Here is a 115,343-nt window from a genome sequence, read left to right as displayed (position 1 = left end):
GAACTGGAAGCTTTCTGCCAACGCCATCAACTGGCAGAACGCAGCCTTAAGCAGCTGTTTCGCCAGCAGACCGGCATGACCATCAGCCACTACCTGCGCCAGTTGCAACTCTGCCGGGCCAAGTCCCTGCTGCGCGGCAGTGATGAACTGATCGGTGAAGTGGCCGCCCGCTGTGGCTTTGAGGATAGCAACTATTTTTCTGTGGTGTTCACTCGGGAAACCGGCATCACCCCCAGCGCCTGGCGCCAGCGCTTTAAACACGCCGAGCGCCCTGCCGCCGGGGTAAAACGCTGATCACCCCGCCATGCCCAAACCGACAACATTGGCAGCCACAATGATCGTCAAACAGCCGATGCACAATACGCTGACCGGGCGACGGCCGGCATTTTTCCACTCTCTGAGCAACAGCCCGACCAGACCGCCGCACAGCACATAGAAGCTCATGTGCAGCATCCAACTGATAAAGTCATACTGCTCGGGAATGTTGGCGTGGCCCCAGGCATAGAAGAAGAATTGCAGATACCACATGGTACCGCCGAGTAACGAGAACAGTACGTTGGCCACCAGCAGCGATTTGGCCAGCGAGAAATCGGCCTTGACCGACAGATCCGTCTTGACCGCCAGACGGATAAAACAGTAGGCCAGGTTAACCAATGCCCCGCCCCCCATGATCACCACGTAGCTCGGCAGCGCCACATACAGCGGATCGATCCCCAAATCCGCTGCGGCCTGATGCATCGGTTTGGCGGCGTCCATGGCAAACGACATACCGGCGGAGAAGATGCCGCACATCACCGCCAACAGCAGCCCTTTACGCAGGTTGAACTCTTCAGCACGAATGCCCATCGCCCGTTCTTTCAGCACCCCGGCCCACGAAACTATCACCACACCGAGCAAGGCAATCGCCACCCCAAGCAGCGTCAACTGCCCCCCGGCGGAACTGAACAACGCCACAAAGCGCCCCTGCAACAGCGGGGTCATCAGGGTGCCCACCACCAGCGTGATGCCAATGGCGATGCCAATTCCCATCGACATGCCCAGATAGCGCATGGTCAGGCCGTAGTTGACGTTACCAATGCCCCACATGGCACCAAACAGGAACACCGGTAGCAGGGTCGACAGGTCAAAAGAACTGTAATAGCGCCAGAAATCCGGCAGCAGCACGTAGCTCACCGCCCAGGGCAGGATTAGCCACGACATCAGGCCACCGATCGACCACATGGTTTCCCATGACCAGCGGCGCACTTTTTTAAATGGGGCATAAAAACAGGCGGCGCTGGCGGCGCCCACCAGATGCCACAGAATTCCCAACATGACAGCATTATTCATTGTTTTTGATTCCTTCGTTGCTTGTGATGAGGACAAAAAACAGGCGTGAAGGAGTCTATGAATATTGTCCGGCGCGCAACCTTAGCCTGACTGCCAGTTCTGACGGAAGCTGGCAAAAAACCAGAGGTATCACTGACCGGGATCACAAATTCATTGCAAGGCTGCACGGGTGGCAGGCATTGGCCTGAGGAGCCTGCTCTGGCTGCCATTCTGACGACGAGGCTGGCAGTGAGGCAAAGGTTTTTAACACAGGAAGGTCATTACCATAACAAGGCGTTAATAATATTCCTGTGGAGCCCTGCGATGACCCAGAACCAAAAACGGATGTATATAAACGGTGAATTTATTGCCCACAACACTGGGCGCTGGATTGATGTCATCAACCCGGCCACCGAGCAAGCGATCATGCAAATCCCGCAAGGGGGTGCAGACGAGGCCAGGCTGGCCATTGATGCTGCCGAAGCCGCACAGCCAGGCTGGGAAGCGCTACCTGCGGTTGAACGTGGCCGGTGGCTACATCGACTGGCCGAAGGCATACGCTACAGAGAGCCGGAGCTGACGAAGTTGATCGTCACCGAAGGCGGTAAAACACCTGAATTGGCCAAGGTGGAAGTGCTGTTTACTGCCGACTACCTCGACTATATGGCCGAGTGGGCGCGTCGCTATGAGGGGGAGATTATCCAAAGCGACCGGCCAAATGAAAACATCTTCCTGTTCAAAAAAGCCATCGGCGTGGTAGTTGGCATCCTGCCGTGGAACTTCCCGTTCTTCCTGATTGCGCGTAAGGCCGCCCCGGCGTTGGTGACCGGCAATACCATCGTGATCAAACCCAGTGAGCTGACGCCGGGCAATGCGTTGCTGTTTGCCGAAATCGCGGATCAGATTGGCCTGCCACCGGGCGTGTTTAACCTGGTGACCGGCTACGGGCCGGAGCTGGGTCAGGCACTGGCGGCTAACCCGAAGGTGGGCATGGTCAGCCTGACCGGCAGCGTCGGGGCCGGTATCGCCACGCTGCACGCTGCGGCAGACAACGTCACCAAGGTGTCGCTGGAGTTGGGCGGCAAGGCCCCGGCAATTGTGATGGCCGACGCCGATCTCGACCTGGCGGTCAAAGCCATCGTCAGCTCACGCATCATCAACAGTGGGCAGGTGTGTAACTGCACCGAACGCGTTTACGTACAGCGGGAGATTTATCCGCAGTTTATTGCCAGGCTGACCGAGGCTTTCCGTCAGGTCACCTTTGGCAACCCTGACCAACAAGCCGGGCTGGATATGGGGCCGTTGATCAGCGCCGAGGCGGTTCAACGAGTGGAAGATAAAGTGACGCGGGCGGTCAGCCAGGGCGCAACGTTGGTGATGGGCGGCAAGCGCGAGGCCCGCAGCGGGTACTTTTTCCCACCCACCCTGCTCTGCGACGTGCAGCAAGAGATGGAGATCATGCATCAGGAAATTTTCGGCCCGGTGCTGCCGGTCTGTTGCTTCGACAGTTTTGAACAGGCGATCGCTATGGCTAACGACAGCGAATATGGCCTCACTTCGTCTGTTTTCACCCGTGACCTGAACGTGGCGATGATGGCGATCAAACAATTAAAGTTCGGCGAAACCTACGTCAACCGTGAAAGCTTTGAAGCGATGCAGGGTTTCCATGCCGGTTGGCGTAAGTCCGGTATTGGCGGCGCCGATGGCCGCCACGGATTGGAGGATTATCTGCAAACACAGGTCGCCTATCTGCAATTCCGGTGATTAATGCCTGTTACAAGGCCCCGATACGGGGCCTTAACGGAACTCCACCCAGTTGGCACCGGCATCGGCGGAGCGCACACAGTTTTCGACCCAACGCACCCCCATCGTCCCAGCAGCAACGTCGGGGTACCAAAAATCGGCCAGAAAATCCCGATCCCGCCGATCGGTAGCATCCATCGCCAGGGCAAAGCGTCGGTACAGATTCGACCAGGCTTCAAATAACCCCTCCGAATGACCACCACCAATCCGATCGTCCGCCAGGGCTATAGGATCCAGATAGGGCATACCGCGTTCCAGAATGCGTACCGGTTCGCCCTGCACCTCAAATCGCAGTTGGTTCGGCTGCTCGTCCCACCACTCCAGGCTGGCCTTCTCACCGACAATTCGAACCTTCTGCCCGTGCATCGAACCACTGTTAACCGCAGAGCACCACAGGGAGCCAACGGCACCATTGTCATACTCCATCAGCACATAGGCATTGTCCTCCAGCGGTGCCCGCGTTTTGACAAAACTCTGGCGGCTGCACATCAGACGTTTGACCTTTAGCTGCGGCACCATGGTTTCCGCCAGGAACAAAGGATGGGTCGCCAAATCACCCAATACGTAGCTGGGGCCGACAAAACGGGGATCCACCCGCCAGCGGGTGCTGGGGTTATCCAACTCCACCGCCGCCGCATGGAATCCGTGCGCAAATTGCATGTTGATAATGCGGATCTCACCCAGCAGGCCGGCGGCGATCATCTGCCGGGCCTGAAGGATCAACTGGTGTCCGGCGTAGCCGTAGGTAACCCCGATAATTTTATGCTGTTTTTGGCTCAGTTCGACCAGCGACTGCGCTTCTTCAACGGTGAAACACAGTGGTTTCTCGCACACGACATGCAGGCCAGCGGCCAGTGCCGCCTGGCAGATGGCAAAGTGGGTATTATTGGGGGTGGCAATGGAAACCGCCTCGATGCCATCCACTCTGGCAGCCTCTTCACGAAATAGCGTAGCGTAATCCGGATAACAGCGCTCCGCTGCGATCCCCAGGCTCTGTCCAAAAAGACGCCCTCGCTGCGCGTCAATATCAAACGCCCCGGCCAACAGGGAGAAAGTGCCATCGCGCAGTGCCGCAGAACGATGAATATAACCAATCTGACTGGTTCCGCCGCCGCCAACCATCCCCCAGCGCAAGGATCGTTCCAAAGGTTTAATGCCGTTGATCATCACGTTTCTCCTGATTAAAAACCGAGGGTTCGTAAATAGTTGAGGCTTTCTGTTACATCACTCAGGCTGCCCTGCGCATGACGGGGGTCGCGCTCCTGCTCAATGGTGATCCAACCCTGATAACCCCGCGTCATTAATAATTCACGCACCGCCGGGTAATCGATCGCCCCCTTGCCCAATGGACACATCACTCCCTGCGCGCAGGCAGTGAAGAAATCCAGCCCACTCGCCAACACCTGGTGGAATACCTGCGGGTTAACATCCTTGAAGTGCAGGTAATCGATACGCGCAAAATAGCGGTCAATCCAGGTGGTCGGGTCCATGCCTGAGTAATACAAATGGCCGGTGTCCAGGCACAGCCCGGCGATTTGGTGAGGAATTTGCTCGACCAGTTGCTCAATTTCATCGGCGAATTCGATACAACCACCGGCATGCGGATGCACTACCGGCCGCACGCCATATTCCTGCCAGGCAATTTTGCCAAGAGTCATGATATGGCCGATCATCCGCTGCCAGTCCGCCTGGGTAAGTCGCGGTGCCAATAACGACTGCCCGGCAAATTTGGCTCGCTGAGGATTACCGAAATCAATAATCACCAGATATGGCGGTGAGAAATTACCGGCATTTATAGACTGCGCCCTGGCAGTCTGTGACAAATTTCGGCAAATGTTATGTGTCAGTTCAAGGAGATAGCTAAAATTTTGTTCGCTGACCAGATCGTCGAAAATGGTGCCTGCCACCAGCGACAGTCCGTGCCGCTGTAATTCGGCGCTCAGGATATCGGCATCGGTGGGAAGATAGCCCCAGGGCCCCAGCTCGATGCTGCGATAGCCGGCAGCGTTCGCCTCCTGCAGCACTTTGGTGTAAGGCGGAAGATGCGGGTTTTTAGGGTCATCCACACCCCAACTACAGGGCGCATTGGCAATCGGCAAACTCATCATTTTTATTCCGGGTCGAAGTCGAAGTGACCTCAGTATTAAATAAACGTTTCGAAACCAGCAATGATGAAAATTTCATTCTTTGATGGCGATCGCGTTAATTTTGATAGCTTAAATGATGGTTTTTTATCAAAACCAGACAGGCCGAAGCGCCCGGGAGATTGGGATATTTATAATGAAAAACGGCTCCGCCAGAGGGAGCCGACTATCAGAGGTTTTCTTTGGTGATCAGATCAAAGCGGTTAATGGTGTGACTAAAACCGGAGGAGCCGCCACCGGTGGCGGCGACAAAAGTGCTGATGACTGACGCCGCAAACTCGGCAATACGATGCCTGAGCATCAGATCCAGAGTGCCGTCGATCAGCGCCATTTCGCCGCCTGCAACCGGGCCATGACCAATCAGCATCACCTGATGCTGCCTGCCGCTTTCCCGCAGCGCAGCGATAATCCCTTCCACACCCCCGCAGGGTGCATACAGAGCCACCAGATTGGGATGCTGCTCCAGCAAGGTTTGAGTGACTTGTCTTGCGCTTTCGGCCTGTTCATGACTGCGTACCGGCTCAAGCACCCGCTGACCACTCAGGTGTTCGCGCAGGTAAGATCGAAAGCTGATTTCGCAGGTTTCCTGACACAGAAAACGGTTATCGCCGATAATGACCCCGACATCGCCCTGCCGATGGCACAAGCGCTCCACCGCCCAGCCGGCGGTACGACCTGCCTGCTGGTTATCCCAGCCGATATAACCGGCACGGCTGTGTACCGATAAATCAGACAGCAACGTGAATACCTTTACCCCCTGCCTGCTAGCCTCTTCCACCGCAAAACGGATCATCGGGTTATCCAGCGCCAGCACGCCGATCACATCCACACTTTGGCTTAACTGTGTGATGGCGGCAGCGGTGTCGCTGACCGCACTGATATCATGAAACATGAACTGTGGCGGGTGCTCAGCGTCGTAATAGGGTGCGGCCTGTTCCAGCAGGCTATCCGCCAATTGTGCGTAGAACGAATGTTCCTTGCGCAGCAGGATAAAGCCCATTTTAATCCGTGCGGCTGGTTGGCACACCGCCTCAAACAGTTGATGCGATTTCTCTAGTGCGAAGCCTAATTTGTGCGCCGCCGCAATGACCCTGCGTGCCGTTTCCGGCCGTACTGTTGCGCGCTGGTTTATTACCCGATCAACAGTAGCGATACCAACATGTGCCTCTCTGGCAATGGCGGCCAGGGTGGTTTTCTTGCCTGCCATAATCGTCTCCCTCATGATTTTGATAAAAACTATCATGTCCCAGCCGCCCAAAGAAATCAGGCTGCCGTTTTTGTGTGATCGGACGCGTTAATAGCGTAATACGCTCAGCAATAAGGCTCGAAATCCGTTCTGGTGTTGGCCGCTGCGGTACTGGGAAGCCCGCTGGCGTTGGCGCCGGTAGCCAAACCCAAAATCTAGCCAGCCCGTCGTGACTCATTACACCATGTATAAAATCAAATGACTCTGACCCCATTTTTCTCTTTATCCATAAGCATTATCGTTTCAGCCACGCAAATAATGACTATGCAGAGAACGGATAATGGACAGAGTAAAAACAGTAATTGTTACCGGCGCATCCAGCGGATTGGGCTTCGCTATTGCGCGGGCTTACCTGGCGCGTGGCTACAATGTCGTGGGCAACGCACGCTCACTGGAACGTTTGCAGGCAGCGGCCAACCAACTCGGTAATCCTGCGAACCTGCTGCTGGTTCCCGGTGATATCGCCCTGCCGGAAACCGCGACCCGCCTGTTCGAACAGGCAGAAGAAAACTTTGGTCAGGTCGATATTCTGATCAATAACGCGGGGATCTTCATGTCCAAACCGGTGGCAGAGTATTCGGAGGAAGATGTCGACGCGATGCTGGCGACCAATCTGAAAGGTTTCTTCTATCCCTCGCAGGCCGCTGCCCGTCACATGGTGCCCAATGGCGCTGGCCACATCGTCACCATCACTGCCGCCATCGCCATGCAGCCCATCAGCAAAGTCCCGGCCCTGCTGCCGATTATGGTCAAGGGCGGGCTGAACCAGGCCACCCGCGGGCTGGCACTGGAACTGGCACCGCATAATGTGATGGTCAACGCCGTTGCTCCCGGCATCATTGCCACTCCACTGACCATGAGCAACCCGGATGAACAAAGCCTGGCGTTTATGAAACAGATGGCCCCGACCCAACGCATCGGTCAGCCGCAGGATATTGTCGATGCGGTGCTGTACCTGACTGACTCAAGCTTTGTCACCGGCACCATCGTTGCCGTAGACGGCGGCACTACCGCCGGCGTCTGGTAATTAAGGAGAACCTGCACATGCCCTATGTCAATATTAAAGTCACCGATGAAGGCGTCACCGCCGAGCAGAAGCGCCAATTGATTGAAGGCGTCACCGAGTTACTGGAACGCGTGCTGAACAAGCCACGATACGCCACCTCTGTAGTGATTGACGAAGTCGCTACCGATAACTGGGGCGTAGGCGGTGAAAGTGTCACGACCCTGCGCAACAAAGAACGAAACTCGGGCCAGCGATAGCCCCCAACGCCCCTGGTCTGTTATTAATCCGACGTTAATCCGCAAAGGGTGACGGATTAGTCAGGCTGGGGGATTGTGTTGTAACAAGCCCGCATCTCCCACTCAAATACCCCCACTGAATAGATGATGACTAATAAGTTTCATTAATCGTTCATCTATAAAATCCACTACCTGTTACGCGTTTGTGATGATAGGGTTTAATCTTCAAGAAGTGTCAATGCCATTCAATACCGGCATTGGCGGAGAAATCTATCATCAGAGGGACGGGTATGATGTCTAAGGGTATTTCAAAGGGATTCTTTATTCTGATCCTTTTCATAGTTACCGCTGCTTTTCTGGACGTATTGGGTCCCTATTATTCGTCCGTTCTGTGGGCGATCATCCTGGCGGTGATTTTCCACCCGGTGAAACAAAAACTTAAGCAGTATTTGGGCGAACGAAACGGCCTGGTGTCGCTTTTGACGGTCGCAGTGATCTGTCTGATCGTATTTACTCCCCTGGCGATTATTGCGTCTTCATTGGCGATTGAGCTTAACGTGGTCTACACCAAATTACAGGGTAATAACGCGCAATTCCCGGTAGTTCTGGCCGATACCCTGCGGGTGCTGCCTGGCTGGGCACGCCATTTCCTTACCGAGCATAACCTCGACAATGCGGCAGAAATACAAAAGAAACTTTCACAGGTGGCGCTGCAAGGTGGGCAATATCTTGCCGGTAGCGTGTTCCTGATCGGTAAAGGCACCTTCAACTTTGCCGTGGGTTTTGGCGTAATGCTCTATCTGCTGTTCTTCCTGCTGAAGGACGGCCCTTATCTGGTTAACCTGACGCTACAGGCGCTGCCGTTATCCGAGCACGTTAAACATCATCTGTTTGTGAAATTCGCCGCGGTTTCCCGCGCGACGGTAAAAGGCACGGTTGTGGTTGCCGCAGTGCAAGGTGCACTCGGCGGCCTGGCGTTTTACATCACCGGTATCGAAGGCAGCCTGCTGTGGGCTGCATTGATGGCGTTCCTGTCCATCATCCCCGCAGTGGGCTCCGCCATTATCTGGGTACCCGCTGCCATCTATTTCTTCGCCACCGGTATGTTGTGGAAAGGCCTATTCCTGGTGGGCTTCTTCGTGGTGATCATCGGCTTGGTCGACAACATCCTTCGCCCGCTGCTGGTGGGTAAAGACACCAAGATGCCGGATTACCTGATCCTGATTTCAACCCTGGGCGGTATGGAGATTTACGGTATCAATGGTTTCGTCATCGGCCCGTTGATCGCCGCCCTGTTCATCGCCTGCTGGAATATTCTTTCCGGTCGCGACAGTGCCGAAACCACCGATGAGATTGATGAGGACTTTATCGAGGAAGGCAAGAATCACCCTGATGCCACCAAGGCGGATTGAAACCTTGCCCCTGTCGGGGTATCTGTAAAACGGCAGTAAACAACGGGAGCCCTACGGCTCCCGTTGTTGTTCAAATGATTAAACACAATTACAGACGTTTAACGATAGTTATGTCATTCAGCCGCTAAGGGGCGAAATTCCAGTACGGAATCTTTAAAAGCACCGTAAACCGCTTGTGACGGCGGCTTGGGGAAACGGGTATTTACGATTGCCTTTATAGCAGCCCGGCAAAGCGCAGGATCACCACTTTCAGAGCGGACAGCCAAAAGCATCCCATCCGGGGCAAACTTCATTCTGATAGTACATTGCTTGCCGGCATAGGCGTTGGCATCATAAAAATGACTTTGAATCGCGGCGCGTACCTGCCCGGCATAGTGGCTGACCTCATCCCCTGCAGCGGGAGTTGCTTTGCTGTCAAGAGGAGCAAAAAGATCATCGACCCCTTCCGCAGACGGCCCAGCTTTAGCCACAGCGTTCGTCTTGGTACAGCCTGTCAGCCATAGTGAGATGACAATAAGCATTAATGTCGGCAGGTTTTTTTTAAACCCTAAATGAACTCTATTCATGATTCCCTTCTATTAGAATAGTCACTGGAAAGAACAATAAAAAACGGGAACCATCAGGCTCCCGTTCTTATTCAAACGCAAAACACCATTACATGTGTTTAACGATAGCGTCACCAAACTCTGAACATTTCAGCAGTTTAGCACCTTCCATCAGGCGTTCGAAGTCATAGGTCACGGTCTTGGCAGCGATTGCGCCTTCAGTGCCTTTAACAATCAGGTCAGCCGCTTCGAACCAGCCCATGTGACGCAGCATCATTTCTGCAGACAGGATGATGGAACCTGGGTTCACTTTATCCTGACCGGCATACTTAGGTGCGGTGCCGTGGGTCGCTTCGAACAGTGCGCAATCGGAACCGATATTGGCTCCCGGTGCGATACCGATACCGCCAACCTGTGCGGCCAGGGCGTCGGAGATGTAGTCACCGTTCAGGTTCATACAGGCAATGACGTCGTATTCAGCCGGACGCAGCAGGATTTGCTGCAGGAAGGCGTCGGCGATCACGTCTTTAACCACGATCTCTTTACCGGTGTTCGGGTTCTTGATTTTCAGCCATGGGCCGCCGTCGATCAGTTCGCCACCAAACTCTTCACGCGCCAGTTCGTAGCCCCAATCCTTGAAGGCACCTTCGGTGAACTTCATGATGTTGCCTTTGTGAACCAGGGTCACAGAGTCACGGTCGTTGGTGATTGCGTATTCGATCGCTGCACGAACCAGACGTTTGGTCCCTTCTTCAGAGCATGGCTTCACGCCGATACCGCATTGCTCTGGGAAGCGGATTTTCTTCACGCCCATTTCGTCGCGCAGGAACTTGATCACTTTGTCTGCTTCGGCAGAACCGGCTTTCCATTCGATACCCGCATAGATGTCTTCGGCGTTTTCGCGGAAGATCACCATGTCGGTCAGCTCTGGCTGTTTAACCGGGCTTGGAGTGCCCTGGTAGTAACGCACCGGACGCAGACACACGTACAGATCCAGCTGTTGGCGCAGGGCCACGTTCAGGGAGCGAATACCGCCACCGACTGGGGTAGTCAGCGGGCCTTTAATGGCAACGCGGTAGTCACGGATCAGATCCAGGGTTTCTTCCGGCAGCCACACGTCTTTCCCGTAAACGTGAGTGGATTTTTCACCGGTGTAGATTTCCATCCAGGAGATTTTACGTTCGCCGTGGTAGGCTTTTTTTACTGCTGCATCAACCACGTGAATCATAGCAGGGGTAACGTCGACGCCAATGCCGTCGCCTTCGATAAACGGAATGATCGGGTTATTCGGAACAACCAGTTTACCCTGGGCATCGACCGTAATCTTTTTACCTTCTGCCGGAACAACTACTTTGCTTTCCATCAACCTCTCCTTCAAGCGCAATTTTTGTTAATGCTTTGTAAGATGCGTGTAGATACTACTGGAATTTTCTGTCCGCGCCAATCCGAAACGGATTCGGTTATAATGCGCCTATCATCCGTAATCTCAACTGTTATGAAAAAATTCCCTGTTAGAAATCACAAAGTTAAACGATTCAGCCAGCCTGCTTCCGCCAAACCCGCTGTCGCACAGGGGCCGCGTCGCGTGGTGTTATTCAATAAACCCTTCGATGTCCTGCCGCAATTTACCGATGAGGCCGGCCGCACCACGCTGAAAGAATTCATTCCGTTTCCTGATGTTTACGCCGCCGGACGTCTGGATCGCGACAGCGAAGGATTATTGGTATTAACCAATGACGGCAAGCTGCAGGCGCAGCTTACCCAGCCAGGCAAGCGCACTGGCAAAGTGTATTACGTGCAGGTAGAAGGAGCGCCGCAGGACAACGATTTAGTCTCTTTACGTAACGGGGTCACGCTCAAAGACGGCCCGACGCTGCCGGCCGGTGTGGAGTTGGTGGCCGAACCGCAGTGGCTATGGCCGCGCAATCCGCCGATCCGCGAGCGCAAGTCGATTCCCACCGCCTGGCTGAAAATCACCCTGTATGAAGGACGAAACCGCCAGGTACGTCGCATGACTGCACATATCGGCTTCCCTACCCTGCGACTGATTCGCTACAGTATGGGTAATATTTCATTGGGAGAACTGCAACCCGGTGAATGGAAATGCCTTGATTCGCTTTAATCCGCCCATCAATCCGTCGCTTTAAGGGGCCGTTATGTTTAAACCGCACGTTACCGTTGCCTGCGTGGTTCACGCTGCCGGCAAGTTTTTAATCGTCGAGGAGACCATTAACAGCAAGTCACTATGGAACCAGCCGGCCGGTCATCTTGAAGCCGACGAAACGCTGGTACAGGCCGCCGAACGCGAGCTGTGGGAAGAAACTGGCATCCGCGCCACGCCGCAGTCGTTCCTCAGGCTGCACCAGTGGATCGCCCCGGACAACACGCCGTTTCTGCGCTTTTGCTTTGTCATCGAGCTGGAACAACAACTGCCGACCGAGCCGCACGACAGCGATATCGACCGCTGCCTGTGGCTGAGCGCCGAAGAGATTCTGCAGGCTGCAAATCTTCGTTCCCCGCTGGTCGCCGAAAGCATTCGTTGTTACCAGCAGCCGGAGCGTTATCCATTGTCGTTAGTGGAGTTTTATCCGCCATCCCTTTGAAGCTTAAGATGAAAAACTCTGGCGCATCCCGCGCTGCGCCAGAATAATTGAGCTATTTATTTTCAGGTAAAAAAGACATAACTTCATCAATCAACAACTGATCCTTCACCTGAGTCGGGTACACGCCAATCGCTTCACTGTATAATGGAGGAAGCCCTTGGCAATATTGGGTCAAGTCTGCTTGAGTCATACTAGCAACGACGTATTGGAATGAGAGTGGGTTCACCGCAGGCAATTTTTCTTCCATAGTGGATCCATAAGCGCCAAAATCAATCAAGCTTTTCGATGAACTATTTGGTCCACGCGCAAATACAAAGGTGCCGTATTTGGGATGACACAAATATTTTAAGGCTCTCTCCCCAACGTCAGGATCTTCACGCAGTTCATAACGTAATTTTGCGTAGCTGCGTGTTGTCGACATAAATGCCGTTTGGATCGCTGATGCTGTCTGATTACCAGGCAAACAAAGCAATAAATTACCAAAATAATCCAGGAAAGCTACCGCATTCCCATCCCCACCCTGATCATAATCAATCAGTAAAGCTCGAATTAAATGGCTTGCCAGACCCAAGTCAGGCTTCCCTCTCGCAGGAGCAACATATGTCAATGCATCCCGATAAACACTTTTCAGTTTTTCAATAATAAGGTCATTTTCCGCCAACGATTGTGGATTAAGTAACTGCTCCGGTGGTAAATCGTTATTCACCGTATTCTGCACTTGTGTCAAGGTAGCATTAAATACCGATGTACACAGTGCCTGAGCATTCTGAGCTATTGTTTGTTGAGTAAAAAACGCAGGTACCGCTGCTGAACTGGCTGGACGGGCAAAACAGGTCGTCCCTACAACTTCTGGATAACTGAAAGTTTCCTGAGCGATAGGTCGCAATTTTGGATCCAATGAAGGAAAATCGGCCTGAGTATTATAATTAATGCCAGAAAAGGTATCGAACGACGCAGAAACCACTTTAAACCCACTGGTTAAAATAGAACCTGAACACATACAACAAGGATCTAATGACGTAACAATAGTAATCTCATTTGGCGGCGGCATTGGTACACCTTTAGCGATTTGGTCATAGTACCAATCAACAAGTTGGCGCTCACCATGTGCAGTAGGATCATTCGTTTTATTGTTCATCACCACATTATTATGCATGGTGTTCAATAAATTCCCTTCACTATCCAACATCATACCACCAACGCTAAATGTTCCTTGGCAATAAGCCTCCATCGCTTTTTCTGCTACCGCAGAAACAGTATCATTAACGGAGGTGTAATTCCCTTTCAGTCGCGTACGCAGATTATCGCATTTACAATTACTCATGAACACTCCTTGTTTAGATAATTAAAATCAGATTGAGTTTGGCAATGATAAAACTCACTCAGCACTCAAACAAGCTTATTTTTATAAACATTTATTTTTAATAAACACAAAAAACAATCACGGAATCAGTTAATAAATAGAAGGTATTAATGTAAATGAAGTAAATATCGCTGCGATAATAAATATAACTAAGGCAATAGCATTCCTTCACTAACAGCGCCACACCTGATAGCCCCCGCAGATCTCAGGGTGTGCCTGCTCTGGCTTTGTGTTATATTGCTACGCCAGAATTTTTGTTACCGAATTTCGAGATCTCCATGTCAGACAACAGCCAGAAAAAAGTAATCGTCGGTATGTCCGGCGGCGTCGACTCTTCCGTTACTGCCTATCTGTTACAGCAACAGGGCTATCAGGTCGCTGGGCTGTTTATGAAGAACTGGGAAGAAGACGACGATGAAGAGTACTGCTCCGCAGCGACCGATCTGGCCGATGCACAAGCGGTATGCGACAAACTCGGCATCGAACTGCACACGGTGAATTTCGCGGCAGAGTACTGGGACAACGTGTTTGAGCTGTTCCTGGAAGAGTACAAGGCCGGCCGCACGCCGAACCCGGACATCCTGTGCAATAAAGAAATCAAATTCAAAGCCTTCCTGGAATTCGCCGCAGAAGATCTGGGGGCGGATTTTATCGCCACCGGCCACTACGTGCGTCGCCAGGACGTGGACGGCAAAAGCCGTCTGCTGCGCGGTGTCGACGGCAACAAAGACCAGAGCTATTTCCTCTACACCCTGAGCCACGAGCAGGTCGCACAAAGCCTGTTCCCGGTCGGTGAGCTGGAAAAACCAGAGGTGCGCCGCATCGCTGAACAACTGGAACTGGTTACCGCCAAGAAAAAAGATTCCACCGGTATCTGCTTTATCGGCGAACGCAAATTCCGCGACTTCCTCGGCCGTTATCTGCCAGCTCAACCAGGGCCGATTGTCAGCGTCGACGGCCAGACCGTCGGTGAACACCAGGGCCTGATGTACCACACCCTGGGCCAGCGCAAAGGGCTGGGCATCGGCGGCATGAAAGACAGCAGCGAAGATCCATGGTACGTGGTGGACAAAGACGTCGCCAACAACGTGCTGGTGGTCGCACAGGGGCATGAGCATCCGCGCCTGATGTCCGTCGGGCTGATTGCCCAGCAACTGCATTGGGTCGATCGCCTGCCGCTGAGCGGGCCATTCCGCTGTACGGTGAAAACCCGTTATCGCCAGCAGGATATTCCTTGCACCGTCACCCCGCTTGACGAACAACGCATTGAAGTGCGTTTCGACGAGCCGGTCGCCGCCGTCACCCCAGGTCAGTCAGCCGTGTTCTATCAGGATGAAATCTGCCTCGGCGGCGGCATTATCGAACAGCGTTTACAGGAGTAATCGTGGCGAAGAACTATTATGACATTACGCTGGCGATGGCCGGGATCAGTCAGACCGCACGTCTGGTCCAGCAGTTGGCGCACGAAGGCCAATGCGATCGCGAAGCCTTTCATATCTCGCTAAGCAGCCTGCTGCAGATGGATCCCCCTTCCACGCTGGCGGTGTTCGGCGGTGAAGAACGCAATTTGAAAATGGGTCTTGAGACGCTGATGGGCGTGCTCAATGCCAACAATAAAGGCCTGGCCGCCGAGCTGACCCGCTACACCATCAGCCTGATGGTGCTGGAGCGCAAACTCAACGCCAACAAACAGGCGATGAACCAGCTTGGCGAACGTCTCGGCCAGCTTGAACGCCAACTGGCGCATTTTGATCTGGAATCAGACACTATCATCAGCGCGCTGGCCGGCATCTATGTCGACGTCGTCAGCCCGCTCGGGCCGCGCATTCAGGTGACAGGTTCACCGGCTATCCTGCAGAACCCGCAGGTGCAGGCCAAGGTTCGCGCCGCACTGCTGGCGGGCATCCGTGCCGCCGTGCTGTGGCAACAGGTTGGCGGTAGCCGCCTGCAGTTAATGTTTTCCCGTAATCGTCTGTTCAAACAGGCGCAAAATATCGTTGCTCATTGTTAATAGATCCCAGGAGTTGCTACCGATGGAATTATCCTCACTGACCGCCGTTTCCCCCGTTGATGGACGCTACGGTGATAAAGTCAGCGCACTGCGCACCATTTTCAGCGAGTACGGTCTGCTGAAATTCCGTGTGCAGGTTGAAGTACGTTGGCTGCAAAAACTGGCCGCCTGCGCAGAAATCAGGGAAGTTCCGGCTTTTGACGCCGACGCAAACGCTTTCCTCGACAAGATCGTCGCAGAGTTCAGCGAAGAAGACGCGCAGCGTATCAAGACTATCGAACGCACCACCAACCACGACGTGAAAGCGGTTGAGTATTTCCTGAAGGAAAAAGTGGAAGCGATCCCTGCCCTGCAGGCGGTGTCCGAGTTTATCCACTTTGCCTGTACCTCCGAAGACATCAACAACCTGTCGCACGCGCTGATGCTGCAAACGGCACGTCAGGACGTGGTGCTGCCGTACTGGCGTAAAATCATTGATTCGATCAAGGGCCTGGCGCTGGAATACCGCGATATTCCGCTGCTGTCTCGTACCCATGGCCAACCGGCCACCCCGTCCACCGTCGGTAAAGAATTCGCCAACGTCGCCTACCGCATGGAGCGTCAGTTCCGTCAGCTTGAGCGCGTGGAAATCATGGGCAAGATCAACGGCGCAGTCGGCAACTATAACGCCCACATCGTCGCTTACCCGGAAGTGGACTGGCATGTGTTCAGCGAAGAGTTTGTTACCTCGCTGGGCATTATCTGGAACCCGTACACCACTCAGATCGAGCCGCACGACTATATCGCCGAGCTGTTTGACTGCGTTGCGCGTTTCAACACCATCCTGATCGACTTCGACCGTGATATCTGGGGCTACATCGCTCTGAATCACTTCAAGCAGAAGACCATCGCCGGTGAAATCGGTTCTTCTACCATGCCGCACAAGGTTAACCCAATCGACTTCGAAAACTCCGAAGGCAACCTGGGCCTGTCAAACGCGGTACTGGGCCACCTGGCCAGCAAACTGCCGGTTTCCCGCTGGCAGCGCGACCTGACGGACTCCACCGTGCTGCGCAACCTGGGCGTTGGCCTGGGTTATGCGTTGATCGCCTACCAGGCGACCATGAAAGGCATCAGCAAGCTGGAAGTGAACCAGGCACACCTGCTGGACGAACTGGATCACAACTGGGAAGTGTTGGCCGAGCCGATCCAAACCGTAATGCGCCGTTACGGCATCGAAAAGCCGTACGAAAAACTGAAAGAGCTGACTCGCGGCAAGCGTGTGGATGCTGCCGGCATGCAGACGTTTATCGATAGCCTGGCGTTGCCGGAAGAAGAGAAAACTCGTCTGAAAGCCATGACCCCGGCTAATTACATTGGCCGCGCGGCGACCATGGTCGATGAGCTGAAGTAACGGCGAGGCGACGAAAACAGTGAGGCGGCCCTTGGGCCGCCTCTTTTATTTTTACTGCATTAAATCCTGTAGCCGTTGTTTCTGCAGCCCTTGCGCATTGAAATTGTCAGGGTTCAGCCACTGCTCAAACCCCGCCTTGATGGTCGGCCAGCGGTCGGCGGTAATGGCAAACCAGTCGGTATCGCGACTGCGGCCCTTGGTGACCAGCGCATGCCTGAAAGTGCCCTCATAATTGAAGCCAAATCTCGCCGCTGCCCTTCTGGAGGGGGCGTTATGGCTGTCGCACTTCCATTCACAGCGGCGATAACCCAAGTCCTCAAACAGGTGTCGCAACATCAGATAAATCGCTTCGGTGGCGCTCGAGTGCTGCTTCATCGCCGGTGACCAACTGACATGGCCAATCTCCGCCACGCCGTTAGCTTCATCGATGCGCATATAGGCAACCGTCCCGACCGGACTCTGGCTTGCGCGGTCAAATACCGTCAGATTCACCAACGTGGGGTTCGCCTGCAGGGTGGTCAGATGCTGCAACATGGCAGCAAGGCTTTCCGGCCGTTCTATCGATAAATAGGTCCAGTCGCGGCCATCGGGTGCCTGCTGGAAAGCACTGAACAACGCGGCATGGTCGCGCTGTGGCTCAAGCCGTTCCAGGCGACAAAAGCGCCCGTCAAGCGTCTCACCGCCGGGCCGTTTCGCCGCCTGCCAATCGGCTAATGGCTCACCCACCGGTTGGCCGAATTGATTGATCACCATAAAGCCTCCGCAACCTGCAGTTAACGTTCGTAAATAATAAACGAAGTTCTTTTACCAATTTTATCGTACAGTGAACGGGCCGGAGAATTATATTCCTGCGTCGCCCAATAAACCCGATCGCAGCCCCTTTCATCCGCCAACCGATAAGCCTGATTAAATAATTTTTCAGACACTTTCTTGCCGCGTGCCGCGGGTGAAACATAGAGATCTTCAATATAACAATAGCCGACAGAACTCCAGGTTGAAGGGTGAAATATAAGATTCATCAATCCCAACAGCTTGCCGTCTTTATCTTCCGCCACCAGGCCATAAACCTGCGATTCTTCACATAAACGTTCGAAGGTATGGTCGGTAACCTGCGCCGAAATATCCGCCCGATAAAAATGAAGATATCCCTGCCAAAGCTCCAACCATTGTGACTTATCATCGGTTTGTATTCTGCGTACTACTACTTCACTGTTTACTGGATGCATGTTGCCTCACCGGTTTTTCTAAGAAAAAGTAACGTAATACCAACAGGATACACCGGTCAACGCAGCCTGAACACAGACCAATTAATAACAACGAGCAGACCAATTTTAGCGACCTGACTGCCTTTAGCCTGGCACCGGTAACGAATCAAAAATGCAGGATAACTTTTTGATAAATTTTACAATCTCGTCGGGTGTATAGGCAGCAAAGCCAAATACCAACGCCCCTTCACTTGGCGAATGGGTATAAAAATCAATCAGCCCGTAGACCCTCATGTCCTGCGCTGCGGCAGCCTGAATCAACCGCCGCTCGGTAGCCGCGTCCTTCAATGGGCAAACCAATTGCAGCCCGCCCTGCGGTAACCGTGGTTGAGTCCAGGCGGCAAGATACTGATGCACCGCCGCATGCAAAATCTCCAGTCGGGCCTGATATATCTTGCGCATATTCCTTAAATGTTCGGCATAGAAATCTTCATTGATAAATTTAAATAACGTCATTTGCGGCAGGGCCGAAGTATATCCATCCTGGAATTGTTTGGCGGCCACCATGGGTTTAATTAGCTGTGGCGGAACAATAAGAAAACCAATGCGCAACCCAGGGAAAAGGCTTTTGCTGAAAGTACCGATATATAAAGTTCGCTGATATTGATCCAGCCCCTGCAACGCTGCGGTAGTCAGGCCGTTATAATTGAATTCGGAATCGTAATCATCTTCGAGGATCCAGGCCTTTTCACGCTGCGCCCATGCCAACAGTTTTAATCTTCGTTCAATACTGAGTGAATGCCCCAGCGGATAATGGTGGGACGGCGTAATATAAACTCCCCGTCCGCCCTCTTCGGTGTTTATTAACGCATCAATATCCATACCACAGGGATCCACCCCTATCGGCTGGGCGATTAATCCCGCCGACTGAACCAACTTTTTCGCGCCCTGATAGCCGGGTTCTTCCACAAAAACCCGGTCGCCGGGATTAAACAGCACCTGAGTACACAGCGAGAGCGCCTGCTGGGAGCTGGTCACCACAATCACCTGTTCCGTACCGGCTTTAACCCCTCTTTCGCGCCGCAGATACTCGATGATTTCCTCTCTCAACTCCACCAGACCCTGTGGATCGGCATAACCCAGCAGGTATTCCGCCCCCTGTCGCACCGCCTGCCTTTCCAGTTGCAGCCAGCTGTCGATGGGGAACAAGCGCAAATCGGGCAATGAGGGGGTCAATGAGCCGCTGCGGCGGGTATGTGGAGCATGGGCGGCAATCAGCAAGGAACGGCCATGCGCACTCAACTCCCGCTCCACCAGCAAGGCCTGGTCGGTGCTGTCAGTGGCCAGCAGTTCACGACCGATCAGGGTGTCTTGCTGGTAGCTGACAAAGCTACCGCGCCCAACGGCACGGGCAATATAGCCCTCCGCTTCCAGTTGGGCATAGGTCTGTTCGACGGTATCGCGTGAAACCGCCAATCGAGCCGCCAGAACCCGGCTGGGCGGCAGCTTTGCCAGGTAGCTCAGTTCGCCCGCCGTCACCTGCTGTTTGATTGTCAGATGCAGCGCAGCCTTACGCGTCATTCCTTGTCGTAAATGCTGAATAAAGCTTGCCTGTATCGCATCTGGAGAAACGTCCTGCTGGCTGTCACCGCTGTGTTTCATGCTATTCCTGCTCAGAGATCTTCCGTACCGCTGGAGGATAAACCAGCGCTGGAGATGTTGAATAATTGATCTAAATCAATCTAGTTGTGAACAAAATGTTTTGAAACAGATCATCCATTGTTTCATTCAGAGCGCCAGCTCTAAACTAATACAACCATACCAGTAGCTTGCTACTAATATGGTTGTCTATTTTTAATTACCCATCCCCGCCTGTTTGCCGCTGCTGGATAGCAGCGGTGTAGGTCTGTATTGCCTGCGCGGGCATTTATTGTGAAGCATGTTCAAGGTGGAATTATGTCACAACAGCACAACCCTACGCCGCCCCGGCGTAACTTTCTCAAAAAGACCCTGGCGTTAATCCCGTTGGCTGCCGCCGGTAGCAGCATTCTGGCACTGGATGCCAAGGCGGCCCCCGCTGCCGGCGTAGCGGATCACTATGTTCCGGTCTATTTCAACGCCGACGAATGGCGTTTTCTGCTGGCGGCCTGCGATCGGTTGATCCCTACTGACGATAACGGCCCCGGCGCGGTCGATCAGGGCGTACCGGTATTTATCGATCGTCAAATGGAAACCCCTTACGGCCACGGCGGCTTGTGGTATATGCATCCGCCGTTCGTTCCCTCCCCGCCGCAACTGGGTTATCAGTCCAAGCTGACGCCGCGCGAAACCTACCGAATCGGCATTCAAGAAATCAATGCGCACTGTCAGCAACAGTTCCAAAAGGCGTTTGCCGATCTCGAACACGCTGAGCAGGAACAACTGCTGGCGGCGCTGGAGCACGGCCAGTTGGATTCTGAAGACTTGCCCGGCAAGGCATTTTTTGACCAGTTACTCACCAACACCACAGAGGGCTATCTGGCCGATCCGCTGCATGGCGGCAACCAGACGCTGGCGTCATGGAAAATGATCGGTTTCCCCGGCGCGCGTGCGGATTACACCGACTGGGTCAATCGTCCCAATCAGCCTTATCCCCTCGGCCCGGTCAGTATCTCAAGCAAAAGGAATGCATAAATGAGCGCAATTAAAAAGCCACCGGTAGACGTGGTCATCGTCGGATTTGGCTGGACCGGCGCCATCATGGGAATGGAATTAACCGAAAGCGGTTTGAGCGTGCTGGCGCTGGAGCGTGGCGAGCAACGCGATACCTACCCGGACTTTGCCTATCCGCGCATTGCCGACGAACTGACCTACGGCATTCGCATGAAACTGATGCAGGCAATGGCCAACGAAACGGTCACCGTGCGCCACACTCCGGCAGATTTCGCCGTGCCCTACCGTCAACTGGGCTCATTTTTGCCGGGTAACGGCGTTGGCGGTGCCGGCGTCCACTGGAACGGCATGCATTGGCGCGCTTTGCCCTCCGACTTAAAGTTGCACACCACCCTCAACGAAAAATACGGTGCCAAATGGATCCCGGAAGGCATGACGCTGCAGGACTATCCGTTGAGTTACCAGGAGCTGGAACCTTACTTCGACAAGTTCGAAAAGGTCTGCGGCACCGCGGGTAAAGCCGGCAATCTTCGCGGGCAAATCATCAAGGGCGGCAACCCGTTCGAAGGGCCACGCAACAGCGAATACCCCACTCCGGCGCTGAAACGGCTCTATTCCGGTTCGCTGTTTGCCCCCGCGGCGGAATCACTGGGTTATCACCCCTTCAGCGTGCCGGCCGCCAACTGCTCCGAGCCTTACACCAATCCCTATGGCGTACAGCTCGGCCCCTGCAACTACTGCGGTTACTGCGAACGTTTTGGCTGCTTTATGTATTCCAAGGCCTCGCCGCAGAGCACCATCCTGCCGGTGCTGACCCAACGTAAAAACTTTGAGCTACGTACCCGATCGCAGGTGATCAAAGTGAATCTGGACAGCACGGGCAAGAAAGCCACCGGCGTCACCTACATCAACGCTCAGGGGCAAGAGGTGGAGCAACCGGCCGATCTGGTGATCCTCAGCGCCTTCCAGTTGCATAACGTCCGCCTGCTGCTGCTGTCCGGCATTGGCAAACCTTATAACCCGGTGACGGGAGAAGGCGTGGTCGGCAAGAATTACGCCTATCAGATGAATAGCAATATTTCGCTGTTCTACGACAAGGATACCCACTTCAATCCCTTTATCGGTGCCGGGGCCGCCGGTACGGTGATCGACGATCTGAACGGTGAGAATTTCGATCATGCCGATTTGGGCTTTATCGGCGGCGCCTATATCTCCGCCACCCGCACCGGCGGCCGACCGCTGCAGCAGATGATGCTGCCGGCGGGCACCCCAACCTGGGGCAGCGGCTGGAAACAGGGCATCAAAGATAACTATCTGCACAGCATGAGCATCAACTCCGAAGGCTCGGTGATGCCGTACCGCGATTGCTATCTGGATTTGGATCCTACTTACAAGGACGGTTACGGCCTGCCGCTGTTGCGCATGACTTTTGACTGGAAAGACAATGAAATCAAAATGACCCAGCACATCACCGGCAAAATGGTGGATATTGCCAACGTCATGAAACCCAAGCAGATGTCGGTCTCAGTGATGAAAGCCGGCGATCATTACGACGTGCGGCCTTACCAGTCGACCCATACCACTGGCGGGGCCATTACCGGCGATAATCCGGCCACCAGCGTGGTGAATAAATACCTGCAATGCTGGGACGTGCCAAACGTGTTTGTCACCGGTGCCTGTGCCTTCCCACAGAATCTGGCCTATAACCCCACCGGCATCGTTGGCGCATTGGCCTACTACTCGGCAGAGGCGATCCGCACTCAGTATTTGAAAAATCCCGGTCCCCTGGTTCAGGCCTGATAGCATAAGGAGCTTCACATGAAAGGACTTACCCCCTCGCTGCTGGCGCTGTTGATGCTGGGTGCCACCACGGTGCAGGCGAACGACGATCCGCAACTGGCGGCCCGGCTGCAACACGGGGAATACCTGGCGCGCGCCGGTGACTGCGCCGCCTGCCATACCGGCCCCGGCGGCCAGCCCTTTGCCGGCGGTCTGAAAATGACCACCCCGGTCGGCGCTATCTATTCCACCAACATCACGCCGGACAAACAAACCGGCATTGGTGAATACAGCCTGCAGGAATTCAGTGACGCGTTACGCAAAGGCGTTGCTCGCGACGGCACCCGGCTCTACCCCGCGATGCCCTATCCTTCGTTCGCCAAAATCAGTGATGGAGACATACGCGACCTCTACCTGTATTTCACCCGACAGGTTAAACCCGTGGTTCAGCAAAATAAGGACAGCGATATCCCCTGGCCGCTGAGTATCCGCTGGCCGCTGGCCCTGTGGAATCTGGCGTTTCGGGAGGACGGTGCCTATCGGCCGGACGTGACAAAAAGCCTCGACTGGAATCGCGGCGCCTATCTGGTTCAGGGGCTGGGCCACTGCGGCTCCTGCCACACGCCGCGCGGTATCGGCTTTCAGGAAAAAGCGCTCAGCCAGAGCGACGACGCCTATCTGAGTGGTGGCACGCTGGAAGGCTGGCATGCTGCCAACCTGCGGGCGGACGCCGTGAGCGGCCTCGGCCGCTGGAGCGCGGAAGATATTACCCGTTTCCTGAAGACCGGCCATAATCGGCGATTTGCCGCTTTCGGCTCAATGATTGACGTGGTGCAAGATAGCACTCAGCACCTGAGCGATGCCGATTTACGCGCCATCGCCGGTTATCTGCAATCATTGCCGGCCGTCAACAAGGAAAAGCCGCTGGAGCTGGATGGAGGCACGGGAAAAATGCTGCTAAACGGTAACGTCAGTCAGCCGGGTGCCCAGACCTATCTGGATAACTGCGCCGCCTGCCACCGCAGCGACGGTCATAGATATCGCGATACCTTCCCGCAATTGGTGCTCAACCCGGCGCTGTTAAGCGACGATCCGTCCTCGCTGATCAGCATTATCCTCAAGGGTTCCCGCACGCCGGTGACCGTCGGCGCGCCAACCGGGCTGACCATGCCGGACTTTGGCTGGCGCCTGGACGATGAGCAAATTGCTCAGCTCGCGACCTTTATTCGCCACAGTTGGGGCAATGACGCACCGGCGGTCACTGCCGCTCAGGTGCAGGAGATCCGCAAAAACAGCGTCACCAAACCAGAGCATCCTTAAAATCTGCCAGGGGCCCAGCCGATTGGGCTCCTGTCTTTTTCTCACAGCCCTTCTCGTTTAAGTTTGGTTTAACTTCTCATGGGCATTGTTTATCCAACGTTTATTGGACGTTGCCGATAATGACCACTCACCAAAAATCGATAGCGCTTATTTCCTGCCAAGGCTCTGCGTCCCTTGCGGTAAATGCCGGTTATACCTACCATAACGTCAATATCACGATCAGATGGCCAAGGTTGTTGCACGCTATCCCTCACACGCTGCCGAGCGTGTTACCTTTACAGCGTGGGTGACAGGATGTTCACCCGCAGATTTACAGGAGTCCGCCATGCGAGTACTGGTTGTTGAAGATAATGGTTTACTGCGCCACCACCTCTCCGTACAGATGCGTGAAATGGGTCATCAGGTTGATGCAGCAGAAGATGCCAAGGAAGCCGATTATTTCCTGCAGGAGCATGCGCCGGACATCGCGATTGTCGATCTCGGCCTGCCGGGTGAAGACGGCCTGAGCCTGATCCGCCGCTGGCGCGCCCACCAAATGAAATTACCGATCCTGGTGCTGACCGCCCGTGAAAGCTGGCAAGACAAGGTGGCGGTGCTGGAAGCCGGTGCCGATGACTACGTCACCAAGCCGTTTCATTTGGAAGAAGTGATTGCCCGCATGCAGGCGTTGATGCGCCGTAACAGCGGCCTGGCTTCCCAGGTGATCGTCTTGCCGCCGTTCCAGATCGACCTTTCGCGCCGTGAGCTGAGCGTCAACGAACAGCAAATCAAACTGACCGCGTTTGAATACACCATTATCGAAACCTTAATCCGCAACGCCGGTAAAGTGGTCAGTAAAGACTCGCTGATGTTGCAGCTGTATCCGGATGCCGAGCTACGTGAAAGCCACACCATAGACGTACTGATGGGTCGTTTGCGTAAAAAGGTGCAGGCCGAATACCCACAGGAAGTGATCACCACGGTTCGTGGCCAGGGCTATCGTTTTGATGCGAAGTGAACATGATGTTCAACAAAAATAAAAAGCCTTTTTCCCTACGAGCCCGCTTTTTGATGGCTACCGCCGGGGTGATCCTGGCGTTGTCGCTGTCCTATGGTCTGGTCGCGGTCGTGGGTTATATCGTCAGCTTCGACAAAACCGCCTTCCGCCTGCTGCGTGGCGAAAGCAACCTGTTCTTCAGCCTGGCCCAGTGGAAAGACAACAAACTCACCATCGCCATTCCGCCCGATATCGATCTCAACTTCCCTACCCTGGTGTTTATTTACGACGATAAGGGCAAGCTGCTGTGGAGCCAGCGCCAGGTACCGGAACTGGAAAAACGGATCAACAAAGAGTGGCTGGAAGAGTCCGGTTTCTACGAAATTGACACCGATACCCGCATCAGTAGCGAAGTCTTGGGTAACAACCCCAAGGCGCAGGATCAACTCAAAGACTATGACGACAACGACCAGAATGCGCTGACCCACTCCGTGGCGGTCAACACCTACGCGGCGACCGCAAGATTACCGGCGCTAAGCATCGTGGTGGTCGACACTATCCCGCAAGAGCTTCAGCGTTCAGACGTCGTCTGGGAATGGTTCAGCTATGTGTTGCTGGCTAACCTGCTGTTGGTGGTGCCCCTGCTGTGGCTGGCGGCCTATTGGAGCCTGCGACCGATCCAGGCGTTGGTGAATCAGGTCGGCGAACTGGAAAACGGTGAGCGAGAACAGCTCGATGAGAACCCCCCCAGCGAACTGCGCGGGCTGGTACGCAATCTGAATATTCTGGTTCGCAATGAACGCCAGCGCTATACCAAATATCGCACCACGCTTTCCGATCTGACCCACAGTCTGAAAACCCCGCTGGCGGTACTGCAAACCACATTGCGCTCACTGCGCACCGGCAAGCAAACCACCATTGAGGAAGTCGAGCCGATCATGCTGGATCAGATCGGACGTATCTCTCAGCAAATTGGCTACTACCTGCACCGCGCCAGCATCAACTCCGGGCAAACGGTGCTGACACGCGAGATCCATTCGGTACCGGCCCTGCTGGACAGCCTGACGGTGGCGCTGAACAAGGTATATCAGCGCAAAGGCGTGGTGATCACGCTGGATATCTCGCCGGAAGTGACCTTTATGGGTGAAAAAAACGACTTTATGGAAGTGATGGGCAACGTACTTGAAAATGCCTGTAAGTACTGCCTGGAATTCGTTGAAATCACCTCCCTCCACTCCGATAAATACCTCACCATCGTCATCGATGACGACGGGCCGGGTATTCCGGAAAGCAAACGCGAGTTGATTTTCCAGCGCGGCCAGCGGGTAGACACTTTGCGCCCCGGTCAGGGCTTGGGATTATCGGTAGCGGCGGAGATTATTGAGCAGTACGACGGCTCCATTACCATCAGTGACAGCCCGTTGGGCGGCGCACGTATGCAGGTCACTTTCGCTCGTCAGCACGACTCCCACCATAACGAGTAAATTCTGTTGCTCAGGCCCCGATCCACGGGGCCAAACTTCCGTTATAATCGCACTCAGGCTCACTCCTCTATCCTGGAATAGAACATGGATTATCAATTAGATCTGGACTGGAACGATTTTTTGCAACGTTATTGGCAAAAGCGTCCGGTGATTCTGAAGCGTGGCTTCAAAAACTTTATCGATCCGATCTCCCCGGATGAGCTGGCTGGGCTGGCGATGGAAAACGAAGTGGACAGTCGTTTGGTTAGCCACCAGGACGGCCGCTGGCAGGTCGCTCACGGCCCATTTGAGAGCTTTGACCACCTGAGCGAGAACAACTGGTCGCTGCTGGTGCAGGCAGTCGATCACTGGCATGAGCCTTCCAGCGCGCTGATGCGCCCGTTCCGCCAACTGCCGGACTGGCGGATGGACGATCTGATGATTTCGTTCTCGGTGCCGGGCGGCGGTGTTGGCCCGCATTTCGATCAGTACGACGTGTTTATCATTCAGGGTACCGGTCGCCGTCGCTGGCGCGTGGGTGAAAAAGTGCCGATGAAGCAGCATTGCCCGCACCCGGACCTGCTGCAGGTTGAACCTTTCGACGCCATTATCGATGAAGAAATGGAACCGGGCGATATTCTGTATATTCCGCCGGGCTTCCCGCATGAAGGCTACGCGCTGGAAAACGCGCTGAACTACTCGGTGGGCTTCCGCGCACCGAATGGTCGTGAACTGATTAGCGGCTTTGCCGACCACGTGCTGGCACGCGAACTGGGCAGCAAACGTTACAGCGATCCGGATATTCAACTGCGAGAGCATCCAGCGCAAGTGCTGCCGCAGGAAGTCGACGCCCTGCGCCAGATGATGCTGGATCTGGTTGAGCAACCGGAACACTTCCAGCAGTGGTTCGGCGAATTTATCTCCCAGACGCGCCACGAGCTGGATGCCGCGCCGCCGGAGCCGCCTTACCAGGCAGGCGAAATCTACGAACTGCTACAGCAGGGCGAGCCATTACAACGTCTGGGTGGCCTGCGCGTACTGCGCGTTGGTGATCAGTGCTTTGTGAACGGCGAACTGATGGATACCGAGCATCTGCAGGCTGTCGATGCCATGTGCCAGAACTTCAGCGTTAATGCCGCCCAGTTGGGTGACGCGGTGGACGATCCGTCGTTCCTGGCGCTGCTGACCGCACTGATCAATAACGGCTACTGGTACTTTAAAGACTGAAGCTGAAGTCATTCTGATAAGGCCACCCGCCCCCAGGCGAGTGGCTTTTTTTATGCTCGCAGCGCCTGTGTCAGGTAAGCATCAAGCTCCTCGTCAGGCATCCCCGCCTGTCTGGCTGCCGCACAAATCTGCTGCCAGGTATTGGCATCTATCGGGATCCCCTGTTGCAAGCGTTGTTCGCGATTCGCCTCTTCCCACTCCCCCGGCACCTCAATCGGCCGACCGTCACTTGGCGGTGAGGCCTTCACCCAGTCAATAAACGCCTCAGCCTCACTTTGCATCTCAGGTGCCGCAAAGGCCTCTGGGTTGAGGATAATGGTGGTCATACAGTTGAAAATGGCGTCGCTGTTGGATTTCAGCGTAGCACTATGGGTAGTTCGCCCGCCCGACAGTGCACCGCCGAGGATCTCGCACAGGGCGGCCAGTGCATAACCTTTATGCGCACCAAAGGGCAGCAGCGAACCAAACGGCTGCTCGTGCATCACTTTGGGTTCGTCTGTGGGTTGTCCATGCTGGTCAATCAGATAGCCCGGCGCGACGGTCAGACCTTTGTTGTAGGCCACGCGGGTTTTACCAAAAGCGATGCCGCTGGTGGCGAAATCCAGCAGCAGCGGCTTTTTACCGGGACGGGGGAAAATAACGCAGAAGGGGTTGGTACCAAAGCGACGATCGCTGCCGCCAAAGGGTGCCACCATAGGGTCGCCCACGACATTGACGAAGTGAATGGAGATAAAACCGGCGCGTGCACACTGTTCAGCCCAGTGGCCAATACGGCCGATGTGATGCGAATTGTTTAATGCCACCGCCGCCAGCCCCAGTTGCCTGGCTCGTTCGATGCCTTTATCCATCGCCTCACTGGCGACCACCTGGCCGAAACCCTGACCACCGTCAATCGTCAGGACCGCACCGGCGTCGCGTACCACCTGGGCATGAACGTTAAGCTGTAAATGCCCCTGCGCCAGCGATGCCATATAGCTCGGGATCATGCCGACGCCGTGGGAGTCGTGGCCGGCCAGATTGGCCTGAACCAGATGTTCGGCCACTAGCCCGGCCTCTCGATCGGTACTGCCGGCATGGCGCCAAATCGCCTGCACAAACTGCTCAAGACATTGGCGATCGATACGGTATTCAGTGCTCATGATACGGCTCCTGGTGCGGAAAATATGTTCTACACTAGGAGCAAATCATTGTTACGGCAAGCAATTATAATAATCGCAATCTGGGCTATTTGGCGCGCTCTGCCGTCAGCGCAGCGATGCGCATAATCACGGCCACTGCTTGCTCCATCCCTTCAAGGGAAACAAACTCATGCTTGCAATGATAGTTATAACCGCCGGTAAACAGATTCGGACAAGGCAGACCGCGAAACGATAACTGAGCGCCGTCGGTACCGCCGCGAATCGGCTTCATTACTGGTTCAATATCGCAATCGCGCATGGCCTGTTGCGCCAACGCAATCACATGGGGATGTTCTGCCACCTGTTCGCGCATGTTGTAGTAGCTGTCTTCAATCGTCACTTCGATATAACAATCCCGCGGCAGACCTTTACCCACCTGCTTGGCTACCTCAAACATCCGGCGCTTGCGGGCCTCAAAACCCTCACGCTCGAAATCACGCAGAATATAGTGCATTTCGGCGCGCTCAACGCTGCCCTTGAGGCTGCTGAGATGATAAAACCCCTGATAATCGGCGGTGGTTTCCGGCGTTTCATCCGCCGGTAACGCCTGCTGAATACGGGTTGCCAGTGACAGGGCATTCACCATCACCCCTTTAGCGCTCCCAGGGTGAACATTATTGCCGACAATTTTCACCGTCACCGACGCCGCATTGAAGTTCTCGCATTCCAACTCACCGACACCACCGCCATCTACGGTATAGGCCCACTCGGCGTTGAATTGTGCAACGTCAAAAAATCGTGCGCCCTTGCCCACTTCTTCGTCCGGCGTAAAAGCCACGCGAATATCGCCGTGGGGGATATTGCGTTGCTGCAACCGCACCATGGCGGTCAGAATTTCGGCAATGCCTGCCTTGTCATCGGCACCGAGCAGCGTTTTGCCGTCGGTAGTGATCAACGTCTGCCCCAGCATCTGGTGCAGGATCGGGAACATCACCGGCGATAACACCTCATCGCCAATGCCCAATGCAATATCACCGCCGCGGTAACTTTCGACGATCTGCGGGTTAACGTGTTTGCCGGTAAAATCCGGTGAGGTATCCAGGTGAGAAATAAACCCGATCGCCGGTACGGACCAGGCAACGTTGCCCGGTAAAGTGCCCATCACGCAGCCATGCTCGCTGAGCGACACCCGTTCAAACCCCAGTTCAATCATTTCTTGCTGCAACGCGCGCGCCAGCTTCATTTGCCCGTCGGTACTCGGCACATGTTTGACGTTCGCTTTGGATTGCGTGTCGAATGAGACGTAGTTAAAAAATCGATCTAGTAGTTTATCCATGGTATCCGCCCTCAGAATATCGCGTTTCATTATGCGGAACCGATCAGGATCAAATATTGCGACAGGTCATTTTTAGCCAGATTTAACGGAAATCATTAAACCTTGTGATGATTTCCTTCATTGACCAGGCCGCTACGGCAGAAGTTATCGCCAGCCACGGCTTCTGATGTGTGATCCTCTTCACGAAGGGTACCGGTTGTCAGCCACTGACCACCAGTGCCTATTTCCGCTGACTAATTGCATCACCGGATCTTTCCTCCTATAACTTAGCCAAGGCAGAGTTTGCCTCTTTCTCTTTCGCCATCCCAGGGAGCTTTATCGTCAACGTCGTTATCCATTAAAATATAAAAAAGGAACTGACATGAAAGGTATTATCGATAATATCTTGAGCAAGCTGCAACTTTTTTCCAAAGCCATGATGGGGCCGATATTCTTCTTGCCGGTTATTGGTTTAATCCTGGCATTAAGTTCTATTCTTACCAACGCCACACTGGTAAATGAAAACTCCGGGATTTTCCATGTAGGGAAAATGCTCGGCGATACCTTCTGGCCATTATTTGGTAATCTCGGGTTAATATTCTGTATCGGTATTACCTATGGACTAGCCAGGGATAAAAAGAGCGAGGCCGCATTGGTGGCGGTAATGTGCTTTATCATGTTCCTCGGCGCCAACTCGTCTTATCTGCAGCTTAGTGGCCACGTAGCGCAAAAAATCAACGGCGAATTTTACGGCACCGGGCAAACCGAACTGCTGGGTTTCACCGTGGTGGATATGGGCATATTCCTCGGTCTGATCCTCGGCATCACTATCGCCTGGGTACATAACCGTCTGTGTAACGTCGAACTGAACGGCGTGTTATCGGTTTATGGCGGCTCCAAACTGGTACTGATCGCCATGACGCCGGTGATTGTGCTGTATGCCATCGCCTTCAGCTATCTGTGGCCGGCTATCTCGCACGGTCTGATCTCGCTGACCGGCTTTATGAAAAGCTCCGGTTCGCTTGGCGTATTCGTTTACGGTTTCTTCGAGAAATTCCTTATTCCCACCGGGCTGCATCATTTTATCTGGTCCCCGTTCCAGCTCACCAGCATCGGCGGTTCGATCGTGCAGGATGGCCACACCGTTTCTGGCTCACAGGCGATTTTCCTGGCCTATATGCGCGACCCGAGTATTTCGCCGCTGATGAATGAAGCACTGCGCTTCTCGCAGCAGGGTATGGTGACCATCTTTGGCCTGTCAGGCGCGGCACTGGCTTTTTATCACACCGCCAAACCGGAAAAGAAAATGCTGGCCAAGGCGATCCTGATCCCGGCCATCACCACCTCGATTCTGGTGGGTATCACCGAACCGATCGAGTTCACCTTCCTGTTTATTTCGCCGCTGCTGTGGGTGATCCATGCAGTACTGACTGCACTGTCGCAGGTTGCCTGCAATCTGTTCGAAGTGCGGCCCTGGGGAGCCAGCGGCCTGATTGAGTTCCTGGTGTATAACCTGCCGTTGCCGGTGGCCCTCACTCGCTGGCCGCTATATGTCGTGATTGGCCTGATTCAGTTCGCCGTCTATTACCTGGTATTCAAAACGCTGGTGCTGAAGCTTAATTTAAAAACGCCGGGCCGCGAGGATGACGACGAGGTCAAACTTTATTCAAAACAGGAGTATCAAAATAGTAAAAGCACGCCTAATGAATTGAGTGGAATAATTATTCGCGCGCTTGGCGGTAAAGACAACATTATTTCCGTCGACAACTGTTTCACCCGGCTCAGGGTTGAATTAAAAGACATGCAATTGGTAGATGAAGCGGCATTAAAAAGTACCGGTGCCAAAGGCGTGGTGAAAAATAGGCGTGAGGTTCAGGTTATTTATGGGGTCACCGTTGGCAAGGTCAAAAACCAGGTCGAGAAGTATTTAGCAGCACTCTGACATTTATTAATTTGGGAGATATTAAATGAAATTAACCGTTCTGGGCGGCGGCGGCGTGCGTTCGCCGTTCCTGGCCAAATCTATCGCCTACAACGCCCACCGTATCGGCGTCACTGAAGTGGTGTTTATGGACACCGATCAACATAAACTGGCCATCTACGGTGCCATCGCTCAGGGGGTATTCCAGCGTATTCGCAGCGATATCGCCTTCAGCCTGACCAGCGATGCGCATCAGGCATTGAGCGGTGCAGACTATATCATCACCACCCTGCGTATCGGCGGCGAAGAGGGGCGTATTGATGATGAACGCATCGCGCTCAACCATCAGGTTCTGGGGCAGGAAACCACCGGTGCCGGCGGCTTCGCCATGGCAATGCGTTCAATCCCGGCGATTATCGATTACTGCCGACTGATCGAACAGCTGTCGTCACCCGACGCAGTGCTATTCAACTTCACTAACCCTTCCGGCATGGTGACCGAAGCTATCATCAAGTCAGGTTTTAAACGCCAGGTGTACGGTATCTGTGACGCGCCCAGCGAGTTTATCCGCGAACTGGCCGAGCTGTTGGGTTGCCGCGAGAGTGAATTGAGTATCGACTGCTTTGGCCTGAACCACCTGTCCTGGTTCCGCAATGCCAGGGTCAACGGTGAGCCGGTAACCGAACGGCTGCTGGCGGACCCGCGCCTGTACCGCGACACCTGCATGAAATACTTCTCACCGGAGCTGGTCGAACTCTCCGATAACCTGATGCTCAACGAGTATCTGTATTATTACTACTATCGCGAGCAAGCGATCGCCGCTATCGTCAGCGCCGGAGAAACCCGCGGCGAGCAAATTGCGCAGATCAACCGGCAGATGCTGGCAGACCTGGCCGAGCTGGACATTCCGAACCAGCTGGATCAGGCCTTCAGCCTCTACTTCAGCCATTATCTGACGCGCGAAAACTCGTATATGCAGCGCGAATCCAACCAGGGCAAGGTGAAAGAGCGCGCCATGCTGACGCTGCAACAGTTTATCGAACAGCCGGACAGCGGTGGCTACGCCGGGGTGGCGATCGATATTCTGGAGGCGGTGAACAGCGGCCAACAAAAACGCGTGGTGGTGTCGATGCAAAACAACGACACGCTGGACTTCCTGCATCCCGAAGACGTGATCGAAATCAGCTGTGAACTGAGCAGTGCGGGCATTCACCCGGTGAAAATGCGCGATATTCCCGATACGCAAAAAAACCTGATCGCTCGGGTGAAAGAGTACGAACGGTTGGCAGTAGAGGCGATTCTTGAAGGTAACCGTAAAAAAGCCATCAAAGCCTTGATGGTACACCCGCTAGTGAATTCTTACTCGCTGGCGAAAACGCTGGTGGAGGAGTATCTGCAGGCCCATCGACAATATGCCGAACACTGGCGTTAATCCCAGCGGCGCGGCCTCAGCGGCTGCGCCGTTCAAACCAGGCCTTGATCAGGTTTTCAAACCCCAGCAGACAGTGACCAAAGAACGGGTTGGGGTAATAGATATCGTGGTCATACTTCTGCCGATCTTCATAGATAAAACTCATATCGGCCTGCTGCGCCAGCGGGCTGTCACCGTCGCCACAAAACGCCGCCAGCCGGATATCGTTACGCTTCACCGCCTCGCTCCAGTTCAATGCCGAACCACTATTGCCCGATTTTGAAATCACGATCACCATATTGAAACGAAAACGCGTCTCCCGATCGAGAATATCGAAGTCAGGCCACAGCGATAGATAGCTGTCGATGCCCAGAGTCATAAACTTGTTGTACATGTACTGCGCAACCAGCTGCGAGAAACCGCTACCGTGGATCAGAATTTTCCCCTCGTCGAGCAGATCGAGGAACTGCGCCTGCTGCTGCACGCTAACCGCCACGGGTGCCGATTTTTCAGCCAGATAGGCTGGCGCCATGGCCAGGTTGAATTTGATAAAATACACCAGCTCCAAGTAGCCGCGAAATCCCAGTTTTTTGGCCAGCCGCACCACCGTTGACGGCGAGCTATAACAACGGGCGGAAAGCGCACGAATGCCCTCGTCGATGCAGGCATCGGGGTTATCGAGAATACAGTTGAGAATAGCCAGATCCGTTTTACTCAGATCCGCCTGGCTGAATACCTGTTTGAAGTTCACCGTCACCCCGTTGGCGCTATTATGACTAAAGAAGGTGGGTACTTTCTGGATGGTCAGCCCGTGGAGCGGCGGGTGTAACCCCAGGGTGCAAAAACTTGCCCCCTGGGGTCAAACTTATGGCTGGTCCGCTCGTGCTACCTTGCCGACCAGAAATTTATGCACAAACCGTGGTACCACTGCGCTGGCCTGGCCATAGTGTTTTTCATCAAACTGGCTCTCCACCTGGCTGGGTTCCAGATTCAGCTCCATGGTATGCGCCCCGCCTAACCGGGCCTCATGCACAAAACCGGCGGCCGGGTAAACGTGGCCTGAGGTGCCGATAGCCACGAAAAAGTCGGCCTTGGCCAGCGCCTGATAAATTTCATCCATGCCCAGCGGCATTTCGCCGAACCATACTATGTGTGGCCGCAACGGTGCCGGGAACTGGCAGCAATGGCAGCGATCGTCGACGCTGAGATCTTCTGGCCAGTCAAACATCTGCCCGGAACTGGTGCAGCGCACTTTCAGCAGTTCGCCGTGCATATGCAACACTCGGGTGCTACCGGCACGTTCGTGCAGATTATCGATATTCTGCGTCACCAGCAGGAAGTTATCCCCCAGCCAGGCTTCGAGATCTGCCAGGGCACGGTGTGCGGCATTAGGCGCAATCTCCGGCGACTGCAGCTGGCGGCGACGCTCATTGTAAAACGTCTGTACCAGCTGCGGATCGCGCTGGTAACCTTCCGGTGTAGCAACGTCTTCTACCCGGTGCTCTTCCCACAGCCCGTCGGCAGCGCGGAAGGTGCGAATACCCGACTCGGCCGAGATCCCGGCCCCAGTCAACACCACGACAAACGGCTTTTTCAGCTCGGCGGCCGCCATGGTGTCGCGATGAAATATCCGCGAACGAAAGCGCTGATGCAGCACATGCTTACTCTTGCGAAACTGACACAGCCGATGGCGAGTGTGCATTAACTCTCTCCTTACTTTTCCCTGTTGACCAAATTGAGGAACGCAGCTCCGCGCACCCCACCGGCATCGCCGTAGCGCGCCTTTTCAATCCGTGGCAACTTGGCCACCCGCAACAGATGCGCCGGCAAACGCTGCGGTAATTCCTGGTAGATCGCTTCAAAATTCGACAAACCGCCGCCAATCACCACCAGATGAGGGTCGATGATGGTCAGCAGATTGCCCAGACATATCGCCAGCACGTCCATAAAACGTTCGACGTGAGCCACGGCCTGCGGCTCACCCGACTGATAATGCGCAATGATCTGCTGCGCAGGCAAGTGCTGCTGGTAAAAGTGGGCGTACATCCACTCAAAACCGCGGCCGGAAATGTAATTTTCGATGCAACCCTGATGACCGCAACCACAAGGAACGCGAGGAATATCACGCCCCAGCACCTCAAGGGCATCTACCGGCAGGCGGAAGTGGCCGAATTCACCGGCGATATAGTTACGCCCAGAGACCACCTTGCCATCGACGATTAACCCACCGCCAACCCCGGTGCCGAGAATGATGCCCAACACCGTCGGATAGTGACGGAATTCTTCGTCCCAGGCTTCCGACAGTGCAAAGCAGTTGGCGTCATTATCAATGCGTACTTCGCGGCCAATCAGTTCGGCCAGGTCATGCGGCAGCTTCTGCCCCATCGCCGCCGGCACGTTGGCGGTGAACACCGTGCCGTCGTCATCGTTGGGCAGACCCGGAATGCCGATGCCGACCATGCCCTTCTGGCCGCAGAACGCATCCGCTTCAAAGGTCAGGTCGCGCAACGTCGCCAGCAGTTGCTGATAATCTTCACGCGGCGTTGGCACTCTTTTTTGCCAAATGCGCTGCAGGTCTGCGTCGAATACGCCCAGCTCAATCTTGGTGCCGCCCATATCGAAACCGTAGTACATAACCCACCCTCAGGCTAAAAAAATGGGGCGGCATCTCTGCCTCCCCTGATTTTGATTATTGTCCGCTCAACACTCGTGCCGGATCGATACGGCTGGCACGCCTGGCCGGATACCAGCTAGCCAACAGGCTGAGTACCAGCGCGGTCACCAATACAATCACCACGTCCAGCCAGTGCAGCTCGGAAGGCAGGAAGTCGATGAAGTAAATATCTCCCGACAGGAATGAGTGCCCCATCAGTTTTTCCAACCCTTTGATGATATTGGTCAGCTGCAGCGAGGCGATCACCCCGACCACCACGCCACTGACGCTGCCCACCAGCCCGGCCAACAGGCCGTACCAAATAAATATGGCGCGGATAAACCCGTCTTTGGCGCCCAGGGTGCGCAGCACGGCGATATCGCCGCTCTTGTCCTTCACCGCCATCACCAGAGTTGAAACGATATTAAAGCAGGCAACGCCGATCACCAGCACCATCGCCAGATACATGATGGCGCGGATCATCTGGATATCGCGGTACATATAGCCGTAGGTGCCAATCCAGCTCTTGATGTAAACGTAGGAGTTGGTGACTTCACCGGCGTCACGCACCAGTTTGTTGGCGGCAAACACGTCGTTCACCTTGATGGCTATGCCGGTCACGCTGTCGCCCATATCCAGATACTGCTGGGCATCAGCCAACGGCACCATCGCCAGGCTGTGATCGAGCTGCCCGCTGAGCTGCAAAATTCCGGTCACGTGCAGACGAATGCGTTTGGGTTGCAACAGCTTCATTTGCGGATCGCTGTTGGGGATCATCACCGTCACATAACTGCCCTGCTTGACGCCCAATGCATCCGCAACCCCCTTGCCGAGGATCACCTGTTGCTCACCGCTTTTGAAATTGGCCCAGGCATCGCCCTGCACGTATTTCGGCAGCGCACTGAGCTGGTTTTCCTGCTGAGGATCAACGCCTTTGACACCGACCGCACGCAGCTGTGCGCCATTTTCCATCAGGCCGGTAAAGTTGATATAGGGGGCGGCGGCGAGGATGCCCGGCACCTTCTCCACCCGTTGCAGAATCGACGACCAGTCTTTGAACGGCTGTTTCACCGGTTCGATTTCACCGTGCGGCACCACCGCCAGAATGCGGTTTTTCAGTTCGCGCTCAAAACCGTTCATGGCACTCAGGCCGACGATCAGCACCGCCACGCCCAGCGCAATACCGATAGTTGAAATCACCGAAATCAGTGACACCATACCGCCACGCTTGCGTCCACGGCTGAAACGCAGGGCCGTCAGAAAGGAAAGTGACGCGCCTGCCATTACTCAGCCCCCAACAGGGTCAACTGGGCCTGCAGATGGCCGTCAGCCATTTCCAGCTGGCGACTGAGGCGCTTGGCCAATTGCAGATCATGGGTCACCACCAGGAACGCGGTGCCCTGGCGCACGTTCAGTTCACCGAGCAGATCAAAGATGCTGTCGGCGGTGCGTTTATCCAGGTTGCCGGTGGGCTCATCCGCCAATACCAACGACGGATTATTGACCAGTGCGCGGGCTATCGCCACGCGCTGACGTTCACCGCCGGACAGCTCTGAAGGCCGGTGCTTGCTGCGTTTTTCCAGCCCGACCGCGGTCAGCATTTCCAGCGCCTTTTCCTGCGCCTGCGCCGGTTTCATGCCGCCAATCAACAATGGCATGGCGGCGTTCTCCAGGGCGGTAAAGTCCGGCAACAGGTGGTGGAACTGGTAGATAAAACCAAGCTGGCGGTTGCGCAGTTCGGCCTTGGCCGCCGAGGACAACGTATTCAGCGACTGCCCCTTGTAGACAACCTCGCCGGAGGTCGGTGAATCCAGCCCGCCCAACAGGTGCAGCAGAGTACTTTTACCGGAGCCAGAACTGCCGACAATCGCCATCATCTCGCCCGGCTGCATGGCAAAACTGACATTACGCAGTACGTCGGTATGCAGGTTGCCTTCCTGATAAGTCTTGCACAGGTTGTCGCACTGCAACAAAAGATGGTTACTCATAACGTAAAGCCTCAGCGGGTTGTACGGCGGCAGCGCGCCATGAAGGGTAAAGCGTGGACAACAGGGAAACCGCCATCGCCGCTACGGCAATGACCGTCACCTGCAGCGGATCCACCGCCACCGGCAGCGATGCGCCGTCAATCAATGCGCCGAGGATCGGCATCAGGTTATTAAGATTGCTGGCCAGTAACACCCCGAGCAGCGTGCCGAGCAGCGAACCGATAATACCGGCGCTGGCACCCTGTACCATAAACACCGACATCACCTGTCGACGCGTCAGGCCCTGGGTCTGCAAAATAGCCACTTCGCCCTGCTTTTCCATTACCAGCAGGCCAAGGGAAGTAATAATGTTAAATGCCGCCACCGCCACGATCAGGCTAAGCAACAGCCCCATCATGTTCTTCTCCATACGCACCGCCTGGAACAGCTCGCCCTTGCGTTCGCGCCAGTCTTTCCATTCGGTACCCTGCGGCAATTTCTGTTGGCTGAGGGTATCCACCGTCAGCGGCTGCTGCAGGAACAGGCGCCAACCGGTGATATTGCCGGCCGGATAGCGCAACAGGCGCGAAGCGTCCTGCTGATTGACCAGCATCTGGGTACCGTCTACTTCACTATTGGCGTGGAAGGTGCCAACCACGGTAAACAGACGCTGGATCGGAATGCGGCCCATCGGCGTGAACTGGCTGGCGCTCGGCACCATCACCCGCAGCGGATCGCCACGTTTAACGCCAAGTTGCCCGGCTAGCTGTTCGCCGATGATGATGTTGTATTGGCCCGGCTGCAGCTGTTGCTGTTTGACGTTCACCAAAAACGGCGTCAGCGGATCGGCTTCGTCCGGGTTCACCCCCAGCATCACCCCCACCGCCACGCTGCGGGCGCTTTGCAGCACCACGTCACCGGTAGTCAAGGGCGCCACGCGGCTGACGCCCTGCAGGCCCTGCACCGCCGATGCCGGGATCTGTTGAGGATTGACTGACCCCTGCGGGCTAGTGATCAACGCCTGCGGCATCAGGCCGAGGATGTTGTTCTCCAGATCCTTTTCAAAACCGTTCATCACCGACAAGACGGTAACCAACGCCATCACCCCCAGCGTAATGCCGATGGTGGAAAGCCAGGACACAAACCGCCCGAAGCGGTCTGAAGCTCGCCCGCGCATGTAGCGCAGGCCAATGAATAACGCGACAGGTTGATACATGAAATCCGTTTTGTTGCCGTAGCTTAAGCGAAAGTGATCAAGGATAATAAAGGCTATACCCCGTTTAGGGAACCACCCTGACGCCTTTTATTCCGCCGATCGCGTTAACGGCAGCACGTCACCCGGCGTCACGCTTTAACAGGTTGTAAACCGACACCCGCGAAATACCCAAGGCTTCCGCCGCCATGGTCGCTGCCCCGCGCAGTTGCAGATAGCCCTGCTGCTTTAACAGTTGGAGCGCCTGAAAACGTTGCTCGGAAGAGAGTGCACGCGGAGCGGTGGCGTGCGAAGCCGCAAAGTTGTTGATCACCGAGGCGATGTCCGACAGCGAGCGCACGCCTTCGGCAACCGGCTGCGGCGTGCTCTGCACCACCGCGGTTAACTGCTGCAAAATAGCGGTGGCACTGTTGAAAATCGAAACGTCCAGATTAAGACAAATCGCTGCCACAAAAACGCCCTGACTGTTGCGCAGACCTATTGAAGTGCTCTTGGCCGGGCGGCCGTCCGGGAAGGCATTGGCATAGTTTTGCACCACGTCTGGAAAATCCGGCGAGGCAATACGTTCCAGCCCCATTTCGCTGGCGGCGTCACCAATGTTGCGGTTAGACAGATTATTGGCGATGGCGACGATAGCATTCTCCGGCTGGGTCAGATCGTGCAGCACCACTTCACAACTGGGGGCAAACATCACGCCCAGCGCCTGGACAATTTTTTCCGCTTCGCGCAGTAACAGCGCATTTTCCTGTCTGAGATCACTCATTCACTTAACCGTTTGACAATAACTTAACAAAGAGTAAATTAAAATTTCCGGGTAATCAATCAACCTTTCACCAGCGCGAGGTCGCCATGAGTTCAACGCCCCACTGTATCACCGCCGCCGATATCTCTACTGCCGCAGAAATCCTGGCCGGACATGCCATCCGCACGCCGGTCATGACCTCGCAGCAGGCCGATCGCCTCACCGGCGCGCAACTTTTCTTTAAATGCGAGAATTTCCAGCGCGTCGGCGCCTTCAAGTTTCGCGGCGCATACAATTCGATTGCTCAATTGAGTGATGCACAGCGTAAGGCTGGGGTGATTGCCTTCTCCTCCGGCAACCACGCGCAGGCCATGGCGTTAGCAGCCCGGGAATTAGGGGTTAGCGTAACCATAGTGATGCCACACGACGCCCCTGCGGCCAAACTGGCGGCAACGCGCGGTTACGGCGCCAAGGTGGTGATTTATCAGCGCCACAGCGAAGACCGCGCCGCCATTACTCAGCGACTGGCGGCCGAACAGGGCCTGACCATAATCCCTCCCTATGATTACCCGCAGGTGATCGCCGGTCAGGGCACGGCCACCAAAGAACTGATTGAGGAAGTCGGTCCTTTGGATGTGTTGCTGGTCTGCACCGGCGGCGGTGGCTTGCTGGCCGGCAGTGCGGTCGCAGCGCACCACTGGTCACCGGGCTGTAGGGTATTTGGCGTGGAGCCACAGGCGGGCAATGACGTACAGCAGGCATTCCGCAGCGGTCATCCGGTACAGATCCCGGTACCGAAGACCATCGCCGACGGCGCACAGACTCAGCAGGTGGGTGCGTTAACCTTCCCGATCATTCAGCAGTACGTTGAGGATATCCTGACGGTCAGCGACCAACAGCTGTGTCAGCAAATGCGCTTCTTTATGGAGCGGATGAAAATGGTGGTCGAACCGACCGGTTGCCTGGCCGCAGCGGCGGCGATGAATTCGCTGCTCGATTTGCGCGGCAAAAAGGTCGGGGTGATCGTCAGCGGTGGCAACGTTGACGTCGATAAAATCGCCGACTATCTCGCCATGGCGGCGCAAGAATAACGCCATCAGGTGGTTAAACATACGCCAATAGACCGCCGCATCGCGCTTTTACCTGTGTCAGTTTACTGCCCAGTGGGCTAGTATTAGCGGGTAAAGGCGCAGCGTGATTTGTGCCAGGGCGAAATTTAACACATTGATTAAAGATACCTTCATGAGCATCTCCGATAACCGTAACCGTTCTGCTTCTTCTTCATCCTCCCGTTATTCCCTGCCTGAGCGCGCGGGCGATTTGCGCCAGTTGGGGCAACTGACCGGCTCGGCCTGTGCCGTGGAATGCGCCGAGATTGTCGAACGTCACAACGGGCCGGTGATGCTGATCGCCCCGGACATGCAAAATGCCCTGCGTCTGCGCGACGAAATTCAGCAGTTTACCGATCAAATGGTCACCACGCTGTCCGACTGGGAAACCCTGCCCTACGACAGCTTCTCGCCGCATCAGGAAATCATCTCCGCCCGTCTGTCGAGCCTGTACCATCTGCCGACCATGGTGCGCGGCGTGATCATTCTGCCGGTCAATACTCTGATGCAGCGCGTTTGCCCGCACGAATTCCTGCACGGCCACGCGCTGGTGATGAAAAAAGGCCAGCGCCTGTCGCGCGACAAACTGCGCGCTCAACTGGAGCAGGCCGGCTACCGCAGCGTTGATCAGGTGATGGAGCATGGCGAGTTTGCCACCCGCGGTGCACTGCTTGATCTGTTCCCTATGGGTAGCGAAGAACCTTACCGCATCGATTTCTTCGATGACGAGATCGACAGCCTTCGCACCTTTGATGTCGACAACCAGCGCACGCTCAGCGAAGTCGATGCCATCAACCTGCTGCCGGCCCATGAATTTCCAACCGACAAAAATGCCATCGAGCTGTTCCGCAGCCAGTGGCGTGAGCAGTTTGAGGTGCGCCGCGATGCCGAACATATTTATCAGCAGGTCAGCAAAGGCACCTGGCCGGCCGGTATCGAATACTGGCAGCCGCTATTCTTCAGCCAGCCACTGCCTTCGTTATTCAGTTATCTGCCGGACAACACGCTAATCGTCAATACCGGTAATCTGGAGAGCGCCGCCGAACGCTTCTGGCAAGACGTCAACCAACGCTATGAGAGCCGCCGCGTCGATCCTATGCGGCCGCTGTTGGCCCCGGACAGCCTGTGGTTACGGGTTGATGCGCTGTTTGGTGAACTGAAAGCCTGGCCGCGCATGGCGCTGAAAACCGAAGAGCTGCCTGCCAAAGCCGGTAACACCAATCTGGATTACCGCACACTGCCGGATCTGGCGGTACAAGCCCAGCAGAAAGCGCCACTGGACAGCCTGCGTCACTTTATTGAAAGCTTCGACGGCAGCATTATTTTCTCGGTCGAAAGTGAGGGACGCCGCGAAACGCTGCAGGATCTGCTCGGCCGCATCAAGCTCCGTCCTTCACTGATCCAGCATCTCGATCAGGCCGAGGCGGCGGGCCGTTACATGATGGTCGGCGCCTCCGAACGCGGTTTCCTCGACGGCATGCGCAACCGGGCCTTGGTTTGCGAAAGCGATCTGCTCGGTGAACGCGTCAGTCGCCGTCGGCAAGACAATCGTCGCACCATCAATACCGATGTTCTGATCCGCAATCTGGCAGAATTGCACCCCGGCCAACCGGTGGTGCATCTGGAACATGGCGTTGGCCGTTACGTTGGTCTGACTACGCTGGAAGCCGGAGGCATCAAGGCCGAATACCTGATCCTGTCCTACGCCGGTGAAGATAAACTCTACGTGCCGGTCTCGTCGTTGCATCTGATCAGCCGTTACGCCGGCGGAGCGGACGAAAATGCGCCGCTGCACAAACTGGGCGGTGATGCCTGGTCGCGCGCGCGGCAAAAAGCCGCCGAGCGGGTGCGCGACGTGGCGGCAGAACTGCTGGATATTTACGCCCAGCGCGCCGCCAAAACCGGCTTTGCCTTTAAACATGACCGCGAACAGTATCAGCTGTTCTGCCAGGCCTTCCCGTTTGAGACCACCCCGGACCAGGAGCAGGCGATTAACGCCGTGCTGAGCGACATGTGCCAGCCACTGGCCATGGACCGCCTGGTGTGTGGTGACGTTGGCTTCGGCAAAACCGAAGTGGCGATGCGCGCCGCCTTCCTGGCGGTGGAGAACGGCAAACAGGTTGCGGTACTGGTGCCAACCACCCTGCTGGCACAGCAGCATTTCGACAACTTCCGCGATCGCTTCGCCACCTGGCCGATCCGCATTGAGATGATGTCGCGCTTCCGCAGTGCCAAGGAACAGCAACAGGTGATGGACGATGCCGTCGACGGCAAAGTAGATATCATCATCGGCACCCACAAACTGCTGCAGAGCGATCTGCGCTGGAAAGATCTGGGGCTGCTGATTGTCGATGAAGAACACCGATTCGGCGTGCGCCACAAAGAACGCATCAAGGCGATGCGTGCCGATGTGGATATCCTGACGCTGACCGCCACGCCGATCCCGCGTACTCTGAATATGGCCATGAGCGGCATGCGCGACCTGTCGATTATTGCCACCCCACCGGCCCGCCGTCTGGCGGTAAAAACCTTTGTACGTGAGTACGACAGCCTGGTGGTACGTGAGGCTATCCTGCGTGAAGTTCTGCGCGGTGGCCAGGTTTACTACCTGTATAACGACGTTGAAAACATCGAAAAAGCCGCAGCAAAACTGGCGGAATTAGTGCCGGAAGCGCGCATTGCCATCGGCCACGGCCAAATGCGTGAACGCGATCTGGAACGGGTGATGAATGACTTCCATCACCAGCGCTTTAACGTACTGGTCTGCACCACCATTATCGAAACCGGCATCGATATTCCCAGCGCCAATACCATTATCATCGAGCGTGCCGATCGCTTCGGGCTGGCGCAGCTGCACCAGCTACGTGGCCGCGTCGGACGTTCGCACCATCAGGCCTACGCCTATCTGCTGACGCCGCCCCCGAAAGCCATGAGCACCGACGCCCATAAACGCCTGGAAGCCATAGCATCACTGGAAGACCTGGGTGCCGGCTTTGCCCTGGCCACCCACGATCTGGAGATCCGCGGCGCAGGCGAACTGCTCGGTGAAGACCAGAGCGGCCAGATGACCACCGTGGGTTTCTCGCTGTATATGGAACTGCTGGAAAGCGCAGTGGACGCACTTAAAAACGGACGCGAGCCTTCTCTGGAAGATCTCACCAGCAACCAGACCGAAGTGGAGCTGCGCATGCCGGCCCTGCTGCCGGACGATTACATTCCGGACGTCAATACTCGCCTGTCGTTCTATAAGCGCATCGCCAGCGCGAAAAACGACGGTGAACTCGAAGAGTTGAAGGTGGAGCTGATTGACCGCTTTGGCCTGCTGCCGGATCCGGCGCGCAACCTGCTGCAAAGCGCGGCGCTGCGTCAACATGCGCAGTTACTTGGCATCAAGCGCATCGAAGGTAATGAACGCGGTGGGTTCATTGAGTTTGGCGAAAAAAACAAGGTCGACCCAGGCTATTTAATTGGGCTGTTGCAAAGCAATCCGCAGATCTATCGCCTGGACGGGCCGAGCAAGCTGAAATTTATGCTGGATCTGACCGATCGCCAGAAACGCCTGAAATTTACCGAAGAGCTGTTGACCGCATTCCGCGAGCATACGCTGGCGGCCTGAGCCAATAACCCCTTCTGATCCGTCAGGAGAGGTTATTGCTGCCGAAAGCCGGCCCCCAGGGGCGAAAACGGCATCAGCCGGCTGCAGACCACCTGGTTTTTCCCGCCACGTTTGGCCTCATACAGGGCTTCGTCCGTCACCTCTATCGCTTTATCTACCGCCATACCGGGCAAATACAGTGAGGCACCGATAGAAACGGTGATTTGTGTCTCGTTGCCTTCATCGAGCAAAAATATCGTTGTCTCCACGCTGCGACGAATGCGTTCCGCTACCCCGCCGATAATCTTCGGATCATAGCTGGCGGTGATCACCATAAACTCCTCACCGCCATAGCGACCGACAAAATCTTCGCTACGCACGCTGTTTTGCAACAACTGCCCCATCTGGGTCAGCAGCAGATCTCCGGCCAAATGACCGTAGGTGTCGTTGATACGCTTGAAATTATCCAGATCGAGGATCATCAACCCGCAAGGACGCCGTTCCGCCTGTTGCAGCATCAACCGGTAATCGACGCTGGCGCGGTTACTTATGTGGGTCAGGCTGTCGGTGGTGGCTTTATCACGCATCGAGAAATAGGCATGGATATGCCGCTCTTTGAAGTTCAGCGCATGGTAGCAAATCGCCAGACACAGGGCAGCGATGACTTGATACAGCAACACATCCAGCCACAGCGTCCACATATCGACCCAAAACCAAACCACCGCGATACGGTATAACGCAATCACACCGATAGTCAGGTAGAACACCCTATTCGACTTTCTCAGCCAGACCCGCGACAACAGCAACGGAATGATGATCGAACCGATAAACAAGTTATCGACGGTGAAGCCGCCGCTCAAAGCCAACGACGTCAGGTAGCACACCAACCCACTGAGTGCACCACCATAGAAGGTCACCAATATCATCGGGATCATGGCGAAGCTGTAATGCACGTTGCCAGCCAGCTCCAACCGGTTCTGATTCAGAAACAGCGTCGTCAGCCCGGCTAACAGGCCGAAAAGCCCGCGTTTCCAGGCTTCTGACTGATAGGAAAAGGGGGCGTTTTTGCTGAGGGCAAAATAGCTGACTGACAGTGTTGCATAGGTAATGCAGGCGTCACTAAACAGGGAGGGGATTGACGCAACGTAAGTCATAAATATTCGCTATGCTCCGCGGAAATTACAGGGTGATTAAGCAATAAATTTTGAGCACCAATCCCTGTCTCATCCATTCCGGCATGGAACATATTACTCGGATTAATAATAGACTAGCAGTTCTATGTTATTTCCAAGGTATCTATCCCACCTGCCCGGTTCAGGATAGTCTGTCAGTCACCTTGAGAGGAGCGACAGCTATGAATATCGATGATGATTTGCAAGCGCTGACCCAACAGGAAGCGACGTTGACCTTCAGTCACTTTGACCATAATACCGCCTGGGAACTGGGATCGGCATTGAAATCCGCTGCAGAACGCGGCCGCCTGTCCATCGCCATCGAAATCCAGCTTGCGGGGCAAACGCTGTTTTATTATGCCATGCCCGGCACCACGCCCGACATTGCGGACTGGGTGCGACGTAAACGCAACGTGGTGAATCACTTCCACAAAAGTTCTTACGCTATCGGCCTGCGTCTGCAGCAACGCCAATCGACGCTGGAAGAGCGCTATGGACTCAGCATACGCGACTACTCGGCACACGGCGGTGCCTTTCCGATTAATTTAGCCGGGCTCGGCTGCATCGGCACCATCAGCATTTCCGGCTCGCCGCAGTTGGAGGATCATAATCTGCTGGTCAGCACCCTGGCTCACTTTCTCGGCTTATCCCTGCCGGCAGTGCATTAAGCGATAAAACCCACGCTATTCTCCTCAGGCTGGTCGTCAGAGTCGCGACCAGCCTGCCGTCTGTTATTTATTGCCATTTTGAAAGAGTCTACTTTCATTTTCCCGCGGCGCATTGATGTATGTCTAGGAAACAGCGCCACAACTGGCGTATGGTGTCTGTCAGCTATTCGAGACGGACCGCAACCGGCCCGCCATTCCGTTCTCTTTTATAGACTTGGTTTACACCCCAGATGAAAACGCATGAAATTAACGGCATTCGGCCGTTTAGCGCACTGATTGATGCCTGTTGGCGAGACCCCTATTCCCTGCAACGTCTGCTAAAAGACGCCATCGCCGGCGTCACCGTCGGCATTATCGCCATTCCCCTGGCGATGGCACTGGCGATTGCCAGCGGCGTTCCTCCTCAATATGGGTTGTACACGTCGGCGGTCGCCGGGATTGTGATCGCCATTAGCGGTGGCTCGCGCTACAGCGTTTCCGGGCCTACCGCCGCCTTCGTGGTGATCTTGTATCCGGTTTCACAGCAGTTCGGCCTCTCTGGCCTGTTGATCGCCACCCTGCTTTCCGGGCTGTTTTTGGTGCTCATGGGGTTGGCACGTTTCGGTCGACTAATTGAATATATTCCCCTTTCGGTGACGCTGGGCTTTACCTCCGGTATTGCCATTACCATCGCCACCATGCAGGTGAAGGACTTCTTCGGTCTGCAACTAGCGGAGGTGCCGGAACATTATGTGGGTAAGGTCTACGCCCTGCTGCAGGCACTGCCCACGCTGGATATCGGCGATACACTGATCGGCGCAGTGACCCTGTTGATCCTGATATTCTGGCCGAAACTTGGCCTGAGGGTACCGGGCCATTTACCGGCGTTGCTGGCAGGTACTGCGGTGATGGGCATTCTGGCGCTGTTTGACCACCCGGTGGCAACCATCGGCTCTCGTTTCAGCTACCTGCTGGCCGACGGTACGCAGGGCCAGGGCATTCCGCCCATTTTGCCGCAGTTGATGCTGCCGTGGGATCTGCCGGCCGGGGACGGCAAGCCGATGGCGCTGAGCTGGCAGACAATTTCCGCCCTGCTACCGGCGGCATTCTCCATGGCCATGCTGGGCGCCATTGAATCCCTGCTGTGTGCCGTGGTGTTGGACGGCATGACCGGCAAGAAACACAACTCCAATACCGAGCTTATCGGCCAGGGAGCGGGCAATATTATCGCTCCGTTCTTTGGCGGCATTACCGCCACTGCCGCCATTGCGCGTTCCGCAGCCAACGTGCGCGCCGGGGCCACTTCGCCCGTGTCCGCCATTATCCATGCGTTGCTGGTGCTGTTGGCGCTGCTGGTGCTGGCGCCGTGGCTGTCCTGGCTGCCGCTGGCGGCAATGGCGTCGCTGCTGCTGATGGTCGCCTGGAATATGAGTGAGGCCCATAAGGTGGTTTATTTGCTGCGGCGGGCACCGAAGGACGACATTCTGGTGATGCTGCTGTGCCTGTCGCTGACGGTGCTGTTTGATATGGTGATCGCCATTACCGTAGGCATAGTGCTGGCTTCTCTGCTGTTTATGCGTCGCATTGCGCGCATGACACGCTTGAGCGAACTGGGCGCCGAAAACGGCCGCCTGGTGCTGCGAGTGAATGGTCCATTATTCTTCGCCGCCGCCGAACGCATTTTTAACGAGTTGCTGGTACGCAGTGAAAGTTATGACGTGATTGTCTTGCAGTGGGATGCGGTACCGGTGCTGGACGCCGGTGGCCTGGATGCCCTGCAGCGCTTTATTGAAGCCCTGCCACCAGGCAAGCAACTGGCGATCACCGATATGCCGTTCCAGCCGTTGAAAACGCTGGCGCGAGCGCGAGTACAGCCGATTGAGGGGAAACTGCATTTCTACGCAACGCTACCCGAAGCCTTGGCCGAGCTAGACGCCTAAAAACCTAAAGCCCGACAAGTCGGGCTTTAGGTTGCTGACAAACCCGTATAAAGGTTGAATCGGTAGGGGTCGAACATGTTCGACCCGATTTAACTCGTTGATTATGCTATAGGGCGTAGCATGCAGCGCCCCTACCACTAAGCAACAGAGCTTTTTATCAACCGTCTGAGAGTTTGCTTATCGTACTTAGTTGCTGGTATCGAGCTCTGGGAAACTCTTCACCAGATCGTCGATGGCTTTCATCTGCACCAGGAACGGCTCCAGCTTGTCCAGCGGCAACGCGGACGGGCCATCACACTTGGCGCTGTTCGGCTCTGGGTGCGCTTCAATAAACAGCCCAGCCAGGCCAACCGCCATACCGGCACGCGCCAGTTCGGCAACCTGCGCACGACGACCGCCGGATGCGGCACCAAACGGGTCACGGGTCTGCAGGGCGTGGGTCACGTCGAAGATCACCGGATGACCGCCAGTGGCATTTTTCATCACGTTGATACCCAGCATGTCGACCACCAGATTATCGTAACCAAAGTTGCTGCCGCGATCGCACAAGATCACCTGATCGTTACCGCCTTCCTTGAACTTGTCGACGATATTGCCCATTTGGCCCGGGCTGACGAACTGAGGTTTCTTGACGTTGATCACCGCACCGGTTTTCGCCATCGCTTCTACCAGATCGGTTTGGCGTGCCAGGAATGCCGGCAGCTGGATCACGTCAACCACTTCGGACACCGGCTGCGCCTGTGAAGCTTCATGCACGTCGGTGATGGTTTTCACGCCGAAGGTCTTTTTGATTTCTTCGAAGATCTTCATCCCTTCTTCCAGGCCCGGACCACGGTACGAGTGGATGGAAGAACGGTTGGCTTTATCAAAAGAAGCTTTAAAAACGTAAGGGATGCCCAGTTTTTGCGTCACGGTGACGTAGTGTTCGCAAATGCGCATCGCCAGATCGCGTGATTCCAGCACGTTCATACCGCCAAACAGCACAAACGGCAGATCGTTCGCTACGTTGATGTCACCAATGCTAACCACTTTCTGTTTCATGCTTTCGCCTTTGTTGATGTTAAATCAAATGAATTAATGCAGCGTGACCTGTTTCGGTTCAATCGAGTGGATCTGTACTTTGATTACTTCGCTGACCGGATCTTCAGGACACTGTTCGACAAAATAATTGAGATCGGAAATAGCAATATGGTTGCATTCCAACTGGGCGTAAATCAGCCCACGGTCACGGATTTCGTACGGGTCATCCGGATCGAAACACAGCACCGTTTCGCTGGCCCGCAACGCCATTTCCATCTGTTGTTCTTCCATCAGGGCGGCTTTCAGCGTATCGAGCATCTTACGCACCACCATGACGTTTTCTGACTCATCGAGATCATCGTCTTCCAACTCGGCGCCCAGACCCAGGTTGCCCTTGATCCACACTTCCAGTTGATGCTCGTTTAGCGTCTCACCGTTCAACGGATTGATCAGCCACATCTCTTCATCCAGCCAGTCTGCCCGCAGGATCAGTTGAGTGGGGAAAATCACCGGCAACAGCGGTAAATCCAGATGCGCAGCGATGTGAAGGAAAATGGTGCCAAGGGAAACCGGCGTGCCCTGTCGCCCTTCCAGCACCTTGTCGAGCCAAATCGCGTCGGACAGACGATACACGCCGCCGGCGCCGCCAAAACCCCAGGTTTTGAAGAACAGTTCAATGAGTGCGTCCAGTTGCTGTTCCTGGCTGAGATCCTTTGGCATCGCCGCACGTGCGTCGTCGACCAGCTGTTGCAGCTTGCGTTCGACTTCGGCGGTAGGGAAATCACGCCGCACGGACTGCGAAACCAGGATCACGCCCGCGCTCAGCAGCGCGGTGTTAAATTCAAAATCAGCAATGCTACTCATAAGTATCCCATCAGAAAGGGTATTTTCGTCGTGGCAAGTTTAATTATCAGGTACAGACAGCCCAACGCCAGCACAAACGCCAGGGTGCGCAGGTTCTTACTTTTGGTCTTCTTGCCCAATGCGACGTAGCCAAGCAGGATATAGATAATAACGCCAAACAGCTTCTCGGTCAGCCACGAGTCCATACCCAGCAGCGGATAAAGCTTGAACATCACCACCAACGCGATACCACTGACGAACAACACCGTATCATTTATGTGCGGCGTTATCTTCACCCAGCGCTTGTTCATCATTGCCGAGTCTCGCCATTTCCAAAAAAATCGCAATACAAACAAGATAATACTGATGGTGACTGTCAACAGGTGCAGATGTTTTAACGCTGAGTAGACTGCCATATTGCTTCCTTTTGTTTATTCGCCGTGTGCTTTGTTTTTGTTAGTTCTCAGTTACTGCTGCGGCCATTGGCCAAAAGTCACGCGATCGTTATCACCGTAGTCACGGCGGGTAGCGATCGAAATAAAACCGGCGGCCTGCAGCAATGCGCGCACGCTCTCGCCCTGTTGCCAACCGTGCTCCAGCAGCAGCCAGCCCTGTGGCTGCAGATACTGCGGTGCCTGTTGCACAATAGCGGATAAATCCGCCAACCCGTGCTGCTGCGCGACCAGTGCGCTGCTGGGTTCGAAACGTACGTCGCCCTGCGCCAGGTGCGGATCGGCGGCGTCGATATACGGAGGATTACTGGCGATCAGGGCGAAAGTTTGCCCGGTCAGAGGCGCAAACCAACTGCCCTGAAGAAATTGTGCGTTGCCGATCGCCAGCTTCTGCGCATTATGCTGCGCCAGCGCTACGGCCTCAGGCTGTAAATCAACGCCGGTCACCCTGCAATCCTGGCGTTCGCTGGCCAGCGCCAACGCAATGGCACCGGTGCCGGTGCCAAGATCGAGGATGTTGCAAGAGGATGACGGCAGGCGCTCCAGCGCCAGTTCCACCAGGCATTCGGTATCCGGACGTGGGATCAGGGTGGCCGGCGAGACCGATAGCGGCAGCGACCAAAACTCGCGTTCTCCAATCAGATAAGCCACCGGCTCGCCACGTTCGCGGCGCACCAGCAGCCTTTCCAACTGTTCTTGCTGTTGTTGCGTCAGCAAAGTTTCGCCAAATGCCATCAGAAAGGTTCTGGCCCGGCCGGTCACGAAACCCAGCAGGATTTCCGCGTCACGCCGGGCACTGTCACTCTGCGTCAACCGGGCAGCCGCGGCTTTCAGCCAGGATTGATAATCCATTACTCTGGCTCAGCGGACAGCGCGGCGAGCTGGTCGGCCTGATATTCCTGCACAATAGGTTGGATCAGCATGTCCAGCTTGCCCTCCATCACCTCGTCCAGACGGTACAATGTCAGGTTGATTCGGTGGTCGGTCACGCGCCCCTGCGGGAAGTTGTAGGTGCGGTTGCGATCGGAACGGTCGCCGGTGCCCAACAGATTACGACGGGTTGATGCCTCGGCCTGCTGGCGCTTGGCCATTTCGGCAGCGCGGATACGCGCCCCCAGCACTGACATCGCCTTGGCTTTGTTTTTGTGCTGTGAACGTTCGTCCTGACACTCCACCACAATACCGGTTGGCAAGTGGGTAATACGGATAGCCGAGTCGGTGGTGTTAACGTGCTGGCCACCGGCACCGGAGGAACGGAAGGTATCGATTTTCAGATCGCCGGCATTGATCTCCGGCAGCTCGGCTTCCGGCACCGCCGGCATCACCGCCACGGTACAGGCGGAGGTATGAATACGCCCCTGCGACTCGGTTTCCGGCACGCGCTGCACGCGGTGGCCACCAGACTCAAACTTCAGTTGGCCGAAAACGCCGTCGCCAGACACCTTGGCAATCACTTCTTTATAGCCGCCGTGCTCGCCTTCGTTGGCACTCATGATCTCGACGCGCCAGCGACGCGTTTCGGCATAGCGGCTGTACATACGGAACAGATCGCCGGCGAAAATCGCCGCTTCGTCACCGCCGGTACCGGCACGCACTTCCAGGAAGCAATCGCGCTCATCATCCGGATCTTTCGGCAACAGCAGCACTTGTAATTGCTGCTCCAGCTCTTCCGTTGCCGCTTTGGCGTCTTTCAACTCTTCCTGCGCCATTTCGCGCATTTCCGGGTCATCCAGCATCATTTCTGCCGTGGCCAGATCGTCTTGCACCTTACGCCATTCAAGGAAACAGCGGCTGACATCGGTCAACTGTGCGTATTCGCGCGACAGCGCGCGGAACCGATCCTGCTCGGCAATAACGCCGGCATCGCCGAGCAGCGCCTGCACTTCTTCATGGCGCTCTTGTAACGCTTCCAGTTTGGCAACAATAGAAGGTTTCATGCGTGGTATTAAACCCTGTTAATAAAGAGAAAACTAATGCTGATCCAGCCCGAGGCTGTCGCGTAATAATTGCAACCGCTCCACGTCGCCATCGCCGGCGGCCTGTTGGAGGGATTTGGTAGGGGCATGAATAAGACGGTTGGTCAGCCGGTGGGCCAGCTCGTGGATAACCTGCTCCACGTCCGCGCCCTGCGCGATGGCGGCCAGGGCTTTGGCTTCCATTTCCGCACGGATCTGATCGGCCTGTGAACGGTAGTCGCGGATGGTTTCCACTGCGCCCTGCGAGCGCAACCAGGCCATAAAGTTGATGCTTTCCTGCTGGACGATAGACTCAGCCTGCACCGCCGCGGCCTTGCGCTGCGCCAGGTTGCTCTGAATGATGGCGTGCAGATCGTCCACGCTATATAAATAGGCGTTAGCCAGCTTGCCCACTTCCGGTTCAATATCGCGCGGTACGGCAATATCCACCAGCAGCATTGGCTGGTTACGGCGCGCTTTCAGCGCTCGCTCCACCATCCCTTTACCGATGATCGGCAGTGGGCTGGCGGTAGAACTGATAATAATGTCGGCGTCCGCCAGGCGTTCGTCGATTTCCGGCAAGGTGATCACTTCTGCGCCGACTTCGTCCGCCAGCAGTTGGGCGCGCTCGCGGGTACGGTTGGCAATAATCATATGCCGTACTTTATGCTCGCGCAGATGACGCGCCACCAGTTCAATGGTTTCACCGGCCCCCACCAACAGGACGTTCAGTTCGGCAAGGGATTCGAATATCTGGCGTGCCAGGGTACAGGCGGCAAAGGCCACGGATACCGCACTGGCGCCGATTTCGGTTTCGGTACGTACGCGTTTGGCGACGGAGAAAGATTTTTGGAACAGGCGCTCAAGCTCACCAGACAGTGACTGCCCGCGTTGGGACTCGGCAAAGGCTTTCTTCACCTGCCCAAGAATTTGCGGTTCGCCCAACACCAGTGAATCCAACCCGCTGGCCACGCGCATCAGGTGGCTAACGGCTTCGTTGCCGTGGTGCCAGTACAGGCTTTTACTCACCTCTTCCGGGCGCAGGTGGTGGTACTCACACAGCCAGGAGACCAGCTGTTCGTGAATATGTTCCTGTTGCTCCACGCTAAGATACAGCTCGGTGCGGTTGCAGGTAGACAACACGACACCGCCCTGCACCAACGGTTGTTGGAGCAAGCTGGTTAGCGCCTGTTCGATAGACTCTGGGGAGAAGGTCACCCTTTCACGCAGAGAAACCGGAGCGGTTTTGTGATTTATACCTAACGCCAGCAGGGTCATTGCTTCGAGTAATACTTCTTTTGGTACGGGTTCTCGTTGAACGGCATTCTACTTGATGCGCGGGATCAATAAAAGGCACAACCGCATCTTCCGTCCAATCGCTGAAATAGACAGCATCAATGAGTGATTAGTAATAAATACAGCAAGATAAAGAATAATTTGACGACATAACATACTGAATTTTAGTGCAGTATGCGATATTCCGCACAGTATTGAGTAAAACTGACCAACCTGAGCATGGGGATAGCGATCAAATAACCGGCGTTTACCAGCCCAAAGTGCCGCAACGAAAGGTCGGATCCAAAATGAAGGAAACCTGTTGGCAAAAAACATGCTTCGCCTGCAGGTAAAAAAATGCCGAACCCGCAAAACATAACAGCGAAATAACGATTCGAACTGCAAGCTTCATAATTTTCGGATCTCCCCACCGCGATAGACTCTGGCGATATTACAGAACGCTACATCAACTAAACGCCAACGGCAGCAACACCCGGCCCCAGAGATATTCTTGCGTCCAGAGCGCAGGTTGGAACGATTGTGTTAATCTTATCAGCGAAGACCGCACCTGGCCCCGTGCCCGAGAGCGGTGACAAAGCCGGGAATTTTCAACGCGATGCAGCAAAAAATTGACGAGCCGGCGTTGCCCCGCTAGCGTAAATGCTGATACCAAGGTCTCGCTGTGCGTGCCCGCAAGGACAAAAGGACAAGAGAAAGTTATGCCAATCCGCAAAGTTAGTTTGCTCCGCCTGATCCCGCTGGCCAGCCTGGTGCTGGCTGCCTGTACTACCACCAAGCCGACCGGCCCGGCCACCAGCCCGACGTCGCCGCAGTGGCGTGCCCACGAACAAGCGGTGCAACAGCTGAGTCAGTATCAGACCCGTGGTTCTTTCGCCTACCTGTCAGATCAGAAAAAAGTCTACGCCCGCTTCTTCTGGCAACAGTATTCGCCGGACCGTTATCGCCTGCTGCTGACCAACCCGCTTGGCAGTACCGAGCTTGACCTCAACGTACAGAAAAACGTAGTGCAGTTGACGGATAACCAGGGCAAACGTTACGTCAGCGACAATGCCGAAGAGATGATCCGCAAGCTGACCGGCATGGCCATTCCGTTGGACAACCTGCGCCAGTGGATGCTCGGCCTGCCGGGTGAGGCCAGCGACTTCAAGCTCGATGACCAATATCGCCTGAACTCGCTGACCTATCAACAAGGTAGCCAGACCTGGACCGTGGATTACCAGGACTACAACAACAGCCTCAAACCACAGTTGCCAAGCCGTCTGGAACTGAAACAGGGTGACCAGCGCATCAAACTGAAAATGGACGATTGGACGCTTAAATGATTCGTCAATGGCCATCGCCAGCTAAACTCAATTTGTTTTTGTACATTACCGGCCAACGTGAAGACGGCTATCACCTGCTGCAGACGCTGTTCCAGTTTCTGGATTACGGCGACACGCTGACCATCGACGTGCGCCAGGATGACGCCATTAACCTGCTGACCCCGGTGGCCGGCGTGCCGGATGAGCAAAACCTGATCGTCCGCGCCGCCCGTTTGCTGCAACAGCATTGCGATCGTCATGGGCTAAACACCGCCCCGCGCGGTGCCGACATCAGCATCGATAAACGTCTGCCGATGGGTGGCGGACTGGGCGGCGGTTCCTCCAACGCCGCCACGGTGTTAGTGGCGCTCAATGATCTGTGGCGCTGCGGCTTGAGCGACGAGCAGTTGGCAGAGCTGGGGCTGGCCCTTGGTGCCGATGTTCCGGTGTTCGTTCGCGGCCATGCCGCCTTTGCCGAGGGTATTGGCGAACGTTTGCAACCGGCCAATCCGCAGGAAAAGTGGTATCTGGTGGCCCATCCGGGTGTCAGCATCCCGACCCCGGTTATTTTTGGCGATGCCGATTTAAAAAGAGACACCCCGGTTCGCCCATTAAATGTGCTGTTACAGGCAACTTACGCAAATGATTGCGAACCAATAGCAAGAAAACGTTTTCGCGAGGTTGAACAGCTTGTTTCTTGGCTGTTAGAATACGCGCCGTCACGCCTGACTGGCACAGGTGCTTGTGTGTTTGCTGAATTCGACACAGAAACCGCCGCCCGTCAGGTGTTAAATCAAGCCCCGGAGTGGATACGTGGTTTTGTAGCGCGTGGCGTTAACGTCTCTCCACTACATCGCATTCGTTCCGGGCAGATTGAACCGTAGTTCTCGTTTCGCTGCGCAGAGTCGCTCACACCTGGCCCTGTCATCCCTGCGCCGCTGCGGTTTCAAATTTTTTTTACACACCCGTATGATATTGCGCCGGCGTCGCTAACTGCCCCTTAGCGAGGCCGAATGACAATATCTTCTCTGGACGCATGCCTGAGGTTCTTCTCGTGCCTGATATGAAGCTTTTTGCTGGTAACGCCACCCCGGAACTAGCACAACGTATTGCCAACCGTTTGTACACCAGCCTTGGTGACGCCGCAGTAGGTCGTTTTAGCGACGGCGAAGTGAGCGTGCAAATCAACGAAAATGTACGCGGCGGTGATATTTTCATCATCCAGTCCACCTGTGCCCCTACCAACGATAACCTGATGGAACTGGTTGTTATGGTAGATGCTCTGCGTCGCGCCTCCGCAGGTCGTATTACTGCTGTTATCCCTTATTTCGGCTATGCCCGCCAGGATCGCCGCGTGCGTTCTGCTCGTGTGCCAATCACCGCCAAAGTTGTCGCCGACTTCCTCTCCAGCGTTGGGGTTGACCGCGTACTGACGGTGGATCTGCACGCTGAACAGATCCAGGGCTTCTTCGATGTTCCTGTAGATAACGTGTTCGGTAGCCCGATCCTGCTCGAAGACATGCTGCAACAGAATCTGGAGAACCCAATCGTGGTTTCCCCGGACATCGGTGGCGTAGTGCGCGCCCGCGCTATCGCCAAACTGCTGAACGATACCGATATGGCTATCATCGATAAACGCCGCCCACGTGCGAACGTTTCCCAGGTGATGCACATTATTGGTGACGTGGCAGGCCGTGACTGCGTGCTGGTTGACGATATGATCGACACCGGCGGTACCTTGTGTAAAGCAGCTGAAGCGTTGAAAGAACGCGGTGCCAAGCGCGTATTTGCCTACGCGACCCACCCGATCTTCTCCGGTAATGCTGTGGAAAACATCCGCAACTCGGTGATTGATGAAGTTATCGTCTGCGACACCATTCCGTTGTCTGCAGAAATCAAGGCACTGAAAAACGTGCGTACTCTGACGCTGTCCGGCATGCTGGCTGAAGCCATCCGTCGTATCAGCAATGAAGAGTCAATTTCTGCGATGTTCGAGCATTAATCAGAATTCTTTTCGGTGCGGCCCCCTGCCGTACCGGATCGATTGATTGCCCGATAGCAGAAAAAGAAAAACCCGTTGGTGCATCAGCAACAACGGGTTTTCTACGGGTAGTCAAACATGACCTTAAGCCTTAATGCGCGGCAGATCTCCTTTGCCGTAACGCGGGTTCCCTTTTATTTTTTTAATCAATGTGACGAACGATGATTGTCGTTTCGGCAGCGTTTATCAAAATGTTTTATCCACCAGTAACGATCCGCCACCTGCTCACGCCCGCCGATACGCGCACCAACCAGCCATAACAGCGCGCCGACGAAGATACTCATGATGGCGCCATGGGCGAAAAACTGCGGCAAATTGAACTGCGATACTTCAGCAAGAATGTTGTATCCAACGCCGAAGATCATGACTACCAGCCCCAGCCCCATAAAAAAGTTGCCCATTTTGTTCACGTTTCTACGTTTCATATGCCACCTCCATAGTGCCATTTGCCAACCAGGGTAACTCAGTAAATGGTTAACCCACTTTGATAAGTTAAGTATAGGCCCTGTTCCGGCAAGGGGATTGCGTAGGCGATCACAAATGGTAAAGAAAGCATGACAAATCTTTACTTAAAGCAAGTAATTAGTTAACAAATTGAATGATTATGCTAATGAATTACTCCCCATTCTGAGGATGTCCGCTGACTAACGCCACGCACAGCATCAGGATTTTGTCATTCGCGGCGCAGGCAGGTAGACTAATGCCCTTTCCATTATCTCGATCATAGCGAATCTCCCCGTGAGCAGTATTAAATTGATAGTCGGCCTGGCGAATCCGGGCGCTGAGTATGCCCAGACGCGACACAACGCCGGCGCCTGGTACGTCGATTTACTGGCCCAGCGCCATAACCAGCAGTTGAAGGAAGAGAGCAAATTCTACGGCTACACCGCCCGCCTGAATTTGGCCGGTAATGACGTGCGCCTACTGGTGCCTACCACCTTTATGAACCTCAGTGGCAAAGCCGTGCTGGCGATGGCCAATTTCTACCGTATTGAGCCGGACGAAATTCTGGTCGCGCACGACGAGCTGGATATTCCGCCCGGTATCGCAAAAATCAAACTGGGTGGCGGCAACGGCGGGCACAACGGGCTGAAGGATATTCAGAGCAAGTTCGGCAATAACCCGAACTTCTATCGCTTGCGCATCGGCATTGGCCATCCGGGCGATAAAAACAAGGTGGTGGGTTTCGTGCTCGGCAAGCCACCGGCCAGCGAGCAAAAAATGATTGATGAAGCGATTGATGAAGCCGCACGTTGCACGGAAATTCTGCTGACCGACGGCCTGGAAAAAACCGTTCGTCGCCTGCACAGCTTCAAAGCGCAGGCCTGATAGTGATTGCAGCGGGCATCACGCCCGCTGCCGCCCCGCTTAGGTTCGCAGTTTGAAGGTTTCCTCACCGACGTTGGCATCGTCGGTCTGATAGCCTTCTTCCGCCACATAATATTGCGGATCGTCCAGCTCATGGCTGCAAAACGGTCCGGCCTGCTTTAACAGACGTACGCAGTCGCCGCTCAGGTGGCGTAACCGAATGGTTTTTCCCGCCGCCAGATAACGTGCCGTCAGCTTATCAATCGCTTCTACTCCGCTGGAGTCCATCACCCGGGTACCGGCAAAATCCAGCACCACGTTTTGCGGATCGTTTTCCGGTTCAAACAGCTCGGCAAAGGCCGTGGTAGAACCAAAGAACAGCGGCCCGTCCAGTTGATATACCGCAACATCCCCCTCCACCTGATGCTGACGCACGCGAATGCGCGCCTGCTGCCAGGCGAACACCAGCGCTGAGATAATCACCCCGCTGATCACCGCCATCGCCAAATCGGTAAAGATGGTGATCACCGTGACCAGCAGCATCACCAGCGCATCGGCCTTCGGCATCCGCCGCAAGCGGCGCAGCGAACTCCACTCAAAGGTGTTGTAACACACCACCAGCATCACCCCGGCCAGTGCCGCTACCGGTAACAGGCCTATGTAACCTGACAGGCTGACCACAAACAGGATCAACAGTATCGCACCGACGACGCCGGAAATACGTCCGCGCCCACCCGAGGTGAAGTTGATAATCGACTGGCCAATCATCGCGCAGCCGGCAAAACAACCGAACAGGCCGCAAATGGCATTGCCCGCGCCCTGAGCGATGCTCTCGCGGTTGCCATTACCCTTTTTGCCGCCCATTTCGTCAAGCACCGTCATGGTCAGCAACGACTCAATCAACCCCACCAAAGCGATCACTACCGCATACGGCAGCACCACTTTCAGCATTTCCAGGCTGAACGGGGCCATCGGCAGGCTGAAATGCGGCAAGGCGCCGGAGATATCGGCCAGATCGCCGACCCGCAAGGTATGCAGGTTAAATCCAATCGCCAGCGCGGAAACCACAATCAGGGCCGCCAACGAGGCCGGGATCACCCGGGTCAGCCGTGGGAACAGCACCACCACCCCGATCGCCAGCGCCACCAGCCCGTACATCAGCAGCCCCTGCCCGGCAATCATATGCAGCTGCGCCAGCATGATGACGATCGCCAAACCATTCACAAAACCGTGGATCGCCGGCAGCGGCACCAGACGAATAAATTTACCCAGCCGGAAAACGCCAATCAGGATTTGGATCACCCCGGCGAAAATCGTCGCCCATAACACATAGGCCATGCCGTGTTGCGCCGCCAGGCTCATCAGCACCACCACGATCGAACCGGCCGCGCCCGACACCATACCCGGCTTGCCGCCAAACAGCGCGGTGACCAGACCGATAATGAAGGCGGTGTGCAACCCAACGATCGGGGAAAGCCCGGCGACCAAAGAAAAGCCGACCGCTTCGGGGATCATGGAAACGGCCACCACAAAGCCCGCCAGCACCTCGTTCTTGACGGTCGACAGCCTGAAATTGTTCAGGTTAAACATGGATTATTCACTTCTGACAGATAAAAAACCTTCCCGCAGGACGGGAAACACAGCCGCATGGCGCGGCAAACCTCAGGAGGGGGGCAACTCAGGGTGGACTGGGCAAGAAGTACATCCGGCGCGTTTCCTGTAGGTTAATCAGAAGTGTCAGTATGTGTAAATGTGATCCAAATCTCAATCAAAAACCGGTTTTGTGGCTGCATTTGCCCGCAGCACACAGCCAGATCGAGAAAAACGGCCATTACGTGTATAATGGCGCCATTATTTCGTCCTTTATGCAGTGGGTTAAACCTAACCGGCTGATAGTTAAGATATTTAAGGTGATAACAACATGGGATTCAAATGCGGTATCGTCGGCCTGCCTAACGTAGGCAAATCCACCCTGTTCAACGCGTTGACCAAAGCGGGTATCGAAGCAGCCAACTTCCCGTTCTGCACCATTGAACCTAATACCGGTGTGGTGCCGATGCCCGATTCGCGTCTGGACCAGTTGGCCGAGATCGTCAAACCCCAACGCATCCTGCCAACCACCATGGAATTCGTCGACATCGCCGGCCTGGTGAAAGGCGCGTCCAAAGGCGAAGGCCTGGGCAACCAGTTCCTGACCAACATCCGTGAAACCGAAGCTATCGGCCACGTAGTGCGCTGCTTCGAGAACGACAACATCATCCACGTAAACAACAAGGTTGACCCGGCTGACGACATCGAAGTGATCAACACCGAGCTGGCACTGTCGGATCTGGACACCTGCGAACGCGCTATCCACCGCGTACAGAAGAAAGCCAAAGGCGGCGATAAAGACGCAAAAGCCGAGCTGGCCGCACTGGAAAAATGCCTGCCACAGCTGGAAAACGCCGGCATGCTGCGTGCGCTTGATCTGTCCGATGAAGACCGTGCAGCCATCCGCTACCTGAGTTTCCTGACGCTGAAGCCAACCATGTACATCGCCAACGTCAACGAAGACGGCTATGAGAACAACCCATACCTGGACAAAGTGCGCGAAATCGCTGCGGCCGAAGGTTCGGTCGTGGTTGCCGTGTGCGCCGCGGTTGAATCCGACATCGCCGAGCTGGAAGACGAAGACCGCGCCGAGTTTATGGCCGAGCTGGGTCTGGAAGAGCCTGGTCTGAACCGCGTGATCCGCGCCGGTTACGAGCTGCTGAATCTGCAGACTTACTTCACCGCTGGCGTAAAAGAAGTTCGCGCCTGGACCATTCCGGTTGGCGCTACCGCACCGCAGGCAGCCGGCAAGATCCACACCGATTTCGAGAAAGGCTTTATCCGCGCGCAGACCATCGCTTTTGAAGACTTCATCACCTACAAGGGTGAACAAGGAGCCAAAGAAGCCGGTAAAATGCGTTCAGAAGGTAAGGACTACATCGTCAAAGACGGCGACGTGATGAACTTCTTGTTCAACGTCTAAACCTCGTTTTCTGCACCAGACTCCAAAATCCACGCCTTGGCGTGGATTTTTTGTTTTCTGATTGTTTGAAATCTAGAGCGAGTATCGGCAAGGCATCTGACAACTGGGCCGGTAATTACAGATGCCCCGGCTGGCGCTATAATGCGTTTACTTTCAATGGCAGGATATGTCCCGATAAGGAATTAATCATGAATAATGCGCTGGCTTCGTACACCACCAAAGCCATTCAGAAGTTGCAAAAACTGGGGATTATCCTTTCGCCTGAAACTGATTCCCCGATCCTGTCCTTACTGGATGCAGTCTCCGATCTGGACAATAACCGCGTGATCGCCATTGGCCGTACTTTACAGCAGCAAAGCGCTTTTAACGCCGTGGTGCGCGATAACATCTGCAATATGGACGTAGCCAATCGGCAGGCAAAAGTCGTCTCTTCATTTGATTCAATCCGTAAAGATGCCACTCAGATGGTTGGCTGGCTGGAGGACGGCAAGCTTGACGTTATTGAACGTATGAAATCGGGTTGGATGACTCTGCGCCGCGGATCTATCCCCGACCGTTTCAATGATATCAAACAGACCTATTTAGAAGTGGCCAGAGCGTCAGAAGAACAAATCAGCCGTGAAAAAGTCATTTTGGAAGCCTATCAGGATTTTCGATTTGGTCTGAAGCAGGCCTATGTCGATGCTCAAACTTTACTGACCGCAGCGCAGGATAATTTACAACAAAGTCGCCAGTTATTGCAGACGGCTCAAACTGCCACTGAGCAATCGCAGAGTGATGACAATATCACCCGAGCCCAGATGGAGCTGACACGTGATGAAGCATTAAGGACCATGCAGAAAGAAGACGAACGTTATCAGATAGTCAAAGATCTGGCGGATAATCTGATGATCGCCTATAACGCTGCCGAAGCCGTTTTTGCTCGTTTGCAGCAGACTAACGCCATTAAAGAGCGGGTCTACCGCCAGAGTGTCACCTTCTTCAGCACTAACGAAATTGTCTTTACCGCCCTGTCAGCCTCAATGACGTCGCTACAGGGGTTGGCAGAAAGTACCGAAACGCTGGAGGCAATGTGACCTGCCCCCAGGATTAGATACAACGCTCACTTAGTAATGTCGGATCCTTCACTATCAGAATTACCCTTTCTCCAGGCCGCCGCAAATTCAGACGGCGTCTGATAATTCAGCGCGGAGTGCGGGCGGCACTCATTATAATCCTGACGCCATTCACTGATGGTTTTCCTGGCATGACTGACGTCACTGAACCAGTGTTCATTCAGGCATTCATCGCGAAAGCGTCCGTTAAAACTCTCAATAAATCCGTTCTGTGTCGGCTTGCCGGGCTGGATAAGTCGCAGCTCCACGCCATGCTCAAAGGCCCATTGATCGAGTGCGCGGCAGGTAAATTCCGGGCCCTGATCCGTTCTTATCGTCGCCGGATAGCCGCGAAACAGCGCAATGCTGTCCAGAATACGCGTGACCTGCACGCCTGAAATCCCAAAGGCAACAGTGACCGTCAGGCATTCCTTCGTGAAGTCGTCTACGCAGGTAAGGCACTTGATCCTGCGACCGGTGGCCAATGCGTCCATGACGAAATCCATCGACCAGGTCAGATTGGGCGCCGCCGGACGGAGCAGCGGCAGACGTTCTGTTGCCAGCCCTTTACGACGTCTTCTGCGTTTTACGCCCAGGCCACTGAGGTGATAAAGCCTGTACACGCGCTTATGATTAACATGCAGCCCTTCACGGCGCAGCAACTGCCAGATGCGACGGTAGCCAAAACGCCTGCGCTCCAGTGCCAGCTCAGTGATGCGCCCAGATAAATGCGCATCTGCAGCCGGGCGCTGAGCCTCATAGCGGCAGGTCGACAGGGATAAACCCGTGAGCCTGCAGGCACGACGTTGCGACAGACCGGTCGCATCACATATCAACATCACGGCTTCCCGCTTCTGGTCTGTCGTCAGTACTTTCGCCCAAGAGCCACCTGAAGCGCCTCTTTATCCAGCATGGCTTCGGCAAGCAGCTTCTTGAGTCTGGCGTTCTCTTCCTCAAGCGACTTCAGGCGCTTAACCTCAGGCACCTCCATACCGCCATACTTCTTACGCCAGGTGTAAAACGTGGCATCGGAAATGGCGTGCTTGCGGCAGAGTTCACGGGCGGATACCCCGGCTTCAGCCTCGCGGAGAATACTGATGATCTGTTGGTCGGAAAAACGCTTCTTCATGGGGATGTCCTCATGTGGCTTATGAAGACATTACTAACATCGGGGTGTACTAATCAACTGGGAGCAGGTCAAATGAAAGCGGGTATCAATGATGGCCTCATCAACATCGCGACACAGGGTAGCAAGCAGCTTGAAGTTGGTCTGAGGGCCGGCTATGGCACTACCATCAAGGCCGATTCTGTACGTTCTTTGGTTAATGCCATTGTCTCATTCCAAGAGTCCAGCTACCGAATGATTGAGGAATTGCGTACCGAAGCGACAAACAATGCCAATGAGCTAGCCTCCGTCGTTGAAGATGGGAAACGTCGTTTTACCGAAGTCATTACCAAGGCAGAAACATCTCGCTAAATTTACCAAGGATCCCCTTATTGGTTCCAACCAGGATGATTAGGGGGTCTGACACGGAGTTATCGATGCACGCCTACGAACTTGGCCGAAAACTGGCAGCCCTATCGGACCGGGCCAGAGCGGCCCTCTCTGGAATTGAAATCAATCAGGCAGATGCTCGCCACCTGCAACTGGTGCTGAAACAGCAAATCGCCAGCCTCTATCACCAGATGGCCACAGTACTTCTGAAAGAATCTCCTCGCGTTGGCGAAATGGCAAACGTGCAGAAATTACTAAATAAACTTCAGCAAGAGATTGCCCAGTCTCAACAGGCCTTACAGCTCAGCGAGAAAGAAATCGAGAACCGACATGCTCAGTTGCAACAGTTGCATGTAGAAATAAATCGGCAAGAAGATGAACGAGATCGGCAACTACAACAAAATATTGATGCTGTAGCAGCCAGGCAGTTGATGGTTAAAAGCAGTCAGGATGTCGGCCAACAGGAAAACAGCCATAAGGAATTAATGGCTGAAACGACCACCAAGCTAGGGGAGTACCATCAGCAACGCATTTTCATGTTCCTGGAGAGAAAAGGCTATGGGCAACCGGGATATTCAGCCTGGCCGCTGTCGCGCAATCTCGATAGCTGGCTGGCACGAATTAGCCACTATCCGAACAACGCAGCCAATTACCGGATGCTCCTGGCACTGCAAAAGGAATCTACTCGGCGTCTGCTGGAGTTGCACAATCAAACCAAGCAACAGACCAATGAATATCAACAATATGTACAAGACGTCGAACAGAATCTACAGCTGCCCACGCTGTATCTGAATCTCAACGCGCTAGAAAAAATACTGAGTTCCACACAACAAGAAATCCGCAACCAGCAAAATAAGCTGCAGGAATACGCTCAGGGCGAAGGTGAGACTTACAGCCAGATAACAACACAGCTCTCGGCGCAAATGGCCTTATTGCCTCTGGATAAATTGGATATTCTGGTGGCGAAAACCGAGACGCCGACTGACGATCGCCTGTTGGAAGAGCTGAGAGAACTACAGCTTGAAGAGATAGCGGTCGAAGAGAACCTGCTACAGCAAGAGATCGACGCTCAATTAGCCCAGCGCCGTGCCACTGCCGCCATCGAATTGAACAATCAATTTTCGGCGCAGGGATATGACAATCCGATTTATGAGTACCAATGGAGATGGTCAGATAAACCGGAGGAACTGTTTGAAAACTACCTGTCCGGTGCCATCAGTCTGAAAGCGGTATTGCATAAGTTGGATATGATTACCCACCGACTCCCACCACCATCGGTAACTGCCAGAGCCTCGTCCGGTTCGTGGGGAAATTCATCCGCACGGAGCTATTCGTCTGGCGTCGGATATAGTTCTTCATCTTCATCTTCATCTTCATCGTCCTCTTCCGGCAGCGGTGGTAGTGGCTTCAGTTCTTCTTCTTCAACCGGCGGTGGCGGGTTCCGCACTACGGATAGTTTCTAATGAAATATATCTATGCCCTAAACACAACCAGCGGGAGTGTGGCCCATGAGTGAGATTAAATTAAGCGACCAACTAGGTGCCATGGCCATTATTGACTCACTCTACGCACAGCGTATTGCACTGGACGAACATTTGGATCTGCCCAAATTACGCCAGAAAATTACACAACGCATCCGTGATTACTATCAGTCCAGCGGAACCGACATCGACGATAAACTGATTGAGCAGGGAGTTAAAAATTGGTTTTCACAGCGCCTGCGCTATCAGACAAACAAAATGAGCCTGAGCCAACGCGCTGCTGCATTCCTATACATGACCAGTAAGCAGTGGTTGACAGGACTTGCTATCATACTTGTTGCACTGGCCCTTGCCTGGAAACTGAGTCTTTACATAGGCCAGCACCAACTTGCCGCGCTGGAAAAGAACATTGCGACCCAAACCAGCCAAAGCAACCAAATGGCGGCGCAAGCGCAGACGTTATCTGACCAACTCAGCAAAATGAAACATGAGCCGTTCATCTATGCAAAAGTACCAGCCGACCAGATAATCACGCAGGCGGAAAACCTTTTGTCCAATTTCCAGTCCCGCCAAGCCGCACCGCTTGTCTCCGTGGAAAATACACCACAAAGGTTGGACATCCTTACTGCGGTGAATCAGCAAAACCAGGCGTTACTCACGCAAGTGAGGACGCTAATGCTCCGCTGGCCACTACTGCAAAAATGGGATAGCACCCTCGGCAATATGGATAAAGATCCACAGCTGCAAACCTATCTCAAGTGGGCGCCCGACCTGACAGGGAAATTTGCCGAAGCCACCTCAGCGCTGTCGAAGAACGCCGCAGATACGCAGATCAAGATCGAGGCAGCCTTCAAGGCTTATGACCGTGAACGTATGCGTGATGGCTTATATTTCACGATGGACCAAAGAACCCAAAAACTGCGTAATCTCAAGCTTTCCCGCCAGGACCGAGTAAAGGTCGATAACGATATTAGCTATGCGCGCAATCTCATCGCTCGTGCAGACCTAAATGACCGGGTTATCCCCCCTCTTTGGCTCGAGGCCTTGGCAGGGCTGGACTACACCTATGATCTGATCATGCAACCGCTGACGCTGACTATTGTCGATCGGGTGGGCGAGAAGTCGGGAGTAGAACGCACCTACGATAATTCAGGCGGTAAAAGCTGGTATTTGATCGTGGAAACACAAACGCCAAGCCATACACCTTTCCCAATATCAGTAAAAGACAGTGAAACCGGGAGGAAAACGCGAACAAGTCAATTCGGTATCCGAGTTTCGCAAAAAGAGTATAAGAAGTTGAAAAAAGACAAGCTGGATGACGGTCATATAGATCATGCTCTCGTCGGTAAGAAACCTGCCGGCCAACTGGGCTTTACCTACACTCGCCCAGTTCAGGACGGCGTAATTACCGAGTGGTAATCATTATTACCCGCCATCCCCCAAAGCCGCGCAACCGCGCGGCTTTAATTTAACCCTCACCGTCCCCGCAGCACCTTATCCACCAGCCCCCACTCCACCGCTTCGTCTGCACTCATAAAATGGTCGCGGTCGAGTGCTCGTTCGACCTCTTCATAACTGCGTCCACAATGTTTGGCATATAGCGTGATGACGCTGTGCTTGGTGCGTTTCATCTCTTCGGCGTGGATCAGAATATCCGACGCCTGGCCCTGAAAGCCGCCCAGCGGCTGATGCACATGCAAACTGGCATTGGGCAGCGCCATTCGATGCCCCGCCTCCCCGGCCATCAACAGGAAGGAACCCATCGAACGCGCAGTGCCCATACACAGGGTATGCACCGGTGCATTGATGTAATTCATGGTGTCATAGATGGCGAAACCGCTGGTGATCACCCCGCCCGGTGAATTGATATACAGATGGATCGGTTTCTCCGGGTTTTCGGCCTCCAGAAACAGCAACTGGGCGCACAGCACTTCGGCAATCTGATCGTTGACCTCTCCGTTCAGGAAAACGATGCGGTCACGCAGCAATCTCGAATAAATGTCGAAAGAACGTTCCCCCTGGCTGGTCTGTTCAACCACCATAGGGACGAGCAGCATCGATTCACGCATGAGTGAACTCCTGTTTCAGATGTGGAATGGGAAAGGTTGGCCGTCAGGCGGCGCGCATCAGGTGCCGTCCGCTGTCGTTCGCCGCCGTCAGCCGGGCATCGTCCAGCCGGTGGATAACGCGCAACAGGCTGCCGCCAGCGGCGGTGGGCAAAATTTGCAAGGTCACGGTGCTTTCAAGGAACGGCGGCTGATCATCGCGCATCCGGTAACTGATCTCTGCGCCCGGCGTCACCGCAATAGGTTCTGCATCGGCCAATACGCGGGTTGGCAACCATTGTTCGCGCAATGCCGGGATGCCAATCGCCCGCCAGACTTTTTCGGGCGGCGCATCGAGTGAATATTCCAGCACTAGCGGCTGCGGGTTAGCGTCGGTCTGGTTCATTGATCCATGTCCTTTAGCAAAATATTCAGCTTATCGATACGCTCCGGCCAGAAGGCACGGTACTTGTCCAGCCATTGAGCAATCAATGCCAGGCCCTGCGGGTCCACCTGATAATTAACGAAACGCCCTTGTCGCTCCTCGCACACCAGGCCCGCCTGCCGCAACACTGCCAGATGCTGGGACATGGCCGATTGGCTGATCGGCATACCTTCACGCAGCGCACTGGCATTCATGCCGCCAGCCGCCAGTTTCTCGAAGATGGTGCGACGGGTGGGATCCGCCAGCGCCTTGAAGATGTCATTTTCATTCATAACTAAACATTAGTCGCCACTTATCTAATGCGCAAGTTTATCGGGGTAATGAGAATGGCGCTTATCCGAGCCGCCATTAAAACCCCTCAGCGAGCGCCGAGGGGCGAGTTTTATCGATAGTGGATTACAAGGTGGTGCAGCGCAGATCGCCGGCGAGGTTCTTTTTGCCATCCTGCGCTTCCAGCTCGATTCTGGCCAACGGCGTGTCCTCGTCATAACGGGCCTGAGCATCCAGGGTCTTCGAGTATCGGTTGTACTTCCACCAGGCATAACCGAGGAAGATTACCAGCCCGCCAACGTTATAAAACACAATAGTCATAATGCTGGCGCCGGTCGGGAAGGTTGAGGCGACAAAACCCACGGCAAAAATAACGATCAGCGTGCTGACAATGGCGATGCCCTGCAGCCGGGACCCCATCTTGAAGTCGCGCTGTACGCGGTCGTACTTCAAACGCAGGTTCAGGTAGGCCAGCATAATGAACAGCGGCGGCAGCATCGATGCGGCGGCGGTCATATTAATCAGCGTATTCATTAAATCCTGCACGCTGTCAGAGCCCAGCGTCGGGATCAGCATCAGTGGGATGACGATAAAGAACTGCAACCAGGCCGCGCGGGTCGGCACGCCATGCTTGTTCAGGCGGATGGTTTTCTCGCCAAAGATGCCTTTGGGGATCTCGGTGAAGAAGATTTTTACCGGGGCAGCAGTCCACATCAGCAATGAGCCAAACATGGCGGTAAAGGAGATCAGGCCGACGAAACGGTTCATCAGCACCGCCGGCAGGCCAAAGTGCGCCGACAGCCCTTCAAATACCTGAACCGTACCGCCGGTAAAGTGCAGATCGGCGCGGCTCACGAACACGTTAAGCAGCAATGATGACACCGAGTACAGCACGCCGATCACCAGTCCGGAAAGGATGATCACTTTCACAAACGAGCGGCTGCCGCCCTTCACGTCATTGACATACACCGCCACCGATTCGGCCCCGCCCGCCGCCTGGAAAATCCATGCGGTGATACCGAGGAAGGCCCAGTTAAAGTTAGGGGTGATGGCTTCCACCGTGATCGGGTTCGCCGGTTCGATGCCGCCAATCACCGCCGCACCGGCCAGGATGATGTAGGAGAACGTCAGCAACAGCATCAACGAAGAGGTGACCGAGGTCATCGGCCCCAACAGCTTGGCGCCGCTGTTGGAGATATAGGTCGAGAACGCGAACAGGAAGATACTGATGATCGCGGTGGTTAACGGCGTGAAGACGTAGTCATAGCCCAAAAACGCATAAGAGGCGTAAGCGATAACCCTCGGCAACAGCGCGGTGAAGAAGAACAGGTTCACAAACCAATAGGTATAGGCGGTCATAAATGCCCAACGCCCGCCCAGGGCGCTTTTTACCCAGGCATACACCCCGGCTTCGGAGTTTTTGTTTAGTGAAACGAACTCGGCAATGATCAGGCAGAACGGAATAAAATAGATGATGGTCGCCACCAGGAACACCGGGGCGGAGGCAATGCCAAGCTGAATATTATTGTTTATTACATTATTAAAGCTGAACACTGCCGCGAACGTCATCGCCAGCAGGCCGAACTTGCCGATAGTATTTCTATTCGACACAGCCATAGACACTCTCCGAAATATTGTAGGGTACTTAATCGGTTTATTTCCCCTGGTCTTTCAAGCTGCAGCCTTGCCGGCGGCAACCTGAAAGCAATGGGGCTTATTTTTAATTAGGAGTTCGGCTATTTATTAAGGAAATAGCTGTCTTCTACCGTCACTTTTAAAATGACTTTTTTTACCTGGTGACTTTCTTTAAAACGATAGGCCTGGTGATTCTCAAAGATAACGACATTCCCTTGCCCCACCCGGTGTGGCTCGCCCTGCCCGCTGAAAAACTCGCGGTCGGTTTCATCCTGATAGGCCACCACCGAAGTCAGTTCACATTTGTCGGCAATCTCAATAGTTTCCTGGCCGGCAAGGTAATAGTGCAGATCAAAATAGCGGCGATTCCCCTCCAGCCAACCATGTTGTTGGCTCGGGCTGGACGCCAACCGGTAAACCAGCGAGTCGCCAACCGAATAAAAGACATCGGGCTCGATGCGTTCAATATTATTGATGGCCTCCATACAGCGTTGCCATTTTTTCCCGGCGCGGTAAATAAGCTGAAACTCCGCTAATGATTCGACAATAATCATAAGTTCGCCTCTTCTGACTGAGCGTTATTAATGGCCGGTGAAAAACGATAGCCGGCAAGCGTAGCCGCCTCGGTTTCCTGCCGGTTAAACGGCACCAGCGTAAAGCCGTAGTTAAACGACGACAGATAAACCCGATAGGAATCCAGCACCTCCGAACCCCAGGAGTTGGAGCCCAGCCCCAGAATTTGATCGTCGAGGTTTAACGTCAGGTAGTCGCTTTCTTGCAGTTCATTAATATGCTGAGCCTGGTGCAGCATCTCGGCGCTGTAGGGCCACAGGCTGAAATTGATCGGCCGCCGCGGCTGGATAAAGATGCCGTGGCCATTGGCATCTTGCAGACTCAGCCAGCGTACCTCTTGGCGATTGCCGTTATCCTGCGGGAACGGATAGTGCTCAAACAGTTCGCCAACCCGCTGCTGATAGTGGCCGATCAGGTTAGCCTGGCAGCTGTCCTGATAGTTTTCCCCCGGTCCACGGCCGTAGTATTCCACCTGTTCAAAGCGGCGGCTGAGGCCAAAATCCAGGCCAATCTTCGGGATCACCTGCTGGAAATCGCCGTAAGGCTCGCCCGACAGATCCAGGCTGACATGGCCCTGCGCAGAGATCTGCCAGCGGTAACGGCAACGCATGCCAAAATCAAATACCGGCGGGGCAATCAGGGTGCAGACTTCAATCACCACGTCATCCCCCTGCTGTTCCCAGTGCAGGCTACGGAAATGCTGCTGCATGATCTGCAGATGATTCGGCAGCCAAATGCCCTCATACTCCTGTTTGTGGTTGTCGATCACCGGTTTGAAGAAGGTCAGGTGCGGTGCGCGGCCCACCACCTCCTCTCCTGCCACTTTCCACGACTGCAGTTCGCCACTCAGGCGCGAGAAGGTCAGGCTGAAGTTCTCGCCACTGACAATAATTTGATGGTTTTCGTCAGCGCATTGCAGCGCAGAAACAGGGATGGACTCCGGTGGGCTAACTAACGCGGTGGCAGGCTGCAACAGATGTTGATACTGCCCCAGCAGATCTCCGCTTTCGCTGTAACGGGTGGCGCTGTCTTTATACACCTCGACGTCGATGAAGGTTTCTTCCGCGCCCAGCGCCAATGCAGGCAAATGGACCTCTTCTGATTCCCCCGGCTGCAGGTGCGGCAGCTTAATCTCATAGCCGGTCAGTAGCCGCCCGCCGGCCTTAACGCTGACCTTCAGCGTAATATCGGCCAACGAACTGAACCAATAGCGGTTTTTGACCCGTAATACCGGCGTTTTCTCGCCCACGCCGCTCACCTCAACCGGACACAGCACCTGTTTGTATTCACGCAGGCCGGGACCAGGGCGCTGATCCGGGTAGATCAGGCCATCCATGCAGAAGTTATAGTTATTCGGGTAATCGCCGTAATCGCCGCCGTACTGATAACGTTCCCGCCCCTGCTGGTCATGGCTGAGCAAACCGTGATCGCACCATTCCCAGATGTAATGTCCCTGCAGGCTGGCATGGCGGTTAAACACCGACTGATATTCGAACAGTCCGCCCGGCCCATTGCCCATAGCATGAGCGTATTCACACAGGATCCGGGGTTTGGGGTGAGGATACTCACCGAACGCATTCATCATCGCCACGCGGGAATACATGGTGCTGATCACATCGACCACTTCCGCATCCCGGTCTTCTTCGTAATGCACCAGTCGGGTGGCATCGAGCGCCTTACAGCGTTTGGCCATGGCGCGAATGTTGCAGCCATAGCCAGACTCGTTGCCCAGTGACCAGATAATGATTGAAGGATGGTTTTTCTGCGCCTTCACATGGCGCTCAATGCGTTCTACGTACGCGTTTTCCCAACGTGGATCGTCGGTAATGCGGCTGATATCGCCAACGTTGGCAAACCCGTGGCTTTCCAGATCGGTTTCCGCCATCACAAACAGGCCGTAGATATCGCACAGCTCGTAAAAACGCGGATCGTTCGGATAATGGGCGGTGCGCACCGAGTTGATGTTGTGCTGTTTCATCAGCACGATGTCGCGCTCAACCCGCGCCATATCAACCGCCCGACCTTTGCGATGATCGTGGTCATGGCGGTTAACGCCGTGCAGTTTCAGGTAGCGCCCGTTGATGTGGAATAGCCCATCACGCACGCTGATTTCACGGAAACCCACCCGCTGCGGCACTACCGATAACAGATTGCCATCGCCGTCGCGCAGGCTGAGCAACAGTTGATACAGATAGGGATCTTCCGCATTCCACTGCCTGGGCTGGCTGACCGGGATCTCAAACCGGCAGGTGGCACCCGCCCCAATACTCAGTTCGTTCGCCCACTGTTCACCAATGCAGGCTTCACCGTCAAAGAGCTGCGCCTGCAGACGATAACCGCCAGCCACGCCTTGCCCCAGATGCTGCAACTCGACGTCTATCGCCAGCAGCGCATCGCAATACTGCTCGTCAAAGGTGGTAACCAAAGTGAGATCATGAATATGTGTGCGTTGCTGGCCGATCAGGTAAACATCGCGGAAGATACCGGCCATCCACCACATGTCCTGATCTTCGATATAGGTAGAATCGGCCCATTGCAGCACGCGAACGGACAGCAGGTTGTCCCCCGCTTGCAGATAGTCGCTGAGATCAAACTCGGCTGACAGACGGCTGCCTTTACTAAAACCGACGTAGTGACCATTGAGGTAAACCTCAAAATAGGTTTCCACGCCGTCAAATTTGATGATGACCTGCTGATCCTGCCACTCGTTATCGAGAGTAAAAAGGCGCTGATAGGCCCCGGCAGGATTATTGGTCGGCACATAAGGCACGTCGATCGGGAATGGGTAACCTTCGTCGGTATACTGCAGTTGACCATGCCCTTCCATCTGCCACATGCCCGGCACGGCGATTTCGCCCCATTCCGCCATCGGCTGGCGGTAAAATGCCTCCGGCACCAGGTCCGGGTGTTCGAAGTAGCGAAACTGCCAACGCCCGCTCAGCAACTGGAAGCCCAAACTTGCGTTGCGATCAAAACTCAATGCCTGCCTGGCATCCGCATAGCTGAAGAAACTCGCCCGCGCCGGCAAGCGATTCTCCGACTGCTTTTCTATGTTTTCCCAATTGTTCACGTCACGTCTCCCGACAGCTTTCAATGGGAGAACGATAGTAAATATTTAGTAAAAACTACAGATCATATTTACCTAATGACGACGGGATCACAAAAAATATTAAATATCTTTTTTAATCATGACGTTAATTTTTACTCTGGCGGGCCTCCCTGTGCAGCCGCCATCGGCGTGCCGCACAGGGAAGATTAATCAGGCTAGCGTGGTGTCGCGCAACTGAAGCGAGCTGGGAACAAAGATCGATAAAGGAATGGTTCGCTCATCGCGAATGCGCTCCATCAACAGGTTGACGGCCTGAGCGCCCAGGGTTTCTGATGGAATGCGAACCGTTGATAAGGCAGGGAAAATAAACCGGGCGGTGGGAATATCGTTCACACTGATCAACGCAATCTGCCCGGGGACCTGGATGCCCTTTTCATGTAGTGCACGCAGGACGCCGATGGCAATAGAGTCGGTCGCCACCAACAGCGCCGGCGGATAATCGCTGGTGTCCTCCAGCATTCGTTTGGCGCACTGGTAACCCGCCTGACTGCTGAAATCACCGATGTAAATATCCTGGGGCTGCACCACGTTTTTCAACCGGCCATACTCGACAAATGCCTGCTCGCGCTGATCGGCAAAGGTCGGGTCGTCACGCCCGCCGATAAACCCAATACGTGAATAACCGCGCCCGATGAAATAGTCGATCACCTTCTGGCTGATCTTATACAAATCAACGTTGACGCAGTCGAACTGCGGGTCTTCAACCACACCGTCAAGGAACACCACCGGCACTTTCTGTTGGCCAAGTTGCTCGTGCAACACCGGCTGAGGGCGACCGATAACCAGCAGGCCATCAGCCGCAGGCAGCGCTTTTTCACCGTTGAAGTCGTAACAGGCCACCAGCGAAATACCCAACTTTTCACATTGAGTTTCAATGCCATAGCGCATCGCCAGATAGTAAGGATCGTTAATCTCGATGCCCTGCTTATAGGTGAACAACGCGGCAAACGTCAGCCGATGCCCGCTGTGACGTTTTGAAGGCTGAACCTTGTATTCGAGACGCTCTGCGGCTTCCAGAATTTTTTGTCGGGTTTGCGCTTTCACGCTCAGAGTGGGGTCGTCATTCAGCACTCGCGAAACGGTAGCAACAGACACGTTCGCAGCTTCTGCGATTTCCTTCAGTGTGGCCATAGAGTCTCAATGGATAGACAAAACGCTAGCTTACCGGGACGGCTCAGCAAGGTATACGCCCTGATGCCCCCATCCCCCCTTTTTATCCGCCAGAAGCATCCTTATCGCGCCCCGCGCGGCGCTTGCAGACGGTTCGCAATGCTTAATAGCGAAGATACCGATTTCACCCTTTGTGATCAAGTTAACGATTTACTGATGTTACGGTATTTTTTACTAAATATTTTACTAATATAACTGCCGCTTTACCGTCCTGTTTAAGACGGTTTTTTACCTCCTCCCAGGGAAAAGGGGCCGACCTACATGCGGTTAATGGAATGAATTGGCAGGTGTCACGCAGTGCCGAACGTCCACTAACCAAAAACAGATGCGTGTCCAAATGAAAATAATAGCCAATAATAGATTTTTACCCGTTTTACTTCTGATTTTACCCCTGGAACTGCCGGCGCAAGAGTCCGTGGTGCCGGCGGAACATAACGAGCTGACGCCCCCCAAACTGACAACCACCGCCGCTACCGCCCTGCGCTTTTACGGTGAGCTGGGCATCGGTGGCAGCGTCTATCTCAACGGTGAACACCAACACAAATACAGTGACGGTACCTATATCGAAGGCGGGCTGGAGATCAAACACGGCCATTGGTTCGGCCTGATCTACGGCGAAGGCTGGACGGTGCAGGCGGATCATCAGGGCAATGCCTGGGTGCCAGACCACAGTTGGGGGGGATTTGAAGGCGGCATCAACCGTTTTTACGGCGGCTATCGCACCGACGATGGCACCGAAATGATGCTTAGCGTACGCAACGACTCCTCGCTGGACGATTTGCAATGGTGGGCCGACTTTACCCCGGAATATGGCTATGTGATCCCCAACACCCGGGATCTCTCCTACGCGGCCAAACTGCAGAATCTGACCGGAAAATTCCGTTACAGCGTCACCGCCGCACCGGAAAGCCGCATCAACGAAAGTAAGGCGTTACTGCACTTCGGTAAATATGACCGCTACTCGGACAAATATACCTACCGTGCCATGGTCAACGGCTATACCCAATACGATCTGCAGGAAGAACTGACGTTATTAAACGGCCTGGAAATTACCGACGGCATGGGGCAACTGTACCTGCTGGGGCTAAAAGGTAAAAACCTGGCCGGCCGCGTCTGGCACCACACCGGAAAGGGCGATGGCAGCCACCCGGGCACCGAGTCGGGCCTGATGTTAAGCGCCATGGTTGAAGCCACCAAAGGGCTGTATTTCTCGACCGCCTACAGCTACGCCCGCCACCGGCTGGACAATGCGCCGGACACCGCCACGTCTTACGCGCAGGCCGGTATCTGGTACGAGTATGGCGGCGGCAAATTCGCCACCGCGCTGGACAGTAAATTCTATATGACCAACGACAGCACCGACGCCAGCAACTCGGTGTTTCTGATGCAGTATTTCTATTGGTAACCGACAGGGCAATCCTAATGAATATGATTAATAAACTGCCGCCTTTGGCCATAGCTATCACGCTGGCAATATCAGGCTGCTCTTCTCACCCGGCGAATGAGAACGTCCTGCGGGCAGCTGCCTATAAAAACGTCATCAATCGCAGCGGCGCGCCACACTACATGCTCGACTACGATTTTGATGAACACCAGCGTTTTAACCCGTTTTTTGATCTGGGGGCCTGGCATGGTCACTTGCTGCCTGACGGCCCGGAAGGTATCGGCGGTTTCCCCGGCCCGGCGCTGCTTACCGAAGAATACATCAACTTTATGGCCGACAACTTCGATCGGCTGAGCCTGTATAAAAATGGGGAGAAGGTAAACTTCAGCATGACCGCCTACAGCATCCCGGGGGCGCTTGTCCAACAACTCAGCGCGCCGGGGATCCAGGTCAATCTGACGCTGCGTTTCGCTACCGCACGCACCTCGCTGCTGGAAACCCAAATCATCACCGATACGCCGCTGGAACTGGTGTGGGACGGCGCACTGCTGGAAAAATACTACGCCAAACAGCAGAGGCCACAGTCACCTCAGACCATCGAGCAGGCATTTCCGGGCTACACGCGGCACATTCTGCCGACGGCGGACGGCCTGCGGGTCACCTTTGGCAAAGTGCGAGCCTCTTCGCAACTGATGACCTCCGGCCAGTCTGAATATCAGATTCATAAATCACTGCCGCAGCAAACGACGGTGAACGGCCATCAGTTTATCGCCAAAGCCAATATCAAAGGCTCCACCACCCTCTACACCACCTACTCTCACCTGCTCACCGCCGCTGAGGTACAGCAGGAACAGGGCAAGATTGCCGCTATCCTCGCCAACCCGCAGCAGTACATGAAGGCTTCCGCGCAACGCTGGGAAAACTATCTCAGCAAGGGGCTTACCAACCCGCATGCCACTCAAGCGCAGGAGCGCGTGGCGGTGAAAGCGATAGAAACGTTGAATGGCAACTGGCGCGGCGCAGCCGGGGCGATGAAGTTTGATTCGGTGACGCCTTCGGTGACCGGGCGCTGGTTCTCCGGCAACCAGACCTGGCCCTGGGATACCTGGAAACAGGCCTACGCCATGGCGCATTTTAATCCTGACGTCGCCAAGGATAATATCCGTGCGGTGTTCGCCTTCCAAATCCAGCCGGATGACCCACTGCGCCCATGGGATGCCGGCTTTATCCCGGATCTGATCGCCTATAACCCCAGCCCGGAACGCGGCGGCGACGGCAGCAACTGGAATGAGCGCAATACCAAACCCAGCCTGGCGGCCTGGGCGGTAATGGAGGTGTATAACACCACCGGCGATAAACAATGGCTGGCCGAGATGTATCCGAAGCTGGTCGCCTACCACAACTGGTGGCTGCATAACCGCGACCATAACGGCAACGGCGTGCCGGAATATGGCGCGACGCGGGATAAGGCGCACAATACGCCAGATGGTCGGATGCTGTTCACCGTTAAGCGCGGGCAGCAGGAGAAAACGCTCGCCGGATTGAACAACTATGACCGGATTGTTCGCTCCGGGCACTATGACAACATCGAAATCCCGGCCCAGGTTGCCGCCTCCTGGGAGTCTGGACGTGATGATGCCGCTGCCTTTGGTTTTATCGACCCGGATCAGCTGACCCGCTACCTGGCACAAGGTGGAAAGCGGCAGGACTGGCAGGTGAAATTTGCGGAAAACCGTGCGGCAGACGGCACTCTGCTCGGGTATTCCTTACTGCAGGAGTCGGTGGATCAAGCCAGCTACATGTACAGCGACAACAAATACCTGGCCAAAATGGCCGATATTCTGGGCCACAGCGCCGATGCCGCCGCCTTCCGCAGCAAGGCCGACAAGCTGGCGAATTACATCAATAGCTGCATGTTCGATTCGTCCAGTGGCTTCTTCTACGACATTCGCATTGAAGATAAACCCCTGCCCAATGGCTGTGCCGGCAAACCCATTGTCGAACGCGGCAAAGGGCCGGAAGGCTGGTCACCCTTGTTTAATGGCGCAGCCAGCCAGCAGCATGCCGATGCGGTGGTGAAGGTGATGAAGGACTCGCGTGAGTTCAATACCTACGTCCCACTCGGTACGGCGGCACTCACCAACCCGGCGTTTGGCGCAGATATTTACTGGCGTGGACGAGTCTGGGTAGATCAACTGTATTTCGGGCTAAAGGGTATGGAAAGCTATGGCTACCGTGCCGACGCCGTCGCCATGGCACAGACCTTCTTCAACCACGCCGATGGACTGATCACCGACGGGCCAATCCGCGAAAACTATAATCCGCTGACCGGCATGCAACAGGGCGCACCGAATTTCTCCTGGAGCGCAGCTCACCTCTACATGCTGTATAACGACTTTTTTACCCGCTAATCTCGCCGTTACCCTGCCAGAACGCTCAACTGGCAGGGGTTTCGCTCGGGCTAGGATTTAATCGGGACCACCAGTACGTCAACGTTCAACTGGTTGATCGCATGCTGAGTAGAGGAAAACAGCTTGTTCCACAGATCGTGGTGATGGCCGAAGATCACCAGATCAATGCTTTTATCCACCACCGCATTTTGCAATTGCTCGGTGAAATCACCGCGCCCAATAATCACCTCGTAGATCGGGTAATTCACGTTTTGGGTCAACGGCTCCAGCTCTTTTTTGATCTTGTCTTCAAAAGATCCACCGTCGTAACTCTTCTCAGAGAAACCAATCGCGGCATGATAGGTATCGTAGTAAATATCCACGTAAATAAGGGAAAGTTTAGCCTGCAACGCAGCGGCCAAGCGCGCGCCTTTTTCCACCAGCCGTTTGCCGTCATCACTCAGGTCGGTGGCGATAACAATATGTTGATAACACATAGCGCCTCCTGTCATTGATTCAGTAGAGACCCCAGCTTCTGCGCTAACATCAGAATTATAGCATTATGATTAATTTTAGTTCAGAAATGCGACGTTCGGGCGGGGATATCAGGCTGAAATAGCCCCGTTGCCGGGGCCTGATAAGAAGGTATTGAGTGAAAACGTTATTCCTTATTCTGGCCGATAAGGGGTATAGACCCCGCTCAGACTTTCGAGGAAGGCGACAATATCATCGACGTCCTGCTGAGGCAGCTCGCTACCCACCTGATAACGCAACATCAGTTTTACCGCCTGATCCAGCGTAGCGACGTCGCCACGATGAAAGTAAGGCGCGGTCTGAGCGACATTGCGCAAGCCTGGCACTTTCTGACGTAACCGGTCACGCACAGCACTGGTGACGTTCATACGCCCAATATCTACCGTGGTGATCTCGCCAAAATTAAAATCACGCTTCAGCCCCAAAGGCTCAAAAGAGCGGCCGCCTAATATGATCCCTGCATGGCAGGTGGCGCATTTGTTGTCTTTAAATAGTTGATAGCCGCGTTTTTGCTGCATCGTCATGGCATTCTCATCACCGCGCAGCCAGTTATCGAAGGGTGCATTCGGGGTGATTAAGGTTTTTTCAAATTCGGCGATGGCATCGGTAATATTTTCGCCGCTGAGCCCTTGTGGATAGACCGCAGCAAAATCGCGAGTCAGCAACGGATCCTTGTCGAGTTTATTGATAATTTCATCCCAGGATTTGGAGGCCATTTCTATCGGGTTTAATGGCGGCCCACCGGCCTGGGCCTGTAGCGTCGGCGCACGGCCATCCCAGAATTGTTCGCTATTGAACACCGAGTTAAACACCGTTGGCGCGTTAATCGGCCCCACCGCGCCACCTACCCCGACTGAGGTTTTTCTTCCATCGACTCCGCCGGTATTCAACGAGTGACAGTGGGCGCAGGAAAGAGTGTTATCCCCAGACAGGCGAGGATCGTGATAAAGCCGAAACCCCAATGCTACCTTCCGCCCATCAACCGGCAATGTTTTGGGGATCGGTTGAACCGGCTCATTACGATGGGGCTGCGCAGTATCTGCACTGGCGTAATAGCGCGCGCGTTGCTGCGCTATCCAGGCGAGAATAATTTCCCGTTCATCGGGATTGATCTGCCCAGCCCAGTGCAAAGCCACATAGCGGGCGGGTGGCATGGTTTTGTGCTGCATTACCCACTCAATTTTATTCAGGTCGCTTTGTGCCTGCGGCCTATCTTTAATCAGAGCGCTGCGCACAGGCTCCAGGTTGAAGGAGGAGTAACCCAGGCGAATATCGTATTCCATCAACTGCTTGGCGATGGGGAAAGAGGCATAGAACGGAAGCGAAGCGGACGGGGTATGGCAGTAGTCGCAGCCCTTTTCCCTCAGCAACCCCAGCACCTGGTTATTCTGTTGCACTGCGGAACGTAATACCGAGCTATTCTCCATTCGCTGGGTATCGAGATGCCAGACATAGCCGGCCAAACCGAAATAAACCAACGCAACAGCTGCAATGGAAATCGCCGCAATACGGATGACTTTTTTCATTTCACTTTCCTTATGAAACATTGCCGACCAAATAATCGTCGTCAAACAAGACTAAACAGAGGGTAAATAATAATCTTGACGATAATCAATAATTCCCACAGCCATTACCTATAGCTGTAATAGCATTGACCTATCAATTAGGCGTTGCAAACTTTCAGGTAAATCACCGATTAGATTAAATCAGCAAGAATTAACCCTTCAGACATTCACTGAATTAATGAGTATTTAAATTATTATTAAAACGAGCAGCAGAAGATAAAAATGCTATTTGAATGGCAAGATTACTGCAGGCAGCGCTCGCGTGCAATGACGAACGCTGCCGGGGTTTTAACGCACGCGTTGCACTTCAAACCAAACGTTGCACACCGACAGGATCAGCGTGTTGGCGTCTTTTTGCAGCACATTATCTCCAGGTACGCCGTCGGTGCCCTGATCGGTAATGCCTTTGATCTGCGTATCGGCATGCTGGATCATCACGCGCTCTACCGCCGGCGTGCTGATGCCCAGCATCGGGAAGTCGATATAAGAGCTGCTGCCGGAATTGTCTTCGACAAACTCCTGCGCCTCTACCGTGCTGAGGGTGGCGCCTTCATTTTTCAACTCAGTGCCATTCCAGCTGAAACCGTCGGCCTTGTAACTGATTTTTCCGCCGATCAGGCTTTTGGCCTGTTGCTCGTCCCAGCAACCGACGGTTTGCGTCGGCAAGATCTTGCTGACATGCCAGTTGCCCAGCAGCGTTTTAGGGATAGGTTCCACCACCGCATCCGCCGCCTGCACCTGAGTTGCAGATACACAAGTCAAAACCACCAATGGCAGCAGCGCCTTGCGCCAGATGTTAAATTGCATTTTATTTTCCTTTGACTATTCGCGCCCCTGTCGGGCTCGCCGTCATCATAATAAGCGGGTGGAACCTGCGTCAAAACAAAGTGAGTATCAGGGCACAAACAGGGCGGTTGTTGCTCATAGCAAATCGCTATTAATCATAGTTAATCAGTATTTTATTTTAGTCAGACGATTATCTACAGTCACTGCCACTCTTCAGCCTGCAATAACCAGCAGGCTATTTTGACAAGGACTCTGGGAAATGACATTTACACTAAAAAAACTTGCCGCCACGCTGGCAGTAACCGGCACCCTGCTGCTGACCGCCTGCGGGCCGACCGCGCAAGACGCTCACCACATCAAGGTCGGTATCAGTGCCGGTATCGATCAGTCGCTGTGGGCGGTAGTGCAGAAAGTCGCCAAACAAAAATACGATCTGGATGTGGAAGTGGTGACCTTCACGGATTACGTACTGCCCAACGAAGCACTGAATAACGGCGATCTGGATATCAATGCCTTCCAGCACAAACCTTATCTGGAAAAACAGATCCAGGAACGCGGTTACAAACTGGTGGCGGTGGGCAACACCTTCGTTTACCCGATTGCCGGTTACTCGAAAAAGATCTCTTCCCTCAGTCAACTGGCCGACGGCGCACAGGTTGCCGTACCCAATGACCCAACCAACCTCGGCCGTTCACTGCTGCTGTTGCAAAAACAGGGGCTGATCGGGCTGAAGGACGGCGTCGGGCTATTGCCTACCTCACTGGATATCGTCAGCAACCCGAAGAAGTTGAAAATTGTTGAGATTGAAGCGCCACAGTTGCCGCGCGCGCTGGATGACAAACAAATCGCACTGGCGATTATCAACACCAACTACTCCAGCCAAATTGGGCTGACACCGGGCAAAGACGGGCTGTTTGTCGAAGACAAAAACTCGCCGTACGTCAATATTTTCGCCAGTCGGGTGGATAACCAAAACAACGAAAACGTAAAAAACCTGGTCAAGGCCTACCAGACCGATGAGGTCGCCGCCAGCGCCGCCGAAATCTACAAGGGCGACGCGGTTAAAGGCTGGTAATTTGCACTTTGCCCCGCGGTGAACGTCGCGGGGCTGGAGTGAAATGGCGCTGCACGCAGCGCCAGATGGTTTAGATACCGTTATTGCAACGCGTGGTCAATACCAGGTCCGGTAGGGTTAGCGCAGCGGTCGTCGGATTGGTCAACGTAAAAGTCACCGTACCAGCCTCAGTGACGCACACCGTACTTTTCACCCGTTTTGGATTCTGGTTGAACTTCACGCCGTAAGCAGCAAACGTTGGCAGCACCGTCGCCAATTGCGCATCAATATCCAGACTTGCCCCCGGCGCCAGCGTTATATCCTGGGACGTTGACTTAACGATTAAATCAACAAAGTCTCCGCTTACCCACTCGGGGTTAACCCCCCCTATTACGCAGCTATATTTACGCGCCTCCCCCGGCACAGCCCTAAAGTTATATACCTCGTCCCCTGCCCGAGCATCGATGTCCGTCGGGATTTGGCTGTCATAACGGAATTCCCGGCGACCATAGGCGCAAGCATCCATCTGGATCCGACGAATACTGGTGGCACCAATTTCAAACCTGGTTACCGGTACAAAGGCAGTATCAAACACGTTTTTACCGATAACTGTGTTTGGTCCATAATCAGTGCCGATAAAATACAATCCGGCAAAAGAAGACTTAAGTTGCACAATGTTATCGGCAAACACAAAGCTGCCGGGGTTCGACAGGCGAATATGGCCCTGATTGGTGTCCGTTACTCGGTTACCGACAAAACTGCCGCCGGTGCCTAATTTGATGTAATTACTACCGGAACCAGCGCTAGTGAACGTAGAACCCTCGAAAAAGTTACCACTGGTCACGCAATCACTCGCGGAGAGCCCGATCTTGCAGTTCAACACCCGGTTGCCGGTAATGGTCGCACGGGTGGCGGAAATGCCAGGATACTCGGCCGTTGGGCTGGTACCACAGGTGTCCACCTGGTTATTGGCTATCAGCGCAGACTCAACATTAATCTCTCCCAACGTAGTGAAACTGATACCGTTTTGGACTGTGTTGCGCACCGTATTGCCTACACATTTACTTCGCCGGATCGGGTTCTTTTGCGGGTTATTACTCAGTTCACTGTCGACAATAATGCCAAAACGATCGATGCCATCGACAAAGTTATCCGCCACCTCCCAGTCGTCAATATTGGTGAATGCAATACCGTAAGAGAGGTTGGTGAGAGAGTTGCCCTGAACCAGTAAATTCTGGAAAAAAGTCGTTGAACCGCCATTTTCATCGTTGAGGGTAATCCCTCCACCACGGTGGCCCTGAGCGGTATTGGGCGAGCCAATAGCGTCGTACAACCGATTATTGAGGATCTTGCCGTCAAAACTGGGGGTTGAAGAGGTTTTCAACAAAATCCCATCGCCGTTATGGTGATAGATTTCATTGTCCCGTAGCAGCCAGCGGCGACTGCCACGCACCGCAATTCCTTCTTCACCCAGTTCATGGCACTTGTTGCGGTAAATCTCGAAACTTTCCGATTGCCTGATACTGATAGCATCGGTATGCATAAACAAATCGAGATCGTGAAGGCGAAAACGCTGACCACCATCAATAAATAACGCAGTTGCCTGCTTGGACCACAGACGCGTCGGGTCACTGCCTTTGCGACTCAGCGTCAGGCCGCTGAAGGAAAAATCCGTTTTATTAACAAACTGCACCATCGTCAGCGTCGTCTTATCACTGTCAAGATAGAGTTGTCCGCCGCCACTAATAGTACTAAAGCCAGGCGCATCAAGCGTCATAAAGGGGGTTTTGGCATCGACATCAGCCAGGCGGTAATGGCCCTCAAGAACCATTTTTTGCGGCGTTTGCGCGCTAGCGATGCTACCGGCGTAACTGAACATGCGTTTAACCGCCGGGTAATCATTGATAACCCCATCTCCCACCGCGCCAAACATCTCTGGATTTAACACTGAATCTGCGTCGAGCACTCGCATCCAACAGTAGGGTGAGCTGGCAGGCTGGGTCACGTAGAGGCATCCATCAGGGATAACCCCGCCGGCAGGGATTGAGACAAAGGTGCCTCCCCCCAACGTACTGCGGATTTGTTTATTTAATCGCGCGGCATCGAAGGCGGTAACCTCTATCAAGGTGCCGGTTGGTGCCGTTTGTTGAGCCAGAGCAACGATATCTATGCAGGTGTCGGTCATGGTACATCTCCTCATGACGGCATGATTGCCGCCGAGAGACTGTATATAAACCCAGTTCATTGCAAAATCTGTTAGACGATGGCACAACAGAATTCCAAAAAAAAGCGCTGCCTAGGCAGCGCACCTTCAACACGGGTATAACCTATTATTTCGCCGCGTACTTTTGCATATTGGCCGGGGTCACCAGTTCAAACGGGATCCAATAATAGGGATCCAGCTTTTCGCCTTTGATCATACGTTGCGCGACATCAACCGAGGCTTTGCCCTGACCAACGGCATCCTGAAATACCGTCACCTGCATCTTGCCGGAAGATAACGCCTTGAGGCCGTCCGGCGTGGCGTCGATACCGCCAACCAGCACCTTGCTGCCCTGCTTACCGGCCTGCTGCAACGCCATGATCGCGCCAATCGCCATCTCGTCATTATTGGCGGCGACGATATCGATAGACTCGCCGTTGGTGATCCAGTTCAGCATCAGATCCATCCCTTCGCTGCGCGAATAGTTGGCGCTCTGCTTTTGCACTACCTTCATTTTCGGGTACTTCGCCACCACCTGCTCTACATCCTTGGTGCGTTGCAGCGCCCCGGCGTCGGTAAGGTTGCCGATCATCACCGCCACGTTGCCCTGATAGTTGGCCAGCCGCGCCAGCTCTTCCATTTGCAAGGTGCCGGATTGCTTCTCGTCGGAGCCAACAAACACCACGCCGGCAGGCAGTTTGCTGTCGCCCGGCGTACGATTCACGTACACCAGCGGAATGCCCGCTTTGGTCACCATTTTGGTGATGGCTGGCGTACCCGCCGAATTGACCGGGTCGACGATAATCGCGTCCACCCCGGCGCTGATAAAGTTCTGCACCTGATCGGCCTGGCGACCTACGTCACCGCGTGCGTCTTCGAACTGCACGCTGATTCCGCGCGCCTTGGCCTCTTTGTCGATTGAATGGCGAATGATGGTCAGGAAGTTCTGGTCAAAATAGGCCATCGACACGCCGATGGTTTCCGCCAGCACCGAGGTGGAGCAGCCGAGCGCCGCCACCAGCACAATTCTCTTTAAGTATTTCATGGTGATTCCCCTGAGATAAAAAAAACCGCCGGGCAAAGTGCACCGGCGGAGATTTACGGCAATCAGTGTTTTTTACGGTTACGGTGCATGTCGATAGACACGGCGGCGACGATAATCACGCCTTTGATAATGTCCTGAATATAGGAGTCTACGCCGATAAAGGTGAAGCCGCTTTTAATCAGCCCGAGGATCACCGCGCCAATCAATGTGCCGGTAATGCGCCCAACGCCGCCCATCAGGCTGCTGCCGCCGATCACCGCCGCGGCGATGGCATCCAGCTCGTAAGACATCCCCATGCTCGACTGGCCGCTGCTGACGCGCGCCGCCAATACCACACCTGCCAGCCCTGCCAGGCCACCGGCGATGGTATAGACCGTCACCAGGTATTTATTGACGTTGATGCCGGAGACTCTGGCCGACGTCATGTTGCCGCCGATGGCGTAGATGTACTTACCGTAACGGGTGTGCTTCAGCGCAATGTGGAAGATCACCGCAATCACCAGGAAGATGATCACCGGCATCGCGCCCTGGCCGATAGAGGTAAAGCCGTCGGACAGGAAGCTGACCGGGTTACCCTGGGTGTAATACTGCGCCAGGCCACGCGCCGAAACCATCATGCCCAGAGTTGCGATAAACGGTGGGATGCCGGTGCGGGTAATCAGGAAGCCGTTGATGAAACCGCAGATAATGCCCACCCCGATCCCCGCGCCGATCGGGATCGCCGCCGGCAGGTCGAGCAATGCCGGGTACATCGGTGAAATGCTGTCCGAGGTTTGCGCCAGGCTGGCTGCCACCACTGCCGTCAGGGCTATCAGCGAGCCGGAGGAAAGATCGATACCGGTGGTGATGATGACCTGGGTCACCCCCACCGCGATGATGCCGATAATCGCCACCTGCAGCACAATCAGCAGCAGGCGGTTAGGGTTCATCAGGAAGGACTGGTCGCGGATGTACCAGCCAAGAATTTCAAACACCAACGCGATGCCGATCATCACGATAAAGATGCCGGTGTCTTTCGGCATTTTGCCACTCAGGCCAGCGAACAGCGGCGCTTTACCCGCAAGCGGCTTCTCGATTTTTACATTACTCATGGGGATTCACCTTTGCGTTATTCAGAGGCCAGCGCCAGGATTTTTTCCTGATCCGCTTCTTCTTTATCCAAAATGCCGGTAATACGGCCGCCGTGCATCACCATCACCCGGTCGCTCATGCCGAGGATCTCCGGTAATTCCGATGACACCAAAATAATGGCGACGCCACGGTTCGCCAGTTCGCTGATCAGGCGGTAGATTTCCGCCTTCGCGCCCACGTCGATGCCGCGCGTTGGCTCATCGAGGATCAATATTTTCGGTTGGGCCAGCAGCCAACGGGCAATCAGCACCTTCTGCTGGTTGCCACCGCTCAGGTTATTGATGATTTGATCCATAGTCGGGGTTTTGATGTTGAGCTTTTTGATCTGCTCCATGCAGTCCTTGGCCATTTGCACATGACTGACAAAGCCGTTCTTGCCGATGTACTCCGACAGGTTGACGATGCTCATGTTCTCGACCACCGACAACACCAGAAACAGCCCGGACTTCTTGCGGTCTTCGGTGAGAAACGCCAGCCCGAGTTCAATCGCTCGCGAGGGTGAATCGACCTTCGCCGCCTTGCCCTCAATGAAAATACTGCCGCCGTCCGCCGGGTACATGCCGAACAGGCTTTCCATCACCTCGCTGCGACCGGCCCCCACCAGCCCGGCGACGCCGAGGATCTCGCCGCGCTTGACGCTGAACGAGATATCGTGGAACCAGTCGGCACGCCGCAACCCTTCGACACGCAGCACTTCTTCGCCGATATTGTTGTTGAATTTGGGGAACATCTGGGTCAGTTCACGCCCCACCATCATGGTGATCAGCGACTGCTTGGTCAGGTTTTCGGTTTTATCGCAGGCGATAAAGGTGCCGTCACGGAAGATGCTCACCTCATCGGTAATGGCGAAAATCTCGTCCATCTTGTGGCTGATATAAATAATGCCTTTGCCCTGGTCACGCAGTTCGCGAATGATGGCGAATAGATGCACCACCTCGCCTTCGGTCAGCGCCGAGGTGGGTTCGTCCATGATCAGCACGTCCGCGTTGTAGGAAACCGCCTTGGCGATCTCCACCATTTGCTGATTAGCGATGCTCAGTTCACCGACCAACGTCTCCGGCTTGAGCTTGATGTTCAGCCGCGCCAGCAGCTCACGGGTTTTCTTGTTCAGTTGATCATGATTCACAAAGCCCAGCTTTGCCGGCTCACGCCCCAGCCAAATGTTTTCCGCCACCGTCATATAAGGCACCAGGTTGAGTTCCTGGTGAATCATGGAAATCCCCGAATGCAGCGCCTGCAGCGTGTCGCTGAAGGTCACCGGTTGGCCTTTTATTTTTATGGTGCCTTCATCGGGGTGATAAATACCGATTAAACATTTCATCAGCGTGGATTTACCCGCGCCGTTTTCCCCCATTAATGCGTGTACGCTGCCTGGCTTGATTTTAATTGAGACTTTATCCAGCGCCTTCACGCCGGGAAACTGCTTACTGATGCCTTCAGCCTCAAGAACATAAGGATACATACTGATAACCTCCGCCGTTCGTCAATGCATCCCTGCCGGGTAAATACGGCAGGGATATAACCGCGCTGCCTTAACGCTTATTTTCTGTTCTTGTCGGCAAATTCTTGATAGTTAGCCTTGGTGATCAGCTGATACGGGATCAGTACGTTGCTTTCCACCTTCTCGCCTTTCACCAGTTGAATGGCGGTTTGCACCGCGCCTTCACCCTGTCCTTTGGCATCCTGGAATACGCTCAGCGCCAGATCGCCCTTCTTGATGTATTCCAGTGCGTCCGGAGTGCCATCAACGCCGGCCACCAATACGCCACTTTTCTTCGCCTGTTTCAGTGCCAGAATCGCGCCAATCGCCATTTCGTCATTGTTGGAGGCGATGGCATCAATCTGCTGACCGGTCAGCGCCCAGTCGGTAGTAATGTCGACGGCTTCTTTACGGCCCCACTTGGCGGTTTGCTTGTCGAGGATTTTGATGCCGGGATACTTGGCCGCCACTTCTTCCACACCACGGGTGCGGTCGCGGGTCGCTTCATTGGACAGTTCGCCCATCAGGATCATCACGTTGCCCTTGCCGTTCATCAGCTTGGCCAACTCTTCCATCTGCAGCTTGCCGGCCAGTTTGGAGTCTGAGCCTACGTAGGCCATGCCCGCAGGCAGCGTGACCTCAGGGCGGCGATTGACGAACACCAGCGGGATCTTGGCGCTTTCCGCCAGTTTGATCATCGGCTTCACGCCCTGGGTATCGACCGGGTTGAGGATGATGGCGTCGACGCCCTGGCTGACAAAGTTCTCAATCTGTTGGATCTGCTGGGCGATATCCCCTTTTGCATCTTCAAATTGACCGCTGACGTTGCCGTCCTGTTTCATTTTGCTCTGCATTGACTGGCGCAGGATGGTGAGGAAATTGTCATCGAAATAAGCCATTGAAACGCCGATTTTGATGTCTTTGGCCAATACGCTGGCCGGCAACATGCACATCAATACCGAGGTGACGATCAGTTTCTTCAGCTTCATGTTCTGTACCCTTAATAGTTAGAGTGAAGAGGCCTGTTGATTTGACAGCTAATGAAAAATATTTTTTACATTCAAACAACAATCCGGTCGGTGTTATCCCTTTGATACGGCAGATTTATCGCTTTTATTCCGTATTCAGGCGGTGTGAAAAACTTTGATCAATGTCTCAAATAAGATTAAAAACAACGCTTTAAAATAAATAACCTATCGAGTCATTGAAGTCACAAAGTCATTATCAAATGTTTATTTCATAATTGAGATTATTGAAACTTTTTAACTCAAACAAGCGAAACATGTGTTTTGGAATGGCCAAGTAACAAAAACATGACACGGATCTAACAAATGACGCAAAAACCACCATCGCGTTCGTGGCATAAGTGCGTTCGGCAAACAAAATGCTCCCGCCTGATGAAAAATGGCGCCGCACGTTCTCAGTAAATGTGCGAGCGAGCACGCAGTTTGTGGATCCGCGGTTTCATCCCCGGCGCTAGTCGACAATACTGAATGGACGTGTATTTTCAGGAGGATCAGACATGCAGCTCAGCAGTAAGGTACGGATGAACCGGCTGTTTAATAACGGCAAATGCCTCGACGTGGCGATTGATCACGGCATCGCCAATGAGCCGGATTTTTTAATCGGTCTGGAAGACATTGAACGGGTGATGGACAGCCTGATCGTTGCCCGCCCCGATGCCATTCAGGTCAACTACGGTCAGGCGGATTTACTGCAACGCTCGGCACAACGCGATAAGCCGGCGCTGGTGATGCGCACCGACGTCGGCAATGCTTATAACGCCGCACGTCACCGTGAAATGTGGGCAGTGCTGCATAATCCAGAAGCGCCCATCCTCGCCGCACTGCAGATGGATGCGGCGGCGGTGGTGGTTAATCTGTATCTGATCCCCGATGAACCGGGCATTTTCCGCCAGTGCGTGGAGAATATTGGTCGTCTGCGTCATGCCTGCGACCGCTACGCCATGCCGCTGATGATCGAACCACTGGTGATGGCGCCGGCCGGCCAGGGCGCGGCTTACGGTTCGCTCGGTGACGTAGAAAAAATGGTGCCGTTAGTCCGGCTGGCGCGTGAACTGGGTGCCGACATCATCAAGGCCGACCCGACGGAGCGAGTAGAGGACTTCCACCGCATTGTGGAGGCGGCGCGCTGCCCAACGCTGGTGCGTGGCGGCGGTAAAGGCGAACTGGGCGCGGTACTGGAAAAATCCGCCGCCCTGATGGCGCAAGGGGCATCCGGTATGGTCTATGGCCGCAATGTCTATCAACACAGCAACCCATCAAAAGTGGTCAGCGCGTTAATGGCTATCATTCATCAGGGTGCCAGCGGCCAGCAAGGACTGGAAATCTACCATCAGCCCTGATCCCCGCTTTTGTAATTAAAATAATCCCTCCCCCGGCGGCAGCATGTTATAACCTGCTGCCGGTCGCGGCCCCGCGCTCCAATCCCCGCTATTATCCTGACAGGCCCATTCGGAGAATCGCCATGCCAAAACAACGGATACCGCTTAAGCTCAGCACCACGCTCACGCTGATGGTGTCTGCCATCATCGCTTCGGTGCTATTGGTGGTGTATGCGCTGTTTTTTGTGCAGATGAATCACCAGGGACAAGATCAGCAACGCCAAAAAGCGATGGCGATTGCCGAAACGCTGGCGCTATCGAGTAATGTTATTGAGGGGTTGCAGCGTGAAGATCACAGTGGCGCGGTGCAGCGCTTTGCCGAGCAGGTGCGCCAGCGGAATGAATTACTGTTTGTCGTCGTGGTGGACATGAAAGGTATCCGCTACTCGCATCCCAAACCCTGGTTAATCGGTCAGCATTTTATCGGGGACGATTTGGAACCGGCGCTACGCGGCGAAACCAACAGCGCCATTAATCGCGGCGCATTAGCCCCTTCGCTGCGGGTTTTTGCCCCGGTTTACGACAGCGAACGGCGGCAGATTGGCGTGGTCGCTCTCGGTATTGCGCTCGACACCGTTCAGCGCGTGGTGGGCGAAAGCCGCTGGATCATCTACTGGACACTGGCCTTCGCCGCGCTGGTCGGCACGCTCGGCATTTTCTTCCTGGTGAAGGCCCTGAAACGCATTATGCTCGGCTTTGAACCTTACGAAATCTCTAATCTGTTCGAGCAGCGCAACGCCATGCTGCAATCGATTAAAGAAGGCGTCATTGCGGTCGATAACCAGTCACGCATCACCATTGTCAACGACGAAGCCAAACGTCTGTTGCGCCAAAATGGGCCTTTCGAAAACCTGCTGTTGGAATCCGCCAGCAAATACTGGCCGACGCAGCTGCATCTGGCGGAGGTGCTGGAAAGCGGTCAACCGCAGCGTGACCAGCAGATCAGCTTTAACGGCAGCGAACTGCTGACCAATACCGTGCCGGTAATCGTTAAGGGCCAGGTGATTGGTGCTATCGCCACCTTCCGCGATAAAACCGAAATCAGCCAGTTGGTGCAACGCCTGAGCGGCATGGCGCACTATGCCGACGCATTGCGCGTCCAGTCACATGAGTTTATGAACAAGCTGCATGTGATCCTCGGTATGCTGCACATGAAGGCCTACCAGCAGTTGGAAAACTACATCATCAATACCGCCAGCACCTATCAGGAAGAGATCGGTGCACTGCTGAGGAAAATCCAGTCGCCAGAGGTGGCGGGCTTCTTTATCGGCAAGATCAATCGCGCCCATGAAGCCGGTATTGAGCTGATCATTGACGAAACCAGCCTGCTACCAGAAACCGACGATGCGGAAACTACCCACGTGCTGATCAGCGTGCTGGGCAATTTGATTGAAAATGCCATTGACGCTATCGATGGCGTAGAGGGACACGAGATCAACCTGAGCTTTCATCACAATGAGAATCACTTACACTGTATAGTCAGCGATGACGGCCCCGGTATCGATCCGGCTCTCGGCGCACGTATCTTTGAACAGGGTGTTTCAACCAAAGGGTCGGGGCGCGGTATTGGCCTGGCGTTGATCCGCAGCAGCCTGGAAAAACTGGGCGGCAGCATTGATTTCGAATCTGAACCGGGTGAGCTAACCCAATTTTTTGTACATATCCCCTATCAGGCCAAGGGCTGAACCATGATTAACGTATTGATTATCGACGACGACCCGATGGTGGCGGAGTTAAACAAATACTACCTGAGCCAGGTGAGCGGCTTTCACTGCCTGGCGACGGTCGCCACCCTGGCACAGGCACGCGCACTGCTGGCCGACGCCGAAGTCAGTATCGATCTGGTGCTGCTGGATATCTATATGCAGCAGGAAAACGGACTGGACTTGCTGCCCGGCCTGCGCGAATTGGGTGAAAAAACCGACGTCATCATTATCTCTTCCGCCAGCGATGTGGATACGGTGCAACGCGCCCTGCATTACGGCGTGGTGGATTACCTGATCAAACCTTTCCAGTTTGGGCGTTTCAAAGAGGCGTTGAATAACTATCAGCAACAGTCGCAAATTCTGGCGCAGCGCGAATTCTCGCAGGGGGATGTGGACAGCCTGTTACGTCGCCAACCCGCCAGCACCGAAGGAAAAAAACTGCCGAAGGGGCTGACCAGCATCACGCTGAGTACGGTGTGTGAATGGATTGAGCAACAGCACGACGGGGAGTTTTCGACCGACAATCTGGCGAACGCCATCGGCATTTCACGCGTTTCCTGCCGAAAATATCTGATTTATTTGGCGGAAAGCGGCATTTTGGGCACCCGTATTCTCTACGGCACCACCGGCAGACCGGTCTATCTTTATCAGTTGAAGCAGGACGCGATCGCCCTGCTGAAAGAGTATTGCCGCTAGCCGATATCCCCCGGAGCAGACCGGGGGAGTCGCCGAGCATTATTTCGTTTTACGGATCAGACCAAAATCACGTAGTGCGACATACGGGTTCCAATATTCGCGGGCGCTGGCTATCTGCCCCTCATTGATGGTCACGATGGCGATAAACTGCTGATTATAATCGCCGCCGCTTTGTCTGATTTTACCGTCGCTGGTGTATTCAAATACATATACGCCTGGCTCAGCCGTCACGACTTTTTTCCAGCCTTTCCAGTCAGCGTATTTCAGATTACCCAGATATTCACTCATACCGGTAAAGTAGCGGGTCATGTTTTCACGCCCTTTGGAAGCCGTGGCAAAGAAGCCGAAGTCTTCTACCGGCGCATAAGGCAGTTCAAACACCCCCTGCGGCGTAAAGTATTTGGCCACGTTGGCCGGTTTTTCCGACCAGCCGTTCAGGCTGCGCCAGTAAAACTCGGCGACGTCGTTAACGCTGTATCCCGGTTGCAGGTAATACAGCCCCTGCTTTTCGATAATATGATCGTTGGCCTGCGCGGACGCAGCCGCGCCCATCAGCCCCAGCAGGGCCGCTGAAAAGAGTCGTTTCATGTTATTGACCTTATTGAGGGTTACATACGAATAACGGCTTTAATGGTTTCACCGGATTGTGAGTCCGCCATCGCCTGGTTGATCTCATTCATGGCATAAAAACGGATAAGGCGATCGATCGGGAACCGCCCTTGCTGGAACAGCTGCGCCAGCATCGGGATAAACATCGCCGGTGCCGCATCGCCCATGATCGAGCCCTGCACCGTGCGGCCGCGGATAAAGTGCATAATATCGAGCGGCAGAGATTCGCCCTCCGGCACCACGCCGGTCAGTACGCATTTGCCATTTTCCGCCAACACCCGCACCGCATCGGCCATTACGCCCGCGTTCCCGGCGGCTTCAACGCTGTAGTCCGCACCGCGTCCCTCGGTCAGCTGATTAAGCACTTCATCCACATTCGCCGTTTTCGGGTTGATCACCGCGGTAGCGCCCAACTCCTTGGCTAACGCCAGACGGTTCTCCTTGATATCCACCGCGATGATGTGGCCACAGCCCACCACCCGGGCTGCCATCACCGCCGCCAGGCCCACCGCGCCAAGGCCAAAGACCACCATCGTAGAACCCGCATGCGGCCGCAGAGTGTTCATCACGGCACCCGCGCCGGTCATCAGTCCGCAGGCCAATGGCCCAAGGTATTCCAACGGGATCGCCTTATCGACAGGCACAATGCTGCTGACATTGACCACGGCATACTGCGCAAAAGAGGACTGGCCGAAGAAATGGCTGTGCACATCGCCATTTTCATCATGCAGGCTGACCGAACCGTCGGTGCGCTGCGCCAGCCAGTTCAATGGCACATGTTGACGGCAATAGGTTGGCATGCCGATGCTACACTTGTCGCAGACGCCGCATGAGGCCAGCGACAGCACCACATGATCGCCGGGCGCCACCTTACTGACCCCGGCCCCGACCCGCACTACGACCCCAGCGCCTTCATGACCGAGCACCACCGGCGCAGGCATAGGTATAACGCCTTTGTGCGCGGCGATGTCGGTGTGGCACAGGCCGGTCGCGACCAGTTTTACCAACACCTCATCGGCGCGGGGTTCTCCAAGCTGTAACTGTTTGAGGGAGAATCCCTCCGTCGCTTTTTCACTGACTGCTGCTGTTATTTCCATATCATCTCCCACTGGCCCTGGTACCGTTGTTTCGATGTGGGCCAGTATAAGATGGGTTATTGGGTGTAAAAAGATGTCATACTCTGACTCACTGTTCTCAAATTAAGGACAATATGAATGCAGAAAGGCATTTTGAAAGACCTGAACGACCTCTATTATTTTGCCCAGGTCGCCCAGTACGGCGGGTTCTCCGCCGCCAGCCGGGCGCTGGATATACCAAAATCCAAACTGAGCGCCCGCGTGCTGGCGCTGGAGAATCGTCTTGGCGTGTTGCTGTTTCAGCGCACTACCCGACGGGTCAAGCTAACGGAAACCGGTTCGCTGCTGCTGCGCCATGCGCAGGCGGCAATCAACGAGGCCGAGATCGCCCAGGAGCTGATCGACCAAAGCCGGGCTGAACCTTCCGGCCTGGTGCGCGTAAGCTGCCCGAAACTGGCCGCCGATGTCCTGCTTTCCCCCTGCCTGCCGGCTTTTATGGCCGCCAACCCCGGTATTCAGGTGCAGTTGCTGGCGAACGATAACCGCTTTGACCCGGTGACCGACAAGATTGATGTGGCGCTGCGTCTGCGCCAGCGCAAAGATATGAGTGAAGGCATGATTGCCCGTGAGCTGGGCCAAAGCGTGCGCATCCTGGTCGCCTCGCCGCAGTATCTGGCGCAGCACCCGCCCTTGGCCGATCCGCAGCAATTGAGCGAGCATGCGCTGTTAACCCTGGTCGACGTCAGCGAACAGCAAACCTGGGATTTGGAAGGCCCCGATGGGGAAAAACGCGCGGTGCGTGTGCGCCCGCGGCTGATGTGCAGCGAATGGGGGATCCTCCGCGGTGCGCTTTATCAGCACCTGGGTATTGCGCTGCTGCCGGATATCACCTGCCATCAGGCATTGATGCAGGGTGAGCTGGTGCGCGTATTACCGCAATGGGCCTGTGCGCCACTGATCATGCATGCCGTGTTCCCTACACGACGCGGAATGCTGCCTTCGGTGCGTGCACTGGTGGATTTTTTGGCAATACAGGTACCGCCACTGCTGCTGAAAGGCGCGGTTAAATAGCACTTCAACACCAGAATTTCTTTCCGCGTCAGGCCTCAACGATGATGTTTAAAGTCCGGGGAATTCATCCCCCGCCCCGGAGGGTGGCAAAGTTTGCCAGGCTGTTGTTTGTTTTTGCCACAGCGGTATTCGCCATACTGAGTTTTAAGCTGCTGCCGGTTCGCCTGCTCGGCGGCGGCACGCTGCCGTTCCAATTCAAGCGCCTTCTCATTGGCCGACGCCACGCCCTCGGCACTCCATACTTTATGTTTTAACCCGCTGCGCTTTTGCTGGTACTCCTCAGAGATTTTGTTATCCAGCGGCTGTGCGGCATGGTATTGCCAGTCAACCGACGCCTGTAATGAGAAGCAAGACCACTGCGCCACGCAGGCAAGAAAAATCCGTTTCACTGATAGACTCCCGATATTAAATTCACCTGTTGACTCAAAAAACTATCTTCTGGCTATGGCACTCTTTCCGACTAAAAACAGCGGCACAGGTGTTGCCCGACATTCACGCGGTAACATGGCGGACTCCAGCGTTTTGCGTTCAAGGCGTATCGAGGCAAGCCGCGCCTGTTCCGAACGTAGTTGCTCTACGTACCACAGATGTTGCAACAGCCCGTTATACCGTAACCGATAATCCACAGCGCTTTCCCCCGCCTCGAAGCCGGCGCGCTGAGCGTGCTTGTCGACAAACGAATAGCAACAAGAAGACGCCAACAGGGCGAGTGCCGCTGTCATCAAAGAGGTCAATTTCAAAAGCAAAAACTCCATTAGTGCCAGAGGTCAGCAACCGTTGATCAGCAGCGGTTGTTCTTCGCGCGGCAATGCCGATGGATGCGGTTCACTCGCGGCGGCAGCCTTGCCCCTCTGCCCTTTGCAGGCTTTACGCTGGGCCAGCGTATTGTCTTCGCTTTGCGTCGATAACAGAGGCCGCTGCTTCTCATTGCCCATCTCGTCCCACAAGCCATGAGCCACCTCTTTCAGTTTTTTGCGAAACAGCACCGAAGAGACGCCTTCATACTCCCGCTCATAACGCGTGGCGGAGGCCTGATGACACCAGGGCAACAATAAAAATATGAAAATGACAGGGATGCCTTTTTCCACAAAAAACTCCTGTAATAAGGCCCATAATGGCGCTCATTCCCATTAAATAAAGAAATTTATTCAGTGCCGTCAAAACAAACAATGCGAGGAAATAAAAGCATTACCCAACTAAAAATAAACCCTAATTAAATGAGTGCCATTGGGCTTATAATTCGCAGTCAAAATATATTTAGTGAATTAACGATCCCACAATTTTGACCAGTCGATGGTTCCGCCGATACTCGGCCCACTCTCGTTCAGTACTGCAGAAGCTGACTCTCCGGCGCTGATGCGCTGCCTTTGCTCGCGGGTAGCGGGCTTTGGCTTCTCCCAGCCGGCCCCTGAAGATGACAAACCGGGTTGAATATGGCTGCAACCACTCAGCATAATTAATAGTGCCGGGATCCATTGGCATAATTTCATATATCCTCCTTTAAAATAAACGTTATCGTTAACCGCAGTAAATAAAAAATTACTTTTTTTAGTTTAATAACCCGTATTGAACCACGAGCAAAGCAAGGGCAACCTCATTTAATTTAAATAAGGCCGCTAATAATTTAACGTAAAATAAACCTATCCAGGGTGTCGGTAATAAATATCAATTCGTATATTGACGATATGGCGTGCGGGGCACGCCACCGGGTTAGCCTTCGTTATCCGGTTGCCAGGCCAGAAGATCGCCAGGCTGGCAGTCGAGGATCCGGCAGATTTTGTCTAACGTTTCCAGTCTGACGCCCTTCACCTTGCCGTTCTTCAGCAGGGACAGATTTTGCTCGGTGATCCCCACCTGTTCCGCCAGCTCCTTCGAACGCATCTTCCTTTTGGCCAACATGACATCAAGACTTACTATTATCGCCACTCTATTCTCACACGAAAGAAAGCTGTTCTTCATTCAGCCGCAACGCTTCCAGAAATACCCGGCTAAACACCAGGATTGCGCAGCCTACGATCAGCGAGCGTACCGACTCGCTGTTGACGCCATAATAAATTATTAGCAGCATTTTTTCATTGGCCGTCAGTATCATCACTTGCAACATCCCGGCCAACGAGGGGAAGAGCACGTCGACAATCAGCAGGATGCCGATGATCTGCAACAGCAGCATATTGTTGCGGTGCCACACGTTGCCGCGATAGAACTGGTAAAACAGCCCGGCGCCGCACAGCAGTGCGCTGTAATAAGGCACGTAGGCGAACATATCCAACAACAGGGTTGCCACCAGAGCCCAGCGCTGCTTCGGAACGGCATAGGCGTTCAGTTCCGGGTAATAGTCGCGGTAGGACGCCACGATGCTGTTGAACGCCTCGCCCTGCACCCAGCCCTGGACAATCATAAACATCTCCACGCCGGTGCTGACAATCAGCATCGTCATGATCAACAAACACAAGCAACGTACATAAAGCGGAAGGTGGATCCGTGGCACAGCGCCCATAACGAGTTCATCCATAAAAACAGCAATAAGTTATCGTAAAACGATAATTTATTGCTGTCAACGATCAACTGGACTGATGAGCTGTTGGGTGACAGGCGTAAAAAAGGCCGGAAGCCCGGCCCTTTTTCAATGCTCGACGGATTTAGACCAGCTCAACCACATCAAACTTAACTTCACCGCTGAGGTCGGCTTCGTAATCAACACCTTGCAGACCAAAACCGAACAGACGCAGGAACTCGGCCTTATAGCCCAGGTAATCGGTCAGTTCGTTGATGTTGTTATCGTTGATCTGTGCCCAGATTTCACGGCAGGTGTTCTGCACGTCGTCGCGCAGTTCCCAGTCGTCCAGACGCAGACGGTGCTTTTCATCGGTATCCGGTGCAGTGCCGCTGTACAGCTTGGTGGCGAACAGACGCTGGATTTGCTCGATACAGCCTTCGTGGATCCCCTGCGCTTTCATGATTTTGAAGACGATGGAGATATACAGTGGCATTACCGGGATAGCGGAGGAAGCCTGAGTCACCACCGACTTCAGCACGGCAACGTAAGCCGCGCCGCCTTTGGCCTTCAGTTTCTGATCGATGGCCAGAGCCGCGCGATCCAAATCTTCTTTGGCCTTGCCCAGCGTACCGTGCCAGTAGATTGGCCAGGTCAGATCGGTACCGATGTAGGAGTAAGCTACTGCCTGCACGTTGTCCGCCAGCACGCCGGCTTCTTCCAGTGCGTCCATCCACAGTTGCCAGTCCTGGCCGCCCATCACTTTTACGGTATCAGCAATTTCTTGCTCGTTGGCCGGTTCAACCACGGCTTCAACCAGCACGTCTTTGTTGGTATCGAGCGCCACGGATTTGTACGGTTCGCCGATAGGTTTCAGCGCGGAGCGCACTACTTCACCGGTTTCCGGCATTTTACGCACTGGCGAAGCCAGCGAGTAAACCACCATGTCGATCTGGCCCAGATCCTGTTTAATCAGGTCGATAACCGTTTGGCGGCATTCGTTGGAGAACGCATCGCCGTTAACGCTTTTCGCGTACAGGCCTTCTTCTTTAGCTGCCTTGTCAAAACCAGCAGAGTTGTACCAGCCGGCAGAACCGGTTTTGGCTTCGCTGCCCGGCTTTTCAAAAAATACGCCGATGGTGGCTGCACCGCTGCCGAATGCGGCATTGATACGTGACGCCAGGCCGTAACCGGTGGAAGCACCGATCACCAGCACTTTTTTCGGGCCGTTTTTCAGTTCGCCACGTGACTTAACGTAGGCAATTTGCTCACGGACATTGGCTTCACAACCTGCCGGATGAGCGGTAGTGCAGATAAAACCACGAATTTTAGGTTTGATAATCATAGTAATTTTTTCTTGGTAGCTAAAAACCGAAGGACAATATACCTGATTTTCACAATATACTTAAGCTGGGTGCGTGGCAGAATCGCAACAAGTGCAGTGAACAGACCAGTTGTGCCAGTGAAAATCTTGTTACTGCGACAGGAACATGGGGATAGAAGCGAGAAACCCAGGGGGAGTTTTCAAGGCCAGGCGGTTGTGCGCCCAGCCCGATAAAACCACTCAGGCTTTATTCTTTTCCAACTGCTCAATCAGCGTATAACGCAGTGAAGAAGCGTCGGCCGGCGGGTTTTCCACCTGCGTCACCTGCACTTTCAGGCGGTAGTTGTAGCCCGGTTCAAAAGTAAAACCTTCAATCCCGGTATAGAACAATCCCCACGGCTCTTGCGCGGAATGACGCACCTGCATGCACTTCATTGGGGCAACGCCCGTACAATTTACCAGCGCGCTGTTCACCAGCAACACTTCCGTATGGTTTCCGTCTTTATTCACGGGCTGACTCACTGTCGTTCCCTCCTGGCTGCAGCCGGCCAGACCGGCCAGGGCAACAAATAACAACGCTTTGATTTTCAATGTAATGCACCATTAAGTCTTTAGGTCTGGTGATAGTAACAAAGCTACGGCTATCGGGGCCAGCGGCGTGTTCCGAATTTGGGGTAAATGGACCTGCCAGCAGAAACAATCAAGGCAATAAAGTACAAAATCGGACCCGCTATTGATTGCTCAAGCGGCTCGTTAAGACAAAAATAACGGCAAGCATTACCGTACACTCAACGCCGATTAATGCTGGCGGGTCATAGTGAACACTCCATGTAGCGGACTTTTACTCTCACCGTGCCCCGCCAGCATTATCACCAAGATGCTGGGAGACCATCATATTAACTGAAACCTCAAACAATAATTTGATTGCTAATTTTTTTATTAAACCAAAGCAAACTCGGTGTTAATTCACCATTTGCTAACCACAACTTCTGGGTCTAAGTTTATGAAACCAATAATCCTAAAGGGGTTTTCCATGCGTTTACTTTCTTGCCTTTTCATCGCGAGTTCGATGGCTTTATTGTCGGGCTGTGCCAGCCAGCCGCAGGTGACCAGTGATTATGACCACAGCGCCAACTTCAGCCAATACCATACCTACGCTTTTGCTCCAGAGGCTGCAGGGCAATATCAAACCCTGACGGGTAAATACATTCAGACCGCGATTAAACAGCAGATGGAACAGCGCGGTTATAAGCCAAGCGCGACACCAGATCTGTTGGTCTACAGCAGCGCAATGAAACAAAACAAAGTGCAAGTGAACGATTCACCCGCACCGGTTGGCCGCTGGGGCTATGCCGGCTGGGGGGGTTATAATCAAACCGTTTGGAGCTATACCGAAGGCACCCTGACGGTCGACCTGGTAGACAGCAAGAAGAAACAGCTGGTTTGGCGTGGAACCGCCAGTAATACGCTGAACTCAGATGGTACACCGGCCAGCCAAACCCAAATTCAACAGGCGGTGACCGCGCTGTTTGCCACCTACCCTTTCCAGGCCGGCCCTGCCAGTCGCTGATTGCTTTGCATTGACCAGAGCGGCAGCCCTATTTCGGTAAATAGGGCTTAATGCAGCTTATAAATTCAGGATCTTTACTCATAAAAAGCACTGTGCTCTCTGGCCGTCTTGCCAGCACATGGATTTACTTCATTCCACTACTGCTGTTATTTTGAAAAATGCTTCAAGACTGCGCTTTTGAGTTCCACCTTCAGTGAAGTTATCGGGTGAAAGCCAACCTGATAGAGCCCTGTCTACCATTGGCCATTCTATATCGATAACAGATAACCAGTCCGTATCACGGTTACGTTGTTTACGAGTCATCGCCTGACGGAAACGCCCTTCAAACGAGAATCCCAACCTTTCAGCCGCCTTTCTGGATGCCACATTCAGTGAATCACAACGCCATGCAACCCGACGGTAGCCCAAAGAAAAGGTATTTTTGAGCAGCAGGTGAATGGCCTCTGTACCCATGGTGGTTCGTTGCATCAACGGTGACCAGGTAACATGGCCTATTTCTAGTGCACCGTTAACTGGATCAATGCAGCTATAGCAGACCACACCAACCGGGCGGCCACTTTTCATCTCCGTCACGGCCCAGGCAACCAGGCTACTGTCGTTAATTTTATTTTTAATCCAAAGCATCATTTCTTGCAGACAGGCAGGTTTCTCTGCACCAAGCCAGGTCCAGTCTCGGTCATCTGTTGCTAATGAAAATGCATCGAAAAGCGCTTCGCAATGACCGATTTCAAGCGGCGAAAGTTTGCAGTGCTGCCCGTTTAACTCGCCCAATTGCGGAAAGGATGCGGGCTGCCATTCAGGCAAGGGAAAGCCTACAGGTTGACCATATTTATTCGTATTCAACGAGCATTCACCTTCAGCAAAAGTCTGTTATGACCAGCATACAGGACGCCGTCCAGACCCAACAATAGACTTAAATAAAAAGGGAAGAGAATGCGTGATGCAGTGAGTGGTCGAATATCGAGGTTCTATTTCATCTAATAAATACTTTAAAATCAAACACACAAAAAAAGACCGAATACGATTCCTATATTCGGTCTAGGGAAATGGCTCTTGGGAGAGAGCCGTGCGCTAAAAGTTGGCATTTTGTGCAAAGCTTGTTCAGCCGTGCACTTTAAGAGTAGCTTACCGCGCTATTTTTGCCAGCCAGCCACACGGCAAGTGATAGTTTCGCAGTGAAATTAATTCAGCGCAATTTCCATCACCGATTAACCCCAAACTAAGTCATTGTGTGATAAGCGATTAGTTCGCGCAGAGCTTCTCGGCGCGTTCGCGGTACGGCTCAACACTCATCTTATGGCCCGGATTGGCGGCGTCATCGAGCAGGATCACCTCCAGCGGCTGGGCGCGCTGCTGCCCTGCTTTCACCTGCGCCTCTGCGGCTTCGTTGAGCGGGTACTGCATCAGCGTGCTGTTGTTGAGCACGAACAGTGCACCGCCGCTGCGGCATTGCAGCGTCACTTCTTCTTTGGTAAACGCCCACTGTTTGCCGTATTCCAGCTTGGTGATGTTCACCAGTTGATCTGCCGCCAGCGCACCGGTCGCGGTTGCCAGCAGCGTTATGCCAAGTAATGCCGATTTCATGTTGTGGCCTTAAGGTTGCTATTTGATTCAATTTTCCCGCAGTTTGGGGGCATCCGGCAAGCCGCAATGTTACACCGGCGCATAAGTTGCAAATAAACTGACCAGCAGCAGCACGCCCGCGCCCAACCCCACTTCAATCCAGCAGGCCAGCACCAGCCCGCGCTGTGCCAACTGCGGCATGCTGCTCATCGCCGGGACGATGGCGTAACGGTTGGCCAACGCCACCATCACCATCAGCGCCACCAGTACGGTTTTGAACAGCAGCAGGCGCTGGTAAGGTGAATCGATATCCAGCGGCCAACGGCCGAGAATAATCAAACTGTTGATCACACCGGTCAACACCACCAGCGCTACCGCCAGGTGGCCCCAACGCGAGAACCGTATCAGCGTGGTGACCGCATCGCTGCGGCTTTGCGGTTGAGCCAGATAACGCAGGCAAACCAGCAACGGCAGCAGGCTGCCAAACCAGTAACCGGCGGCCAACAAATGCAGTGCGTGGTTAAAACGATGCGCTACGCCGAGCGCTCCATCATGCATTGCTGCATGGCCGATGAATGCCATGCTGACCAGCAACAGTGTGGAAAGCAATGCCAAAAGCTGCGTGCGGCGCGGTTCTGCCAGCCACAGGCTCAGCAACGCCAATAATGAAATGCCCAGGTGCCAGCGCCAGACCTCACCGAAGGTGGTGCCCAGTACCGCCCACCATACGTCCAGCCGCCAGGTATCGGCCCAGCCGTCGCCCATCTGCCCGGCCTGAATAGCCAGCAGCGCCACGGCAGAAAGCCCGGCAAGCCAGGTGCAAGAGACCAACAAAGGACGCACATCACGGGTGAGATACGGGGAAAGGCGCTGCGGCGACAATAAGGCGGTGAACAGGCTGGTGCCAAACATCAGCATCACCGCCGCAAAGTGCACAAAGCGACACAGGACAAACAGGGTCGCCAGACTCATGGTTTAGTTTACGGTGAAGCTGTACTGGCCTTTGGTTTTATGACCGTCGACCGAAACCACATGCCAGCTGACGTTATATTTTCCTGCTGCCAGGTCGCCCTCAATAGGCAGGTTAACCTGGGTGTTGTTGTTCGCATCGAGCTGCAGTTTGCCGGTTTTCACTTCGGCGTTGTCTGGCCCGGTGATTTTAATGCCGCTAAAGTTAGGCTCGATACCTTCGGAGAAGTTAAGCGTCAGCACTTTCGGTGCCGGGCTAACGCTGGCATCTGCCGCCGGCGTCTCAACTTTCAAATGAGCATGCGCCAGCGCCTGCTGTGAGGACAGCCCGACAAACAGTACGAAAATAGTGGAAAGCAGGCGATAAGAAGAACGAATTTTACCAATCACAGTGATATCCCTTAAAGCAATAATCGAGGGTGATAAGGATTAAGGCCAACCGCCAGGGCGATGTATCAGCAGCCCAACCCACCGCAGATGATTGCGCCACGGGTAAACAGAAGAAGGGATTAACCAGTAACCCACTGTTTTAACTCTCTACCATCCCTGTAGCGTATCGGGTCAAATGATAACGAGTGTCATTATGCAAGTCGAGCAGAACGCTGGTATTTTGCGATCTGGTAGCACATATCGCTGCATAACCGCGATAAACTCAGGGCAATAAAAAACCGCGCACCAGGCAAGGCCGGTACGCGGTTTTTTAACAAAGGTAATTAGACCTGGCCGTTAGCGCTTTCGCCGGCCGCACCCATTTTCTTCAGATCTTTATCAATGAAGAACAGTGCATTACCGCTGTTACCCACCAGCGCCAGTTTATCCAGCACGGATTTGAACAGTTTCTCTTCTTCGTGCTGCTCGGCAACGTACCACTGCAGGAAGTTGAAGGTCGAGTAATCGTGGGCGATCATGGCAGCATGAGCCAGTTCGTTGATCTGACGGGTAATCAGTTGCTCATGTTCGTAAGTCTGCTGGAACACATCCGCCAGGGAGGCAAACTCAACCGGCGGCGCAGCGATGCTGCCCAGCAGCGGCAGGGAACCGGTATCGCTCAGGTATTCAAACAGGCGTTGCATGTGTTGCATCTCTTCCTGAGAATGCTCTTTAAGGAATGAGGCGGCCCCTTCAAAGCCTTTATCGCTACACCAGGCGCTCATTTGCAGGTACAGGTTGGCAGAGTAAAACTCCAGGTTCAGTTGCTCATTCAGCTTCTTGGTCATTTCAGGCGTCAGCATAATCATTCCTTTATTTTGCAGGTTTCAACTTAATTTTTCCGCATTATGCCTTGATGAAAACAAAATAAACACACCTGATTTACATCATTGATGATTTAATTTTTAAAACATTAACTATCAATGAGTTATTAAAAAAACCAATTATTCATTTAAATAATTATGATAACTATTTACATCTATATATTTAATCAAAAAGCGAATCATTCTTATTTATGATAATAAATAGATTGCATTGCCGTCAGTGTAATAAATAACCCTTCATACCACCTGTCATTCTTTGTACTTAACTCCCCTTCTGCGCTTCAGGCTTGCCAAGCGCCGCCGGGTGCATTACCTTCTGCGCTGATCCAATGCGGTAACTGTAAGGAGAATACGGTGGGTTACAATCTGGCAGAGCTTTCCAAAGAAGAGATGGACAAAGTAAACGTTGATCTCGCGGCTTCCGGCGTGGCTTTCAAAGAACGCTACAATATGCCGGTGATCCCGGAAATGGTTGAGCGTGAACAGCCGGCGCACCTGCGTGATTATTTCCGCGAACGCGTAGCGCATTACCGCGTCGAATCACACAAGTTTTCACGCCTGCCGTACGAGCCGAAGTCCAAATAGTAAAAAGCCCGCCGAGAGGGCGGGCTTCATGTCACTTGGCGGCAAACCTGTCGGTGGCCAGCATCAGCTGATGCAGGATACCCGGTTCGTCAAACGAGTGTCCGGCCCCCTCGACGATATGCAGTTCCGCCTCCGGCCAGGCCTTCGCCAGATCCCAGGCGTTTTGCACCTGGCAAGCCATATCGTAGCGACCATGGATAATCACCGCCGGAATATGGCGGATCAGCGGGACATTGCGCAGCAGTTGGTCGTCGCTCTCCAGGAAGCCCAGATGAGTGAAATAGTGGTTTTCTATGCGGGCAAACGCCAGCGCAAAGTCATCTTCACCAAAAGATGCCGACTCGCTGCTTGGCAGCAAGGTCACCGTCTCCCCTTCCCACACGCTCCACAGCTTCGCTGCCTCAAGCTGCACCTGCAGATCCGGTGAGGTCAGGCGCTGGCGATAAGACGCAATCACATCCTTACGCTCTTCCTCTGAAAGAATCGACAATACGCGCTCCCATTTCTCCGGGAAGAAACGTGACGCGCCATCCTGATAATACCAATGCAGTTCCTGCTTACGCAGTGTGAAAATACCGCGCAGCACCATTTCGCTAACGCGCTGCGGGTGGGTTTGCGCGTAGGCCAAGGCTAGCGTCGAACCCCAGGAACCGCCAAACACCAGCCACTGATCGACACCGGCCATTTCGCGCAGCCGTTCAATGTCCTGCACCAGATGCCAGGTGGTGTTGTTGTCCAGACTGGCGTGCGGTTTGGAACGGCCGCAGCCACGCTGATCGAACAGCAACACCTTATAACGCTGCGGATCGAACAGTTGGCGATGATAAGGGGAAATGCCACCGCCCGGCCCGCCGTGAATAAAGACGGCCGGCTTACCCTTTGGGTTGCCGCTCAGCTCCCAGTAGATCCGGTGGCCATCTCCAGTGTCCAGCCAACCGCTGTCGTATGCTGCTAACGGCGGGTATAAACCTCTTAATTGTTCCATGGCGCTTCCGTCTCTGAGTGGGTCATACCCTCATAAAAGCCGAAGCCACTCATTTGGTCAACGGTAAAACCTGAAAACTCCTACCCTCCCCAACAAGTTAGGGTGCGTTTGCTTAAAATGAATACGAACTGACGGCAAAATACCGGCTGGCCACGAGTAGCCAGCCGTGAACTTAGCCCCGTTTACGCAGATGTGGCTCACGCATTTCCTGAGCGGTTTTGGCTTCAATGCTTAGCTCCGCCGTCGGCCGCAGCAACAGGCGCGCCAGCCCGATAGGCTCGCCGCTTTCACGGCAATAGCCGTATTCGCCGTTATGTAATCGCGTCAGCGCCGCGCTGATTTTTGGCAGCAGTCGGCTTTCACGATCCAACTGGCGGAAAAGCAATCGCAAGTCTTCCTCGCGGGCGGCTTTGTCCGCTTCGTCGCCGGACACCTCGCCGCCGTCGATATCTCTCCTCAGCGCTTCAATGTGCTGCAACAGTTTTTGTTGCTCGTCCTGCAAGCGCTGGCGGAAAAACGCCCGCTGCGCCGGGTTCATGTAATCAGACTCCGGCATGGCCAGGAGCTGCTGTTGGTTTAGTAAGGTCACAACGTTCATAGCGCTCTCCGGTTAATATTTAATTGTTACATTATAACATATCATAATAATTAAGCAGCCATGCATAAGAAAACAAAATTGCACCTATAAACAATCGATTAACAAAACCACTCGCTTTCCTGCTTGCATCCGACAGGCGTAAGGGGGTTAATGGCTGAGCAACCCACCCAACCATAGGTAACTGAGAGGCCATCATGAGTAAGGGAATGGATAGCAAAAAAAATGCGAAGAAGAAGCCGTTGAAAACCCCTGCAGAAAAACGTGCAGGCAAGCGCGCTAAGAAAGGCCAAACGACCGGCGAGTAAGCGAACTTCTAACCGTAATTAAACCCGCCAAGGCGGGTTTTTTGTTGCCTGAAATAACGCTCCACCTTTCAGCGGTTGGCAGGAGCCAGGCTGCCGGTTAAGCTAAACCTGTGCAGCCACTCTGAGGAAACCATGAATTTACGCGTAATAGACACTGAAACCTGCGGGCTGGAAGGCGGCGTGGTAGAGGTGGCCTCTGTTGATCTGATCGACGGACAGATCGCCAACCCAATGAGCGATTTAATCAGCCCCGACCGCCCTATTGGCATTGAGGCCATGGCCATTCACCATATCACCGAGCAGATGGTCGAAGGGAAACCGCGCATCGCGGTAGCGATTGGTCGCTATCAGGGCAGTCCCTACTATGTCGCGCACAATGCGGCATTCGATCGCGGCGTGTTACCAGAAATGCACGGCGCCTGGATCTGTACCATGAAACTGGCGCGCAACCTGTACCCGGACATCAAATACGGCAACCAATATCTGCGCTATGCTCTGAATCTCGATGTTCAATTGCCGCAGGACACCACGCTTTACCCACATCGGGCGTTATACGACTGCTACGTCACCGCCGCGCTATTGCAACGCATCATCAAGGATTCAGGTTGGACGCCAGAACAGATGGCGCAAATTACTGACCAGCCAGTACTGCTGAAGAAGTTTAAGTTCGGTAAGTATCGTGGACAGGAAATTGATCGCATCGCGCAAGAAGATCCCGGCTATTTACGCTGGATGCTGAAATCTATCGAAGACCTCAGTCCGGACATGAAGCACACGCTGAAATACTATCTGATTGGTTGAGAAAAGCGGGCAGCGCCAGCCGCCCGCCTGAAGGTTACTCCGCCAGCGCCAGAATAAAGGCGTACTCCAGCGCGATATCTTCATAAGCTTTGAAACGCCCGGACTTGCCGCCGTGGCCGGAATCCATATCGGTATACAGCAACAGCTGGCGATCGTCGGTCTTCAGCTCACGCAGTTTGGCCACCCACTTGGCCGGCTCCCAATACTGTACCTGAGAGTCATGCAAACCGGTGGTGACCAGCATATGCGGGTAATCCTGCGCCTTAACCTGATCGTACGGGCTGTATTGCAAAATGTAGTCGTAGTAGGCCTGCTCGTTCGGGTTGCCCCATTCGTCGTACTCGCCGGTCGTCAGCGGGATGGACTCGTCGAGCATGGTGGTGACCACATCAACAAAAGGCACCTGCGCCACAATGCCGTTGAACAACCTGGGTGCCTGGTTAATCACCGCGCCCATCAACAGGCCACCGGCGCTGCCCCCCATGGCAAATACCCGTTTGGCGTCACCGTAACCCTGGGCGATCAACGCCTCGGTCACGTCGATGAAATCGTTGAAGGTGTTTTGCTTTTTGAACAGTTTGCCGTCTTCATACCACAGTTGCCCCAGCTCACCGCCGCCGCGAATGTGTGCCAGCACAAACACAAAACCGCGATCCAACAGGCTTAAGCGGCTGGCGCTGAAGGCCGGATCCATGCTGCTGCCGTAAGAGCCGTAGCCATACACCATCAGCGGGTTGGTGCCGCGCGTAAATTTATCGTGGCGGTAGACCAGCGAAACCGGGACTTCAACGCCATCACGCGCCTTCACCCATACCCGCTCGCTGCGGTAATTTTCCGGAGTGAAGTTTTTCACTTCCTGCTGTTTGAGCATCACGCGCTCACCGCTGTCGAGATTAAGCTCATACAGCGTGGTCGGCGTGGTCATCGAAGAATAGCCATAGCGCAGTAGCTCGGTTTCCGGTTCCGGGTTGTACGCCAGCCAGGTGGTGTAGGTGGGATCGTCGAAGGCTATGCGCTTCACTTCGCCGCTCTGCCAGTGGATCTGTCGCAGTTGGGTCAGACCTTCGCTGCGCTCTTCCACCACCAGCCAGTCGCGGAACAGGCTAAAGCCCTCCAGCATCACTTCGATGCGCGGAGCGATCAGCGTCTGCCACTGCGCTTCATCCGCTTGATCACTTTGATACAGGCCGAAGTTCTTGCCGTCCTTGTTGGAACGGATATAGAAATGCTGGTGATAGTGATCGATACCGTATTCATGATCCTTACGACGCGGCACAAACATCTGCGGCTTGCTGTCGGCGCGATCGGCGTCCAGCAGCAGGATTTCCGAGGTGGTGGTGCTGCTCAGATGGATCAGAATAAAACGATCGGAGGTGGTCTTTTCCAACCCGACGTAGAAGGTGTCATCCTTTTCTTCGTAGATCAGCTCATCGAGCTGCGGATCGGTGCCCACCACGTGGCGATAGACCTGATAAGGCAGCAACGTTTTGGCGTGTTTGCGTACGTAATACACGGTGGCCGAGTCGTTGGCCCATTCAAAGCTGCCGGAGGTGTTTTCCAGCACTTCGTCGGTCCAGCTATCGTCGCTGAGGTTTTTGAAACGAATGTCGTACTGGCGACGAGAGAGAAAATCTTCCGCAACCGCCAGTTTTTGGTTATCGGGACTGACTTCCAGCCCGCCGAGGGTATAAAACTCACGCTGCTCGGCACGTTGATTGCCGTCGATCAGGATATCCCAATGCTCGCTCTCGGCCTGCGGTTGGCGGACGTAAATCGCGTATTCATTGCCCGGTTCAAAGCGGGTCTGATAGCGGTAGCCGTGCCGGACGTAAGGCACCGAATGTTCCTGCTGAGGAATACGCGCCACCATCTCTTCATACAGAGTTTCGCGCAGCGCCTGTTGCGGTTTCAGTACCGCGTCGGTAAAGGCGTTTTCCGCCTGCAGATAGTCCAGCACCTGCGGGTCTGCGCGCTCGTCGTCGCGCAGCCAATAATAGTCATCTACCCGCGTGTCGCCGTGGGTAGTAATGGGATAAGGTCGTTTTTCTGCCTTAGGGGGTGTCATCATTGCTAAATCATCCGCTTACCTTGATTAAGGCAAGAGTGACACGATTCCCCCCGGCTTGCCAAGCGGCGCTATGCCAGCTCGCGCTTTTTCTCGTTGACGTCGTTTTCGATGCCCTGCTTAACGTCCGCCGGGATCTTCAACGACTGCGCCAGCGCGTCAAGATAACCACGCTCCATAAAGTGATCGACGTCGATCACCATGCAGCTCAGGTAATAAACTTCCAACGCTTCGTCTTCATTCTTCACGCTCTGGGCGATCAGATCCGGGTTCAGCGGTTGATCGATGGCCTCCTGCACCCATTTTTGCGCTTCCTCACCCACCTGCAGCTGTTCCAGGCTGTGGTCGATAGCGCGTTTTTCTTCCGCATCAATATGACCATCGCTCTTGGCGGCGAACACCAGCGCCTGCACCAGCCGTTTGGCGCGCAAATCTACCGGTGTGGTTTGCAGACCGAACTGCGGTTCATCCTGATGGGTTTCTTTCACGCGCTGCTTGTACTTATTCCACAACACCGCGCCCACCGCCGCGCTGCCGCCGATAATCAACGCGTTCTTGCCGAATTTACCTACCAATTTGCGTGATGACTTGTTCGCCAGCAAGACGCCCACCAGGCCACCCAGTGCGGTCGGGGCCAGCAGTTTGCCGATGCCTTCCGACCCGCCGATTGAACCGGCCTTTTGCCCAATCATGGATTGGATCTGCTGCATCCAGTTATTTTTCATACTTAACCCTTTGCCGAAGGAAACGAGGCGCGCAGGCACAAATTGGCCAAACCGCCGGTGAACCGTCAGATTAGGGGATTATTTGTCAATTTACGTATGGGGGATGAAAACCTGTGTAGCGGGGAAAGTGGCCGGCTCCGCCGTTAGGCGTAAACCGGCCGGCAAGGCATTAAGGCTGTTGGCCCTCTTCGCCCGGCTGTTCTTCGTCTTGTTCGTACTCCGCCAGTTCGTCACGCATCGCCTGAATTGATTCGCGAGCCAGTAGCGACAACGTACGGTAAAAACCGGTGGTGGCATGAGCTTCCACTTTGCCGAGGAAACGGCCGCACCAGGGCAGCAGATAGTCGTCAAACAAGGCGATCTGCGCCTGCGTTTCGTCTTCCTGCGCCTGATCTTCCAGCCATGAGGCGGCCAGCAGCAGTGAACCGAAGTGATCGGCCGGCGCTTCGCTTAATGGCATGCCCCGTTGTTGCAGGAAAGTACGCACTTCCGCTTCCGTCGCCCCTTCAACATAGGCAGAGCGGAATGGTGACACGCTGCACTCGCTGCCGACAAACATCGCGTTGAAATCACTGGAGAGCTGGTTGACATCACAACCCTGCTGCAGCCGAACCAACAGTTCGTCCTGCTCCAGCGGCCAGTGTTGCTTCAGTTTGCCTTCTTTGATCAACGTAAACAGCGGCACCAGCAACGGATCTTGCGGCTGACGATAAAACAGCGTGCCCAGCACGCGGCAAACAACAGAAAACTCATTCATGGTAATGCCTTATACAATACGGAAAAATTTGCCGGGACGATGTCACAAATCGGCCAGTTCCGCAATCGCCGGCTTGCCGCGCCGTTCGAGAAAGTCCAGCAGGCGCCGTGGGCTAACGTTAAGGATGCGTTCCTGCGGGAACTCCACTTCGGCAATAATGCGTTCGCAGTGTTCAAAGCCGCCGAGCGAGAAGGCAATGTGGGAATCCGAGCCCAGCGCCAGCCAGCCGCCGGCATCACGCACCGCAGCAGCAATCGCACGGCAGTTGTCTTCACTGCCCTTGCGCGAGTGGGTAAACGACGAGTTGTTCAGCTCCAGCGCCACTTCATACCTGGCCGCCGCAGCGGCAACCGCGGCAATATCAATCGGGTATCTTGGGTTACCTGGGTGGCTGATAATGTGCACGTCCCCCTGCGCCATCGCAGCAATCATCGCTTCGGTATTGGCCGCCTTGTCCTGGGGCGCAAACACCGGCTCGTGGAAACCGGCAATAATCACGTCGATTTTATCCAGCATCGGACCGGTACAGTCGATATCGCCCTGCCGATTTTTGATATTGGCCTCGATGCCGCGCAGGATGCCCACGCCGTCCACCAGGCGCGGCCACACATGCATGTTCATAAAGTGCCAATAATGCGGCGCATCTGCCATGTCCGGGCCATGGTCGGTGATGGCGAAAAGTTTGATGCCCTTTTGCCGGGCTTCGACGATGTAATCATGCAGCGTGCTGTAGGCGTGGGTGCTGGCGACGGTGTGCATATGTAAATCAACGGGGTACATTGCTTCTCCTTCTGAGCGGCCTGCCAGAATGCGGCGGCAGGCGCGGTTTGTTATTTATCGAGTTTAGCAGGTGCATCACCGGAAGGTCAGTAACCGAGCAGCACATCTACCACTCCGGCCGGTGTTTGTCCGGCCTCAAGCGCGAGAATGTTCGCCGCGATCTGATCCATCGCCGCTTGCGGCAAGGTGATGGCAGCAATATGCGGGGTAATGGTGACACGCGGATGACGCCAGAACGGATGCGCCTGCGGCAGCGGCTCGGTGACGAACACATCCAGCGTGGCGGCGGCAAGTTGGCCTTGCTCCAGCGCCTGCAACAGATCGTCTTCAACCAGATGCGCACCCCGTGCCAGGTTGATCAGATAAGCCCCCGGCGCCAAATGCGCGAACAGTTGCTGATTGAGGATCCCGGCGGTTTCCGGCGTATTGGGCAGCAGATTGATCAGCAATTGCACACCATCGAGAAACGCGGCGCGCTGTTCGGCTCCGGCAAAGCTCTGCACGCCGTCGATTTGTTTAGGGCTACGGCTCCAGCAACGCACGTTAAAACCAAACGCCGTCAGCTTCTGCGCCACGCTTTTGCCCAACACCCCGGCACCGAGAATGCCAATAGTGAAGTTATCCTGCTGATGGGGATCGAGCGGCCGCCACTCTTGCTGCTGTTGCAACAGTTGGTATTCATCAAAACGGCGGAAATAGCGCAGTACGTAGCTCAGGGCATATTCCTGCATCTGTTGCGCCATGCCGGTATCTTCAAGGCGCAGCAACGGCACACCTGCCGGCAGGGTACCGGGGTAAGCACGTTCTTGCTCCAGGATGGCATCGACGCCGGCACCGAGGGCAAACACGCCTTTCAACCGACCACGGTTAGCCAACATCTCATGGGGTGGCCGCCACACCAGCGCGTAATCTGCCGGACGATCATCGCCCGGTTGCCAGGCACGAACCTGCGCTTGCGGCAGGCGCTGTGACAGGCCTGCCAGCCATTCCTCGGCATTAAAGAAAGGGTGGTAAAAAATGATGTTCATCTTCGCGACTCCGTCTGTTTTTATCTATTTCCATCCAGACTTCCGCGATTCGTCGGCAGATGCAAGCGTTAAAGCCCAAAACGAAAACAGCCCCGACCAGTGGGGCTGTGTTCATACGGCGGGCTCTCAGGCTGCGACCGGGGTGTCATGCCTGATTAGGCGGCGCAGCAGCGGGATCAAAATCAGCATCACCACGCCGACACCTGCGGCTCCCCAGCCCAGCACGCTAAACACTTCGCTGTAACCGGGGTTGGTCAACACCGGGGTACTTCCGCTGTTTTCCGGCATCAGGCCCGAGACGTAGCCCGCCAATACCGAAGCGACGCCGGTGACCATCATCCAGCAGCCCATCATCACCCCTTGATAGCGTGGGGGAGCCAGTTTGCCGATCATCGCGTAGCCGATCGGGGAAATCATCAGTTCACCGATGCTCTGCAGCACATAACTGATGGCAATCCATTTAAACGCCACCAGCCCGTCACCACCGGCCAGGCTGATACCCAACGGCAATACCAGCATCCCCAGCCCGATACAAAACAACGAACCGGAAAACTGCATGGGAATATCGATTTTGCAGCCACGGGCGCGCAGGCGATTGAACCACCAGGCCATCAGCGGCCCACCGACCACGATCACCAACGTATTGATGTTCTGGATCCATTGCGGTGCCACCTGAATGCCGTAGACATTCAAATTGATGTTGTGCTCGGAGAACAGCATCAGCCCCATTGGCGCCAACTGATACAGCGACCAAAACACCAGTGACCCCAATGCCAGGATCAGATAAGCGGTCATCCGGCGACGCTCGTCACGCGGATGATGACGTAACGTGACCACGCACAGCATCAGGAAAATCAGCACGCCGAGGCCAATGACGAAGTGACCGCTGAACTCGGCGTGGGTCAGCATCACGCGGATAATAGGCACCAACACCACCAATACCGCTAACCCGACCAGCATGCGCCAGCGATATTCTCCACGGCTGGCGTCATGCAATGGTGTGTTGAGATCGGCCAGAATGCGCCAACGGCTGACGGCGACGATGATTGCCGCCGCATTGCCCAGCGTGGCGAACAGGAACAGCGCGCGGTAGTTTTCGGTCAGTTGGAAATAGCCGGCGACGGTAAAACCGACAAAGAACCCCAGGTTCATCCCGGCATAGTTCCACAAGAAGGCTGATTCACGCCGATCGTCGTCCGGCTTAAAACGCTGGGTCAACATCATATTAATGCAGGTGACGTTCAGCCCACTGCCGGTCAGGAACATCGCCAGGCCCCAGTAAAGTCCCCAGACACCCGCCACGGCGATCAACGCGCAGCCAATCACCTGCAGCACCATACCCAGTACGAACAGGTTGCGGTTGCTG

The 115,343-nt window shown here is 54.5% G+C and carries 108 protein-coding genes (2 of these 108 only partly in view); 41 read left to right on the top strand and 67 right to left on the bottom strand.

What is annotated here, in order from left to right:
- Window positions 1-294, top strand: partial view of an HTH-type transcriptional activator RhaR gene (gene rhaR, locus ACSOSI_RS10930; protein ID WP_476707052.1) — the 3' portion only. 579 nt of this gene lie to the left of the window's left edge; 294 of the gene's 873 nt are visible here — the last part of the coding sequence; its start codon lies beyond the left edge, outside the window; it ends in the stop codon at window positions 292-294.
- Here the strand turns inward: rhaR and rhaT are convergent, their stop codons facing one another.
- Window positions 295-1,329, bottom strand: a complete 1,035-nt coding sequence (gene rhaT, locus ACSOSI_RS10925; protein ID WP_115184839.1) for an L-rhamnose/proton symporter RhaT — start codon at window positions 1,327-1,329, stop codon at window positions 295-297.
- A gap of 303 nt (window positions 1,330-1,632) precedes the next feature.
- On the opposite strand from rhaT, the gene aldA reads away from it, so the two are divergent.
- A complete protein-coding gene (gene aldA, locus ACSOSI_RS10920; RefSeq protein ID WP_261129273.1) occupies window positions 1,633-3,072 on the top strand; it encodes an aldehyde dehydrogenase in 1,440 nt (479 codons plus the stop codon).
- 33 nt (window positions 3,073-3,105) lie between these two features.
- Here aldA and ACSOSI_RS10915 read toward each other — a convergent pair whose 3' ends face one another.
- The 3 genes from ACSOSI_RS10915 to ACSOSI_RS10905 all read right to left on the bottom strand — a co-directional run bounded on the left by ACSOSI_RS10915 (window position 3,106) and on the right by ACSOSI_RS10905 (window position 6,462).
- Window positions 3,106-4,278, bottom strand: coding sequence for a Gfo/Idh/MocA family protein (locus ACSOSI_RS10915; RefSeq protein WP_476707051.1), 1,173 nt, complete (start codon window positions 4,276-4,278; stop codon window positions 3,106-3,108).
- A gap of 14 nt (window positions 4,279-4,292) precedes the next feature.
- Window positions 4,293-5,216 carry a TIM barrel protein gene (locus ACSOSI_RS10910; protein WP_476707266.1) on the bottom strand — a complete coding sequence of 308 codons (924 nt, stop codon included), beginning with the start codon at window positions 5,214-5,216 and terminating at the stop codon, window positions 4,293-4,295.
- A 208-nt stretch (window positions 5,217-5,424) separates the two neighbouring features.
- Window positions 5,425-6,462: a LacI family DNA-binding transcriptional regulator gene (locus ACSOSI_RS10905; RefSeq protein ID WP_476707050.1), complete on the bottom strand. Its 1,038-nt coding sequence runs from the start codon at window positions 6,460-6,462 to the stop codon at window positions 5,425-5,427.
- A gap of 319 nt (window positions 6,463-6,781) precedes the next feature.
- On the opposite strand from ACSOSI_RS10905, the gene ACSOSI_RS10900 reads away from it, so the two are divergent.
- The 3 genes from ACSOSI_RS10900 (at window position 6,782) to ACSOSI_RS10890 (ending at window position 9,155) form a co-directional block, all read left to right on the top strand.
- Window positions 6,782-7,528 (top strand): SDR family NAD(P)-dependent oxidoreductase, encoded by a 747-nt coding sequence (locus ACSOSI_RS10900; protein WP_476707049.1) that lies wholly within the window; start codon window positions 6,782-6,784, stop codon window positions 7,526-7,528.
- 17 nt (window positions 7,529-7,545) lie between these two features.
- Entirely contained in the window at window positions 7,546-7,764 is a 219-nt protein-coding gene (locus tag ACSOSI_RS10895) for a tautomerase family protein (RefSeq protein WP_112363766.1), read from the top strand.
- Window positions 7,765-8,033: 269 nt separating this feature from the next.
- Window positions 8,034-9,155, top strand: a complete 1,122-nt coding sequence (locus ACSOSI_RS10890) for an AI-2E family transporter (RefSeq protein ID WP_012006472.1) — start codon at window positions 8,034-8,036, stop codon at window positions 9,153-9,155.
- A 113-nt stretch (window positions 9,156-9,268) separates the two neighbouring features.
- Here ACSOSI_RS10890 and tolA read toward each other — a convergent pair whose 3' ends face one another.
- Both tolA and icd read right to left on the bottom strand, forming a co-directional pair.
- Window positions 9,269-9,721, bottom strand: coding sequence for a cell envelope integrity protein TolA (gene tolA / locus ACSOSI_RS10885; protein WP_476707048.1), 453 nt, complete (start codon window positions 9,719-9,721; stop codon window positions 9,269-9,271).
- A gap of 88 nt (window positions 9,722-9,809) precedes the next feature.
- Entirely contained in the window at window positions 9,810-11,063 is a 1,254-nt protein-coding gene (icd, locus tag ACSOSI_RS10880) for an NADP-dependent isocitrate dehydrogenase (RefSeq protein ID WP_112362581.1), read from the bottom strand.
- Between the two features lie 132 nt (window positions 11,064-11,195).
- Between icd and rluE the strand changes: the two genes are divergently transcribed.
- Complete coding sequence (rluE, locus tag ACSOSI_RS10875; RefSeq protein WP_261277008.1) at window positions 11,196-11,822, top strand: 23S rRNA pseudouridine(2457) synthase RluE; 627 nt, start codon at window positions 11,196-11,198, stop codon at window positions 11,820-11,822.
- 34 nt (window positions 11,823-11,856) lie between these two features.
- On the top strand, window positions 11,857-12,303 hold the full coding sequence (locus ACSOSI_RS10870; protein WP_476707047.1) for an NUDIX hydrolase: 447 nt from the start codon (window positions 11,857-11,859) through the stop codon (window positions 12,301-12,303).
- 52 nt (window positions 12,304-12,355) lie between these two features.
- On the opposite strand, the gene ACSOSI_RS10865 is transcribed toward ACSOSI_RS10870, so the two are convergent.
- Window positions 12,356-13,627 carry a nucleoside deaminase gene (locus ACSOSI_RS10865; RefSeq protein WP_476707046.1) on the bottom strand — a complete coding sequence of 424 codons (1,272 nt, stop codon included), beginning with the start codon at window positions 13,625-13,627 and terminating at the stop codon, window positions 12,356-12,358.
- Window positions 13,628-13,944: 317 nt separating this feature from the next.
- Between ACSOSI_RS10865 and mnmA the strand changes: the two genes are divergently transcribed.
- From mnmA to purB, 3 genes are read left to right on the top strand one after another with little or no spacing between them, the layout of a single operon-like run.
- Complete coding sequence (mnmA, locus tag ACSOSI_RS10860) at window positions 13,945-15,048, top strand: tRNA 2-thiouridine(34) synthase MnmA (RefSeq protein ID WP_017892507.1); 1,104 nt, start codon at window positions 13,945-13,947, stop codon at window positions 15,046-15,048.
- Window positions 15,049-15,050: 2 nt separating this feature from the next.
- Window positions 15,051-15,677 (top strand): high frequency lysogenization protein HflD, encoded by a 627-nt coding sequence (gene hflD / locus ACSOSI_RS10855; RefSeq protein ID WP_368453319.1) that lies wholly within the window; start codon window positions 15,051-15,053, stop codon window positions 15,675-15,677.
- A gap of 22 nt (window positions 15,678-15,699) precedes the next feature.
- Window positions 15,700-17,070, top strand: coding sequence for an adenylosuccinate lyase (gene purB, locus ACSOSI_RS10850; protein WP_476707045.1), 1,371 nt, complete (start codon window positions 15,700-15,702; stop codon window positions 17,068-17,070).
- A gap of 51 nt (window positions 17,071-17,121) precedes the next feature.
- Here the strand turns inward: purB and ACSOSI_RS10845 are convergent, their stop codons facing one another.
- From ACSOSI_RS10845 to pdxR, 3 genes are all read right to left on the bottom strand, one after another.
- On the bottom strand, window positions 17,122-17,823 hold the full coding sequence (locus tag ACSOSI_RS10845) for a GNAT family N-acetyltransferase (RefSeq protein WP_476707044.1): 702 nt from the start codon (window positions 17,821-17,823) through the stop codon (window positions 17,122-17,124).
- 20 nt (window positions 17,824-17,843) lie between these two features.
- Window positions 17,844-18,296 carry a GNAT family N-acetyltransferase gene (locus ACSOSI_RS10840; RefSeq protein WP_476707043.1) on the bottom strand — a complete coding sequence of 151 codons (453 nt, stop codon included), beginning with the start codon at window positions 18,294-18,296 and terminating at the stop codon, window positions 17,844-17,846.
- Window positions 18,297-18,419: 123 nt separating this feature from the next.
- On the bottom strand, window positions 18,420-19,937 hold the full coding sequence (gene pdxR, locus ACSOSI_RS10835) for a MocR-like pyridoxine biosynthesis transcription factor PdxR (RefSeq protein WP_012006441.1): 1,518 nt from the start codon (window positions 19,935-19,937) through the stop codon (window positions 18,420-18,422).
- 294 nt (window positions 19,938-20,231) lie between these two features.
- Between pdxR and ACSOSI_RS10830 the strand changes: the two genes are divergently transcribed.
- From ACSOSI_RS10830 to ACSOSI_RS10805, 6 genes are all read left to right on the top strand, one after another.
- Window positions 20,232-20,948 (top strand): gluconate 2-dehydrogenase subunit 3 family protein, encoded by a 717-nt coding sequence (locus ACSOSI_RS10830; RefSeq protein ID WP_476707042.1) that lies wholly within the window; start codon window positions 20,232-20,234, stop codon window positions 20,946-20,948.
- Window positions 20,949-22,727 carry a GMC family oxidoreductase gene (locus tag ACSOSI_RS10825; protein WP_476707041.1) on the top strand — a complete coding sequence of 593 codons (1,779 nt, stop codon included), beginning with the start codon at window positions 20,949-20,951 and terminating at the stop codon, window positions 22,725-22,727.
- A gap of 18 nt (window positions 22,728-22,745) precedes the next feature.
- Window positions 22,746-24,026, top strand: coding sequence for a c-type cytochrome (locus ACSOSI_RS10820; protein WP_476707040.1), 1,281 nt, complete (start codon window positions 22,746-22,748; stop codon window positions 24,024-24,026).
- Window positions 24,027-24,351: 325 nt separating this feature from the next.
- Entirely contained in the window at window positions 24,352-25,023 is a 672-nt protein-coding gene (phoP, locus tag ACSOSI_RS10815) for a two-component system response regulator PhoP (protein WP_012006437.1), read from the top strand.
- 5 nt (window positions 25,024-25,028) lie between these two features.
- Window positions 25,029-26,486 carry a two-component system sensor histidine kinase PhoQ gene (gene phoQ, locus ACSOSI_RS10810; RefSeq protein WP_112362598.1) on the top strand — a complete coding sequence of 486 codons (1,458 nt, stop codon included), beginning with the start codon at window positions 25,029-25,031 and terminating at the stop codon, window positions 26,484-26,486.
- 84 nt (window positions 26,487-26,570) lie between these two features.
- Complete coding sequence (locus ACSOSI_RS10805) at window positions 26,571-27,692, top strand: ribosomal protein uL16 3-hydroxylase (protein ID WP_112362589.1); 1,122 nt, start codon at window positions 26,571-26,573, stop codon at window positions 27,690-27,692.
- 50 nt (window positions 27,693-27,742) lie between these two features.
- Here ACSOSI_RS10805 and ACSOSI_RS10800 read toward each other — a convergent pair whose 3' ends face one another.
- Both ACSOSI_RS10800 and pepT read right to left on the bottom strand, forming a co-directional pair.
- Window positions 27,743-28,831 carry a malate/lactate/ureidoglycolate dehydrogenase gene (locus ACSOSI_RS10800; RefSeq protein WP_476707039.1) on the bottom strand — a complete coding sequence of 363 codons (1,089 nt, stop codon included), beginning with the start codon at window positions 28,829-28,831 and terminating at the stop codon, window positions 27,743-27,745.
- Window positions 28,832-28,916: 85 nt separating this feature from the next.
- The gene (pepT, locus tag ACSOSI_RS10795; RefSeq protein ID WP_012006433.1) at window positions 28,917-30,146 is read right to left on the bottom strand and encodes a peptidase T; all 1,230 of its coding nucleotides are present in this window, start codon (window positions 30,144-30,146) and stop codon (window positions 28,917-28,919) included.
- A 361-nt stretch (window positions 30,147-30,507) separates the two neighbouring features.
- Between pepT and ACSOSI_RS10790 the strand changes: the two genes are divergently transcribed.
- Window positions 30,508-32,067 (top strand): PTS transporter subunit EIIC, encoded by a 1,560-nt coding sequence (locus ACSOSI_RS10790; protein WP_017892497.1) that lies wholly within the window; start codon window positions 30,508-30,510, stop codon window positions 32,065-32,067.
- Window positions 32,068-32,092: 25 nt separating this feature from the next.
- Window positions 32,093-33,478 (top strand): family 4 glycosyl hydrolase, encoded by a 1,386-nt coding sequence (locus ACSOSI_RS10785; protein WP_261276999.1) that lies wholly within the window; start codon window positions 32,093-32,095, stop codon window positions 33,476-33,478.
- A gap of 16 nt (window positions 33,479-33,494) precedes the next feature.
- Here ACSOSI_RS10785 and ACSOSI_RS10780 read toward each other — a convergent pair whose 3' ends face one another.
- The 7 genes from ACSOSI_RS10780 to ACSOSI_RS10750 all read right to left on the bottom strand — a co-directional run bounded on the left by ACSOSI_RS10780 (window position 33,495) and on the right by ACSOSI_RS10750 (window position 40,053).
- Window positions 33,495-34,208 (bottom strand): MurR/RpiR family transcriptional regulator, encoded by a 714-nt coding sequence (locus ACSOSI_RS10780; RefSeq protein ID WP_017892496.1) that lies wholly within the window; start codon window positions 34,206-34,208, stop codon window positions 33,495-33,497.
- A 114-nt stretch (window positions 34,209-34,322) separates the two neighbouring features.
- Window positions 34,323-35,159, bottom strand: a complete 837-nt coding sequence (gene cobB / locus ACSOSI_RS10775) for a Sir2 family NAD+-dependent deacetylase (protein WP_476707038.1) — start codon at window positions 35,157-35,159, stop codon at window positions 34,323-34,325.
- 11 nt (window positions 35,160-35,170) lie between these two features.
- Window positions 35,171-36,091: an N-acetylglucosamine kinase gene (nagK, locus tag ACSOSI_RS10770; protein ID WP_112362595.1), complete on the bottom strand. Its 921-nt coding sequence runs from the start codon at window positions 36,089-36,091 to the stop codon at window positions 35,171-35,173.
- A gap of 55 nt (window positions 36,092-36,146) precedes the next feature.
- Window positions 36,147-37,394: a lipoprotein-releasing ABC transporter permease subunit LolE gene (lolE, locus tag ACSOSI_RS10765; RefSeq protein WP_012006427.1), complete on the bottom strand. Its 1,248-nt coding sequence runs from the start codon at window positions 37,392-37,394 to the stop codon at window positions 36,147-36,149.
- On the bottom strand, window positions 37,394-38,098 hold the full coding sequence (gene lolD / locus ACSOSI_RS10760) for a lipoprotein-releasing ABC transporter ATP-binding protein LolD (protein ID WP_012006426.1): 705 nt from the start codon (window positions 38,096-38,098) through the stop codon (window positions 37,394-37,396). Before lolD ends, lolE begins: the two co-directional genes overlap by 1 nt.
- Entirely contained in the window at window positions 38,091-39,293 is a 1,203-nt protein-coding gene (gene lolC, locus ACSOSI_RS10755) for a lipoprotein-releasing ABC transporter permease subunit LolC (protein WP_261136148.1), read from the bottom strand. Before lolC ends, lolD begins: the two co-directional genes overlap by 8 nt.
- A 118-nt stretch (window positions 39,294-39,411) precedes the next feature.
- Entirely contained in the window at window positions 39,412-40,053 is a 642-nt protein-coding gene (locus tag ACSOSI_RS10750) for a helix-turn-helix transcriptional regulator (RefSeq protein ID WP_026142320.1), read from the bottom strand.
- 86 nt (window positions 40,054-40,139) lie between these two features.
- Between ACSOSI_RS10750 and ACSOSI_RS10745 the strand changes: the two genes are divergently transcribed.
- Both ACSOSI_RS10745 and mfd read left to right on the top strand, forming a co-directional pair.
- The gene (locus ACSOSI_RS10745) at window positions 40,140-41,123 is read left to right on the top strand and encodes a threo-3-hydroxy-L-aspartate ammonia-lyase (protein WP_476707037.1); all 984 of its coding nucleotides are present in this window, start codon (window positions 40,140-40,142) and stop codon (window positions 41,121-41,123) included.
- A gap of 151 nt (window positions 41,124-41,274) precedes the next feature.
- Window positions 41,275-44,757 (top strand): transcription-repair coupling factor, encoded by a 3,483-nt coding sequence (gene mfd, locus ACSOSI_RS10740; protein ID WP_126501597.1) that lies wholly within the window; start codon window positions 41,275-41,277, stop codon window positions 44,755-44,757.
- A 32-nt stretch (window positions 44,758-44,789) separates the two neighbouring features.
- On the opposite strand, the gene ACSOSI_RS10735 is transcribed toward mfd, so the two are convergent.
- On the bottom strand, window positions 44,790-45,890 hold the full coding sequence (locus ACSOSI_RS10735; RefSeq protein WP_012006421.1) for a GGDEF domain-containing protein: 1,101 nt from the start codon (window positions 45,888-45,890) through the stop codon (window positions 44,790-44,792).
- A 200-nt stretch (window positions 45,891-46,090) separates the two neighbouring features.
- On the opposite strand from ACSOSI_RS10735, the gene ACSOSI_RS10730 reads away from it, so the two are divergent.
- Together ACSOSI_RS10730 and dauA are read left to right on the top strand one after the other, a co-directional pair.
- Window positions 46,091-46,576, top strand: a complete 486-nt coding sequence (locus ACSOSI_RS10730) for a heme-degrading domain-containing protein (RefSeq protein WP_476707036.1) — start codon at window positions 46,091-46,093, stop codon at window positions 46,574-46,576.
- 230 nt (window positions 46,577-46,806) lie between these two features.
- Complete coding sequence (gene dauA, locus ACSOSI_RS10725; protein WP_476707035.1) at window positions 46,807-48,495, top strand: C4-dicarboxylic acid transporter DauA; 1,689 nt, start codon at window positions 46,807-46,809, stop codon at window positions 48,493-48,495.
- Between the two features lie 186 nt (window positions 48,496-48,681).
- Here the strand turns inward: dauA and kdsA are convergent, their stop codons facing one another.
- The 6 genes from kdsA to hemA are packed head-to-tail and all read right to left on the bottom strand — an operon-like array spanning window position 48,682 to window position 54,043.
- Complete coding sequence (kdsA, locus tag ACSOSI_RS10720) at window positions 48,682-49,536, bottom strand: 3-deoxy-8-phosphooctulonate synthase (protein WP_012006418.1); 855 nt, start codon at window positions 49,534-49,536, stop codon at window positions 48,682-48,684.
- 33 nt (window positions 49,537-49,569) lie between these two features.
- Window positions 49,570-50,379, bottom strand: coding sequence for an invasion regulator SirB1 (gene sirB1 / locus ACSOSI_RS10715; RefSeq protein WP_112363272.1), 810 nt, complete (start codon window positions 50,377-50,379; stop codon window positions 49,570-49,572).
- Window positions 50,376-50,774 (bottom strand): SirB2 family protein, encoded by a 399-nt coding sequence (locus ACSOSI_RS10710; protein WP_017892489.1) that lies wholly within the window; start codon window positions 50,772-50,774, stop codon window positions 50,376-50,378. Before ACSOSI_RS10710 ends, sirB1 begins: the two co-directional genes overlap by 4 nt.
- A gap of 51 nt (window positions 50,775-50,825) precedes the next feature.
- On the bottom strand, window positions 50,826-51,662 hold the full coding sequence (prmC, locus tag ACSOSI_RS10705; RefSeq protein ID WP_476707034.1) for a peptide chain release factor N(5)-glutamine methyltransferase: 837 nt from the start codon (window positions 51,660-51,662) through the stop codon (window positions 50,826-50,828).
- Complete coding sequence (gene prfA, locus ACSOSI_RS10700; protein WP_012006414.1) at window positions 51,662-52,747, bottom strand: peptide chain release factor 1; 1,086 nt, start codon at window positions 52,745-52,747, stop codon at window positions 51,662-51,664. The genes prmC and prfA overlap by 1 nt, the downstream gene beginning before the upstream one ends.
- A 33-nt stretch (window positions 52,748-52,780) precedes the next feature.
- Complete coding sequence (gene hemA / locus ACSOSI_RS10695; RefSeq protein ID WP_012006413.1) at window positions 52,781-54,043, bottom strand: glutamyl-tRNA reductase; 1,263 nt, start codon at window positions 54,041-54,043, stop codon at window positions 52,781-52,783.
- 716 nt (window positions 54,044-54,759) lie between these two features.
- Between hemA and lolB the strand changes: the two genes are divergently transcribed.
- The 3 genes from lolB to prs all read left to right on the top strand — a co-directional run bounded on the left by lolB (window position 54,760) and on the right by prs (window position 57,364).
- Window positions 54,760-55,383, top strand: a complete 624-nt coding sequence (gene lolB, locus ACSOSI_RS10690; RefSeq protein ID WP_012006412.1) for a lipoprotein insertase outer membrane protein LolB — start codon at window positions 54,760-54,762, stop codon at window positions 55,381-55,383.
- Entirely contained in the window at window positions 55,380-56,246 is an 867-nt protein-coding gene (ispE, locus tag ACSOSI_RS10685) for a 4-(cytidine 5'-diphospho)-2-C-methyl-D-erythritol kinase (protein WP_476707033.1), read from the top strand. The genes lolB and ispE overlap by 4 nt, the downstream gene beginning before the upstream one ends.
- A 170-nt stretch (window positions 56,247-56,416) precedes the next feature.
- On the top strand, window positions 56,417-57,364 hold the full coding sequence (gene prs / locus ACSOSI_RS10680) for a ribose-phosphate diphosphokinase (RefSeq protein WP_012006410.1): 948 nt from the start codon (window positions 56,417-56,419) through the stop codon (window positions 57,362-57,364).
- Between the two features lie 185 nt (window positions 57,365-57,549).
- Here prs and ychH read toward each other — a convergent pair whose 3' ends face one another.
- The gene (ychH, locus tag ACSOSI_RS10675; protein ID WP_012006409.1) at window positions 57,550-57,828 is read right to left on the bottom strand and encodes a stress-induced protein YchH; all 279 of its coding nucleotides are present in this window, start codon (window positions 57,826-57,828) and stop codon (window positions 57,550-57,552) included.
- A 313-nt stretch (window positions 57,829-58,141) separates the two neighbouring features.
- Between ychH and pth the strand changes: the two genes are divergently transcribed.
- Window positions 58,142-58,732: an aminoacyl-tRNA hydrolase gene (gene pth / locus ACSOSI_RS10670; protein ID WP_151415161.1), complete on the top strand. Its 591-nt coding sequence runs from the start codon at window positions 58,142-58,144 to the stop codon at window positions 58,730-58,732.
- A gap of 39 nt (window positions 58,733-58,771) precedes the next feature.
- On the opposite strand, the gene ACSOSI_RS10665 is transcribed toward pth, so the two are convergent.
- A complete protein-coding gene (locus ACSOSI_RS10665) occupies window positions 58,772-60,301 on the bottom strand; it encodes a SulP family inorganic anion transporter (RefSeq protein WP_112363276.1) in 1,530 nt (509 codons plus the stop codon).
- 331 nt (window positions 60,302-60,632) lie between these two features.
- Between ACSOSI_RS10665 and ychF the strand changes: the two genes are divergently transcribed.
- Window positions 60,633-61,724: a redox-regulated ATPase YchF gene (ychF, locus tag ACSOSI_RS10660; RefSeq protein ID WP_012006406.1), complete on the top strand. Its 1,092-nt coding sequence runs from the start codon at window positions 60,633-60,635 to the stop codon at window positions 61,722-61,724.
- A 188-nt stretch (window positions 61,725-61,912) separates the two neighbouring features.
- The gene (locus tag ACSOSI_RS10655; protein ID WP_476707032.1) at window positions 61,913-62,800 is read left to right on the top strand and encodes a merozoite surface protein 3b; all 888 of its coding nucleotides are present in this window, start codon (window positions 61,913-61,915) and stop codon (window positions 62,798-62,800) included.
- A gap of 26 nt (window positions 62,801-62,826) precedes the next feature.
- Here the strand turns inward: ACSOSI_RS10655 and ACSOSI_RS10650 are convergent.
- A protein-coding gene (locus ACSOSI_RS10650; protein ID WP_112150724.1) for an IS3 family transposase occupies window positions 62,827-63,947 on the bottom strand; the annotation gives its coding sequence in 2 pieces (ribosomal slippage) (window positions 62,827-63,689 and window positions 63,689-63,947; 1,122 coding nt in all).
- 72 nt (window positions 63,948-64,019) lie between these two features.
- On the opposite strand from ACSOSI_RS10650, the gene ACSOSI_RS10645 reads away from it, so the two are divergent.
- The 3 genes from ACSOSI_RS10645 to ACSOSI_RS10635 all read left to right on the top strand — a co-directional run bounded on the left by ACSOSI_RS10645 (window position 64,020) and on the right by ACSOSI_RS10635 (window position 67,213).
- Complete coding sequence (locus ACSOSI_RS10645; RefSeq protein WP_476707031.1) at window positions 64,020-64,295, top strand: hypothetical protein; 276 nt, start codon at window positions 64,020-64,022, stop codon at window positions 64,293-64,295.
- A 65-nt stretch (window positions 64,296-64,360) separates the two neighbouring features.
- Window positions 64,361-65,776 (top strand): hypothetical protein, encoded by a 1,416-nt coding sequence (locus ACSOSI_RS10640; RefSeq protein ID WP_476707030.1) that lies wholly within the window; start codon window positions 64,361-64,363, stop codon window positions 65,774-65,776.
- Window positions 65,777-65,821: 45 nt separating this feature from the next.
- Window positions 65,822-67,213 carry a DUF6384 family protein gene (locus ACSOSI_RS10635; RefSeq protein ID WP_476707029.1) on the top strand — a complete coding sequence of 464 codons (1,392 nt, stop codon included), beginning with the start codon at window positions 65,822-65,824 and terminating at the stop codon, window positions 67,211-67,213.
- A gap of 56 nt (window positions 67,214-67,269) precedes the next feature.
- Here the strand turns inward: ACSOSI_RS10635 and ACSOSI_RS10630 are convergent, their stop codons facing one another.
- The 7 genes from ACSOSI_RS10630 to ebgR form a co-directional block, all read right to left on the bottom strand.
- The gene (locus tag ACSOSI_RS10630) at window positions 67,270-67,863 is read right to left on the bottom strand and encodes an ATP-dependent Clp protease proteolytic subunit (RefSeq protein WP_454889418.1); all 594 of its coding nucleotides are present in this window, start codon (window positions 67,861-67,863) and stop codon (window positions 67,270-67,272) included.
- Window positions 67,864-67,906: 43 nt separating this feature from the next.
- Window positions 67,907-68,245 carry an SRPBCC family protein gene (locus ACSOSI_RS10625; RefSeq protein WP_115182606.1) on the bottom strand — a complete coding sequence of 113 codons (339 nt, stop codon included), beginning with the start codon at window positions 68,243-68,245 and terminating at the stop codon, window positions 67,907-67,909.
- Window positions 68,242-68,556, bottom strand: a complete 315-nt coding sequence (locus tag ACSOSI_RS10620) for an ArsR/SmtB family transcription factor (RefSeq protein ID WP_012006400.1) — start codon at window positions 68,554-68,556, stop codon at window positions 68,242-68,244. Before ACSOSI_RS10620 ends, ACSOSI_RS10625 begins: the two co-directional genes overlap by 4 nt.
- Before the next feature lie 124 nt (window positions 68,557-68,680).
- Window positions 68,681-70,171, bottom strand: a complete 1,491-nt coding sequence (locus tag ACSOSI_RS10615; protein ID WP_012006399.1) for an amino acid permease — start codon at window positions 70,169-70,171, stop codon at window positions 68,681-68,683.
- A gap of 119 nt (window positions 70,172-70,290) precedes the next feature.
- Window positions 70,291-70,743, bottom strand: coding sequence for a beta-galactosidase subunit beta (locus ACSOSI_RS10610; protein ID WP_454889416.1), 453 nt, complete (start codon window positions 70,741-70,743; stop codon window positions 70,291-70,293).
- Complete coding sequence (gene ebgA, locus ACSOSI_RS10605) at window positions 70,740-73,832, bottom strand: beta-galactosidase subunit alpha (RefSeq protein ID WP_476707028.1); 3,093 nt, start codon at window positions 73,830-73,832, stop codon at window positions 70,740-70,742. Before ebgA ends, ACSOSI_RS10610 begins: the two co-directional genes overlap by 4 nt.
- Window positions 73,833-74,021: 189 nt before the next feature.
- The gene (gene ebgR, locus ACSOSI_RS10600) at window positions 74,022-75,002 is read right to left on the bottom strand and encodes a transcriptional regulator EbgR (protein WP_476707027.1); all 981 of its coding nucleotides are present in this window, start codon (window positions 75,000-75,002) and stop codon (window positions 74,022-74,024) included.
- A 376-nt stretch (window positions 75,003-75,378) separates the two neighbouring features.
- On the opposite strand from ebgR, the gene ygjJ reads away from it, so the two are divergent.
- A complete protein-coding gene (gene ygjJ, locus ACSOSI_RS10595) occupies window positions 75,379-76,446 on the top strand; it encodes a protein YgjJ (RefSeq protein WP_476707026.1) in 1,068 nt (355 codons plus the stop codon).
- Window positions 76,447-76,463: 17 nt separating this feature from the next.
- A complete protein-coding gene (ygjK, locus tag ACSOSI_RS10590) occupies window positions 76,464-78,836 on the top strand; it encodes an alpha-glucosidase (protein ID WP_476707025.1) in 2,373 nt (790 codons plus the stop codon).
- 50 nt (window positions 78,837-78,886) lie between these two features.
- Here the strand turns inward: ygjK and ACSOSI_RS10585 are convergent, their stop codons facing one another.
- From ACSOSI_RS10585 to ACSOSI_RS10575, 3 genes are all read right to left on the bottom strand, one after another.
- Window positions 78,887-79,312 (bottom strand): universal stress protein, encoded by a 426-nt coding sequence (locus ACSOSI_RS10585; RefSeq protein ID WP_115182609.1) that lies wholly within the window; start codon window positions 79,310-79,312, stop codon window positions 78,887-78,889.
- Between the two features lie 171 nt (window positions 79,313-79,483).
- On the bottom strand, window positions 79,484-80,875 hold the full coding sequence (locus ACSOSI_RS10580; protein ID WP_476707024.1) for a cytochrome-c peroxidase: 1,392 nt from the start codon (window positions 80,873-80,875) through the stop codon (window positions 79,484-79,486).
- Between the two features lie 327 nt (window positions 80,876-81,202).
- On the bottom strand, window positions 81,203-81,721 hold the full coding sequence (locus tag ACSOSI_RS10575; RefSeq protein WP_012006391.1) for a hypothetical protein: 519 nt from the start codon (window positions 81,719-81,721) through the stop codon (window positions 81,203-81,205).
- Between the two features lie 238 nt (window positions 81,722-81,959).
- Between ACSOSI_RS10575 and ACSOSI_RS10570 the strand changes: the two genes are divergently transcribed.
- Window positions 81,960-82,775 carry a MetQ/NlpA family lipoprotein gene (locus tag ACSOSI_RS10570; RefSeq protein ID WP_261423525.1) on the top strand — a complete coding sequence of 272 codons (816 nt, stop codon included), beginning with the start codon at window positions 81,960-81,962 and terminating at the stop codon, window positions 82,773-82,775.
- A 70-nt stretch (window positions 82,776-82,845) separates the two neighbouring features.
- Here the strand turns inward: ACSOSI_RS10570 and ACSOSI_RS10565 are convergent, their stop codons facing one another.
- From ACSOSI_RS10565 to ACSOSI_RS10545, 5 genes are all read right to left on the bottom strand, one after another.
- Window positions 82,846-84,999: a right-handed parallel beta-helix repeat-containing protein gene (locus tag ACSOSI_RS10565; protein WP_476707023.1), complete on the bottom strand. Its 2,154-nt coding sequence runs from the start codon at window positions 84,997-84,999 to the stop codon at window positions 82,846-82,848.
- An 85-nt stretch (window positions 85,000-85,084) separates the two neighbouring features.
- Window positions 85,085-86,002 carry a sugar ABC transporter substrate-binding protein gene (locus ACSOSI_RS10560; RefSeq protein ID WP_012006388.1) on the bottom strand — a complete coding sequence of 306 codons (918 nt, stop codon included), beginning with the start codon at window positions 86,000-86,002 and terminating at the stop codon, window positions 85,085-85,087.
- Between the two features lie 62 nt (window positions 86,003-86,064).
- The gene (locus tag ACSOSI_RS10555) at window positions 86,065-87,093 is read right to left on the bottom strand and encodes an ABC transporter permease (protein WP_017892463.1); all 1,029 of its coding nucleotides are present in this window, start codon (window positions 87,091-87,093) and stop codon (window positions 86,065-86,067) included.
- A 17-nt stretch (window positions 87,094-87,110) separates the two neighbouring features.
- Window positions 87,111-88,595 carry a sugar ABC transporter ATP-binding protein gene (locus ACSOSI_RS10550; protein WP_012006386.1) on the bottom strand — a complete coding sequence of 495 codons (1,485 nt, stop codon included), beginning with the start codon at window positions 88,593-88,595 and terminating at the stop codon, window positions 87,111-87,113.
- Window positions 88,596-88,672: 77 nt separating this feature from the next.
- Entirely contained in the window at window positions 88,673-89,602 is a 930-nt protein-coding gene (locus tag ACSOSI_RS10545) for a sugar ABC transporter substrate-binding protein (RefSeq protein WP_012006385.1), read from the bottom strand.
- A gap of 533 nt (window positions 89,603-90,135) precedes the next feature.
- Between ACSOSI_RS10545 and ACSOSI_RS10540 the strand changes: the two genes are divergently transcribed.
- The 3 genes from ACSOSI_RS10540 to dcuR all read left to right on the top strand — a co-directional run bounded on the left by ACSOSI_RS10540 (window position 90,136) and on the right by dcuR (window position 93,419).
- Window positions 90,136-90,978: a class I fructose-bisphosphate aldolase gene (locus ACSOSI_RS10540; protein WP_012006384.1), complete on the top strand. Its 843-nt coding sequence runs from the start codon at window positions 90,136-90,138 to the stop codon at window positions 90,976-90,978.
- A 122-nt stretch (window positions 90,979-91,100) separates the two neighbouring features.
- A complete protein-coding gene (locus tag ACSOSI_RS10535; RefSeq protein ID WP_476707022.1) occupies window positions 91,101-92,702 on the top strand; it encodes a sensor histidine kinase in 1,602 nt (533 codons plus the stop codon).
- A gap of 3 nt (window positions 92,703-92,705) precedes the next feature.
- Window positions 92,706-93,419, top strand: a complete 714-nt coding sequence (dcuR, locus tag ACSOSI_RS10530) for a two-component system response regulator DcuR (protein WP_012006382.1) — start codon at window positions 92,706-92,708, stop codon at window positions 93,417-93,419.
- 39 nt (window positions 93,420-93,458) lie between these two features.
- Here dcuR and ACSOSI_RS10525 read toward each other — a convergent pair whose 3' ends face one another.
- Window positions 93,459-94,007 carry a nuclear transport factor 2 family protein gene (locus ACSOSI_RS10525; protein WP_012006381.1) on the bottom strand — a complete coding sequence of 183 codons (549 nt, stop codon included), beginning with the start codon at window positions 94,005-94,007 and terminating at the stop codon, window positions 93,459-93,461.
- Between the two features lie 20 nt (window positions 94,008-94,027).
- Window positions 94,028-95,125, bottom strand: coding sequence for an NAD(P)-dependent alcohol dehydrogenase (locus tag ACSOSI_RS10520; protein ID WP_476707021.1), 1,098 nt, complete (start codon window positions 95,123-95,125; stop codon window positions 94,028-94,030).
- A 117-nt stretch (window positions 95,126-95,242) separates the two neighbouring features.
- Here ACSOSI_RS10520 and ACSOSI_RS10515 point away from each other — a divergent pair, with 117 nt between their 5' ends.
- Window positions 95,243-96,175 carry a LysR family transcriptional regulator gene (locus tag ACSOSI_RS10515; RefSeq protein ID WP_218216220.1) on the top strand — a complete coding sequence of 311 codons (933 nt, stop codon included), beginning with the start codon at window positions 95,243-95,245 and terminating at the stop codon, window positions 96,173-96,175.
- A 35-nt stretch (window positions 96,176-96,210) separates the two neighbouring features.
- On the opposite strand, the gene ACSOSI_RS10510 is transcribed toward ACSOSI_RS10515, so the two are convergent.
- From ACSOSI_RS10510 to ACSOSI_RS10475, 8 genes are all read right to left on the bottom strand, one after another.
- Window positions 96,211-96,564: a hypothetical protein gene (locus ACSOSI_RS10510; protein ID WP_261129364.1), complete on the bottom strand. Its 354-nt coding sequence runs from the start codon at window positions 96,562-96,564 to the stop codon at window positions 96,211-96,213.
- 42 nt (window positions 96,565-96,606) lie between these two features.
- Window positions 96,607-96,915 carry a hypothetical protein gene (locus ACSOSI_RS10505; protein ID WP_476707020.1) on the bottom strand — a complete coding sequence of 103 codons (309 nt, stop codon included), beginning with the start codon at window positions 96,913-96,915 and terminating at the stop codon, window positions 96,607-96,609.
- Window positions 96,916-96,942: 27 nt separating this feature from the next.
- Window positions 96,943-97,263, bottom strand: a complete 321-nt coding sequence (locus ACSOSI_RS10500; protein ID WP_012006376.1) for a hypothetical protein — start codon at window positions 97,261-97,263, stop codon at window positions 96,943-96,945.
- Window positions 97,264-97,440: 177 nt separating this feature from the next.
- Window positions 97,441-97,665: a hypothetical protein gene (locus ACSOSI_RS10495; protein WP_476707019.1), complete on the bottom strand. Its 225-nt coding sequence runs from the start codon at window positions 97,663-97,665 to the stop codon at window positions 97,441-97,443.
- Window positions 97,666-97,885: 220 nt separating this feature from the next.
- Complete coding sequence (locus tag ACSOSI_RS10490) at window positions 97,886-98,101, bottom strand: helix-turn-helix domain-containing protein (RefSeq protein WP_026142313.1); 216 nt, start codon at window positions 98,099-98,101, stop codon at window positions 97,886-97,888.
- A gap of 7 nt (window positions 98,102-98,108) precedes the next feature.
- Entirely contained in the window at window positions 98,109-98,672 is a 564-nt protein-coding gene (locus ACSOSI_RS10485; RefSeq protein WP_017892454.1) for a DUF2975 domain-containing protein, read from the bottom strand.
- 142 nt (window positions 98,673-98,814) lie between these two features.
- Window positions 98,815-100,014, bottom strand: coding sequence for an enoyl-ACP reductase FabV (gene fabV / locus ACSOSI_RS10480; protein ID WP_012006373.1), 1,200 nt, complete (start codon window positions 100,012-100,014; stop codon window positions 98,815-98,817).
- Window positions 100,015-100,233: 219 nt separating this feature from the next.
- Window positions 100,234-100,584 carry a DUF4377 domain-containing protein gene (locus ACSOSI_RS10475; protein ID WP_115182617.1) on the bottom strand — a complete coding sequence of 117 codons (351 nt, stop codon included), beginning with the start codon at window positions 100,582-100,584 and terminating at the stop codon, window positions 100,234-100,236.
- Window positions 100,585-101,026: 442 nt separating this feature from the next.
- On the opposite strand from ACSOSI_RS10475, the gene ACSOSI_RS10470 reads away from it, so the two are divergent.
- Window positions 101,027-101,563 (top strand): DUF4136 domain-containing protein, encoded by a 537-nt coding sequence (locus ACSOSI_RS10470; RefSeq protein ID WP_261136197.1) that lies wholly within the window; start codon window positions 101,027-101,029, stop codon window positions 101,561-101,563.
- A gap of 129 nt (window positions 101,564-101,692) precedes the next feature.
- Here the strand turns inward: ACSOSI_RS10470 and ACSOSI_RS10465 are convergent, their stop codons facing one another.
- The 5 genes from ACSOSI_RS10465 to ftnA all read right to left on the bottom strand — a co-directional run bounded on the left by ACSOSI_RS10465 (window position 101,693) and on the right by ftnA (window position 105,327).
- Entirely contained in the window at window positions 101,693-102,406 is a 714-nt protein-coding gene (locus tag ACSOSI_RS10465; RefSeq protein ID WP_476707018.1) for a GNAT family N-acetyltransferase, read from the bottom strand.
- 399 nt (window positions 102,407-102,805) lie between these two features.
- Entirely contained in the window at window positions 102,806-103,147 is a 342-nt protein-coding gene (locus ACSOSI_RS10460; RefSeq protein WP_012006369.1) for a YebY family protein, read from the bottom strand.
- A 69-nt stretch (window positions 103,148-103,216) separates the two neighbouring features.
- Window positions 103,217-104,098 carry a copper homeostasis membrane protein CopD gene (gene copD / locus ACSOSI_RS10455; protein WP_476707017.1) on the bottom strand — a complete coding sequence of 294 codons (882 nt, stop codon included), beginning with the start codon at window positions 104,096-104,098 and terminating at the stop codon, window positions 103,217-103,219.
- A gap of 3 nt (window positions 104,099-104,101) precedes the next feature.
- Complete coding sequence (gene yobA / locus ACSOSI_RS10450) at window positions 104,102-104,485, bottom strand: CopC domain-containing protein YobA (RefSeq protein ID WP_012006367.1); 384 nt, start codon at window positions 104,483-104,485, stop codon at window positions 104,102-104,104.
- Window positions 104,486-104,808: 323 nt separating this feature from the next.
- Complete coding sequence (ftnA, locus tag ACSOSI_RS10445; protein WP_476707016.1) at window positions 104,809-105,327, bottom strand: non-heme ferritin; 519 nt, start codon at window positions 105,325-105,327, stop codon at window positions 104,809-104,811.
- Window positions 105,328-105,702: 375 nt separating this feature from the next.
- On the opposite strand from ftnA, the gene ACSOSI_RS10440 reads away from it, so the two are divergent.
- Window positions 105,703-105,933, top strand: coding sequence for a DNA polymerase III subunit theta (locus tag ACSOSI_RS10440; RefSeq protein ID WP_012006365.1), 231 nt, complete (start codon window positions 105,703-105,705; stop codon window positions 105,931-105,933).
- Between the two features lie 31 nt (window positions 105,934-105,964).
- Here ACSOSI_RS10440 and pip read toward each other — a convergent pair whose 3' ends face one another.
- Window positions 105,965-106,918: a prolyl aminopeptidase gene (gene pip, locus ACSOSI_RS10435; RefSeq protein ID WP_476707015.1), complete on the bottom strand. Its 954-nt coding sequence runs from the start codon at window positions 106,916-106,918 to the stop codon at window positions 105,965-105,967.
- 172 nt (window positions 106,919-107,090) lie between these two features.
- Entirely contained in the window at window positions 107,091-107,516 is a 426-nt protein-coding gene (gene dksA, locus ACSOSI_RS10430; RefSeq protein ID WP_261276964.1) for an RNA polymerase-binding protein DksA, read from the bottom strand.
- A 437-nt stretch (window positions 107,517-107,953) separates the two neighbouring features.
- On the opposite strand from dksA, the gene exoX reads away from it, so the two are divergent.
- Window positions 107,954-108,622 (top strand): exodeoxyribonuclease X, encoded by a 669-nt coding sequence (exoX, locus tag ACSOSI_RS10425; protein ID WP_017892442.1) that lies wholly within the window; start codon window positions 107,954-107,956, stop codon window positions 108,620-108,622.
- 34 nt (window positions 108,623-108,656) lie between these two features.
- Here exoX and ACSOSI_RS10420 read toward each other — a convergent pair whose 3' ends face one another.
- The 6 genes from ACSOSI_RS10420 to ACSOSI_RS10395 all read right to left on the bottom strand — a co-directional run.
- On the bottom strand, window positions 108,657-110,690 hold the full coding sequence (locus ACSOSI_RS10420; protein WP_012006361.1) for a S9 family peptidase: 2,034 nt from the start codon (window positions 110,688-110,690) through the stop codon (window positions 108,657-108,659).
- Window positions 110,691-110,758: 68 nt separating this feature from the next.
- The gene (locus ACSOSI_RS10415) at window positions 110,759-111,412 is read right to left on the bottom strand and encodes a tellurite resistance TerB family protein (protein ID WP_012006360.1); all 654 of its coding nucleotides are present in this window, start codon (window positions 111,410-111,412) and stop codon (window positions 110,759-110,761) included.
- Between the two features lie 169 nt (window positions 111,413-111,581).
- The gene (locus ACSOSI_RS10410) at window positions 111,582-112,169 is read right to left on the bottom strand and encodes a TorD/DmsD family molecular chaperone (protein WP_012006359.1); all 588 of its coding nucleotides are present in this window, start codon (window positions 112,167-112,169) and stop codon (window positions 111,582-111,584) included.
- 42 nt (window positions 112,170-112,211) lie between these two features.
- Window positions 112,212-112,949, bottom strand: coding sequence for a phosphatase (locus tag ACSOSI_RS10405; RefSeq protein WP_012006358.1), 738 nt, complete (start codon window positions 112,947-112,949; stop codon window positions 112,212-112,214).
- Between the two features lie 86 nt (window positions 112,950-113,035).
- Window positions 113,036-113,977, bottom strand: a complete 942-nt coding sequence (gene ghrA / locus ACSOSI_RS10400; RefSeq protein ID WP_012006357.1) for a glyoxylate/hydroxypyruvate reductase GhrA — start codon at window positions 113,975-113,977, stop codon at window positions 113,036-113,038.
- 126 nt (window positions 113,978-114,103) lie between these two features.
- A protein-coding gene (locus ACSOSI_RS10395) for a peptide MFS transporter (RefSeq protein WP_115182663.1) crosses the window boundary here: on the bottom strand, window positions 114,104-115,343 show its 3' portion. Its footprint extends 263 nt past the window's final position; 1,240 of the gene's 1,503 nt are visible here — the last part of the coding sequence; its start codon lies off the right edge, out of view; the stop codon is at window positions 114,104-114,106.

Source organism: Serratia sp. AR11 (genome assembly GCF_056376275.1).
Note: the sequence above shows the minus strand (reverse complement) of the source record. Positions and strands in the feature narration are given on the sequence as shown.

Coding starts and splice junctions, on each gene's coding strand:
- rhaT (WP_115184839.1), bottom strand. CDS start 1,329: ATGAATAATGCTGTCATGTTGGGAATTCTGTGGCATCTGGTGGGCGCC.
- aldA (WP_261129273.1), top strand. CDS start 1,633: ATGACCCAGAACCAAAAACGGATGTATATAAACGGTGAATTTATTGCC.
- ACSOSI_RS10915 (WP_476707051.1), bottom strand. CDS start 4,278: ATGATCAACGGCATTAAACCTTTGGAACGATCCTTGCGCTGGGGGATG.
- ACSOSI_RS10910 (WP_476707266.1), bottom strand. CDS start 5,216: ATGAGTTTGCCGATTGCCAATGCGCCCTGTAGTTGGGGTGTGGATGAC.
- ACSOSI_RS10905 (WP_476707050.1), bottom strand. CDS start 6,462: ATGGCAGGCAAGAAAACCACCCTGGCCGCCATTGCCAGAGAGGCACAT.
- ACSOSI_RS10900 (WP_476707049.1), top strand. CDS start 6,782: ATGGACAGAGTAAAAACAGTAATTGTTACCGGCGCATCCAGCGGATTG.
- ACSOSI_RS10895 (WP_112363766.1), top strand. CDS start 7,546: ATGCCCTATGTCAATATTAAAGTCACCGATGAAGGCGTCACCGCCGAG.
- ACSOSI_RS10890 (WP_012006472.1), top strand. CDS start 8,034: ATGATGTCTAAGGGTATTTCAAAGGGATTCTTTATTCTGATCCTTTTC.
- tolA (WP_476707048.1), bottom strand. CDS start 9,721: ATGAATAGAGTTCATTTAGGGTTTAAAAAAAACCTGCCGACATTAATG.
- icd (WP_112362581.1), bottom strand. CDS start 11,063: ATGGAAAGCAAAGTAGTTGTTCCGGCAGAAGGTAAAAAGATTACGGTC.
- rluE (WP_261277008.1), top strand. CDS start 11,196: ATGAAAAAATTCCCTGTTAGAAATCACAAAGTTAAACGATTCAGCCAG.
- ACSOSI_RS10870 (WP_476707047.1), top strand. CDS start 11,857: ATGTTTAAACCGCACGTTACCGTTGCCTGCGTGGTTCACGCTGCCGGC.
- ACSOSI_RS10865 (WP_476707046.1), bottom strand. CDS start 13,627: ATGAGTAATTGTAAATGCGATAATCTGCGTACGCGACTGAAAGGGAAT.
- mnmA (WP_017892507.1), top strand. CDS start 13,945: ATGTCAGACAACAGCCAGAAAAAAGTAATCGTCGGTATGTCCGGCGGC.
- purB (WP_476707045.1), top strand. CDS start 15,700: ATGGAATTATCCTCACTGACCGCCGTTTCCCCCGTTGATGGACGCTAC.
- ACSOSI_RS10845 (WP_476707044.1), bottom strand. CDS start 17,823: ATGGTGATCAATCAATTCGGCCAACCGGTGGGTGAGCCATTAGCCGAT.
- ACSOSI_RS10840 (WP_476707043.1), bottom strand. CDS start 18,296: ATGCATCCAGTAAACAGTGAAGTAGTAGTACGCAGAATACAAACCGAT.
- pdxR (WP_012006441.1), bottom strand. CDS start 19,937: ATGAAACACAGCGGTGACAGCCAGCAGGACGTTTCTCCAGATGCGATA.
- ACSOSI_RS10830 (WP_476707042.1), top strand. CDS start 20,232: ATGTCACAACAGCACAACCCTACGCCGCCCCGGCGTAACTTTCTCAAA.
- ACSOSI_RS10825 (WP_476707041.1), top strand. CDS start 20,949: ATGAGCGCAATTAAAAAGCCACCGGTAGACGTGGTCATCGTCGGATTT.
- ACSOSI_RS10820 (WP_476707040.1), top strand. CDS start 22,746: ATGAAAGGACTTACCCCCTCGCTGCTGGCGCTGTTGATGCTGGGTGCC.
- phoP (WP_012006437.1), top strand. CDS start 24,352: ATGCGAGTACTGGTTGTTGAAGATAATGGTTTACTGCGCCACCACCTC.
- phoQ (WP_112362598.1), top strand. CDS start 25,029: ATGTTCAACAAAAATAAAAAGCCTTTTTCCCTACGAGCCCGCTTTTTG.
- ACSOSI_RS10805 (WP_112362589.1), top strand. CDS start 26,571: ATGGATTATCAATTAGATCTGGACTGGAACGATTTTTTGCAACGTTAT.
- ACSOSI_RS10800 (WP_476707039.1), bottom strand. CDS start 28,831: ATGAGCACTGAATACCGTATCGATCGCCAATGTCTTGAGCAGTTTGTG.
- pepT (WP_012006433.1), bottom strand. CDS start 30,146: ATGGATAAACTACTAGATCGATTTTTTAACTACGTCTCATTCGACACG.
- ACSOSI_RS10790 (WP_017892497.1), top strand. CDS start 30,508: ATGAAAGGTATTATCGATAATATCTTGAGCAAGCTGCAACTTTTTTCC.
- ACSOSI_RS10785 (WP_261276999.1), top strand. CDS start 32,093: ATGAAATTAACCGTTCTGGGCGGCGGCGGCGTGCGTTCGCCGTTCCTG.
- cobB (WP_476707038.1), bottom strand. CDS start 35,159: ATGCACACTCGCCATCGGCTGTGTCAGTTTCGCAAGAGTAAGCATGTG.
- nagK (WP_112362595.1), bottom strand. CDS start 36,091: ATGTACTACGGTTTCGATATGGGCGGCACCAAGATTGAGCTGGGCGTA.
- lolE (WP_012006427.1), bottom strand. CDS start 37,394: ATGGCAGGCGCGTCACTTTCCTTTCTGACGGCCCTGCGTTTCAGCCGT.
- lolD (WP_012006426.1), bottom strand. CDS start 38,098: ATGAGTAACCATCTTTTGTTGCAGTGCGACAACCTGTGCAAGACTTAT.
- lolC (WP_261136148.1), bottom strand. CDS start 39,293: ATGTATCAACCTGTCGCGTTATTCATTGGCCTGCGCTACATGCGCGGG.
- ACSOSI_RS10750 (WP_026142320.1), bottom strand. CDS start 40,053: ATGAGTGATCTCAGACAGGAAAATGCGCTGTTACTGCGCGAAGCGGAA.
- ACSOSI_RS10745 (WP_476707037.1), top strand. CDS start 40,140: ATGAGTTCAACGCCCCACTGTATCACCGCCGCCGATATCTCTACTGCC.
- mfd (WP_126501597.1), top strand. CDS start 41,275: ATGAGCATCTCCGATAACCGTAACCGTTCTGCTTCTTCTTCATCCTCC.
- ACSOSI_RS10735 (WP_012006421.1), bottom strand. CDS start 45,890: ATGACTTACGTTGCGTCAATCCCCTCCCTGTTTAGTGACGCCTGCATT.
- ACSOSI_RS10730 (WP_476707036.1), top strand. CDS start 46,091: ATGAATATCGATGATGATTTGCAAGCGCTGACCCAACAGGAAGCGACG.
- dauA (WP_476707035.1), top strand. CDS start 46,807: ATGAAAACGCATGAAATTAACGGCATTCGGCCGTTTAGCGCACTGATT.
- kdsA (WP_012006418.1), bottom strand. CDS start 49,536: ATGAAACAGAAAGTGGTTAGCATTGGTGACATCAACGTAGCGAACGAT.
- sirB1 (WP_112363272.1), bottom strand. CDS start 50,379: ATGAGTAGCATTGCTGATTTTGAATTTAACACCGCGCTGCTGAGCGCG.
- ACSOSI_RS10710 (WP_017892489.1), bottom strand. CDS start 50,774: ATGGCAGTCTACTCAGCGTTAAAACATCTGCACCTGTTGACAGTCACC.
- prmC (WP_476707034.1), bottom strand. CDS start 51,662: ATGGATTATCAATCCTGGCTGAAAGCCGCGGCTGCCCGGTTGACGCAG.
- prfA (WP_012006414.1), bottom strand. CDS start 52,747: ATGAAACCTTCTATTGTTGCCAAACTGGAAGCGTTACAAGAGCGCCAT.
- hemA (WP_012006413.1), bottom strand. CDS start 54,043: ATGACCCTGCTGGCGTTAGGTATAAATCACAAAACCGCTCCGGTTTCT.
- lolB (WP_012006412.1), top strand. CDS start 54,760: ATGCCAATCCGCAAAGTTAGTTTGCTCCGCCTGATCCCGCTGGCCAGC.
- ispE (WP_476707033.1), top strand. CDS start 55,380: ATGATTCGTCAATGGCCATCGCCAGCTAAACTCAATTTGTTTTTGTAC.
- ychH (WP_012006409.1), bottom strand. CDS start 57,828: ATGAAACGTAGAAACGTGAACAAAATGGGCAACTTTTTTATGGGGCTG.
- ACSOSI_RS10665 (WP_112363276.1), bottom strand. CDS start 60,301: ATGTTTAACCTGAACAATTTCAGGCTGTCGACCGTCAAGAACGAGGTG.
- ychF (WP_012006406.1), top strand. CDS start 60,633: ATGGGATTCAAATGCGGTATCGTCGGCCTGCCTAACGTAGGCAAATCC.
- ACSOSI_RS10655 (WP_476707032.1), top strand. CDS start 61,913: ATGAATAATGCGCTGGCTTCGTACACCACCAAAGCCATTCAGAAGTTG.
- ACSOSI_RS10645 (WP_476707031.1), top strand. CDS start 64,020: ATGAAAGCGGGTATCAATGATGGCCTCATCAACATCGCGACACAGGGT.
- ACSOSI_RS10640 (WP_476707030.1), top strand. CDS start 64,361: ATGCACGCCTACGAACTTGGCCGAAAACTGGCAGCCCTATCGGACCGG.
- ACSOSI_RS10635 (WP_476707029.1), top strand. CDS start 65,822: ATGAGTGAGATTAAATTAAGCGACCAACTAGGTGCCATGGCCATTATT.
- ACSOSI_RS10630 (WP_454889418.1), bottom strand. CDS start 67,863: ATGCGTGAATCGATGCTGCTCGTCCCTATGGTGGTTGAACAGACCAGC.
- ACSOSI_RS10625 (WP_115182606.1), bottom strand. CDS start 68,245: ATGAACCAGACCGACGCTAACCCGCAGCCGCTAGTGCTGGAATATTCA.
- ACSOSI_RS10620 (WP_012006400.1), bottom strand. CDS start 68,556: ATGAATGAAAATGACATCTTCAAGGCGCTGGCGGATCCCACCCGTCGC.
- ACSOSI_RS10615 (WP_012006399.1), bottom strand. CDS start 70,171: ATGGCTGTGTCGAATAGAAATACTATCGGCAAGTTCGGCCTGCTGGCG.
- ACSOSI_RS10610 (WP_454889416.1), bottom strand. CDS start 70,743: ATGATTATTGTCGAATCATTAGCGGAGTTTCAGCTTATTTACCGCGCC.
- ebgR (WP_476707027.1), bottom strand. CDS start 75,002: ATGGCCACACTGAAGGAAATCGCAGAAGCTGCGAACGTGTCTGTTGCT.
- ygjJ (WP_476707026.1), top strand. CDS start 75,379: ATGAAAATAATAGCCAATAATAGATTTTTACCCGTTTTACTTCTGATT.
- ygjK (WP_476707025.1), top strand. CDS start 76,464: ATGAATATGATTAATAAACTGCCGCCTTTGGCCATAGCTATCACGCTG.
- ACSOSI_RS10585 (WP_115182609.1), bottom strand. CDS start 79,312: ATGTGTTATCAACATATTGTTATCGCCACCGACCTGAGTGATGACGGC.
- ACSOSI_RS10580 (WP_476707024.1), bottom strand. CDS start 80,875: ATGAAAAAAGTCATCCGTATTGCGGCGATTTCCATTGCAGCTGTTGCG.
- ACSOSI_RS10575 (WP_012006391.1), bottom strand. CDS start 81,721: ATGCAATTTAACATCTGGCGCAAGGCGCTGCTGCCATTGGTGGTTTTG.
- ACSOSI_RS10570 (WP_261423525.1), top strand. CDS start 81,960: ATGACATTTACACTAAAAAAACTTGCCGCCACGCTGGCAGTAACCGGC.
- ACSOSI_RS10565 (WP_476707023.1), bottom strand. CDS start 84,999: ATGAACTGGGTTTATATACAGTCTCTCGGCGGCAATCATGCCGTCATG.
- ACSOSI_RS10560 (WP_012006388.1), bottom strand. CDS start 86,002: ATGAAATACTTAAAGAGAATTGTGCTGGTGGCGGCGCTCGGCTGCTCC.
- ACSOSI_RS10555 (WP_017892463.1), bottom strand. CDS start 87,093: ATGAGTAATGTAAAAATCGAGAAGCCGCTTGCGGGTAAAGCGCCGCTG.
- ACSOSI_RS10550 (WP_012006386.1), bottom strand. CDS start 88,595: ATGTATCCTTATGTTCTTGAGGCTGAAGGCATCAGTAAGCAGTTTCCC.
- ACSOSI_RS10545 (WP_012006385.1), bottom strand. CDS start 89,602: ATGAAGCTGAAGAAACTGATCGTCACCTCGGTATTGATGTGCATGTTG.
- ACSOSI_RS10540 (WP_012006384.1), top strand. CDS start 90,136: ATGCAGCTCAGCAGTAAGGTACGGATGAACCGGCTGTTTAATAACGGC.
- ACSOSI_RS10535 (WP_476707022.1), top strand. CDS start 91,101: ATGCCAAAACAACGGATACCGCTTAAGCTCAGCACCACGCTCACGCTG.
- dcuR (WP_012006382.1), top strand. CDS start 92,706: ATGATTAACGTATTGATTATCGACGACGACCCGATGGTGGCGGAGTTA.
- ACSOSI_RS10525 (WP_012006381.1), bottom strand. CDS start 94,007: ATGAAACGACTCTTTTCAGCGGCCCTGCTGGGGCTGATGGGCGCGGCT.
- ACSOSI_RS10520 (WP_476707021.1), bottom strand. CDS start 95,125: ATGGAAATAACAGCAGCAGTCAGTGAAAAAGCGACGGAGGGATTCTCC.
- ACSOSI_RS10515 (WP_218216220.1), top strand. CDS start 95,243: ATGCAGAAAGGCATTTTGAAAGACCTGAACGACCTCTATTATTTTGCC.
- ACSOSI_RS10495 (WP_476707019.1), bottom strand. CDS start 97,665: ATGAAATTATGCCAATGGATCCCGGCACTATTAATTATGCTGAGTGGT.
- ACSOSI_RS10485 (WP_017892454.1), bottom strand. CDS start 98,672: ATGGGCGCTGTGCCACGGATCCACCTTCCGCTTTATGTACGTTGCTTG.
- fabV (WP_012006373.1), bottom strand. CDS start 100,014: ATGATTATCAAACCTAAAATTCGTGGTTTTATCTGCACTACCGCTCAT.
- ACSOSI_RS10470 (WP_261136197.1), top strand. CDS start 101,027: ATGCGTTTACTTTCTTGCCTTTTCATCGCGAGTTCGATGGCTTTATTG.
- ACSOSI_RS10460 (WP_012006369.1), bottom strand. CDS start 103,147: ATGAAATCGGCATTACTTGGCATAACGCTGCTGGCAACCGCGACCGGT.
- copD (WP_476707017.1), bottom strand. CDS start 104,098: ATGAGTCTGGCGACCCTGTTTGTCCTGTGTCGCTTTGTGCACTTTGCG.
- ftnA (WP_476707016.1), bottom strand. CDS start 105,327: ATGCTGACGCCTGAAATGACCAAGAAGCTGAATGAGCAACTGAACCTG.
- pip (WP_476707015.1), bottom strand. CDS start 106,918: ATGGAACAATTAAGAGGTTTATACCCGCCGTTAGCAGCATACGACAGC.
- dksA (WP_261276964.1), bottom strand. CDS start 107,516: ATGAACGTTGTGACCTTACTAAACCAACAGCAGCTCCTGGCCATGCCG.
- exoX (WP_017892442.1), top strand. CDS start 107,954: ATGAATTTACGCGTAATAGACACTGAAACCTGCGGGCTGGAAGGCGGC.
- ACSOSI_RS10420 (WP_012006361.1), bottom strand. CDS start 110,690: ATGATGACACCCCCTAAGGCAGAAAAACGACCTTATCCCATTACTACC.
- ACSOSI_RS10415 (WP_012006360.1), bottom strand. CDS start 111,412: ATGAAAAATAACTGGATGCAGCAGATCCAATCCATGATTGGGCAAAAG.
- ACSOSI_RS10410 (WP_012006359.1), bottom strand. CDS start 112,169: ATGAATGAGTTTTCTGTTGTTTGCCGCGTGCTGGGCACGCTGTTTTAT.
- ACSOSI_RS10405 (WP_012006358.1), bottom strand. CDS start 112,949: ATGTACCCCGTTGATTTACATATGCACACCGTCGCCAGCACCCACGCC.
- ghrA (WP_012006357.1), bottom strand. CDS start 113,977: ATGAACATCATTTTTTACCACCCTTTCTTTAATGCCGAGGAATGGCTG.